This window comes from Nonomuraea sp. NPDC005692 (assembly GCF_040631115.1).
Classification (GTDB): domain Bacteria; phylum Actinomycetota; class Actinomycetes; order Streptosporangiales; family Streptosporangiaceae; genus Nonomuraea.
Window position 1 is genome coordinate 1 of record NZ_JBEXYU010000023.1, and the last position, 113,664, is coordinate 113,664.

The window sequence follows — 113,664 nt, forward strand, 5'->3', positions numbered from 1 at the left end:
GGTGGGGTTCGCGGAAGTTGAGCATCGCCACGCGGACGCCCGCGAGTGGCCGCTCGTCCGCCGTCGCGTCGCTCGTCCGTGGCCGCGTCGTGCTCAGACCGCTTCTGCCACGATGACGCGCGGGCTGCCCGGCAGGGCCAGCTTGTCCACCGGCTTCCAGGCGGCCTCGTCGAGCCAGGCGCGCACCTGCGACTCCTCGTAGACGACGGTCCCGTCGATCACCAGGTACTCCCCGGCGTGCAGCGCGTCGATGGCCCGCTGCTCGGCGTCGTCGTCGAGGAAGAAGTCGAGCAGCAGCAGCCGCGCCCCCGGCGCCGCCGCCGCGCGGGCGTTGCGCAGGATGGCCCGGTTCTGCTCGACGCCGAAGCGGTGGATGACGTGGTTGACCATGACCAGGTCGTACGGGCCGGCGGGCGTGGCCGTGTCGGTCGGGACGCCGGTGACCTCCGCGCGGTCGGCGAACCCGGCCTCGGCCACCTGCGCGGTGATGGAGTCGGCGAAGGTCGGGTCGTACACGAAGGAGGCCCGCAGCCCCGGGTTGGCGCGCAGGGCCTCGAAGGCGAAGGCGCTGGACAGGCCGCCCAGGTCCAGCAGGCTGCGGAAGCCGGAGAAGTCGAACGCGCCGCCCAGCATCCTGGCGTGCAGGCTGTTGTACGTCATCACCCCGGCCATGAACGTGCCCCACCGGTCGCCGGAGGTGTCCAGGACGCCCGGCTCGGTGGTGTCCACGGTCGTGTCGAACTGCAGCCAGTGGCCGTAGCTGATCTGGTTGAGGAAGGTGAGGAACGGCCCGAGGTCGAGCTCGGACGACTTCTGCCCGGCCAGGTAGCCGGCCGCGTCGGCGCCGAGGGCGTACCGGCCGTCGGTCCTGGTCAGCAGGCCGAGCCCGGCCATGCTGTCGGCCAGGATGCGGGCCATGCGGGGGGTGACGCCGGTGGCCGCCGCGATCTCCCCGGCGCTGCGCTCGCCGTCCGCGAGCGCCTCGAACAGCCCGATGCGGCTGGCCGCGAAGAGCTGCTTGGCGCCCATGTAACCGGTGGCGATGGCGACGATCGGATCCGGCGTGGGGGAAGGCGTGGACATGGTCAAGGCCCTGCCCTTTCTGTATTGTCTACGAATGTAGACGTTCACCATAGACCCTCTGTCTACGAACGTGGAATAACCGTTGACAGTAGGGGGACCCTCTGTCAACCTTTGTAGAACTATCTGGCTCGAACATGGCTTTTCGGCAGCTCAGTGTGGGTTTGCGTGCCCCACTTCGAGCACGGGACCGGTGCCTGGAATGGAGCTCTCGCGCATGTCGCTGCTCAACCTGACGGATCTGACCATCGGCGTCACCCGGGAGGACGCCGAGCCCCAGGAACTCGTCCACCGGCTCACCCTCGACGTCGCCTCCGGGCAGACGCTCTGCGTGGTGGGGGAGTCGGGCAGCGGCAAGACCGTGACGGCGCTGTCGATCATCCGCCTGCTGGAGTTCGTCGCCCCGGCCTACACCGAGGGCACGATCGAGGTCGGCGGCGTGGACGTCACGCGACTGAGCGCCGAGGGCATGCGCGCCTACCGGGGCGCCCGGATCGGGATGATCTTCCAGGAGGCCCTGGACTCGCTCAACCCCGCCCAGCGCGTCGGCGTGCAGCTCATCGAGGGCTACCGGCCCGAGGGCGCGCTGCCCCGGCAGGCGCTGCGCCGGGGCAGCCGGCTGCGCCGCGAGGCCGAGGCCAAGGCCAGAAGCCTGCTCACCGAGGTAGGGCTGGCCGACACCGACCGGATCATGGCGCTCTATCCGCACCAGATGTCCGGCGGCATGCAGCAGCGCGTGATGATCGCCATGGCGTTGATGTCCGACCCCGACGTCCTCATCGCCGACGAGCCGACCACCGCGCTCGACGTGACGACGCAGGCCGAGATCCTGGCGCTGTTCCGCCGCGTGCAGCGTGAGCATCGGACCGCCTGCGTCTTCATCACCCATGACATGGGCGTCGCCGCCGAGATCGCCGACCGGATCGCCGTCATGTACCGGGGCAGGCTGGTGGAGGTCGGCGACAAGATGGACATCCTCCTCAAGCCTACGCATCCGTACACCAAGGCGCTGCTGGAATGCGTGCCCCAGCTCGGCGTCAGCCGCCGTACGGGATTCCCGACGATCTCGGAGGCGAAGCTGCGGGCCGCCACCGAGGCCACCTCAGGGGGCTCCGGCGGGACCGTGACCGAGACGCCGGCGCTCGGCGACGAGCCGGCGCCGGTGACCGGCACCCCGCCCCTGGTCATCGAGAACGTCACCAAGGTCTACCGGACCGGTCGCAGAGCGAGCGTGCGCGCGGTCGGCGGCGTCTCGCTGGAGATCGCGCCCGGTGAGTTCTTCGGCCTGGTCGGCGAGTCCGGCTCGGGCAAGACGACGCTAGGCCGCATGGTCAGCGCCCTGGAACGGCCGACCTCGGGCAGCATCTCCTTCGGCGAGCACCGCATCACCGAAGCGGGGCTGCGCGGCGACGAGCGCGCCTTCCGCCGCGCCACCCAGCTGATCTTCCAGGACCCGCAGAGCTCGCTCGACCCCCGGCACACCGTGGCCCGCATCATCGCCGAGCCGCTGCGCGAGCTGACCCCGCTGCGCGGCGCGGACCTCGACCGGCGGGTGGCCGAGCTGATCGACGAGGTCGGCCTGCCCGCCGACTGCGCCCGCAAGCTGCCCTCACAACTGTCCGGCGGCATGCGCCAGCGCGTGTCCATCGCGCGCGCGGTCGCCGCCGAGCCCAGGCTCATCGTCGCCGACGAGCCCACCTCCGCCCTCGACGTCTCCGTCCAGGGCCAGGTCATGAACCTCCTCCTGCAGCTGCGCCGCTCGCACGGCATCAGCTTCCTGTTCATCACCCACAACCTCAGCCTGGTGCTGTCGGTGGCCGACCGCGTCGGCGTGATGTACAAGGGCGACCTCATCGAGGTCGGCGCCCCGGAAACCATCGCCTCCTCCTCCACCCACGAGTACACGCGACGGCTCCTCGCCGCGAACCCCGACTTGTCGGCATACGTGGGATAGCCCCGGGCCGACCTTCTCCTTCTGTCCCCCCTTTTAGAGCAAGAGCGAGAACCCACCATGAACGTGCTCAAGAGCCTGAGGGCCGGGGTCGTCTCCGCCGCCGCGGCGAGCGCCCTGCTGCTCTCCGGCTGCGCGGGCGGCGCGACGTCGTCCTCCTCGTCCTCCTCCGCCGACGCCGGCACCCCCGTACGCGGCGGCGACCTCGTGGTCGCGGTGCCGACCGACCCGCAGTCGCTGGACATGGTCGCCAACCCGGGCCAGGTCACCGCCCACATCGGCAACATGCTGTACGAGAAGCTCTTCGAGGTCGACAAGACCTTCGCGGCCAGGCCGATGCTGGTCGACACCTACAAGCGCAGCGACGACCGGCTCACCTACACCTTCGAGCTGCGCGCCGGTGTCACGTTCCAAGACGGCGCCCCGCTCACCGCCGCCGACGTGGTCGCCAGCCTGGAGCGCTGGCTGAAGAGCCACGTCACCGGCCAGCAGGTCGCCGCCGACGTCAAGAGCCTCAAGGCCACCGGCGACCGCACGGTCACGCTGGAGCTGAAGAAGCCGCGCTACCCGCTGATCGACGAGCTGGCCAGCCCCGGCGCGGAGATCTACGAGGCCAGGAACCTCAAGGACGTGCCGGCCACCGGCTTCGCCAAGGAGGGCGCGGTCGGCACCGGGCCGTACAAGCTGAAGAGCTGGGACATCGGGCAGCAGGTCGTGCTGGAGCGCTACGACGGCTACAAGTCGCGCGCCGAGGAGGACTGGGGCGGCCAGGCCGGCGCCAAGCACGCCTACCTCGACACGGTCACCTACAAGGTCGTCGCCGACCAGGACGCCGTGGTCAACGGCCTGCAGACCGGCCAGTGGGCGCACGCCATGCCCGGCGACGACCAGTACACCCCGCTGAAGAACAACCCCGCCGTGGTCGTGTCGAACCTGGCGGGCGCCAACCAGAACGTGCTGATCCCCAACTTCAACAAGGGCTCCAAGTTCTCCGACGTGCGCGCCCGGCAGGCGCTCAACCTGCTGATGGACAAGCCCGCGCTGAACGCCGCCACCGGCGGCGGCCCCGATCTCACCGTCGAGGTGGGCGCGCTGGTCTCGCAGGACAACAAGGGCCTGTACTCCACCGCCGGCGACGACGTCTACAAGCAGCACGACCCGAACCAGGCCAAGGAGCTGTTCGCGCAGGCCGGCGTCAACGCCGGTGACACCGTGCGCATCCTGACCTCCAGCAGCTACCCGCAGTTCAGCCAGTGGGCGGTGCTGCTGCAGGACCAGCTCTCCAAGATCGGCATCAAGACGAAGATCGACACCTACGACTTCCCGACGATGCTCGGCACGATCACCAAGGACCCCGGCGGCTGGGACATCACCACCCTGTTCTTCAACGCCGCGCTCACCTCGCCCTCGCAGATGCCCGCGCTGACCCTCGGGGCGTTCAACGGTTCCGGCTCGCCCGAGATGGCCAAGCTGATCGAGGACTACAACGCCGCGACCTCCCCCGAGACGGCCAGGACGCTGATGGACCAGCTCCAGTCGTTCGTGTGGCAGCAGTTCCCGGTCATCACGATCAGCCAGTCGAAGCTGTACGCCGCCTACTCGCCCAATCTCAAGGGGTACGACACGTTCTACCGCGTGTTCTGGAACTCCTGGCTGCAGAAGTGAGGGGGGAACATGGCGGGACTCCTGCTCCGGCGGCTGCGTGACCTGGTCGTCATCCTGCTGATCGTGGGCACGATGATGTTCTTCGTCATCCGCCTGATCCCGGGCGACCCGGCCATCGCCATCCTCGGCCCGACGGCCAGGCCGCAGGACGTCGAGGCGCTCCGGCAGAGCATGGGCCTGACGGGCTCGCTGTGGGAGCAGTACCTGAGCTGGCTCGGCAACGTGGCGGGCGGCGACTTCGGCTCGTCGATCACCTACCACGCGCCGGTGGTGGGGGTCGTGGCCGAGCACTTCGTCCCGACGCTGACCCTGGCGGTGATCAGCACCGTCCTCAGCTTCGTCGTCGCGGTGCTGGTCGCCTCGTGGAACGCGGTCTCGCCGCGCAACCCCGTGGCCCGCGCGCTCAACCTGCTCTCCTCGCTCGGCATGGCGATCCCCGACTTCTGGATCGCGCTGATCCTGGTGCTGGTGTTCGCCGTGTCGCTGCGCTGGTTCCCCTCCAGCGGGTACGCCGACCTCTTCGCCGATCCGGTCGCCGGGGTGCCGATGCTGGTGCTGCCGGTGGTGTGCCTGGTCATCGGGCAGTCGGCGCTGTTCACCCTGACCCTGCGGGAGAGCGTGCTCGGCGAGTTGCCGCAGACGTACCTGCGCACCGCGCGGGTCAAGGGCCTGTCGGAGCGGCAGGTCATGCTCAGGCACGTGCTGCCGAACGCGCTCATGCCGCTGATCACCCAGCTCGGCAGCAACTTCGCGATGATGGTCGGCGGCATCGTGATCATCGAGTCGATCTTCGTCATCCCCGGACTGGGCTCGTTGCTCATGGGCGCGGTCTCGACCCGGGACTTCCCGCTCGTCCAGGGCGTGACGCTGTTCGTCGCGCTGATGTTCGTGGTCGTCAACCTGGTCGTCGACCTGTCCTACGCCCTCCTCGACCCCAAGGTGCGTGTTTCGTGACTTCCGAGGCCGTCGCCGGGCGCGTCGGGACGGCCGGGCGGCCCTCCGCGGCCTCCCGCGTCTGGCGCCGCAACCGGGTGCTGATCACCGCCACCACGCTGCTCGTCCTCGTCGTGCTGGCCGTCGTGCTGCTGCCGGTGTTCCTGCCGGACGCGAACGCGACCGACCCGGTGCACCGGCTGCTGCCGCCCTCGGCCGACCACCTGCTCGGCACCGACTCCTACGGCCGGGACGTGCTGAGCCGCCTGGTCTCCGGCGGCCGGGCCTCGCTCGGCCTCTCGGCGCTCATCACGCTCTGCGCGGCGTTCACCGGCATGGTGATCGGCCTGGTCAGCGGCTTCTACCGGACCGTGGACGCGATCGTCATGCGGATCATGGACGCCTGGATGTCGTTCCCGGCGATCATCCTGGCCATGGCGCTGGCCATCGGGCTCGGCGCCAGCATCTGGACCGAGCTGATCGCGCTGACGGTCATCTTCACGCCGTTCACGGCCCGGGTGATCCGCAGCCGGGTGCTCGGCGTGGCGGCGCGGCAGTACATCGGGGCCGCGCGGGTGTCCGGCATGCGGCCGGCGAAGATCCTGTTCGTGCATGTGCTGCCCAACGTGCTGCCGCTGGCGCTGGTGCAGGTCGTGATCCTGTCGGCCTCGGCGATGCTGGTGGACGGGGCGATGAGCTTCCTCGGGCTGGGCATCGCGCCGCCCACGCCGACGTGGGGCAACATGATCGCCGAGGGGCGGTCGTACCTGACGCAGGCGCCGTGGCTGATCGTGCTGCCGGGTGCGGCGATCATGTCCTGCGTGCTGCTGCTGAACCTCATCGGGTCGAGCATGCGCAACGTGGTGGACGCGCGTGCCCGGTCGATGAGCGAGCTGGCGAAGCTGCGCACCCGCCGTCCGGCCCGGTGACGGCCCGGTGATGGCCCGGTGACGGCCCGGTGACGGCGGGCGCGCGCGGGGACTCCCGGCGATCGTCGCCGGGCGTCCCCGCGGCCGGGTCAGGGGGCCCAGACGCCGTCGGGGCGGACCTCGCGGTCCAGCCACAGGTCGGCCAGGGCCGCGCGCACCTGCGGGCCGTGCTCGCGCCACAGCCGCAACGCGCCCAGGTTGTCCTCCAGCTGGGCCATCCTGCTCACCCCGAACAGCACGTTGGCCACCGCCGGATGCTCCAGGCAGAACACGATCGCCACCTGGGCGGGCGTCGCGCCGAACTCGCCCGCGACCCGCGCGACGGCGTCCGCGGCCTGCCTGACGGCCTCCCGGATGCCGCCCGGGTCCGCGCCGATCTTCCGTTCGGGGAACTTCCTGCCCACCAGGATGCCGCCCTCGAAGACGTCGCTGGCCTGGAGCGCCAGCGCCCCGGACGCGAAGTGCCTGCCGTAGAAGTCGCCCTCGGCCATCGAACGGCGGGCGATGCTGTACTTGAGCTGGGCGAAGCTCGGCGGCGTCAGCCCCTCCTCGGCGGCGAAGCTCAGCGCGAGGTCGACGTCCTCGGCGATCCAGTTGTTGACGCCCCAGCTCGTGAAGCGGCCGGCCGCGATCTGCTCGGCGACGTCGGTCACGATCTGCCGGATGTCGGGCCGCTGCAGGTAGTCGCCGACCACGACGGTCTCGGCGCTCTCGACGCCGACGCGGTCGAAGCTGACGTCGAGCTGCTCGCGGAAGCCCGTGCGCGGGTACTCCCACAACCACAGCTTGCCGCAGAGCTGCCAGTCGTCCCGGCTCGCGCCCGCCTCGCGCACCGCCCGGCCGAAGATGAGGTCCGTACGGGCCTGCTCGGCGTGCGGGCCCATGTTGTAGTGGGCGACGTCGAAGAGGGTCACCCCGGCGTCGAGTGCCGCCCTGATCAGGGACACCGCGTCGCCGAAGTCCATGCGGTCCCAGGTGTTCCAGGAGCCCAGCCCGAACAGGGACGTCGTGGTGCCGCCCGGTCCGAGGCGCCGTACCGGAACCCGCTGTGTGTCGCTCACGTCGATCCACTCCCTGCCGGACGAGGTCTTTTTGTCTACGCTTGTATAATAATAAACCCAGGACGCCCCCGCAGCCCCGTCTGCGAAGGCCCGTACCGAACAGGAACCCCCACATGAGCGAACCTGTCGTTCCCAGGACCGTCCTCGTCACCGGCGGCGCGAGCGGCATCGGCCGCGGCGTCGCCGAAGCCTTCGCCGCGGCGGGCGATCGGGTCGTCATCGCCGACCTCGACGAGGCGCGGGCCAGGACGGTCGCCGCCGAGCTCGGCGCCCACCACGTCCAGGTGGACGTCGGGGACGCCGCCTCCGTCGAGTCCGCCGTCGCGGCCGTCGCCGCCGAGCACGGCGACATCGGCGTGCTGGTGAACAACGCCGGGCACACCGCGGGCGGCGGCCCGCTCATCGGGCTCGACGTGGACGTCTTCGACGCCTGCGCCCGGGTCAACTTCCGCGGCACGTTCCTGATGACCCGGGCCGTCGGGGCGCACATGGTGGAGCGGGGCGTACGCGGCTGCATGGTCAACATCTCCTCCATCGGCGCCCGCCAGCCCACGCCCGGCCTCGGCCACTACGAGGCCACCAAGGCCGCCATCGACGCCCTGACCCGCTCGGCCGGCATCGAGCTGGCCCCCCACGGCATCCGCGTGAACGGCGTCGCCCCCGGCCCGGTGCTCACCCCGATGACGGCCATGTTCGCCACCGACGACGCGGCCAGGAAGGCGTGGGAGGCCCGGATCCCGCTGGGCTCGATCGCCCAGGTGGCCGACATCGTGCCCGCCGTGCTCTTCCTGGCCTCCGACGGCGCCCGCCACATCACGGGCGTCAGCCTCCAGGTGGACGGCGGCCAGCTCCTGGTCTGACCCGCCGCCGGCGGGGCCGGGCCGCCACCCCGGCCCGGCCGGTCAGTCCAGGGACACCCCGTCACGCAGGTGGACGATCCGGCCCGCGGTCACGGTGGCGTCGACCGCCACCTCCGGCAGGTCCGCCGGCGCGACCTCCAGGGGGTCGCGGTCCAGCACGCAGAAGTCGGCGGCCTTGCCCCACTCCAGCGACCCCTTCCACGTCTCCGCGCCGTCCTGGACGGCGGGCGCGGTGGTGTAGCAGCGCAGCAGGCGGGCCATCAGCCGGGGGCGGGGCGCCCGTTCGCCCAGCAGCCCGCACGCCGCCGCCACCTGCGCCCGCCAGTCCGGCGTGGTCACCGGCCCGTCGCTGCTCAGGGTGAACGTCATCCCACTGGCCAGCAGCTCCTGCAGCGGCCAGGCCGCCCCGGCGACCTCCGGGCCGAGCGCGTCGGCCACCCAGTCGGCGGTGGCGGTCGCGATCACCGGCTGCGTGGTGAGACCCATGCCGAGCCCGGCCATGCGGGCGATCTGGGCGGGGTTCACCAGGTCGCCGTGGATGACGTAGTGCCGCCTCGCGGCCCCTCGCCCCGGCCCGTCCGGGGTCGGCTCTCCCGCCAGCTCGGCCACGGTGTCCACGAACGCGTCGATGGACCGGTCGCCGGTGGCGTGCACGCCCACCTGGAGGCCCGCGCGGTGCGCCAGCCGGATCATCGTGCGCAGGTTGTGCTCGCGCGTGGTGTCGTCCGCCCCCGCCACCAGCAGGGATCCGTGGCCGCCCGAGGTGTAGTGGTGGCAGGTCCAGGCCGAGCCCATGGGCGGGATGCCGTCGGCGAAGATCTTGAGCCCGGTCACGTTGAGCCAGGCGGGGTCGGTGCGGGGGAGGGGCGCGTCCAGGCCGGCGGCGACGTCCTCCAGGGTGCTGGGGCCGTCGAGGGTGCCGAACAGCCGCAACGCGGTCACCCGCGCCCGCAGCTCGCCCTCCTTCGCCAGCGTCGCGTAGGTGTCCAGGACGGCCTGCGAGAAGCAGCCGGTCTCGCCGTCGTCCTCGCCGGGGCCGAGGCCGGGCTCGGTGTAGCTGGTGATGCCGAGCGAGGCGCAGATCCGCCCGGCGCGCAGGATGGCGGCCCGCCTGGACTCCTCGTCGGCCAGCAGCCGGCACTGGTGGGCGGACAGGCCGTTCTCGCTGATCAGCGTGTCCGGCCAGACCGCTCCGAGCCAGGCGGCGTGCAGGTGCGAGTCGTTGATGCCGGGCAGGACCGTCCGGCCGGCCAGGGAGAGCACCCGGGTGCCGGGCCCGGCGTGCGCCAGGGCCTCCTCGTCCGTCCCGACCGCCACCAGGCGGCCGGCGCGCGCCGCCAGGCCGCTCGCCCGTCCGTCGCGGGCGTCGAAGGTGAGCACGTTGCCGCCGACCGCCACGAGGTCCGCGTACTCGTCCGCTGACACCGGGTTCCTCCTGAGGGGCTGTAATTGTTTGTCAACGAGTGTAGATTAACCACACTTAACGGTCGAAAGCCACGAAGGTGACCATGCCTACGAGAACCGCCGCCGCCGTCCTCACCGAGCACGGCAAGCCCCTCAGTCTTCAGGACGTCCCGCTGCCCGACGCCGTCGAGCCCGGCGCCGCCCTGGTGCGCATCACGTGCACCACCCTGTGCGGAACCGACGTGCACCTGTGGGCCGGCCAGATGACGTTCCCCGGGATGCTGCCGATGATCCTCGGCCACGAGATGGTCGGCGAGGTCGTCGAGGCCGGGCCGGGCACCACCGACGCCCTCGGCCGCCCGATCGGCGCGGGCGACCGCATCGGCTGGTCGGAGTCCACCTGCGGCCACTGCTACGGCTGCGCCGTGCTGCGCCAGCCGGTCGCCTGCGCCAACCGCGGCTACGGCTTCACGCAGCGCGCCGACCGCCCCCCGTACGCCACGGGCGGCCTGGTCGAGTACTGCTACGTGACCCCCGGCGCGGCCAAGCTGCTGCTGCCCGCCGACGTCAAGGACACCTGGGCCTCGATGTCGGGCTGCGCGGCCAAGACCGTGCTGCGCGCCGTGGACCGGGCCGGCGGCATCAGGACCGGCTCCACCGTGGTGGTGCAGGGCGCGGGCGCGCTCGGCATCTTCGCCACGGCCGTCGCCAGGATCGCCGGCGCGGGCACCGTCATCACCGTGGGCGGCCCGGACGACCGGCTGGCCGCCGCCCGGCGCTTCGGCGCCGACGCGACCGTCTCGACCGACCTGGGCAAGGACGAGCGCGTCGCCCGGATCAGGGAGCTGGCCGGGGAGCGCGGCGCGGACTACGTGTTCGACCTGGCCGGAGCGCCGACCGTGGCCGAGGAGGCCGTCGCGGTGGCCGCCCAGCGCGGCACCGTGGTGATCGTCGGCTCCACCGGGTTCGAGCTCGCGCCCGTGCCGCTCGGCGCGGTCATGGGCAAGGAGCTGACCGTCGTCGGCTCGCTCAACGGCGACATCGCCGACTATCACCGCTCGATCGAGTTCTTCCAGACGTTCGCCGCCCGCATGCCGTGGGACGAGCTGTTCAGCGAGCCCGTCGGCCTGGCGCGGGCCACCGCCTGCGTCGAGTCGATGTCCGGGCTCGGCCAGATCAAGGCCGTCATCGACCCCCGCCTGCCCTAGGAGACCTGCCGTGCAGACCATCCCCCGCCGCCGCATCGGGCGCACCGGACCGGAGACGGGCGTGCTCGCGCTCGGCTCCTGGCACACCTACGACCGCATGGACTTCCACGACGCGGTCGCCATGATCCGCGAGGCCGTGGACCACGGCATCGACCTGTTCGACGTCGGCGTGTACGGCTTCCCCGGCATGCCGCCCGTGTTCACCGACGTGATCTTCTCGGCCCTGGTGCGCGCGGCCGGCCTGCGCCGGGAGGACTACCTGCTCTCCTCCAAGCTGTGGCTGGAGGGCTACCCGGAGCACAGCCTGCGCGACCAGCTGATCAACGCCCTGTTCCGGGCCGGCGCCGAGCACGCCGACCTCGTGGTGCTGGGCGACCTGCGGCACGACGGCGTGGACCTGCACCGGCTCGTCGTCGACCTGGCCGGCCTGGCGCAGGAAGGGCTGATCCGGAGCTGGGGCGTCAACAACTGGTCGGCGGCGAACGTGCAGACGCTCATCGACGCCGCCGCCGGCGAGGGCGTCGAGGGCCCGGCCATCGCGCAGCTGAAGTACAGCGTCTCGCGCCGCTCGATCCCCGACGGCGCGCCGTTCGGCCGCATCTTCGCCCAGGGCGTCACGCTGCAGTCCTCCGACGTGCTGGAGGGCGGCGTGCTGCTGGGCAAGGGCGTGGACCGGCAGGTCGGCCGCGACCCCGGCGGCATCAGGGAGCGCATCGCGGCCTCGGCGGCCGAGCTGGCCGCGATCGCCGCCGACCTGGGCGCCACCCCGGCGCAGGTGTGCGTGGCCTTCACGCTCACCCACCCGGCCAACACCACGACGCTGTTCGGCGCGACCGGCCTGGACCAGCTGCGCGACAACCTGGCGGCCGTGGAGCTGGTCGAGCGGGTCGGCGCCGAGGAGCTGCGGGCCCGGGTGGCGCCGCTGTGGGCCGACAAGGACGCCGTCGATCCCGAGGGCCCGTGAGCACGCCGCCGAGCAGGGGGTACGAGGGCTTCGGCGGCACGGCCGGCGAGCTGGCCTCGCAGTCCACGCCCTGGTGGCCGCAGCCGCGGCGGGCGCGTCCCGGGGCGCCCAACGTGGTGGTCGTGCTGGTGGACGACCTGGGGTTCAGCGACCTGTCGCCGTTCGGGTCGGAGATCGACACGCCGCACGTGCAGGCGCTGGCCGAGTCGGGCTACCGGTTCACCAACTACCACAGCACCCCGCTCTGCTCGCCCTCCAGGGCCGCCCTGATGACCGGGCTCAACCCCCATCGGGCCGGGTTCGCGATGGTGGCCCACGTGGACCCGGGCTATCCCGGCTACCGGATGGAGATCCCGCCGGAGGTGCCCACGCTGGCCGAGTCGTTCCGGGCCGGCGGGTACGCGACGTTCATGGTCGGCAAGTGGCACCTGACCATCGAGTCGAAGCTGCACGACGGCGCCGACAAGAGCTCCTGGCCGCTCCAGCGCGGCTTCGACCGCTACTACGGCTCCATGGACGGCTTCACGTCCCTGTTCCACCCGCACCGCCTGATCAGCGACAACGGCCCGATCCCCGACGATGGCTTCCCGGACGACTTCTACCTGACCGACGCCCTCACCGACCGCGCCATCGGCATGATCAACGGCCTGCGCGCCAACGACGCCGACAAGCCGTTCTTCCTCTACTTCGCCCACCAGGCCGTGCACGGCCCGGTGCAGGCCAAGCCGGCCGACGTCGCCAAGTACCGCGGCCGCTACGACGCGGGCTGGGCCAGGATCCGCGAGGAGCGCTTCGCCCGCCAGCTCCGCGACGGCCTCTTCCCCGAGGGCACCCGGCCGTCGGACCCTGACCTCGCGCCGTGGGAGGAGCGCACCGAGCTGTACGCCCGCCACATGGAGGTCTACGCCGCCGCCGTGGACGCCGTGGACCAGAGCCTCGGCCGGCTGGTCGAGCACCTCAGGCGCATCGGCGAGTACGACAACACCGTCATCGTCGTCACCAGCGACAACGGCGCGACCGCCGAGGGCGGCCCCGAGGGCACCCGCAGCTACCTCAGCCGCTTCGTGCACCTGGCCGGCCTGCCCGACGACTGGTGCCACGACGTGCCGCGCGACCTCGGCCTCGTCGGCGGCCCCCAGGTCCACGGCCACTACCCGCGCGGCTGGGGGAACGTCTCCAACACCCCGTTCCGCCGCTACAAGGGCCACGCCTACGCGGGCGGCATCCACGTGCCGTTCGTGTTGTCGTGGCCGGCCGGGCTGCCCAGGGAGGCCGGCGACCCGGGCGTGCGCGACCAGTACGCCTACGTCACCGACGTCGCGCCCACGCTCCTCACGCTGGCCGGCCTGGACCATCCGCAGGACGTGGACGGCGTGCCGTTCGACCACTTCCTGCGCGAGCGCGACCGGTCGAGCCGGCACCGCTCGCAGTACGTCGAGAGCGGCGGGCAGCGCGGCTACTTCGAGGACCACTACAAGCTCATCGCCCCGCACCTGCCCGGCACGCCGTTCACCGACGACGGCTGGGAGCTGTACGACATCGCCCGCGACCCGGCCGAGACCACCGACCTGGCCGCCGAGCAGCCGGAACGGGTGGCCGACCTGGCCGCGAAGTGGCGGGCGGCGGCCTGGCTCAACACGGTCTTCCCACTGGCCGACACGCCGGACATGCTCAACACCCGGCCGCCGGCCGAGCTGGCGCTGTCGGAGCCGGTCACGATCCACCCGGGCACGCCGGTGCTGGAACGGTTCCGGTCGAGCAGGCTCACCTCCATGCGGTCGTTCACGATCGAGGCGTGGCTGGAGCGGCGGCCGGGCGACGAGGGCGTGATCGTGGCCCACGGCGACCAGGGCGGCGGCTACGTCCTGTACGTCGAGGACGGCGAGCTGCGGCTGACGTACAACGCCTACGGCGTGCCGGTGCGGGCGGCCGGCCCGCTCCCGGCGGCGGGGCCGGTGACCGTCACGGCCCGCTTCACGGCGCTGCCGGAGGTGCGCTGGGACATCGAGGTGCTGGTGGACGACAAGCCGGTACTGGCCGTCGAGCGGGTCCCGCAGCTGCTCGGCATGGCCCCCTTCACCGGCATCAGCGTCGGCTTCGACTACGGCGGCCCGGTGGACTGGGAGCTGCACGAGCGCAGGGGCGTGTTCCGCTACCGGCGCGGCCTGGACCGGGTGCGGTACGTCCCGGGGGAGAAGGCGCCCTACAACCCGGAGATCATCGCGCTGGCCGAGGACCTGGCGCAGCGCGCGATCGAATGACGGGTCACAGGTGGTAGGCGTACTCGCCGAACTCCCAGTCGGTGACGTGCCGCTGGAAGCGGGCGACCTCGTCGCGCTTGTAGGCCAGGAAGGCGGCGGTGAAGTCCTTGCCGAGCAGCTCGGTGAGCTCGCCGTCGGCCTCCAGGGCGTCCAGGGCCTCGGGCAGGGTCATCGGCAGCACCGGGGCCTTGGAGGCGTCGTAGCCGTACCCGACGAGCGGCGCGGGTGGCTCCTCGGCCGCCCGCACCCCCAGCAGCGCGGCGGCCGCGGTCCCGGCGACCAGCAGGTACGGGTTGGCGCTGGCGTCACCGAGCCGCAGCTCGAAGCGGGCGCCCGCGCCGCGCTCCGGCGGGACGCGGAGCATCGCGCTGCGGTTGTCGAGCCCCCAGTCGACGAGCCAGGGGGCCAGCGTGTCGGGGCCGAACCGCTTGTAGGAGTTGACCGTCGGGTTGGCCAGCGCCGCCAGCGCGGGGGCGTGGGCCAGCACGCCCGCGATGGCGTGCCGCGCGGTCGCCGACAGCCCGTACGGCGCGGCCGGGTCGTCGAAGGCGTTGCCGCCGTCCTCGCCCAGGCACGACAGGTGCAGGTGGAAGCCCGACCCGCCCTCGTCGTTGAACGGCTTGGCCATGAACGTCGCCAGCCTGCCCTCCACCCGCGCCAGCTCCTTGACCGCGGCCTTGAACCAGAAGGCGCGGTCGGCCGCGTCGAGCGCCTCGGAGTGCCGCAGGTTGATCTCGAACTGGCCGCTGCTGAACTCGTGGTTGCCCGCCGAGACGCGCAGGCCGAGGTCGCGCAGGTGCCGCAGCGTGCGGGTGAGGTGGCCGTCGGGGTCGCCGCGGCGGCCGGCGGTGTAGACGTTGCCGGTGGCCTCGGCGTAGCGCTGCCAGCCGCCCGCCGGGGCCGGGTCGCACAGGAAGTACTCCAGCTCGGGCCCGACGACCGGGCGCAGGCCCTGCTCGGCGCACCGGGCCAGGACGGCGCGCAGCAGGTCGCGGGGCGACTCGGGGGCCGGGGCGCCGGTGGCGGGGTCGACGACATCGCCGTGGCACCAGGCGACGCCGGGCTCCCACGGCAGCGGGGCGAGCGTGGCCAGGTCGGGTATGACGGCGATGTCGGGCAGCCCCGCGTCCAGGCCGCCGCTGATGTCGGCGGTGCCGCCGCGCGGGGTGGAGTGGTAGACGGCGCGGCAGAAGGCGAGGCCGTGACCGAGGGCGTCGGGCAGCGCCTCCAGCAGGACGTCGCGGGCGCGGTCGGTCCCGGTCAGGTCGGGGTAGGTCACGCGGACCACGTCGACGCCCCGCTCGGTCAGGCGGTCGATGTGCTGCTGCACCGGTCTCTCCTAGGGTCGTTTGACGCCAAACGTAACGGGCCCGTATTGGCTGCCGCAAGGGCTGTTGACCGATCGGCCTGGATGTTCATATTTTATTTGGAACCAAACGAGTTCCAGGAGGACCATCTTGGCCGGCGTCCGCGGCTACTTCCACCCCAAGACGGCCACGGGCCGCTCGTCCCTCGTCCCGGAGCCGCCGTGGCACTACTCCGGCGACCTGCTCACGATCGAGTACCGCACCGACCCCGCCCGGGTGCGTGAGCTGCTGCCCGAGCCGCTGGAGCTCGCCGCGGAGGACCCGGGCGCGGTCGCGCTCATCTGGGCCGACTGGCAGTCCTGCGCCGGTTCCCGCGAGGAGCTGCTGGACCCGGTGCGCTCGCAGTACAAGGAGGCGTTCGCCGTCGTCCGGTGCTCCTACCGGGGGCGGACCTACTCCAGGTGCGTCTACATCTGGGTGGACAAGGACTTCGCCGTCGCCAGGGGGTTGCACCAGGGCTATCCGAAGAAGCTGGGGTCGATCCACCAGACCAGGCCGCACCCGTACGGCCCCGCGCCCCGCATCGAGGCGGGCGCCCGGTTCGGCGCGACGCTGGCCGCCGCCGACCGCCGCCTGGCCCAGGCCGTGGTGACCCTGCGCGAGCCGTCGCCGCACAACGGGTTCGTCAACGGCCATCTCATGGCCCACCACCGCTGGCTGCCGGCCATCGGCAAGGGCGGCGGGCTGGCGCTCGACGAGCTGGTCGAGTCCGGCGCCGCCGCCTTCGAGGCCGGCCAGGCGTGGGCCGGCGACGCCGAGCTGGAGCTGTTCGACGCCCCCACCGAGGAGCTGTCCCGGCTGGCCGTCCGCGAGCCCATCGGCGCCTACTTCCGCCAGGTCGGCGTGGTGTGGGACGGCGGCACGCTGCTGGAATCCGGCACCTCCGGCGCGCACTAGCCCCTTGAGATTGGAAGCACCCGACATGTCCGAACAGATCACCGTCGCCGGGGTCACCGTCGACACCCGCCACTGGATCGGCGGCCGGCGCGTCGCCTCCGCGCGCACGTTCACCGACCTCTCGCCCATCGACGGCACCGCGCTCGGGGAGATCGCCCGCGGCGGCCCCGCCGAGGTGCACGCCGCCGTCACCGCCGCCCAGGACGCCTTCCCCGGCTGGGCCGCCACCCCGCGCGCCGGCCGGGCCGCCGTGCTGCGGGCGATCGCCGACGGCGTCGAGAAGCGGCTGGAGGAGCTGGCCGCCGTCGAGACCCGCGACAACGGCGCCCTGCTGCGCTCACACCGCCGTGGCGTCATGCCCCGCGTCGCGCACAACTTCCGGTTCTTCGCCGACTGGCTGGAGGGCCTCGGCCACGACGACTTCGACACCCGCGGCCACGCCAACCACGTCTCCTGGGACCCGGCCGGCCCCTGCGCCCTGATCACGCCGTGGAACGCGCCCCTCATGCTGGCCACCTGGAAGATCGCCCCGGCGCTCGCCGCCGGGAACACGGTGGTGCTCAAGCCCGCCGAGTGGTCGCCGCTCACCGCCTCCCTGCTGGCCGACGTCGCCGCCGCGGCCGGGCTGCCGGACGGCGTGCTCAACGTCGTCCAGGGGTTCGGCGAGGAGGCCGGGCAGGCCCTGGTCGAGCACCACGGCGTGCGTCGCGTCAGCTTCACCGGCTCGGTGCCGACCGCGCGGCGCATCGCCCGTTCGGCCGCCGCCAACCTCACCCCGCTCAGCCTGGAGCTGGGCGGCAAGTCGCCGCTGCTGGTCTTCGCCGACGCCGACCTCGACCTCGCCGTGGACCTGGCCGTCGAGCAGTACGACAACGCCGGGCAGGTGTGCCTGGCCGCCACCCGGCTGCTGGTCGAGGCGCCGATCGCCGAGGAGTTCACCCGCCGCTTCACCGAGCGGGCCGCGGCCCTGGTCCAGGGCGACCCGCGGGACGAGGCCACCGACGTCGGCCCCAACATCCACCCGCGCCAGGTGGAGAAGATCGACGGGTTCGTCCGGCGGGCCCTCGCGGCCGGGGCGCGCGCCGTCCTCGGCGGCGAGCGCGGGGACGGCCTGTACTACCGGCCCACCCTGCTCACCGACGTGGCCCAGGACAGCGAGATCGTCCAGGAGGAGGTCTTCGGCCCGGTGCTCACGCTGCAGACGTTCGACACCGAGGAGGAGGCCGTCCGGCTGGCCAACGACACCCGCTTCGGCCTGGCCGCCACCGTCGCGACCGGCGACCGCGAGCGCGCCCGCCGGGTCACCGAGCGGCTGGTCGCGGGCACGGTCTGGGTCAACTGCTTCTTCGTGCGCGACCTGCGCGCGCCCTTCGGCGGCTCCCGCGAGTCCGGCGTCGGCCGCGAGGGCGGCACCTGGAGCTTCGACTTCTACTGCGACCTGAAGAACACCGTCACCGCGCCGAAGGGCTGGAGCGACCATGGGTGAGATCGTCGGGGCGGGCCTGCTCGCGCACGTCCCCACCATCGTGCTGCCCGAACGCACCCGGCTGGAGCTGAACGAGGGCAAGGAGATCACCCTGGTCACCGGCCTGCGCGAGCTGCGCCGGGACGTCTTCGAGCGCGACGACTACGACACCGTCGTGGTGCTGGACTCCCACTGGGCCACCACGGTCGAGTTCGTGGTCACCGCCCAGGCGCGCCGGGCCGGGCTGTACACCTCCGAGGAGCTGCCGCGCGGCATGTGCCGGATGCCGTACGACTTCCCCGGCGACCCCGAGCTGGCCCGCAACGTGGCCTCCTTCGCCGACCGGCACGGCACCTGGATCACCCCCATCGACGACGACCACCTGCCGATCTACTACGCCACCACCAACCTGTGGAAGTACCTCGGCGAGGGCCTGCCCGGCAAGCGCTGGGTGAGCATCGGCGTCTGCCAGACCGGCGACATGGAGGACCACCTGCGGCTCGGCCGCGCGCTGGCCGACGGCGTCGCGGCCACCGACCGCCGGGTGCTGGTGATCGCCTCCGGCGCGCTGTCGCACACCTTCTGGCCGCTGCGCGAGCTGCGCGACCACGAGTCCAGCGACCCGCGCCACGTCTTCACCCCCGAGGCCCGCGCCGCCGACCTGCGGCGCATCGAATGGTTCCGGCAGGGCCGGCACGACGAGGTCCTGCGCACGATGCCGGAGTTCCGGACGTACAAGCCCGAGGCCCGCTTCCACCACTACGTCATGCTGGCCGGCGCCCTCGGCGAGGAGCGCTGCACGGCCCCCGCCCGCCAGTACGGCGAGTACGAGAACTCCGTCGGCACCGGCCAGGCCCTGCTCTGGTTCGACCGCCCGTCCGGCGGCTGGACCGCCCTCCGACAGGAGAACGCCCATGCCTGAGTACCGCCGCGTCCTGCTGGACGGCGCCGTCACCGAGACCGTCCGCGACGGGGACGAGCTCGTCGCCGCGGACGGCCGCCGGATCCGCGCCGACGAGGCCGCGCACCTGCCGCCGGTCGTCCCCACGAAGATCATCGCAGTGCACCTCAACCACCGCAGCCGGGTCGAGGAGTTCCGGACCCGGCTGCCGGACGCGCCGACCTACTTCCACAAGCCCACCTCCTCGCTCAACTCCCACCGGGGCGCGGTCGTGCGGCCCGAGGGCTGCAAGTGGCTCAACTACGAGGGCGAGATCGCCATCGTCATCGGCCGGACCTGCCGCAACATCGCCCCCTCCGAGGCCGGCGCGCACATCGCGGGCTACACCGTGGCCAACGACTTCGGGCTGCACGACTTCCGCGACACCGACGCCGGATCGATGCTGCGCGTCAAGGGCTCCGACACCCTCTGCCCGCTCGGCCCCGGCCTGGTGACCGGCTGGGACTTCCGCGGCAAACGCCTGCGCACGTACGTCAACGGCGAGGTCGTCCAGGACGGCAACACCGACGAGATGACGTGGGACATGCACTACCTGGTCGCCGACATCGCCCGGACGATCACCCTCTTCCCCGGCGACGTGCTGCTGTCGGGCACCCCGGCGGGCTCGCGGCCCGTCCGGCCGGGGGACGTGGTCGAGGTCGAGGCAGAAGGGCTCGGCCGGCTGACCAACCACGTCGTGACCGGGCCGGTGCCGATCCGCTCCGACGTCGGCGCGCAGCCGACGGAGTCGGAGGAGGTGCGCTCGACCGCGCTCGGCGGCGACTGGGAGTTCCGGGGCGTCCGCCCGCCGCGCCGCCCGTGAGCCGCGGGGGCGGCGGCCCGCCGCCCCGGACGCTCACAGGGGGTGGTTGAGTATGCGGCGGCCCTCGTCGCGGAAGCCGCGCTTGCCGTAGTAGGCGAACAGGTGGCTCACGTCGGCGCCGTTCGGGGCGATCACGATCTCCAGGGTCGTGCAGCCCCGGCCGGCGGCCCACCGGCGGCTGTCCTCGATCAGCCGCTCCGCCTCGCCCCGCCGCCGCGCCTCCGGCACGACGAACAGGTCCTCCAGCTCGGCGTACAGCCCCTGCTCCAGCCCGAACGTGGTCGTGGTGATGCCGAACGCGACCAGCCGGCCCTCGCTCTCGCTCACCGCGACCCGGACGTCGGGCGCGGCGATCAGCCTGGCGAGGTTGGCCTTCAGCGTCCGCGCCGGGGTGGTGAAGCCGTCCTCGGCGTAGAAGGCGACGGCGAGGTCGTGGAGTGCGGGCAGGTCGTCAGGGACGGCGGCGCGGATCATGACAGCCATGATGCCCCGACTCGCGGACGAGCGCGTCGAACAGGGCCTGCTGGGCCGGGTCGCGATGGGCGGTGTCCTCGGGATGCCACTGCACGGCGGTGAACCAGCCGGGCGCGCCGTCGTGCTCGAGGGCCTCCACCGTGCCGTCGGCGGCGTGGGCGGCGGGGGACAGGCCGTCGCCGAGCCGCTCGACGCGCTGGTGGTGGAAGCAGGACGCCTCCACCTTCGCCGTCCCGGCCGAGCGTTCCAGCAGGGTGCCGGGGCGCAGCGACACCGGGTGCACGACGTGCCGGTGGCCGCCCTCCGGGCCGCCCATGTCCTGCTCCAGCGTGCCGCCGAGGGCCACGTTGACGACCTGGAGACCGCGGCAGATCGCCAGCGTGGGCAGCCCGGCGGCCAGGGCGTGGCGGGCCAGGGCCAGGTCGAAGGCGTCCTGGTCGTCGTCCACGTCGTAGACGTCCTCGTGGGTGTCGGGGGCGCCGTAGCGGTGGGGGGCCACGTCGCCGCCGCCGGGCAGGAGCAGGCCGTCGAACCTGGCCATCCGGCCCGCCACGTCGTGCGGGCCGTCCGTGCCCGCCGGGTGGATCGTGGCCGGCTCGCCGCCCGCCCGCCACACGGCCTCCACCAGGGCGCGGGCGCTCACCTCGGCGGCGTGGCGCAGGGCCGAGGCGGTGGCGGAGAAGCGGGCGGGGATCGCGATCAGGGGTCTCACAGCCGGATCCAGGTGGTCTTGAGCTCGGTGTACTTCTCCAGCGCGTGCGCCGACTTGTCGCGGCCGTTGCCCGACTGCCGCATGCCGCCGAAGGGCACGGTCAGGTCGCCCTCCTCGTAGCAGTTGACCCAGACGGTGCCCGCCCTCAGCGCGCGGGCGACGCGGTGCGCGGTGCCCAGGTCGGAGGTCCACAGGCCGGCCGCGAGACCGTACTCGGTGTCGTTGGCCAGGCGGACGGCCTCCTCGACGTCGTCGAAGGCCAGCACGGACAGCACCGGGCCGAAGATCTCCTCCCTGGCCAGCCGGGAGCCGGGGTCCACCCGGTCGAAGACGGTGGGTTCGAGGTAGGAGCCGCCGGTGCCGGCCAGGATCCGGCCGCCGCCCGTACGCAGCCGCGCGCCCTCGGCGAGACCGGCCTCGACGTGGCCGCGCACCCGGTCCAGGTGCGCCTCGCCGACCAGGGCGCCCATCTCCGTGGCCGGGTCGAGCGGGTCGCCGACGCGCAGCGCGCGGGCGCGGGCGACCACGGCCTCCGTCACCCGTTCGGCGACCGACCGGTGGACCAGCAGGCGGGACGGCGCCGTGCACATCTCGCCCTGGTTGAAGAAGATGCCCCAGGCGGCGGTGGCCGCGGCGGCCTCCAGGTCGGGGGCGTCGGGAAGGATGATGTTGGGCGACTTGCCGCCCAGCTCCAGCCACACCCGCTTGAGGTTGGAGTCGGCCGAGTAGCGCAGGAAGTGCCGCCCGACGGCGGTGGAGCCGGTGAAGGCCAGCACGTCCACGCCGGGGTGCAGGCCGAGCGCCCGCCCGGCGGTGGGGCCGTCGCCGGCGACCACGTTGAGCACGCCCGGCGGCAGCCCGGCCTCGGTGGCCAGCCGCCCCAGCTCCAGGGCCGACAGCGGCGACAGCTCCGACGGCTTCAGCACGACAGTGCACCCCGCGGCCAGGGCGGGGGCCACCTTCCACGAGGCCAGCGTGAGCGGGAAGTTCCACGGCACGACCGCGCCGACGACCCCGGCGGGCTCGCGGGTGACCAGGGCGAGGGCGTCGGGGGGCACGGGCGGGGCCTCGTCGGCCAGCTTGCCGGCCAGCTCGCCGTACCAGCGGAAGGTGGTGATCGCGGCGCGCAGCTCGATGTCGTGCGCGTCGGTGATCGGCTTGCCCATCTCCAGGCTGACGAGCAGCGCCAGGTGCGCGCGCCGCTCCTCGATCAGGGACGCCAGCCGCACCAGCGCCCGCCCGCGCTCGGCGGGCGCCATCCGCGGCCACGGGCCGGAGTCGAACGCCCGGCGCGCGGCCGACACGGCGAGCCCGACCTCCGCCTCGCCGCCGTCGGCCACCTCGGCCAGCACCCGGCCGTCGCGTGGCGAGCGCACGGTGAAGGACGCGCCGCCGGGCTCGTCGGCGCCGTCGATGTGGTGCCCGGACGGCGGCGCGACCGCCGCGGCCCGGCTCAGCCATTCCTCGTGGGTCACGACGCGCCTCGCTCGCAGGCGGTCACCTGTTGTTCGGTGGCGAACGTCTGGACGAGCGTCGGCATGTCGCCGTTGACCGGCATCGTCGGCCCTTCTGTCGCGGACGGGTGCTTCGAAAATGTACGGTCCCAAACGATCGGCAGTCAATGGCCTGTCGCCCCGGGCCGGGAACCGGGCCCGGCGGCCCGCTCGTTGGCCGGTCGTCACCCCGACTCCGTGGAGGATCCTTGTTACGACTCGCCTGCCTCGCGCTCGTCGCCGTCCTGACCGCCGGATGCGCGGTCGCCGACACCGGTCAGCCGGTGGCGCCGGAGGAGACCGAAGAGGTCATCGACGACGAGCCCGACGGCGGGTCCGACGCCGCGGCGCAGGACGAGTCCGCCCGGATCGCCGTCTGCGTGGACACCGGTACGCAGACCAGGGCCGACTACCGCCCGTGCGAGGACGAGCGCCGGGGCTACGACTGGTACTTCTACGCCGGCGACGACACCGTCCCCGCGGTGGGCGAGCGGGCCGACGGCGGCACGTACGAGGACCCCGGGGGCGACGAGCTCACCAAGGCGTCGCCGCAGGGCGGCCCCGGCGCGGAGGCCGCCATCGAGACGCCCTCGGAGTGGGTCGAGGTGTGCGTCAGGAAGCCCTCCCGGCAGCGCGTGGTCAACAACTTCTGCGAGGACCGGCAGGGCGGCTACGGCTGGTACTACGTCGCCATCGACGGCCGCGTGCCGCCCGTCGGCGAACGGGCCGACAACGGCGCCTTCAGGTTCTACGGCGGCGACAGCTACCGGGCTCGCGAGTCGGGCGGCGACGCGGCGGACGCCGCGATCGGCTACGAGGAGACCGCCGAGGAGTGATCCCGACGGCCGGGAGGGTCGTGCCGGGCGGGGCGAACGACACGACCATGAACCGCCAGTGGGAGCGCGACACCTCCGACAACGTCAACGAGACCACGACCGTGCACACGGTCACGGCTCCGGGCAGGCACGTGCTGAAGTTCTGGATGGTGGACCCGACCATCGTCCTGCAGCGGCTCGTGGTGGACACCGGCGGGCGCCTGCCCAGCTACCTGGGACCGCCGGAGAGCCGCCGGGCGTTGTAGACGACCTTCGGCGGCTCGCCGCCGAACAGCTCGCTGACCGTGACGAAGCGGTAGCCGCGGGCGGACAGGCCCTTCAGCACCCGCGGGACGGCCTTGACCGTGGTCGGGTGGATGTCGTGGAACAGGATGACGCTGCCGGGGCGGACCCGCTTGAGCGAGACGCGGGCCACCCTGGCGCTGTCGCGGTAACGCCAGTCGAGGGTGTCCACGCTCCACAGGACCAGCGGCCGGTGCGCCTGCCGCCGCACGTCGCGGTCCGTCGCGCCGTACGGGGGGCGCACCAGGCCGGGCACGACGCCCGCGGCCGACTTCACGGCCCGGTCGGTGCGGGCGAGCTGGGACCTGATCGCGGCCGGCGACAGCCTGGTCAGGTCGGGGTGGGACCAGGTGTGGTTGCCGAGCTCGTGCCCCGCCTCGACCGTGCGGCGCACCACGTCGGGGTGGGCGCCGACGTTCCGGCCGACGACGAAGAACGTGGCGTGGGCCCGGTACTTCGCCAGGTGGCGCAGCAGCGTCCCGGTGTAGGGCCCCGGGCCGTCGTCGAACGTGAGCGCCACGCACTTGACCTTGCGGCAGTCGGGCTTGTCCGAGCCCACGGCGGGCTCGCCGGGCTCGGTCCCGTCGGGCCTGTGGACGCCGTTGCGGTCGGGCTTGTGGTCGGGCCTGTGGTCGGGCTTCGGCTCGGGGGAGGCCGACGGCGCCGGGTGGGTGGGGGAGGGCGTGGGGCGGGCGGGGGTGGCCCCCGTGAGCGCGGTCGTGACGGCCAGTGTCGCCGCGGTCATCCCGATACCGGACAGGTATCGCTTCATGCCGCCGTTCATGACGTTCCCCCTCATGCACCGCCCCCGGTGCGTCATCCCCTGAGACCGGCCCAGAAGGACCGTTCCAGAGAGTTGGACACCAGATTCGCCCGCAAGGTTCGCAAGAGCGTTCATCCGTGGATGAAGGTTTCTCCCATGCTCAATGGGCAGAGGTGTCCGCACGTGACAGCACAGACCGTTCAATGAAGAAAATGACGCCTTGTCAGGCACGGGAGGCATCGACGATGCGGAACGGCCGGACCAGCACGACGCTCGCCCTCGCGGGGCTCCTCCTCGCCGGATGTGCCTCCGGCGGCGGCGGCGCCCAGCCGGCGGGCGGCCCGCGGCAGGCCGAGGGCCCGGTGGCCAAGCTCGCGATCACCCCGGCGGCCGGCACCAGGAAGGTCGCCCCCGACACCGGGATCAGCGTGCGGGTCACCGGCGGCAAGGTCACCAAGGTGACCGTCGCCGACGCCAAGGGCCGTCAGGTGACCGGCTCGACGGCGGCCGACGGCACCTGGCGGCCACGGTGGCCGCTGCGGCCGGCGACGTCGTACACGGTGAGCGCGCAGGCCACGGGCACCGACGGCAAGGCCGTCACCGGCCGGTCGTCCTTCACCACGCTCAAGCCCAGGCGGGCCCTGCAGAGCGGCATGTCGCCGCTGGACGGCGAGAAGGTCGGCGTCGGGATGCCGGTCCAGCTCCTGCTGTCCCACCCGGTCACCTCCCGGCAGGCCCGCGCGGCGGTCGAGCGCTCGCTGGTGGTGGAGATGTCCGAGCCGGTCGAGGGCGCGTGGAGCTGGGTGAGCGACCGCGAGGTGCAGTTCAGGCCGCGCGAGTACTGGCCGGTGGGGGAGCGGGTCAAGGTCGTCGCCCACCTGGCCGGGCTGCGCGCGGGCGAGGACCTGTGGGGGACCAGGGACCGCAGCCTGTCCTTCACCGTCGGTCCCCGGCACGTCACCAAGGTCGACGCCGACCGCCACCGGGCCGTCGTCACCGCGGACGGCAAGGTCGTCCGGACGATCCCCGTCAGCCTGGGCAAACCCGGCGACGACAGCTACTCCGGCACCATGATCGCCCAGGAGAAGGCCGCGGAGACCGTCATGGACTCGGCCACCATCGGGGAGCCGGGCGAGTACCGGATCAAGACCAAGTGGAACGTCCGGATGACCTACAGCGGCACCTTCTTCCACGCCGCGCCCTGGTCGACGGGCGCACAGGGCAACTCCAACGTCAGCCACGGCTGCGTCAACGCCGGTCCCGCGGACGCCCGCTGGTTCTACGACTTCACCCAGCGCGGCGACGTCATCCAGGTCAAGGGCACCTCGCGCAAGCTCCGGTTCGGCAACGGCCCGACCCCGTGGGCCAAGTCGTGGGCGGAATGGCTCGCCGGCAGCGCCACGGGCAAGCCCGTAACCGGCTAGACCGTCATCTGACGGCAGGACCTGCGAGAACATCAGAATGTCGCCTTGCCCGCGGGGGCCCGCACCACGATCATGTCGCCAATGGACGCCGACGTACCCCTGGACTACTACCTGATCTACGCCGCCGACCGTGGCCGCGGAACACTTCCCCTGGGCATCCTGGTCGAGGAGTTCGTGCTCTGCGACGACTACACCGCCGCGGGCATCGACTGCGCGGAATGGACCGCCGAGTGCGGCGAGTGGCGCGAGTCGCCCGGATCAAGCCGGGCCATCCGCGCCGACCCCGCGCTGCGCGAGCGGGTGCTGCCCGTGACCAGGCGCGACGCCCGCGAGACCTACTCGATGCTCGGCGGCGGCGCGCTGCCGGAGGAGGCCGAGCTGCGGGCCTTCTTCCAGTACCGCCAGGCGCTCCCCGCCGCCGCCCCGCTCGACCTGGGCGGCTCCCGTTCGGCGCAGACCCGGCGCTACCGCATCCTGTTCGCGGGCGAGCTCGGCGAGCGCGGCCTGGCGAACGTGAGCACGGTCCTGCGCCTGGAGCCGCCGCGGGAGAACCCGCGGGCCAGGATCGCCGGCACCGCCACGGCGACCGCCGACGGACACACCTTCACCTGGGAGCTGCGGCGCATCGGCCCCGGCATCGCCTGGTGCCTGGACGTCACCGTACGCCTGAGCGCCGGCCCGCTGGCCGCCATCGGCGCGCTGCTCCACCACCACCGGCAGGCGATCCGCGGGCAGGGCCTGATCCCGGTCACCATCGAACGCTTCGCCTGACCACCCGGCCGCCCCATCGCGGCCGGGCCGGGCGGGCGCAGCCGGTCAGGGCACGGTGACCGCGCGGAGCGTGACCGGGCCGAGCAGCGGGTTCAGCTCGTCGGCCTGGGAGACCCCGTCGGGGGTGAGCACGTCCAGAGCCTTGGGCACCGTGCCGGGGTCGGCCGCGCACAGGGGCGCGCCGCCGCCCTCGGGGCACACCCCGAACCGGTACGGCTCCGGCGTCGCCGCGAACCCCCTGGCCTGGTCGGCGGCGTAGCCGTCCTGGCCGGTCAGGACGACCGCGAACCGCCAGCCGGGCCCCGGCGTGCCGAACGTCGACCGGGGCAGCGCGACGGTGATCGTCCTGGTGGCGCCGGACACGCGGACCGCCGCGCCGCCACGCCCGCGCCCGTCCGCGCCGACCAGCACCGGAGCGGCGAAACCCTGCGCCTCGACGCGCTGCGACCAGGCGTCCTCCTCGGCGATGCGGTAGTTGCGCTGCGGGAACGCCGCCTGCGCCGACCACCCGGCGGCGGCCGGGTCGCGCACGTAGACGTCGAGCAGTTGCGCGCCCATCGGGCTGCCGAACGTGGGGGTCAGGTCGCGCAGACCGGCCCGCAGGTAGACGGTGGTCGCGTCGGTGATCACCTGGAACCGCCGCAGGTCGAACGCGCCGGGACGGAAGTCGGCCGCCGTCGGGTAGGCATAGGTCCCCGGGCCGTCGTCGTCGCCCTCGGGGTCGGCCACGTCGAGCACGGTGGTGCCCCCGACGACGTCGCCGACGACCGAGCGCCGGGCGTGGGCGGTGCGGCCGCCCGCGGTCGCGGTGACGGTGAGCACCACCTCGCCGAACGCGACCGGCGCCCGCGCGGTGAACGCCCCGTCGGGCCCGGCGCGCACCGAGACGACCCGCGCCGGCGTCCCGAGGTCGACGGGCGCGGCCTCGACGTCCACGAGCGCGCCCGGCGCGGCCGTCCCCGCGACGGCGACCGAGGCGCCTTCGGCGGTCGCGCCGTCGGAGGGGGCGGTGACGGTGAGCGGGGTGGTGCCCGGCATGCCGTGCGCGGCGTACCGCTCGCGGACGGCCTCGGGCTGCTCGGCAGGGCGGCGGGCGCCCAGCGACAGGACGAGCCGTACCAGCTGCGCCTGCGCCCAGGTCAGCGGGGACGCCGAGCCCGCCGGACCGCCGTCGCGGAACCCGATCGAGGCGGTCGCCGGGTCGCTCCCGTACGGCGCGGCGGCCAGGCCCGGGTTCTCCCACGCCTGCTCGGGCACCAGCCCCGTGCCCGACGACATCGCCCGCATGGCCGCCAGCAGCGCCGCCGCCGCGGCCTGGTCGCCGCTCTGGAGCGCCTGCTCGGCCCGCTCCCCGGCGAGCACCGGCCACACGTGGCCCGATCCGGTGTTCCCGGTCGGCCACGGCCTGCCGGACGGCGCGCACGAGGTCGGGTCGGGCTCGTGGCAGTCGCCGTAGCCGTCCTCGGTGCCCGGCGTGTCCGAGCCGTACCGGTACCAGCCGGGGCCGCTCGCGGTCGTCCGCCGCAGCACCCGGTCCACGACCGGCAGGGAGGCCAGCACGTCCGGGTCGTCCGCGGGCAGGACGCCGAGCCTGGTCAGCTCCAGGAAACCGGCGTCCACCACCCGGCGCTGGTCCTCGGTGGGGCCGCCGTTGCCCAGGTCGTAGGAGAGCGCCGCGTCGGGGGCGCCGCCGCGCGACAGGCGCAGGAAGTAGCGGGGGGCGTACGGGCCGGTGGTGGTCACCGTCCAGCCCTTGACCGAGCGTGCGAAGTGGTCGGCGGCGGCCCGGTAGAGCCGGGCGCGGGCCCGGTCGCCCTGCCGGTCGGCGATCTCGCCCGCCGCGACCAGCCCGGCGATCTCGGCCGCGATCGTGGACGGCGAGTGGCCCGCCTGCTCCTCCCACCGCTCCACGCCGTACGCGGGCCCGCGCGCCAGCAGGAAGTCGGCCGCCGCCCGTACGCGCGGCCACAGCCCCGCCTCGCCGCCCAGCCCGGACTGGTGGGCCATGAGGATCGGGTAGGCCGTCTCGTCGAGCTGGTCGCCGCCGGAGTCGGGCGCGAGCCGGCCGTTGAGCAGCGAGTTGCGCGGCAGCCTGCCGTCGGGGAGCTGCTGGCGTTCCAGCAGGAAGCGGGTGGTGGCGCGGGCCGTGACCAGGTCGCCGGCGGTGAGGAAGCCGGTGAACGCCTCGTACAGGTCGCGGGCGAACACCTCGCGATAGGAGCCGAAGTAGACCGGCTTGCCGCCGGGCAGCGCGCCCGCGTCGACCGCCTGGCCCCACGGGCTCGCCAGTGAGGCGACGACCGCGCCGGGGAAGGTCTTGTCCTCACTCGCCTTCAGCACGTTCGCCGACAGCCGGTAGACGTCGGCGACGGCGGCGGGCGGCCGGCGCAGCCCGGCGTCGTAGGCCGCCCAGCCCGCCTCGAACGCGGCGCGGGTGGACTCGAACGGCCGCGCCGCCGCCGCGCCCGCCGTCCGCAGCGCGGCCTCGGCGGTGCGCCCGAAGCCCAGCGCGAACGTCACCGCGCCCGAGGCGTCGATCGGCAGCCGGGCGGTGGCCACGACGTTGCCGCGCGGCGCGCTGTCGTAGGGGGTCAGCTCGTGGTCGGCGTCCAGCTGCGCCAGCCCGTCGCCGGACGTGCCCGCGTAGCCGACGCTCGCCAGCGGCAGCCGCCGTTCGGCCCGCAGCGCCAGGTGGGTGGGCACCGCGTAGTCGCGCTCCGGCGCCGAGGTCTCGGTGCCGGTGTCGGAGATCACGGGCGCGCCGGTGGCGGCGTCCACCGCGCCGGTGTCGGCCCCGCCGTCGGCCGGGCCGCCGCCGCCGTTGCCGTTCACGCTCGCGTCCAGCCGGACGTACAGCCGCAGGCCGGGGGGCTGCAGCCGGGTCCGTACGACGACCGCGTCGCTCCCCGGGTCGGTGACGTAGGTGGTGGTCAGCCGGTAGCGGCCGGCGCTGCTGGTGGAGGTGACGGTGCAGCTCAGCCCCGAACGCCCGGTCTCCACCCGGTAGCTGGTGTCGCGGGCCTGCGCCTCGGTGAACGTGCGGCCGTCGGTGACGACGAACTGCATCGTCTCGACGTTCGTGTTGTCGATCGTGGGCTCGTAGACGTCGGACAACACGCCGCCCGCCACCGTGTACCAGACCTTGGACGCCCGGCCCGCCGCCGTCCCCACGCAGTCTTTGCGCGCCTGCCCGAAGTGCGCGGCGGCCCCGGGCCCGGCGGGCGCGGGCCCGGCGGCGACGGCGGGCGCGACCGGCAGGACGACCGGCGGCACGCACAGGACCAGGGCGACGAAGCACCGCCGGAGACCACGCATGAACGCTCCCCTCCGCCCCCACGCCTGGTTGCAGAGAAAACCACCCGGACGCCCCTGTCAACCCGGCCCACCGCCCCGCCGAGGTCAAGGGACCTTGGGTACGTCGAGGTGACCGTTTGCCTGTAACAGGCCCCCGTTACGGGTACGATCACCGTCCGAAGGCCGGTCTTCAACCTGTGACACGAAGCCCGGCTCTGGGACGACACCGCACCTGGCTTGCCCAGCGTCCGGGCGCCTTGGGAGCGACAGAGGTGACCGACAGCACCGCGGGCGAGGGCCCGGCCGACGGGAGACGCGCCCCGTGGCGGCGCGACTTCAACCTCCTGTGGAGTGCCTCGGCGGCCAACCAGCTCGGCTCGACGAACGCGATGCTCGCCGTCCCCCTGCTCGCCCTGTCGCTGACCGGTTCGCCGGTGTTCGCCGGCTGGGTGACGGCGGCCGGCACGCTGCCCCGGATCCTGCTGGCCCTGCCGGTGGGCGCGCTGGTCGACTACATGGACCGGCGGCGGGTCATGATCGTCAGCCTGCTGGCCCGCGGCGTGCTCGCCGTGCTGCTGACGGCCGGCGCGTTCGCGACCATGCCGGAGCACGTCGTGCTGCCGCTGGTCGCCGCGGCGCAGGGCGTCTGCCTGGTGTTCTTCAGCACCGCGGAGGCGACGGTGGTGCCGCGGCTCGTCCCGCGCGAGCACCTGCCGGGCGCGATGGCGAAGAACGAGGCGCGCGTGCACGCGGCGGCGCTGCTCGGCCGCCCGCTCGGCGGCCTGCTGTTCGACCTGCACCGGGCGCTGGCCTTCGCCGTCGACGCGCTGACCTCGTTCCTGTCGGTGTTCGCGCTGCTGCGCATGGCCAAGGACCGGCTCACCCCGCACGGCGTCCCGCCGCGACCGCGGGTCAGGGCGCTGGTGGCCGACCTGGGCGACGGCTTCGCCTACCTGCGCAGGGAACGGTTCCTGGTGCCGGTGCTGGTCGTCTGCGCGCTGGCCAACTTCTTCTTCCAGACGCTCGCGCTCGTCCTCATCCTGCTGGCGCACCAGCAGCGGCTGCCGAGCCTGCTCATCGGCTGCCTGATCGCGGCCACCGGGTTCGGCGGCGTCCTGGGCTCGTTCACCGCGTCGCGGCTGCAGAGCAAGGGGCGCACCCGGGGCGTGATCGTGACCTGCGTGTGGTCGTGGCTGATGCTCACCGGGTTCGTGGCGCTGGTCGACCACGACAGCGTCGTGTTCGTCGCCGTCGTGCTGCCGCTGGCCTGGGGCGGCATCGGGTTCACCGGCGCGCACATCAACGTCGCGCTCGCGGTCTACCAGGCCGACGAGGTGCCGAAGGAGCTGCTGGGCAGGGTCACGGGCGCCGGGCGGTTCCTCTCCGGCGGCGCCGTCCCGCTGGGGGCGCTGTCGGCCGGCTACCTGATCGCCGTCTGGGGCACCAGGGGCGCACTCGTCGCGGTGGCGGTGGCCATCGGCCTGCTGGCCGTCGTCCTGACGCTCATGGTGACCTCGCTCGGGCACGACCTGGGCCGCCTGTGGCGCGCGGCCGTCAGCCGGAGGGGACGGCGAGCTCGGAAGGGGGCGGCGCGGGCGGGAAGACCTCCGCGCTCAGAGCGCGCAGCGCCCGCTGCAGGGCCACCTCGACCTCCTCCCCGGCCACAACAGGACTTGATACCGAACGGGCGTGCCCGAACGCCCTGGTGACGGCCGCGCTGAGCTGTTCGAGGCGCTCGCGCGCGCCCTCCGGGCACAGCGGCCACAACCGCTCGACCGCCACCGCCGCCGCCAGGTACTCCACCCGCGCCTGGCGGAACTGGCCGGGCAGGTCCTCGCCGTCGAGGCGGGCGTCCCGGTCGGTGCGCATGTCGAGCGAGATGCTCACGGTCAGCCCGAATCGCAGCACCGCCGACTGCGCGTCGGCGAACGCCGTGCGCAGGGTCTCGGCCCGCGCGTCCTCCCGGTCGGCCCGGCGCTGCTCGGCGGCGGCCCTGGTGGCCTGCTTGGCCTTCAGCCGCTCGGTCACCATCGCCCATCCGGCGCCCGACAGCGCGGCCAGCACGGCCGATGCGCCGGTGATGAGGGCCACCAGGGCGGTGTCCGGCATCACGAGCCCGCGAGCAGCTTCCTGGCCGTACGCCGCTGGTGCTCGGGGAGCGGCGGGCGCCGCGCCGTCATGGCGCGGTCGGCCAGCTCCGTCGCCCTGGTGACGTCGCCGGTGAGCTTGTGGACGCGGGCGGCGCGCAGCAGCACGGGCCCGCTCTCCTCGGCCTCCTTCAGCGCCTCCTCGGCCTCGTCGAGGGCGTCACCGAGGTCATGGGCGACCTCGGGGCGGGTCAGGCTGGCCATCGCCAGCGCGCGGGCCGCCTTGGTGGAGGGCGCGGGCCGGCCGCCGCGCAGCTGCCGCATGTCCCGCAGGGCCGACTCCGCGTCGCCGAGATCGGCCAGGAACTCCCCGCGCGAGCGCCGGGCCTCGGGCGTGTCCGCCTCGCGGTTGAGCACGTCGCTCAGCACGGCGAGGGCGGCGTCCGGCTGCCCGGCCTCCCACAGGGCCTGGCCGAGCGCGGTCTGCACGATGAGGTCGTCCGGCACCCGGCCGACGGCGGCGCGCAGCTGCTCGACGGCCAGACCCGGCCTGCCCTGGGCCAGGACGACGCGCCCGACCGCCGTCATCAGCCAGCCGACGGCCGCGTTGTCGCCGACGGCCTCGAAGAGCCGGGCCGCGGCACGGTAGTGCTCGATGCTCTCCTCCAGCAGCCCCTGGTCGTAGTCGATGTTGCCGGAGAGCGTGTCGATCTCGGCGCGCAGCCGCAACGCCTGCGGCGGGCAGGTCTGGGCGGCCTCGTGGACGAGCCGGCGGGCGCGCTCGGGCTCACCCTCGTCACCGGCGCGTTTCGCGGCGCGCAACCGGGCCGCCGGGTCGGGCGGGGACTGCGGCCACATGGCGGCGTCGAGCTGCCTGAGCGGGGCCAGCATCCGGGGGTGGCGGGGGCCGTGCATGGGCAGGCCGTTGCATTTGGGCGAGCTGACCAGGTGGCGGTCCTCCAGGGCGTTGAGCACGACCGCGCCCACGTCCGCGACCGGGTCGGACAGCCTGCCGTACTCGTGCAGGATGTCCCGGCGGAACCAGGACATGAGCCGGCCGGGGGGTAACAGGTAGTCGGCGGCGACCTCGGCCAGCGTCGCGGCGCAGAACTCGCGCAGCGCCCGGTCGGCCGCGGTGTCCAGCTCCGTCAGCAGGAACCGCTCGCGGTCGGGCGGATCGCCCCACAGTCGGGCGCCGGCGGCCTGCAGGAGCAGCGGGTCGACCTCGTCGGCGGCGGGCCAGGGCCGGCCGGTGTCGTCGCGGACCGTGCGGATCTCGTCGACCAGCTCCTCGACCTTGTCCGCGGCGGCGCCGTCGCCGGTGGACTCGGCCGACAGCCGCATCGCCTCGACGGCGTGCGCCCGGGTGAACGGCGGCAGCGCCAGCTCCTGCGGCTCCCGGACCGCGTAGCGCCTGAGCACGTGCCGCAGCTCGTCGAGGTGGTCGGTGCGGACCGACAGCAGCAGGCGCAGGTCGGGCCGCTGGGCCAACGACCCCAGCAGCTCGTCGAAGAAGCTCTCCCTGAGGTGCTCGTACGGGTCGGGCAGTCGCAGGAACGTCTCCACCTGGTCGACGGCGGCCAGCGTCGGCCCGGCGACGCCGTCGTTGCGCTGGAGCCTGCGCAGGAAGTCGCTCACCGACAGGCCCGCGAAACTGGCCAGCGAGCCGCCGTCCGACCACGACGAGAGCAGCGCGATCACGTACGGGTTGTGCTCGGGCAGCGCGGCGGCGGGCCAGACGCGGGTGGAGCGGGCCAGGCCCACCGGCAGCACGCGCGCCCGCTCGTCCCGCAGCGAGGGGATCACGGCGGCCCGCAGCAGCGAGGTCTTGCCGGCGCCGGCCGCGCCGTGCAGGATCGTCAGCCGGTTGCGCCGCCACATGCCGGCCAGCTCCGCGGTCTCCGCGGACCGTCCGAAGAACAGGGCCCCGTCGCCTTCGTCGAAGGGACGAGCTCCGACGAAGGGACCGCGTCGGGGGCCGGAAGCAGTCATGGGACCAGACCTCACTCACCGAGGACGACGTCGTATTCCTTTGTGGCCCGGGACCGGACTGCGGAGGCGCCCGCCCCGGTCAATGCCGCAAGACGCGTGTGGCGGCGAGACTCCTGAATAATTCCGTCCGGTTTCGAGCTCAACGTCCGGCTGTCACCGCTGCACGATTCTCGATGGCTCCCCATGGTATGGCATCGCCGTGGCCGGCGCCCCGTTTTCGGGTTCGCCGAAACCCGGGGAAACATCTCCCGCCGGGTCTCGGCGAATCGGTTCGTGATTACGGATTGCCCGGCCGGTACGGCACCGGCGTGCTGTTGTCGAACGCGGCGAACACCTCGTCTTCCCCCGGGCCCGACTCGAGCAGCTCGAGTAACTCCAGTGCGATCACGGAGTTCCCCAGCCCCTCGAGACGGGCAGGTGAGAGTGCGGACAAATCAAGAAGATCCTTGTGTTGCGTGACGACCTGCGGTGCCATGGGCGCTCCCTCGTCGGCTCTGGCCTGCCCGCAGCGTTCCCCGTCCGGATGACCGGCCCGTCCGGAGCGAAGTGCTCAACAGGCTGATCCCAGGGTGGCCGAATTCGGCGTGCCCGCCAATAGGCGGTGAATTAGTGCCGTCCTGAATCGGCTGTTGGCGGTCGCCGTTATCGGCCGGGTAGTACGGGACCCGCCGGGCCGCTACCATGACAGTCTGTCGTTTTTATCTTGCCCTATTCTCGAGAACGACTTTCCATTCCTGCACCAGCCCCCGTGAAGGCACGGGCAGAAGGGCGGGCACGTGACGATTCCAGAGCCGTCCGCCGCACTGCGCGCAGTGAGCGACTTTCCCAATGTCTGGAAGGTTCCACCCCGGAACAAGAACTTCACCGGCCGGGAGGAACTGCTGTCCAGGCTGCGCGACAGCATTCTCCAGCAGCCCACCGCGGTCGTGCCGAACGCCCTGCAGGGCTACGGCGGTGTCGGCAAGACGCAGGCCGCGATCGAATACGCCTATCGGTTCCGCGAGGAGTACGACCTCGTCTGGTGGATCCCCTCCGACCAGCCCGGCCTGGTGCGCTCGACGCTGGCCCAGCTCGCGCCCCAGCTCGGCCTGCCGGGCCCGACCGCGACGGGCATCGACGAGGCGGCCAACGCCGTCCTGCAGGCGCTGCGCCGCGGTGAGCCGACCCGCCGGTGGCTGCTGATCTTCGACAACGCCGACGAGCCGGACGACATCAGGGAGATCGTGCGTCCCGGCCCGGGGCACGTCCTGATCACCTCGCGCAACCACCGCTGGGAGAGCGTCGTCGACACCGTCCCGGTGGACGTCTTCCCGCGGCGGGAGAGCGTCGAGTTCTTCCAGAAGCGCCTGCGCAGGGCGATCAGCGAGTCCGTCGCCGTCGAGCTGGCCGAGGCGCTCGGCGACCTGCCGCTGGCGCTGGAGCAGGCGGCCGCGCTGCAGAGCGAGACCGGCATGGCGCCGGAGGAGTACCTCAAGCTGCTCCAGGAGCACACCAGTCAGCTGCTGAGCAGGGGCAAGCCCTCGGAGTACCCGGTCTCCATGACGGCCGCGTGGGGGCTGTCGGTGAACAAGCTCAAGGAGAACCTGCCCGAGGCCATGGAGCTGCTGCGCTGCTGTGCCTTCTTCGGGCCGGAGCCCATCCCGCGCTCGGTGCTCGTCCCGGTCAAGGGGGCGGTGCGCCCGGTGATCGCCGAGCTGCTCGCCGATCCCATCAAGCTGAGCGGGGCCATCGGCACGCTGGCCAAATACGCCCTGGTACGGGTCGAGGCCGAGGCGAGCGGTCAGGCCGGCGGCCAGCGCGGCCCAGGGCGACCGGCCACCCTCCAGGTCCACCGCCTGATCCAGGCCCTGCTGCGGGAGGAGCTCGAACCGGAGGTCCAGGAGGAGATCCGGGCGGAGGTCCACTCGCTGCTCGTCGGCGCGGTGCCGCAGGCCCCCGACGACCCGGCCAACTGGCCGCGCTACGACGCGCTGCTGGCCCACGTCCGGCCGGCGAGGGTGGCCGAGAGCCGCAGGGACGAGGTCCGCGACTTCGCGATCAAGATGCTGACCTACCTCAGCTCCTCCGGCAACTTCGCCGCGACCGGCAGCCACGTGGCGACGTTCCTGGAGCGCTGGACGCACGACTCCGGCGCCGACAACCGGCACGTGCTCCAGGCCAAGCGCCTGCAGGGAGACCTCTACCGCGAGCAGGGCCGCTACGCCGAGGCCTACCAGCTCAACCAGTCCACCCTGATCTCCATGCGCGCCGCGCTCGGCGAGGAGGAGCGCGACACCCTCATCCTGCTCAACGGCATCGGCTCCGACCTGCGCGCGCAGGGCCGCTTCATCGACGCCAGGGAGCACGACGAGGAGTCGCTGCGCCTGCACAGGAAGGTGCTGGGGCCCGACGACGTCATCACGGTCAGGGCGATCAACAGCCTGGCCCTCGACTACGGCCTCACCTCCGACTACGTCCGCGCCAAGGAGCTGCTCCTGGAGGCGCTGCGCACGGCCCAGGGCGGGGAGACCGCGGTCACCCGCGGCACCGAGCTCAACCTGCGCACCGGCCTCGGCCGCGTGGTGCGGCTGTGCGGCGACTACCGCCAGGCGGTCGACGTCTGCGACGACGCGCTGATCTTCGGCCGCGAGTTCTTCGACGCCAACCACCCGCGCATCCTGCTGGCCCAGAAAGACCTGGCCATCGCCCTGCTGCGGTCCGGCGAGACCGAGGACGCCCTCCTGCAGGCCATCGACGTGCACGAGCGCTACGTGCGGCTGTACGGGGTCGACCACCCCAGCACGCTCGCCGCCGCCACCTGCCTGTCCAACTGCAACCGCGCCAACGGCAACGTGGAGCAGGCCTACGAGCTGGCCTTCGACACCATGAACCGCTACCCGCGGATCTACGGCGCCGACCATCCGTACAACCACGGCTGCGCCAGCAACGTGGCCCTGCTGCACCGCGTGCTCGGCGACCCGCAGGCGGCGCGCGAGCTGAACAAGAAGGCGCTCGACGGCATCGAGCGCAGGCTGGGCCGCGACCACCACTACTACCTGCTCATCGCCGTCAACTACGCCAGCGACCTGGCCGTCCTGGGCGACCTCAAGAACGCCTGCGAGATCGGCGCGGAGGCCCACCAGCGCCTCAGCGCCCTGGTGGGCGCGCGTCACCCGACGACCCTGGCGGCGGCGGCCAACCTGTCGGCCGACCTGGAGGCCGCCGGGCAGCGGGCGGAGGGCAGGGCGCTCTTCGACGAGACCATGCGGTCCTACCTGGAGACGCTGGGCCCCGAACACCCCGACACCCGGGTGGCCGGCGAACGGCGCCACCTCGACTGCGACTTCGACCCGCCGCCGGTCTGACCGGGCCGGGCCCCGCTCACCCCCCGGGCGCGAGGAGCTCGGGGGTGCGCGGGTCGGCTCTGGTCAGGTCGGCCACGTCGTCGGTCACGGTCCGCCGGATGTGGCCGATCAGCCGGTACAGGTCGCGGCAGTAGATCGACGGGTTGCGGAACCCGCTGCCCGGACGGTACCGGTGGGGGTAGAGACCGCCGCCGCAGATCCTGGCCAGCTCGCAGGCGGCGCACTCGTCCGACAACGCCCGCGCGCCGATCTGCCGGGCCGCGATGGAGGGCAGCAGCAGCGCCGCGTCGAAGGAGTCGCGGAAGGTGTGCAGCAGCGTGCCGGCCGCTCCGTCGTAGGCGGACTTGAGCGTGTCGACCTGTTCGATGCTGCCGTCGGTCTCGATGACCACGACCGCCACCGGCGACAGGCCGATCCCCTCGCTCCTGGACGGCCGGCCGCACACCAGCCGGATGATCTGGCTGAACATGCGGATCTGGGTCTCCCGCTCGGGCGCCCGGTACCAGCGGTCGAAGACGGCCACCAGCCAGTCGCCGTACGGCGAGCCGGTGGACGACCAGCCGGGCGGGGGAGTCGTCCAGTTGCCGTGCGGCAGCAGGAAGTCCAGCACCGGCGGGCGGAACCGGAGCAGCGCCTCGTAGGTCGTGACCGGGTCGTTGGCCAGGTCGAGGGTGCACAGCAGGCCGCCGAACAGGTGGCGGTAGGCGGGCGCGGTCAGGCGTTCGATGCCGGCCCGCACCTGCTCGTAGCTGCCCCGGCCGGAGGCGTTGCGGCGGTGGCGGTCGTGCCCCTCCTTGTCGCCGTCGAGGCTGACGCCCACGTAGACGTTGAGGTCGGCGAACAGGCTCAGGAAGCCCTCGTTGAGCTGGACGCCGTTGGTCTGCACGCGGGCCACCAGCTCGACGCCGGGCGCCAGCGCCGAGCGCAGGGCGGTCAGCGCGTAGCGCATGTGGTCGACGCCGACCAGCAGGGGCTCGCCGCCGTGCAGGATCACCTCGACGCTGTCCAGGCCGTTGGCCTCGGCGTGCTCGGCGATGCGGGCGGCCACGCGGTCGATGGTCGGGCCGGACATGCGGCGCGGCTGGCGGCGCCAGCTCTGGTCGGCCATCTCGTACATGTAGCAGTAGTCGCACGCCAGGTTGCAGCGGCTGTGGAGCTTGAGTATGAACTGCCTGAACGGGGTGGGCCGCCACCCCGACTCCAGCAGTCTTCGCACATCGAGATCTGCGGGCCATTCGGCTTCGCCCACGCTGATCAGCTCCCGGGGCTGCGACGAAGCTCGGTGTCCGAGCTCGTTCATCCCCGGACCGGATTCCCGCCAGAGTAGATCATCAAACCGGGCAACTGGGGACCGTCGTTTCCGGAAGCGGGCCGTTCCCGAACAGTAATTCATGTAAATCCAGTAGGAAATGTTGACTTAGCGTTCCGGGTTCCGTAGCTTCGTACGCATGAGCCAGGGCCTCTACCTGACCCGGCGCCCGCACGTGGACCACGGCCACGTCGCCAGCGCGCAGTGTCGCTGATCACGCACCTCCGGCAGACCTCCCTCCCCCCTGCGCAGTTCTCCCCAGAGGAACTCATCGTGATCAACATCAGACGTGCACTCCTCGCCGTGCTGCTCGCCACCGTGACCGTCGGCTGCGGTGCGGCCGAGGGCTCGGCGAAACCCGGCGAACCGGAGGTGAAGGAGCTTCGCTACCAGGGCAGCGCGGGCAACGTCACCTTCCCCGAACTGGCCGCGGAGCTCGGCTACCTCGGCGACGTCAAGCTCAAGTGGGTGGGCAACACCACCTCCGGGCCGCAGGACATCCAGTCCGCGGCCACCGGCCAGACCGACTTCGGCGGCGCGTTCGACGGCGCCGTCATCAAGCTCAAGGCGGCCAAGGCCCCGATCAAGGCGGTGATCGGCTACTACGGCTCGGACGAGAAGTCGTTCAACGGCTACTACGTCAAGGACGACAGCCCGATCAGGACCGCCCGCGACCTCATCGGCAAGAAGATCGGCGTCAACACCCTCGGCGCCCACCACGAGGCCGTCATCAAGGAGTTCCTCAAGCGTCAGGGGCTGACCCCGGCCGAGATCGAGCAGGTCCAGCTCGTGGTCATCCCGCCGGTCAACACCGAGCAGGCGCTGCGGCAGGGGCAGCTCGACGTCGGCACGCTCGGCGGCGTGCTCAAGGACAAGGCGCTCGAACGCGGCGGGCTGCGTCCGCTGTTCACCGACGTCGAGCTGTTCGGGCCGTTCACGGCCGGGGCCGTCGTGCTGCGCGAGGACTTCATCGCCAGGAACCCCGGCACCGTCCGGACCTTCGTCGCCGGCTTCGCCAAGGCCATCGCCTGGGCGCAGACCCACCCGCGCGAGGAGGTCGTCGCCAAGTTCGAGCAGATCATCGCCAGGCGCGGGCGCAACGAGACCACCGACGTCGTGAAGCTCTGGAAGAGCACCGGCATCGCGGGCAAGGGCGGCGTCATCGACAGCCGGGAGTTCCAGCGGTGGATCGACTGGCTCCAGCGCGAGGGCGAGATCCGTCCTGGGCAGGTCAAGGCCACCGACCTCTACACCAACGAGTTCAACCCCTACGCGAACGGGAGCGGCTCATGACCGCCACGATCAGCGAGACCGGCGTCCAGACGAAGATCGGCATCCGGAACGTCTCCAAGGAGTTCACGGTCAGGGACGCGGGCGAGCCGTTCACCGCCCTGTCCGGGATCGACCTCGACGTCCGCGAAGGGGAGTTCTTCACGCTCGTCGGGCCGAGCGGCTGCGGCAAGTCCACCCTCCTCGACCTGGTCGCGGGGCTCACCGAGCCGACGTCGGGCCAGATCGTGGTCAACGGCGCGCCCGTCACCGGGCCCGGCCTCGACCGGGGGATCGTCTTCCAGCAGTACGCGCTGTTCCCCTGGCGGACCGCGCTGGCCAACGTGGCCTTCGGGCTGGAGGCCAAGGGCGTGCCCAGGGCCGAGCGTACGGAACGGGCGCGGCGGCACCTGGAACTGGTCGGCCTGTCCGGCTTCGAGGACCGCTACCCGCACGAACTGTCGGGCGGCATGCGCCAGCGCGTCGCCATCGCCCGCAGCCTGGCCTTCGACCCCGACGTCCTGCTGATGGACGAGCCGTTCGCCGCGCTCGACGCGCAGACCCGCGAGTCGCTCCAGGAGGAGCTGCTGCGCATCTGGCAGCACACCCGCAAGACCGTCGTCTTCATCACGCACGGCATCGACGAGGCCGTCTACCTGGGGCAGCGCGTCGCCGTGATGACCTCCAGGCCCGGCCGGATCAAGGAGATCATCGAGGTGGAGTTCGACTCGCGCGAGGGCGACCTGCGGGCCGACCCGCGCTTCGGCGAGTACCGGCACCACGTGTGGGGGCTGCTGCGCGACGAGGTCGCCGCGGCGCAGGTGCAGGAGCGGAAGGCGGCGATCCGGCATGACTGACGCCCGCGCCGACGAACGGACGCGGCCCGAGGGCGACGTCCACTGGTACGACCTCCCCGACGACGAGCCCGACCCCGCCGCCGGGGACGAGCGCACCAACGGGAAAGAGCCCGCCGCCCCGATCCGGCCCACCGAGGGGGAGAGCCGGAACCCGGCCCCGGCGGGGGTGAGCCGGACGGCGGCGTCCCCCGCGGCGACGTGGAGGCTGGCGCGGCGGGCGGGGCGGAACTCGGCCGCGATCCTGCTGCTCCTGGCCGCCTGGGAGGTGCTGCCCCGCCTCGGCGTGGTGGACCCCGTGTTCGTGCCGCCGCTGTCGGAGAGCCTGGCCGCCGGCGCGGACCTGCTGCTCACGGGCCGGCTCCCCGAGCACCTGGAGGCGTCGCTGGCGCGTTCGCTGTCCGGGTTCGGGCTGGCGATCGTGCTGGCCATCCCGCTCGGGCTGCTGATCGGCTGGTACAAGCCCGTCGCCGACTTCCTCACCCCGCTGCTGGAGGTGTTCCGCAACACCTCGGCGGTCGCGCTGCTGCCGGTCTTCACGCTCATCCTCGGCATCGGCGAGACGACGAAGGTGGCGTTCGTCCTGTACGCCTGCTCCTGGCCCATCCTGCTCAACACCGTCAGCGGCGTGAAGACCGTCGAACCCCTGCTGATCAAGTCGGCCCGGTCGATGGGGCTCGGCCCGGTGCGGCTGTTCCAGAAGGTGATCCTGCCGGCCGCCGTGCCCACCATCTTCACGGGGGTGCGCCTGGCGGGCGCGTACTCGATCCTCGTGCTGCTGTTCGCCGAGATGGTCGGCGCCAAGGCCGGGCTCGGCTACCTCATCCTCGACGCCCAGTCCAGCTTCCGCATCCCCGACATGTACGCCGGCATCATCACGATCTCCGTGGTCGGCCTGCTGTTCAACCTGCTCCTGATCGGCGTCGAGCGCCGCTTCTCCACCTGGAGGACCACGTGACGAGAAAGCTCCACCTGAACGCCTTCCTCATGGGCGTCGGCCATCACGAGGCCGCCTGGCGGCACCCCCGCACCGAGCCGAGCCGCCTGACCGACGTCCGCCACTACCAGGAGCTGGCCAGGATCGCCGAGCGCGGCAAGCTCGACTCGCTCTTCCTCGCCGACGGCGTGGCCCTGCAGGGCGACGTCCGGCACAACGCGCTCGGCGGGCTGGAGCCGCTCACGCTGCTGGCCGCGCTCGCCGCGGTGACCGACCACATCGGGCTCATCGCGACCGTCTCCACGACGTACAACGAGCCCTTCCACGTGGCGCGCAAGTTCGCCTCCCTCGACCACATCAGCGGCGGCCGGGCCGGCTGGAACATCGTCACCTCCGCCAGCGAGGCCGAGGCGCTCAACTTCGGCGTCGAACGCCCCACGCACGCCGCCCGCTACGCCAGGGCGGACGAGTTCCTGGAGGTCGCCGGCAAGCTCTGGGACAGCTGGGAGGACGACGCCATCCTGGGCGACCGCACCGGCGGCCGCTACGCCGACACCGGCAAGATCCATCCCGTCGAGCACATCGGCCGCCACTTCGCCGTCCGGGGGCCGCTGAACACCTCCCGCTCCCCGCAGGGCCGCCCGCTGCTGGTGCAGGCCGGCTCGTCGGAGGACGGCAAGGAGTTCGCCGCCCGGCACGCCGAGGCCGTCTTCACCGCCCAGCAGACCCTGGAGGAGGGCCAGGAGTTCTACAGCGACCTCAAGCGGCGGGTGGCCGCCCACGGCAGGCAGCCCGGCGACGTGCTCGTCCTGCCCGGCATCTCGCCGATCATCGGCTCGACCGAACGGGAGGCGCTGCACCTGGAGAAGGAGCTCGAAGACCTGATCATCCCCGCCTACGGCCTGGCCCAGCTCTCCCACATGACCGGCATCGAGCTGGCCGAGGACGACCTCGACCGGCCGCTGCCGGACGTGCCCGTCGAGACCGAGGGCGCGCAGAGCCGGCGCAAGCTCGTCATCGACCTGGCCAGGCGGGAACGCCTGACGGTCAGGCAACTGCTCAACCGGCTGGCCGGCGGCCGCGGCCACCGCGTGGTCGCCGGGACGCCCGAGCAGATCGCCGACCAGCTCCAGGAGTGGTTCTTCACCGGGGCCGCCGACGGCTTCAACATCATGCCGCCGCTGCTCCCGTCGGGCCTGTCCGACTTCGTGGACCACGTCGTGCCGGAGTTGCAGGTAAGGGGCCTGTTCCGGTACGAGTACGAGGGCCGTACCCTCCGCGACAACTACGGCCTGACCCGGCCCGTCTCCCGGTACGCCGGGCTGGCGGCGGCGGTGGCCGGATGAGCGTCGTCGCGCTGGTCGGCAACCCCCGCGAGGGCTCCAGGACGCGGACCGTGGCCGTGGAGGCCGCCGAGGCCGTCGCGCGGCGGCTCGGCCTCCCGGGCGCGCACGACGTGATCGACCTGTCGGCGCTCGGGCCGCACCTGCTCGCCCCCGGGCCCGCGCCCGGCGTCGAGGTGGCGCTGGAGCTGGTCGCCGAGGCGCGGGTGCTGGTGGTGGCCAGCCCCACCTACAAGGGCACGTACACCGGGCTGCTGAAGGCGTTCCTCGACCGGTTGCGGCCGGAGGCGCTGGCCGGGGTGGTGGCGTTGCCGCTGCTGGTCATGGGGGATCCGAAGCACGCGCTGGCGGTCGAGGTGCACCTGCGGCCGCTGCTGGTGGAGCTGGGCGCGACCGTGCCGACGCCGGGGCTCGCCGTGCTGGAGTCGCAGCTGGCCGTGCGGGAGTCACCGCTGTCCGTGCTGGAGCCGCGGCCGCCCGAGCTGGAGGAGCTCCTGGGCCGCTGGGCGGAGCGGGTCGCGCCGCAGGTGGCCGCCGCCCTCGCGGTCGGCCATCCGGCCACCGCCTGAAGGACGGCGGACCACTGCCTGAAGGACGGAGGGTCACTGTCCGAAGGACGAGGGTCACTGTCTGAAGAACGGCGGGCCGCCGCCTCAAGGGCGACGGGCCGCCGTCCGAGAGCGTGCGGTGCCACCCGTCTGAGGGCGGGGGTGCCGCGTGGGAGCGGGCGGGCGGGGGTGCGGGGTCAACGCCAGTCTCCGGACTGGAGCGCCCCCGCCGCCTGCGGTCCCATCGTGACCAGGCCGCCATCCACGAACACCGACGAGCCGGTCATGTACGAGGCGGCCGGCGAGGCCAGGAAGGCGATGACCGCGGCGACCTCCCGGGCGTCGCCCGGCCGCGGGATCGGGTACCCCGGACGGCTCCCGGCCCGCGGCGGCCGGTCCTCCTGCCCGGTCATCGGGGTGGCGATCTCGCCGGGCGCGACCGTGTTGACCGTGATGCCGTGCGCGGCCAGTTCCAGCGCCAGCACCCGGCTGAGCAGCTTCAACCCGCCCTTGGCCGCGCAGTACGGCCCCGCCCCCACCCTCGGGTACTCCTCGTGCACGCTGGTGACGTTCACGATCCGGCCGCCGCGCCCCTCGGCGACCATCCGCCGGGCCGCCCGCTGCGCGCACAGGAACGGCCCGTCCAGGTCCACCGCCAGCACCGAACGCCAGCGCTCGTAGTCCATGTCGAGCAGCGGCTCCGACGACCCGGTGCCGGCGTTGTTGACCAGCACCCCGAGCCCGCCCAGGTCCCCGGCCAGCTCGTCGACGACGTGCGCGGCGCGGACCGGGTCGGTCAGGTCGTGGCGGCGCACGGCCGCCGCCTTGCCCGCGTCCCGGACCAGCGCGGCGGTCTCCCGTGCGCCGTCCTCGTCCTCGTGGTACGTGATCCCCACGTCGAACCCGTGCTCGGCCAGCAGCACGGCGGTGGCCCTGCCGATGCCGGAGTCGGCGCCCGTGACGACGGCGACCCGGTCGTAGGTGTCGGTCATGCCGTCCCTCCTGCCCCGCACCCCGGCGCCTAACGCGGCCGTCTCACCAGGGGGCGGGGGCCGGCGGCGGGACCACCGGAGGACGGTCGTCGCAGGTGAGGGTGTTGGGCAGGAGCCAGGGGGCGAGCCAGCCGTCGTTGCCGCCGCCGTCCGTCAGCGAGAACTCCGAGCCGGACGGGGTGAAGTGGAAGGTGCCGCAGTTGTTGACGGGGACCGCGCCCACGTTGCGGGCGTCCACGTTCTCGAAGGCGGCCGAGCCGGCGGCGCGGGCGCTGAGCACCGAGGTGCCCGTGCCGTCCACCCGGACGTCCTTGAAGCGCAGGCCGGTGATGGAGTAGAGGTCCTTGACGGGCCAGTCGGCGACCAGCATGACGGCGTTGTAGGTGCTGTCCAGGTAGTGGTCGCCGGTCACCCGGATGTCGGCGTCGATGTTCCGCTCCAGGGCGTAGAACCAGATGGCGCCGAGGCCGATCTTCCAGTTCAGCTCGTACGTGCCGGCCCGCACGGTGGTGTTGCCGGTGATGTCCAGGCGGCCCGCGAACGGCTCGGCGCCGAAGCGGGAGCCGACCTGCAGGGCGCTGCCCTCGCGCACGGGGTCGGCGATCAGGTTGGCCGAGACCGTGTTGTCCGTGCCGCCGTAGACGGCGATGCCGTTGGCCAGCACCGGCGTCTGGACCGTGTTGTGGTCGAAGGTGTTGCGGGCGTCCGCCGTCCGCTCCGACCACATCGCCAGGCCGTCGTCGCCGGAGTTGCGGACGAAGTTGTCCGACACGACCGTGCCGGTGACGCCGGTGTGCAGGTTGAGCCCGTCGGCGATCTGGTCGGCGATCACGTTGCCGACGACGCGGGTGCCGTTCATCGGGCCGTCGAACCAGACGCCGACCTTGGTGTGGTGGATGTAGAGGCCCTCGATGGCGGAGTCGCTCATCGCGCCGCCGACGCCGTTGACCTGGTCGGTGTCGATGCGCTCGCGGACGTCGCCCTCGATGGCGAACCCGGACAGGCGCACGTTCCGGCTGCCGCCGTCCGCGGCGTCCTTGCCGTAGAAGCCGACGCCGGTGTGGACGGACCCGTCGGGCGCGGGGGCGTCCAGGGCGACCTCGCGGCCCTTGATGATCGTGTACCAGCTTCCGGCGCCGGTGATCGTCACGTCGTCCACGACGATGTGCCGGTTGACCTGGTACGTGCCGGGCGGGACGTAGACCTTCAGATGGGCGCGCCTGGCGAAGGCGATGGCCCGGTCGAAGGCGGCCGACGACTCGCGGCGCCCGGCCGGGTCGGCGCCGAAGGCCAGCACGTTCGCCGCGACCGGCTCGATCCGCGGCGGGGCGACGAGTTCGGAGTCGAGCAGGTCGATGACCGTCCAGGCGGCTCCGGCGCCCGCCGTCAGCCGGATCCGGTCGCCCGCCCGGTAGGTGCGCCCGAGCAGCAGGCGCTGCTCGTCGTAGAAGTGGCTGGGCCGGAACGGCTTGGCGATCGCCGGGGCCGGGGTGGTGGCGCTGGGCACGCAGGAGCACTCGGTGATCCACCAGTCCGGGTGCAGCAGGTCGGCGCCGGGGTCGTCGGTGAAGGGGTACTGGTTGTACAGCCACGAGTACTGCGACGTCAGCGTCATGGTGGCCCGGTGGCGGCCGTTGACCGCGACGTCGAGCGGCGCGGTGATGCCGCCGCCCGTTGGCGCGTCGGGGATGCTGTAGCGCACGGTGATCGCGTTGGCCGCGGCCGGCAGGGTGAACTCGACGTGCCGGCCGGGCGTCAGCCGGACCGCCCGCCGCCCGGACGCCTCGGCGGGCAGCGTGTACGCGGTGCGGTCGGGGCCGATGACCGTGCCGTCCGTGGGGGCGTTCTCGGCCTCCTGCTCGGCGAAGCCGACGCGCGCGCCCCGGCCGGCGACGAGGGCGGGGTCGAGGGCGGCCCTGGTGACCACGGGCCGCTGCGCCGCGACGGCTGCAGCGGCGGCTTCAGCGGCGGCTTGAGTGGCGGCCTGCGCGGGGACGGCGAGCGAGGCGAGGGGGAGGCCGAGAGCCGCGGCGAGCACCGCCACGACCCTCCGGGATGTGCTCGTGCCTGACATCCGAAGCTCGATTCTCTCGGGGGGTGAGGTGACAGTAGGACCCCACGACCCCGCGACACAAGACTCCTGCGAGGAAGTTCCGAAGTCTTGTTATCGAGGTGCAAGCGTTTATCAGTTTTTTGCGACAGTCACGCAAGTGGCTTGCGTCAGGGGAGCCAGCTCACCCGGCCGTGCAGGGCGGCGTACCCGACGAAGGCCACCACGTCGATCAGCGTGTGCGCGATCACCAGCGGCATCGCGCGCCCCCACCGCTGGTACAGCCGCCCGAACACCAGCCCCATCACCACGTTCCCGACGAACCCCCCGAACCCCTGATACAGGTGGTACGACCCCCGCAACACCGACGACACGACCACCGCCCGCCACGGCCCCCAGCCCGCCTGGTCCAGCCGGTGCAGCAGGTAGCCGCTGACCAGCACCTCCTCCAGCACCCCGTTCTGCGTGGCGGCCAGCAGCAGCACCGGCACCCGCCACCACACCTCCGGCAACTGCCCCGGCACCACCGTCAGGTTGACGCCCAGCGCGTAGACGACCAGGTAGAAGGCCAGCCCCGTGCCGCCGATCGCGGCGGCGAGCAGCGCGCCGCGCAACGTGTCGCGGCCCGGCTCGCGCAGGTCCACCCCGATCGTCCGCAACGACTCGCCCGACCGGACCAGCAGGTACGCCACCAGCGCGACCGGCGCCACCGAGATCGCGATGTCCACGAGCTGCAACGTCAGGTCCAGCCACGGCCGCCCGGGAGCCAGCGAGCCGACCAGCACGGCCTGCTGCCCCTTCAGCTCCTTGGGCGCGGTCAGCGAGCCGATCAGCCGGACCAGCGACAGCACCGCGCTGGCGCCGAGCGAGACCGACAGCACGACGAGGATCTCGGCTTTGATGAGTCTGGGGCCGAGGGCCGGAGCGGGTGCGAGTGACTGGGTGTGCATGGGCCGCAGATTAGCCGCCCAGCGCTCCGATCCGGATAAAGCACCCCTTGTCGGCGGGTCCCCGGGACCCGGTCATGGCGATGTCACACTTTCCGTCCCGGGTTCCTCTCAGAGGGCATGAACGACATGATTCTCGTCACCGGCGCCACCGGCGCTTTCGGACGCCCGCTGGTCGAACTGCTCACCGCCCGAGGGGTCAAGGTACGCGCCGTCACCCGCTCGGCGGCCGGGGTGCGCCTGCCCGCCGGGGCCGAGGCCGTCGAGGGCGACCCGGCCCGCCCCGAGACCCTCGCCGGCCACCTGGACGGCGTCACCGCCGTCTTCCTGCACCCGCGCGCCATCGGCGACGGGGCGCCCGGCCTGCTCGCCCGCGCCGCCGAACGCGGGGCGCGGCGGGTGGTGGCCCTGTCCGCGATGAACGTCGACGAGCCCCTCGACGAGCAGCCCTCCCGCTTCCGCGGCGACCGGAACAAGGAGGCCGAGGCCGCCGCCGTGGACAGCGGCCTGGAGTGGACCAGCCTGCGCGCCGCCTCCTTCGCCGGGAACGCCCTCCAGGCGTGGGCCCCCCAGATCCGGGCCGGGGACGTCGTCCGGTACGTGCACGCCGGCTTCCAGGAGGTGCCGATCGATGAGCGGGACCTGGTCGAGATCGCCGCCAGGACGCTGCTCGGCGGGTACGCCGGACGCCGGCTCGAACTGACCGGGCCCGAGTCGCTGACCCACGCCGCGATGGTGGCCGTGCTCGGCGAGGCGATCGGCCGGCCGCTGCGCTTCGAGGAGATCCCGCCGGAGGCCGCCGAGCGGCACCTGGTCGCGGGCGGCCTGCCGGAGCCGTTCGTCCGGGCCCTGCTGGCCCGCTACGCCAGGTACGCCACGCGCCCCCAGCACCCGGTCACCGAGGACGCGGCCGCGGTGCTCGGCCGCCCGCCCGGCACCTTCGCCGCCTGGGCCGCCGCCCACGCCCCCGCCTTCGCCCCCCAGGACCATCCGGCCGCAGGTCAGGCGCCCGGTCTCCGCCCTCATGGCTGACCAGCCGACACCGACCGGGGGATCCCGTGCCGCACTCCACCGCCTACGTCGTCACCGCGCTGCTGACGATCGCCTGCAACGCCTTCTCCGGGTTCGCCGCCATGACCCGCCTCGAACCGGTCATGCGGTCGCTCGGCCCTGCGCTCGACCGGGCCGGGGTGCCGCGGTCGTGGCTGGTCTGGCCGATCGGCACGCTGAAGGCGGCCGGCGCGGCGGGGCTGACGCTCGGCCTGCTGGGCGTGCCCCTGGCCGGGACGGCGGCCGCGGCCGGGCTCGTCCTCTACTTCGTCTGCGCCGTCTACACCCACCTGCGCGTGGCCGACCGCTCGCCGCAGTTCTCCCTGGCGATCGTGTTCCTCGCGCTCGCGGTCGCCACCCTGGCGCTGGACCCGGCGCTGGTGCTGCGGCCCTGAGGGTCAGCCGCGCTCGGGGACGGCCATCTCGCCGAGCAGCGACCAGTCGTCCTGCGGGACGTTCGCGTTGACGATGCGCGGCGTCTCGGCCAGGTAGCCGGGCAGCACCTGCTGGGCCTGCTTGAAGTGCGCCGACGTCACGTGCGCCGCCCCGGCCGCGTCGTCGCGGAAGGCCTCGACGAGGACGTACTCGGCCGGGTCGTCGAGGCTGCGCGACCAGTCGAACCACAGGCAGCCCGGCTCGGCGCGGGTGGCCTCGGTGAACTCGGCCGAGATCTCCGGCCAGCGGCCGGCGTGCTCCGGCAGGACGCGGAACTTCGCGGTGATGAAGATCATGACGGGAACTCCCGAGGTCGGCGGCGTTACGGCACGAGACTAGCCGCACACCGCCGCCCGGCCACGGCGGGCCTCACGCGCGTCGCGTCACCTGATCACGCCACAGGCGGTGCGGCCGCCCGCGTCGCCCGTCCTGTGGGTGGCCTCGTCGGGGCCGTCGGGGGCGTAGCGGGCGGGGATGTTGGCCAGGTTGTCGGGCAGCGCGTGCACGATGACCGCGCTGCCGTCGGCGTCGGTCAGCTCGCGCAGCCCGAACCGGTCGGTGACGACCGACGCGGTGCCCGACCCGTCCTTGCCGACCAGCAGCGGCGGCAGGTCGCCCGAGTGCCCGGCGTGGACGCCGCCGGTCAGGTCGAGGTGGCCTCCGGCGGTGAAGAAGGGGGAGACCTGGCCGGTCGCGGGATCGACGGCCTTCGGGTCGCACAGGCCCGCCGTGTGGATGTGGAAGCCGTGGAAGCCGGGCGTCAGGCCCTTGACCGAGACCGAGACGCGTGCCGTCCCGAACCCCTCGCGCAGGATGCTGAGCCGCCCGACCGCGACGCCGCGCGTGTCGCGGATGACCACGGGCCGCGGGTCGCCCTGGCGCGAGGCGGTGGCGTCGGCCACCGCGCTCACGCCGATGGCGGCGACCCCGGCGGCGAGCGCGAGGCAGAGCGCCAGATGTGTCCGGCCGAACGTCCGTGCCTTGGGCATGGCGAAACCGTCCCTCGTGAGGCGGAGATGTGCGGACTCATCGAGGGTACGGTCGTGCCGCGCCGCCTGTCGTATAGCTCTTGAGTCACCCGTCGGGGTTATGGGGCCGTCCGGTCGTCGGGGGCCGGCTCCCCGAGGCCGGTCTCTCCCAGGTCCGTCCGGCCCGGTCCGGGCTCGCCCGCGTCGGAACGGCCCGCGTCCCGGTCGGGACGGGCGGGCGCGCAGGCGTCGCCGCAGCCGCCGAAGCGCCCGGTGTCGATCGGCGTGAACCGCGTGGCGGGCACGCCCTTCAGCGCCGCCCTCATCGTGTCGTTCCAGATCGGTCCCGGCAGCGAGGCCCCGGCCACCAGGGCGAAGTACCGGCCGCCGATCGTGGTGTTCACCAGCTTGTACCGCTGCGAGCCGCGCGGGTCGCCGATGCTGACCGCGCCCGCCAGATCCGGGGTGAACCCGGCGAACCACGCCGAGGCGTACCCGTCGGTGGTGCCGGTCTTGCCCGCCGCCGGGCGGCCGATGCCGCCGACGCGGCTCATCGTGCCCTTGGTGAACACGCCCGACAGGATGTGCGCGGTCGCGTCGGCGACGCCCGGATCGAGCGCCTGCCGGCACGACGGCCGGTACGAGGTCGGCCGGCCGGTGGCGGCGTCGGTGATCCTGGTGATGGCCATCGGCCCGCAGTACCTGCCCCGGGCGGCGATGGCGGCATACGCGGTGGCCACCGTCACCGGGTCGGTCTCGTTGATGCCGAGCGTGAACGTCTCGTACTCCTGGAGCTTGCGCCCGTCGGCCCGCGCGATCCCGAGCGACTTGGCCGTCTCCACCGTCCGGCACAGCCCCACCCGCTGCTCCAGCGCCATGAAGAACGTGTTCACCGAGCCCCACGTGCCGGTCTGCAGCGTCTTGAAACCGGGGGAGCCCTCGTCGTTGGTGACCGTCCAGGACGGGTCGCCGACGCCGGCGCCGTCGCAGTTCCTGAAGGCGGCGGTGGAGGGGGCGTTGTAGCCGTTGCCCACGGTGATGCCGTCGTCCACCTTCATGCCCTGTTTGAGCGCCTCGACCAGGGTGAACGTCTTGAACGTCGAGCCCGCCTGGAAGCCGATCAGCCCGCCGTGCCGCGCGTCGGCCACCGCGTTGAAGGAGATCTGCTTCTTCCTGGCCGAGGAGCCGTAGCCGCGGCTGGCGGCCATGGCCCTGATCGCGCCGGTGCCGGGCTCGACCAGCGCCTCGGCGGCCAGGGCGTGGTCGGTGGCGTTGACGTGCTTCCTGATCGCCCGGTCGGCGGCGGCCTGGGCCTTCGGGTCGAGCGTGGTGTAGATCTTCAGGCCGCCCTGCGCGAAGGCGCGTTCCCTGACCCGCCGCGTGTCGCCGAAGGCCGGGTTGGCCAGCAGCTCGTGCCGGACGTACTCGCAGAAGTACGGATGGTCGCTGTCGCCACAGCCGTTGGGCAGCCGGACGTCCTTGAACCCCAGCTTCTTCGCCTTGGCCGCGGACGCCTGCTCCGGCGTGATCCTGCCGAGCTCGGCCATCCGGTCGAGCACCACGTTCCGCCGGGCGAGCAGCAGCGCGCGGGCCTTCCTGCCGCGGCTCGGGTCGGTCGTGTTCGGGTCCTGCACGGCGCCCGCCAGCGTGGCGGCCTGGGCCAGGTCGAGCCGGGACGCCGGGACGCCGAAGAACCGCCTGGCCGCGGCCTGCACGCCGTTGGCCCCCGCGCCGAAGTAGGCGATGTTGAGGTAGCGGCGCAGGATCTCGTCCTTGCCGTACTTCTGCTCGACGCCCATCGCGTAGCGCAGCTCCTTGAGCTTGCGGGCGTAGCTGGCCTCCAGAGCCTTGTTCTTGTCCTGCTCGGTGTCGGCCGCGTTGAGCAGCACCTGCTTGACGTACTGCTGGGTGATGCTCGAACCGCCCTGGCTGAGCCGGTCGGAGCTGAGGTTCTTGACCAGGGCGCGCAGCGTGCCCTCCATGTCGATCGCGCCGTGCTCGTAGAACCGGTCGTCCTCGATGGCGACGACCGCCGTCCGCATCACCTCGGAGATCTGGTCCAGGCGGACGATCTCGCGGTTCTGGTCGTAGAAGCGGGCGATCACGTTGCCGCGGGCGTCGTACACGGTGGAGGTCTGCGCGAGGGGCGGCTCGGCCAGCGCCACCGGCTTGAGGTTCAGCTGCTCGGTGGCGGAGACGACCAGCGTGCCGGTGCCGCCGACGGCGGGCAGCGTGATCGCGGCCGTCAGCAATCCGGCCGACATCGCCGCGACCGCGAGCCGGGCGACGTTCGACAGGCGATGGGGCATGCGGGAGCACCTCCGGGCGGAAACAGGGACAAGCCCGGACATGACAGCACAGGACGAAAGGCGGCGTCCAAGACCGATATCAGCCATCCGGTGATATCGGGATCGATATCACGCCAGCGTACGGGCCACGCGCGAACCCCCCTCGCGCGTGGCCGTCCGGCGGTCAGAGCAGCGACGGCGCGACCGGCTGCACCTGGTTCTCGACGTGCTCCTTCAGACGCACCAGATCCTGTCGCAGCTTGCGCGCGGGATGCGCGCCGAGCAGCCCGGCGATGGCATGCCCGGCCGCACCCGCGATGGGGTTGTAGCACAGGTGCACCTGGACGCGCGTCCTGCCGTCGGCCTGGGCGTCCACGCGCAGCACGCCGGTGTGGGCGATGAGCTCGCCGTCGCCGGACTTCCAGGCGATCTCCGCGCCCTCCTCGCGCTTGGTCTCGGTGGCCGTGAAGCGGATGCGCGTCCCGGCCGGGCCCCTGATCACCCAGTGGGAGCGCAGCTCGTCGGCCGACAGCCGCACCTCCTCGACGTCCGGCATGAAGCGCGGGAACAGCGAGTAGTCGCTCACCAGCGGCCACACGGCCGCCACCGGCGCCGCGATCGAGACGGCCGCGTTGACGTCGATCGCCTCGCGACCGGCGTTGACGCCGGTGAGGCGGCGCAGCGGCAGGTTCGTCGCCGCCCGCACGGCCAGCGCGGACGCGGCGCAGCGGGTCAGCCAGGACAGCGGCCTCGGCAGCTTGCCGGTGATCGCCCAGATCGAGGCCGCCGCCCCGCCCGCGACCAGCCTGGTCGAGGGCGACCAGCGCTGCTGGAACAGCTCCGGCACCGCCTTGCGGCGGCGGCCCTGGCCCTGCAACCGGGGCACGTCGGTGCCGTCCCTGTGCACGTGCCAGTTGGTCTCCACCCGCTTGACGCCCGGGATGCGGCGCAGCTTCTGGCGGGCGCGCTCGTCCTCGCCCGCCAGCACGTCGCCGGAGAGCGTCACGACGCGCTCGCGCACGTCGACCTCGACGGCGTGCGGGTGGCTGATGTGGCGGCCCAGTTCGGCGCGTACGCGTTCGTGCAGGACGCGGTCGTCGGCGGAGCCGCCGGTCAGGCGGTACCTGGCCGCCGCGGCCGACCCGCGGCCCCTGTTGGACAGGTCGCGGCCGAGCACGCCCAGGCCGTCGCGCACCTCGTGGGTCGCGTGCGAGCCCTTGTCCCGCACGCGGGCGCGGCGCGTCCGGCCCCGGTCCGGATCCAGCAGGTACGTCACCGCGGCCCCGGCGCAGGCGCCGAGCACGGCCGCGACGAACGGATGCGACCGTCCTCGCGACTCCGTGTGCACGATCTGGATACGCCGCGGAGCCGATGGCCGCGATCCCCCGTTGATGGAGCTGATGCCCCGAAAAGCAGTCGTGCGCATGACCACAATCCCCCTCGCTCGCACTTCCCGCTGGCCGTGGCCTACCCCGCAGGTCACAGCGCTAACGGAGGGCCGTCCGGAGGCGTTGGTCGCCCGCGATACCGGGCAGGAGGGACGGCAGGGGATTTAAGGGAGTTCTGGCATGAGAAGCACGGTTCGCACCGCGACGCAGGCGTTCTGGATCGACGCCGGGCACGGCGGGACGCAGGAGCACTACGGCGAACAGCTACGCAGGTGGCGGCACGCGTTCGCGGCCACGGGCGGGGAGGCGGGCGCGAGCGGCGTCACGCTGGACCCCCTGCACTTCGCGCTGGCCGCCTGGGAGGTCGCCACCCGGCCGGTCGCCGACTCCCCGTACGTGCGCACCCATCCCCGGGTCCTGGACGCGACCTGCCACCGGGCCGAGGACGGCCGCGATCCGCTGGCCGTGGTCGAGCTCGCCGCGCCGCCGCCAGTCCCGCTGCCGGACGGCTGGTCGAGCTGGCGGCACCAGGGCGAGCAGCCTTACGCGGCCGGCGCTGAGGGCACGCCGACCGCGCTGAGCACGCTGGAGCTGCGCATCCCCCTGTCCGGGGACCGGCTGCCGACGCCCACCCGGCCGCGCGCCGAGGGCCTGCCCAACCTGGACGACGCCCAGGCGTCGCTGGAGGCGTTCGTGGCCGAGCTGAACGCGGCGGTCACCCCGTTCCTGCGCGAGCTGGACGGCGCCGAGGGCGTCCTCGACACCGACGGCGCCACGCTGATCCAGTGGCTGCGCACGCAGATCGAGGCCGACAAGGCCACCGCGGAGGCGGCGGGCGCCGGCCCCTGGCGCTACCTCACGGCCGCCGGCTCGGCCGCCGCCCCGGTACGCCAGGGCGCGGGCGGCGCGCGGCGGCTGGAGTTCGGCGGCGGGCGGACGATCACCCGCGTCGGCTTCCACGACGACGACCTGCTCCACCCGGTCGAGGCGATCCACATCGCCCTGCACGACCCGGCCGACGCGATCGCCCGCTGCGGCGCCGAGCTGGCGTTGCTGAACGAGCACACCCCGCCGCTGTCGGCCGGGGACGCCGGGGACGCCGTCTGCCCGCTGTGCGGCGGGGCCGCCGGCTCCCCCTGCCAGACGCTGCGCCACCTGGCCTACGGCTACCGCCTGCGCCCCGGCTGGCGGCCCGAATGGAGCCCCTCCCGCTGACCGCTCCCGGCTCCCGTGTCTACATGTAGTTGCCCTCGCCCTGGGCGCGGACGCCGTCAGGGCGGGGGAGTGCGCGGCCGGCGTGCAGGCCGAGCTGCTGCTGGCGGGCGGCGGCCTGCTGGAGCTGGAGCCCGGCCTGGATGCCCTGGAACACGCCCTCCAGCCAGCCCACGAGCTGCCCCTGCATGACCCGGATCTCCATCTCCGTCGGCGTCCCGCCGTTCGGGGTGGGCCGCAGGCGCTCCAGCTCGTCGCGCAGCTCGGGGGCGACCGCCCCGGCGACCTCCTGGATGGCCTGCTCGTAGATGCGGTGCATGCGCTCCCTGGCGCGCTCCTCCAGGTGCACCCCCTTGGCCTCCTCCAGCAGGCTGCGGGCCATCGCGCTCACGCGGAGCAGCCGGGCGGGCTCCTCGACGCTTTCGATGTCCGTCCTCACGGCATCGCGCAGGGTGTGCTCACGCTGCTCGTCCCCCGATGCTGGATGCGGCGTCGTCGTCATGTCCTCAGTCCTCGTTCACGCAGGTGAGCGGCTCGCTACCGCCAGCAACAGCCCTTCCCGGTGCCCCGCCGTTCACTCGTGGGAGCGGCCGGAATCCTGGGTAGGGGTCACCCTCATGAACCGGCGAGACGACGATCCCGAGGACGAGTTCTTCGCTCCGGTGCTGCGCGAGCCGCCGCCCCCGGACGAGATCAGCCGCTCAGGCGTGGTGAGCGACACCGGCGTGCCCGGCGTGCACGGCGGCGGCGAGGGCCACTGGCCGCAGAAGCCGCCGCCGTCGAGCGCGCTCGGCCTGCGCCTGCTGGCCGCCGCGCTGCTGCTGCTCGTCGGGGTCGTGCTGGCGGTGCTCGCGGTGCTGGCCGGACGGCCGGCGCTGGCGCTGCCGCCGGCGATCCTGGCGGTGGCCGCCGCCGCGTACCTGGTGGTGTTCGCCCGGCGGCGCGCCCGCGACGACGGCGGCCCGCCCACCTTCGGCTAGCGCGACGCCCGGGGCGATGGGGTTTCGGTCCTTCTGTGGGGGTACACGCCCGCTGAGGGGAAGAGGAGCCGTGATGTCTCTCATCGACCGTGACTGTGTACGCAGGCTGCTGGAGTCGGAGCACGCCGACGCGACGCTCGTGTTCGTCCGGGGTGACTGCGTCGTGCTGCGGGCCGCGGAGATCGACGACGCCCACCGGGGGCTGGTGATAGCCAGCCGCGAGGACGTCATGGCCCAGCTCCCCGACGGCGCCGCGACGAGCGGGCAGGCCCTCGACGACCTCGCCGTGCGGCTGGACAACGTGGTGCGCGACCTCGGCGCCTGATCGCCGGCCGGCCCGCGTCGCGGCCGCATGTCCTGAATCTGCAAGCCGCCACGTCCACCTGGGGAAAGACGGTGTCGGTCCCGCCGGGATTCACTGCCGGGAACACGACACGAAAGGGGCCGTTCAGATGCCCGACAACCCCACCGGCGAGTTCTGGAAGGACCTGCGGCCGATCGAGAACTCCTTCCGGCCGGACGCGCTGCCCGAGGTGTACCTGTCCAAGGTGGCCACGGACGACGACCGGTACTACGTGCCGTTCACCGAGACCGTCGGCTCGCGGCCGCTGTGGATCAACGTCAAGGACAACAGCTGGGCCGACATCCTGCGGGCCAAGGAGGCCGGGCTGGTCAACCGGCACTACCACCCGCACGAGGTGTTCGCGTACACGATCTCCGGCAAGTGGGGCTACCTGGAACGCCCCTGGACGGCCACCGCCGGCGATTTCGTCTACGAGGCCCCGGGCGAGGGCCACACGCTGGTCGCCTACGACAGCGGCGAGCCGATGAAGACGTTCTTCATCGTCAAGGGCCCGCTGGTCTGGCTGGACGAGAACGGCGACCCCGACGGCTTCTTCGACGTGCACGACTACATCAAGATGTGCCGCGAGCACTACGAGAAGGTCGGCATCGGCGCCGACTACGTCAACTCCCTGTTCCGCTGACCGCCGCCCCGCCGCATCCCCCGAAATGAGAGCGTCATGACCGACATCGCGGCCGCGCCGGACACCAGGGCCGCCGACCGGTACGAGAACCGCCTTCTCGTCATCCTCTTCCTGTCCTTCGGCTTCGTCTTCTTCGACCGGCAGGCGCTGTCGTTCCTGGCGCCGTACATGGACCAGGACTTCGGCCTGTCCAACGCCGAGCTGGGCACGCTGTCCGGCGTGCTCGCGCTCACCTGGGCGCTGGCCGGGATGTTCGCCGGCCGCCTGTCCGACGCGCTCGGCAGGCGCAAGCCCATCCTGGTCGTGGCCGTGGTGCTGTTCTCGCTGTTCTCGGCCTCGTCCGGGCTCATGGGCGGGTTCGCCGGGCTGCTGGCCGCCCGCGCGCTGATGGGCACGGCCGAGGGCGCCGTGCTGCCGATGGCGCAGTCGCTCATGGTCGAGGCCAGCCGGGAACGCCGCAGGGGCTTCAACATGGGCCTGCTGCAGGGCTCGTCGGCCGGACTGCTCGGCGGCATCCTCGCGCCGCTGGTGGTGGTGTGGATCGCCGAGACCTACGACTGGCGGGTCGCCTTCTACGTCACGATCGTGCCGGGGCTGGTGATGGCCCTGCTGATCGCGAAGTTCGTCCGCGAGCGGTCGCCGCGGACGGCGGCCGAGGCGCCCGCCAAGGAGCCGAGGGTGCCGCTGGGCGAGGTGCTGAAGCTGCGCAACATCGTCGTGTGCATGCTCATCGCCTGCTGCTACCTCACCTGGTTCGTCACCATCATCACCTTCACGCCGACGTACCTGACCCAGGTGAAGGGCTTCGGGCCCGGCACGATGAGCGGCGTCATGACCTGCCTGGGCGTGGCCTGGGTGCTCTGGGGCTTCGCCACCCCGGCCATCTCCGACCGGCTGGGACGCAAGCCCGCGCTGATCGGCTTCACCGCGCTCGCGGTGTTCTGCCCGCTGGCCGTGGTCTACGTCGAGAGCCCCGTGCTGCTCGGCGCGATCATGATCGTCACCTACACCGGGCTCGGCTGCTTCACGCTGTTCATGGCCACCATCCCGGCCGAGACCGTGCCGCGCGGCGCGCTGGCCACCGCGCTCGGCGTGATCATGGGCGTGGGCGAGCTGGCGGGCGGCTTCCTGGGCCCGATGGTCGCCGGTTGGGCGTCCGACCAGTGGGGGTTGCAGGCCGCGATGTTCATCGCCGCCGGCGGCGCGCTGGTCGTGGTGGGGCTCGCCTTCGCTCTGAAAGAGACGGCCCCCGCCGCGCTGCGCAGGGCGGCCGCGTGAGGGCCGCGGTCTGGCACGGGGCGAAGGACGTGCGGGTCGAGGACGTCCCCGTGCGCGAGCCCGGCCCGGGGGAGGCGGCGATCGCGGTGGCGTACTGCGGGATCTGCGGCAGCGACCTGCACGAGTACGCCGACGGCCCGCACGCCATCCCCGTGGGCGAGCCGCACCCGGAGTCCGGCGTCCGCGCGCCGATCGTGCTCGGCCACGAGTTCTGCGGCACGGTGACCGGTCTCGGCGCGGGCGTGACCGGCCTGGCCGTCGGCGACCGGGTCGCGGTGGAGCCGCACTACCGGTGCGGGAACTGCCCGCGTTGCCGGGCGGGGGAGTACAACATCTGCCGCCATTTCGGGTTCGCCGGGTTGATGGGGCACGGCGGGCTCGCCGAACAGGCGACGGTGCCCGCGTACATGCTGCACCGGCTGCCCGAGTCGGTGCCGCTGGAGCAGGCGGCGGTGTTCGAGCCCGCGGCCGTGGCCCTGCACGCGGTGCGGCGGGCCGGGATCCGCGCCGGCGACACCGTCGCGGTCCTCGGGCTCGGCCCGATCGGGCTGCTCGTGGCCCGCTTCGCGGCGCGGGCCGGCGCGGGCCGCGTGGTCGCCGCCGACCGCTCGCCCGCCCGCCTGGAGCTGGCCCGCCGCCTCGGCGTCGAGGCGGCGACGGGCGACGGGCTGGCCGAGGCGGTCGGCGGGGAGGGCGCGGACGTCGTCTTCGAGGCCGTCGGCTCGGAGGGCACGCTGCGCGCCTGCCTGGCCGCCACCAGACGCGGCGGCCGGGTGGTCTTCCTCGGGCTGACCGGCACGGTCTCCCTCGACGCCTTCGCCCTGGTCAACAACGAGCAGACGATCGTGACCAGCGTCGGCTACCGCGACGCCTACCCCGAGCTGATCCGCATCGTCGCCGAGGAGGGCGTGGACCTGGCCGCGATCGTCACCGCGACCATCCCGCTGGAGCACGTGGTGCGCGACGGGTTCGAGGCGCTGCTGCGTGGCGAGGACCAGGTCAAGGTGCTGGTGCGACCGTCTCAGGACGGGGGGCGGCTCCGGTGACCGACGGACTCGCCCCCGGGCTGTTCGCCGGGCGGCACGCGTTCGTGACCGGCGGCACCTCCGGCATCGGCGCGGCGACCGCCGTGCTCCTCGCCGAGCTGCCCGTGCACCCGCTGGTCCGGGTGGTGGAGCACGACGTGCTCGACCGGGGCGGCCTGGCCCGCCTGCTGTCGGCCGGCGACCCGCTCGACGCGCTGGTCAACTGCGCGGGCGTCAGCCACGACCGCGAGGAGTACGACCTGGCCCGCTGGCAGCGCGTCATCGAGGTCAACCTGACCGCCACCATGGTCGCCTGCCAGGCCGCCCGCCCGGCGCTGGCCGAGCACGGCGGCGCGATCGTGAACGTCTCCTCCATGTTCGCCTTCTCCGGCAGCAGGGACCGGCCCGCCTACAGCGCCAGCAAGGGCGGCGTCTCGCAGCTCACCAAGTCGCTGGCGGCCGAGTACGCCGCCGACGGCATCAGGGTCAACGCCGTCGCCCCCGGCTTCGTGGTCACCCCGCTGGCCCGCGGCGTGCTCGACGACCCGCCGGCCCTGGCCCAGGTGCTGGCCCGCATCCCCGGCGGGCGGCTCGGCAGGCCGCGCGAGGTCGCCTCGGTGGTGGCGTTCCTGTGCTCGCCGGGCGCGTCGTACGTCACCGGGGCGGTCGTCCCCGTGGACGGAGGCTATCTGGCTGTGTGACATCTCACCTAAGCTGTGTGTCCCCTGACCGGCACGAACGCGAGGAGGGTCGCCTTGTCCGCCGTCTCCGTGATCTCCCAGGCCACGACCGAGCACGTCGAACCCGCCGAGCGCATCCACTTCTGGGAGGACTACAACCGCAGGGCGCTGGTGGGCCTGTCGTGCACGTCGTACTCCGAGCACGGCCTGCTGGCCAGGCAGACCAACATCGAGCTGGCCGGGCTGCGGCTGGCCGAGATCGCCGGGAACGCCCACGCGATCGAGCGCAGCCCGCAGACCGTCAGGTCCACGCCGAAGGACTCGGTGTTCGCGACGCTGCTGCTCAAGGGCGAGGCGGTGTTCCTGCACGAGAACGGCTGCCTGGCCGCCACGGCGGGCGAGCTGGTCGTCTACGACACGCGCCGGCCGTACCTGTTCGGCTTCTCCTCCTCGATGCGGCAGATCCTGGTGGACGTCCCGCGCGAGCTGTTCGCGCAGGCGTGCGTGGCGGGCGGGCTGCCGGGGCCGATGGTGTTCGGCAGGGGGACGGCGCGGGAGGGCGTGCTCGTGGCCGCGCTGCGCTCGATGATCGGCGGCCTGGCCGCCCTGCGGTCCGCGCCCGACCCGGCCGAGGCCGAGCGGGCCGTGCTCGGCCTGCTCAGGCAGCTCGCCGAGGAGCGTACGGGCGGGCGTCCCGGGCCGGACGCCTACCGGTCGCAGCTCATCGTCGCCGAGGACTACATCGACCGGCACCTGCACGACCCCTGCCTGGGGGCGGCGCAGGTGGCCGGGGTCATGGGCATCTCCGTGCGGCACCTGGCGCGCATCTTCGAGTCCACCGGCCGCTCGCCCGCCCGGCACATCGTGGAGCGGCGGCTGGTCCGGGCGCACGCCGAGCTGACCGGGCCGCGCGCGCTGGAGACCACGATCGCCGACGTGGCCCACCGGTGGGGCTTCTCCAGCCAGGCCCACTTCGCCCGCCTGTTCCGCGCCCGGTACGGCCTGACCCCGAGCGAGGCCCGCGCCGAGGCGACCCGGTAGGCAGGGCGCGCTAGGGGAGCCGGCCGGTGTGCGCGAGGTCGGCCTCCATGCCCGCGGCCGTCCGCCTGAGCTCGGGCAGCACGTCGCGCAGCAGGTGGTCGCGGCTGGCCCGGCCGGCGTGCGTGGCCACGTTGACCGCGGCCACCACTTTCCCGTCCGGCCCGCGCACGGGGACGGCGATCGACCGCACGCCCTTCTCCAGCTCCTGGTCCACCAGCGCGTAACCGTCGGCGGCGGCCTGCCGCACGGCCGCGGCCAGCCCCTCCGGCGAGGTGATCGTGTGCGGGGACAGCGGCTTCGGCTCGATGGCGGCCACCCGCGCGGCGGGCAGGCCGGCCAGCAGCACCCGGCCCATGGACGTGGCGTACGCCGGGAAGCGGGTGCCGACCGTGATGTCCACGCTCATGATGCTGACCGTGGGCACCCGGGCCACGTAGAGCACGTCGTCGCCGGACAGCACCGCCACCGACGCCGACTCGCGGACGCGCGCCACCAGATCGGCCAGGTGCGGCTGGACCACCTCGCCGAACGTACGCTCCGACAGGTGGGCGTAGCCCAGTTCGAGCACCTTGGGCAGCAGCACGTGGCGGTCGCCCTCGGCGGCGGCGTAGCCGAGGCCCTCCAGGCTCAGCACCGCGCGCCGGACCGTGGCCCTGGGCAGGCCGGTCACCCTGGCGGACTCGGCCAGCGTGCAGCCGCCGCGCGCCGACCCGAGCGAGACCAGCACGGCCAGGCCGCGGGCGAGCGACTGCAGGTAGCCCATGCCCAGCACCTCCTTGACGGCCCGCGAACCGTCGAGGCCGGCGGGCGCGCGGCGCGGCTCCCGGGGCCGGGCGGCCAGGGCCGCCAGGGCGGCCTCCATGTCCGCCACCGTCGCGCGCAGGCGGGGCAGGGCGTGCTCGCGCAGCCCCGCCACCGTGTGCCTGCTGGTGTGGCTGACCACGCTGACCGCGCAGACCGCCGTGCCGCCGGGGTCGCGTACGGGCAGCGCGACCGCGATCAGCCCCGGCTCGATGAGCTGGTCGTCCTCGGCCCACGGCGCGGTGGGGTCGAGCAGGGCCAGCCCCGCCGCGCACCGCCCGGCGGGCAGCAGGTCGCCCACGCGGAAGGCCACCGACATCGTGCGCCGCCGGGTGAACTGGCCGACGAAGCGCACGCCGTCGCCGTCGCGCACGGCCAGCGAGACCGACTCCTCCAGCTCGGCGGCCAGCCGCTCGGCCAGGGGCGACAGGCTCTCCTGGAGGCCGTCGCAGGCCAGGTAGGCCGCGCCCAGCTCCATCAGCGGCGGTGCGAGCAGCACGTCGCGGCCCTCGGCCCGCAGGTGGCCGAGGTGCACGAGCGTGGCCAGCACGCGGTCGACCGTGGACCTGGCCAGCCCGGTGGCGCGTACGAGGTCGGTCGCGCGCATGGGCCGCCCGGGGTCGGCGGCCAGCACGCGCAGCACGGCCAGGCCGCGCTCCAGGGTCCCGGCCGGTTCCATCGGCGGCTCCTCATCCAGGTGGGGGCTTTGACAGGAACGCCCCGGTTACAGATACTCGAACTCATAATAGTGAACTAAAGTTCGCAGAGCGAACACCTCGGCTGAACGGAGTGTCGTGCGGAGAGACAAGGTGGTCGCGACGGCCGCGGAGGCGCTGGCCGGCGTGCGGGACGGCGCGTCGTTCGCGGTCGGCGGCTTCGGGCTCAGCGGCATCCCCAACGTGCTGATCCAGGCCCTCTACGACACCGGCGTGACCGGCATCGGCGTCGTGTCCAACAACTGCGGCGTCGACGGCGGCGGCCTCGGCATCCTGCTGTCCGCCGGGCGCATCGCCCGCGTGACCGCCTCCTACATCGGCGACAACAAGGAGTTCGCCCGGCAGTACCTCGGCGGCGACCTGGAGGTCGAGCTGACCCCGCAGGGCAGCCTGGCCGAGCGGCTGCGGGCCGGCGGCAGCGGCATCCCCGCCTTCTACACCCCGGCCGGGGTCGGCACCCCCGTCGCCGACGGCGGCCTGCCGCTGCGCCACCACCCCGACGGCACGGTCGCCGTCGCCTCGCCGCCGAAGGAGGTGCGCGAGTTCGACGGCCGGGAGTACGTCCTGGAGCACGGCATCCGCACCGACTTCGCGCTGGTCCGGGCGGCCAGGGGCGACCGCTCCGGCAACCTGGTCTTCCACCGCGCCGCCAGGAACTTCAACCCGCTGGCCGCCATGGCCGGGCGCGTCACCGTCGCCGAGGTCGAGGAGCTGGCCGAGCACATCGACCCCGACGAGGTCCACCTGCCCGGCGTGTTCGTGCAGCGCGTGCTCCCGCTCACCCCGGAGCAGGCCGCCGACAAGGGCATCGAGAGGCGTACGATCACCCCGCCTCCGGCAGGGGGGACGGTCACCGAATGAGCTGGACCCGTGACCAGATGGTCGTGCGGGCGGCGGCCGAGCTGCGCGACGGCGACTACGTCAACCTCGGCATCGGCCTGCCCACCCGCATCCCGTCGTTCCTGCCGCCGGGCGTCGACGTGGTCCTCCACTCCGAGAACGGCATCCTCGGCGTCGGCCCCTACCCCGCGCCCGCCGACGTCGACCCCGACCTGATCAACGCGGGCAAGGAGACGGTCACCGTGCTCCCCGGCGCGTCGTTCTTCGACTCCTCGTTGTCGTTCGGCATGATCCGAGGGGGCCACATCGACGTGGCCGTGCTCGGCGCGATGCAGGTCTCGGCCCGCGGCGACCTGGCCAACTGGATGGTCCCCGGCAAGCTGGTCAAGGGCATGGGCGGGGCCATGGACCTGGTGCACGGCGCGCGCAAGGTCATCGTGATCATGGAGCACAACGCCAAGGACGGCTCACCCAAGATCGTCGAGGAGTGCTCGCTGCCCCTGACGGGCAAGCGATGCGTGCACCGGATCATCACCGACCTGGGCGTCCTCGACGTCACCGACCAGGGGCTGGCCCTGGTCGAGAGCGCGCCGGGCGTGGGCCTGGACGAGCTGCGCAACCGTACCGACGCGGAGGTCATCGCATGAAGGACGTCTACATCGTCGACGCCGTCCGCACGCCGTTCGGCCGCCACGGCGGCGCGCTGGCCAAGGTGCGCCCCGACGACCTGGCCGCGCACGTCGTCGCGGCGCTGGTCGAGCGGACCGGCCAGGAGAGCGCCGACGAGGTGATCCTCGGCAACGCCAACGGCGCGGGCGAGGAGAACCGCAACGTCGCCCGGATGGCCGCGCTGCTGGCCGGGCTGCCGGTCACCACGCCCGGCGCCACCGTCAACCGGCTGTGCGGCTCGGGCATGGAGGCGGTCATCCAGGCGTACCGGGCGATCGCGGTCGGCGACGCCTCGGCGGTGATCGCGGGCGGCGTGGAGTCGATGACCCGCGCGCCTTGGGTGCTGCCCAAGCCCGACCGCGCCTTCCCGGCGGGCGGCGGGGAGCTGGTCTCCACGACGCTCGGCTGGCGGCTGGTCAACCCGAGGATGCCCGCCGAGCACACGGTCGCGCTCGGCGAGGGCGCCGAGCTGATCGCCGACAAGCACGGCATCACCCGCGCGGAGCAGGACGCGTACGCGCTGGGCAGCCACCGGAAGGCGGCCAAGGCGGCCCTCGACCGCGAGATCGTCCCGATCGCCGGCCTGACCAGGGACGAGGGCATCCGCGACGACACCTCGGCCGAGGCGCTGGCCCGGCTCAAGCCGGTGTTCAGAAAGGACGGCGGCACGGTCACGGCCGGCAACTCCTCCCCGCTGAACGACGGCGCGGCGGCGCTGCTGCTGACCGACGAGGAGGGGCTGCGCGGCCGCGAGCCGCTGGCCCGCCTCACCGCGAGCGCCGCGAGCGCGCTGGAGCCGCGTTACTTCGGGCTCGGCCCGGTCGAGGCCGTGCGCAAGGCGCTGGCGAAGGCCGGCAAGGGCTTCGGCGACCTGTCGACCGTCGAGCTGAACGAGGCGTTCGCCGCGCAGGTGCTCGGCTGCCTGGCCGAGCTGCCCGAGCTCGACCCCGCCCTGGTCAACCCCGACGGCGGCGCGATCGCGATCGGCCACCCGCTCGGCGCCTCCGGGGCCCGCGTCACCGGCGCCGTGGCCCACCGGCTGGCCGCGGCCGGCTCGGGCGTCGGGATCGCCTCCCTCTGCATCGGCGTCGGCCAGGGGCTGGCCGTCGTACTCGAAAGGTAGCGTCCATGTCCGAACCACTCACGCAGGCCGACATCGACCGCGAGATCGCCGCGCTGAGCGAGTCGCGCGGCGAGCGGCCCGCCGACCACCCCGCGCGCGACTACGCCCCTTACCGCAGCACCCTGCTGCGGCATCCCAAGCAGCCGCTGGTCGCGTTGAAGGACCCGGAGGCGAGCGAGCTGTCCGGCCCGGTGTTCGGCGTCACGGACGTGACCGCCCTCGACTCCGACCTGACCCGGCAGCACCTCGGCGAGCCGCTGGGCGAGCGGATCACCGTGACCGGCCGGGTGCTCGACCGCCAGGGCCGGCCCGTACGCGGCCAGCTCGTGGAGATCTGGCAGGCCAACTCCGCCGGCCGCTACCTGCACCAGCGCGACGACCACCCGGCGCCGCTCGACCCCAACTTCTCCGGCGTGGGCCGCTGCCTGACCGACGACGACGGCCGCTACCACTTCACCACGATCAAGCCCGGCCCCTACCCCTGGCGCAACCACCTCAACGCCTGGCGGCCCGCGCACATCCACTTCTCGCTGTTCGGCACGGCCTTCGCCCAGCGGCTGGTGACCCAGATGTACTTCCCCGGCGACCCGCTGTTCCCCTACGACCCGATCCTGCAGTCGGTCACCGACGACGGCGCCCGGCAGCGGCTGGTCTCCACCTACGCGCACGACCTGTCCAAGCCCGAGTGGTCGCTCGGCTACCGGTGGGACATCGTGCTCGACGGGCCCGCCGCGACCTGGATGGAGGAAGGCCGATGAACCCCACCCCCTCGCAGACGGTCGGCCCGTTCTACGGCTACGCGCTGCCCTTCCCCGGCGGCGGTGAGCTGGCCACCGGCGGCATCATCGTGCACGGCCGCGTCTACGACGGCGCCGGCGACCCGATCCCCGACGCGCTGCTGGAGTTCTGGCAGGCCGACCCCACGGGCGACCTGTCCGGCGCGCCGGGCTCGCTGCGCCGCGACCCGGTCGACGGGACGGTGATCGGCCGGCACGGAGTCGACTTCACCGGGTTCGGCCGCGTCCCCACCGACGCCGACGGCCACTGGACCCTGCGCACGGTCGAGCCGGGCAACGGGTACATCAGCGTGTGCGTGTTCGCCCGCGGCCTGCTCCACCACCTGTTCACCCGCATCTACCTGCGGCCCGACGCCTTCCTCGACTCGCTGCCGCCCGAGCGGGCGCGCACGCTGGTCGCGGTCGAGGAGCGGGAGGGCGTCCACCGCTTCGACATCCATCTTCAGGGCGAGAAGGAGACGGTCTTCCTTGACTTCGGCTGACCCCGCCGGAGGGAACCCGGGCGCGCCCTCCGTGGGCGGTCTGGGGGACTTCGGGCTGCTCGCGCCCATGCGCGGCGGGGCCGAGGCGACCGGCGACGTGGCGGTCCTGCAGGCCATGCTCGACGCGGAGGCCGCGCTCACCCGGGTGCTGGCCGCGCTCGGGCGCGCGCCGCGGGAGGCGGCCGACGCCGTGACCGCCGCGGCCCGTGCCGAGCTGTTCGACCCGGCCGGCCTGGCCGCGCGGGCCCGTTCGGGCGGCAATCCGGTCATCCCGCTGGTGGACGACCTGCGCGCGGCCGCCGGGCCGTACGGGGAGCACGTGCACGCGGGCGCGACCAGCCAGGACATCCTCGACACCGCGCTCATGCTGGTCGCCCACCGGGCGCTCGGGCCGGTCCTGGCCGACCTCGACCGGGTCGCTGCCGGGCTGGCCACGCTGGCGTGGGACCATCGCGACACCGTCATGGCCGCCCGCACGCTCACCCAGCAGGCCGTGCCCACCACGTTCGGGCTCAAGGCGGCGGGCTGGCGGAAGCTGGCCCTCGACGCCCGCGACCGCCTCCGCGCCGCCCGCGAGGCCCTTCCCGCCCAGCTCGGCGGCCCCGCCGGCACCCTCGACCGGTTCACCGCCCCTGACGCGGCCGACGCGGGCGCGGCGGCGCTCGAGGTGGCCGGCCGGTTCGCCGCCGAGCTGGGGCTGGCCGCGGCCACGCTGCCCTGGCACGTGCTGCGCACCCCCGTCGCCGACCTGGCCGGGGCGCTGGCGTTCACCGCGGGCGCGCTGGGCAAGCTGGCCGCCGACGTGCTGGTGTTGTCGCGTACCGAGATCGGCGAGGTGTCCGAGGGCGTCGGCGGCGGCTCGTCGTCGATGCCGCACAAGCACAACCCCGTGCGGGCCACGATGATCGCCGCGGCGGCCCGCCAGGTGCCCGCCCAGGCCGCGGTCCTGTACGCCTCGCTCGCCGCCGAGGACGAGCGCCCGCCCGGCGCCTGGCACGCCGAATGGCAGCCGCTGCGCGAGGCGCTGCGCCTGGTCGCCGGCGCCGCCCGCGACGCCGCGGAGCTGGTCGCCGGCCTGCGGGTGCACCCCGGGCGCATGCGCGCCGCCCTGACCGTCGCCGGACCGCCCGGCGCCGCCGCCGCCCTGGTCAAGCGGGCGCTGGAGGAGAAGTGACGTTGTTGCAGCATCGGGTGGACGGCCCGGAACACGGAGAGCCGATCGTCCTCGGCCCGTCGGTCGGCACCTCGACCCGGGTGTGGGAGCCGCAGGTCGCCGCGCTGGCCCGCAGGTTCCGCGTGGTCCGCTTCGACCTGCCGGGCCACGGCGGCTCCCCGTCGCCCGGCGTGTCCACGATCGACGGCCTGGCCGGGCTCGTCCTGGACCTGGCCGACGACCTGGGCCTGGACGCCTTCCACTACGCCGGCATCTCCATCGGCGGCGCGATCGGCGCCACCCTCGCCCTGCGCCACCCCGGACGCCTGCTGTCCCTGGCGATGATCTGCTCCTCGGCCCGCTTCGGCGAGCCGGACGGCTGGCGCGAGCGCGCCGCGCTGGTCCGCGAGCGGGGCACCGCGCCGCTGCTGGAGCCCACGGCCAAGCGCTGGTTCGCCGGGCCGGGCGACCCGGCGCTGCTCGACGACCTCGCCGCCGCCGACCCCGCCGGCTACGCCGCCTGCTGCGACGCCCTGGCCGGCTACGACCTGCGCGCCGAGCTGCCCGGCATCGCCGTCCCGACGCTGGTCCTGGGCGGGCGCGACGATCCGGCCACGCCGCCCGCGCACGCCAGGGAGCTGGCCGACGGCATCCCCGGCGCGACGCTCGTGGAGGTGCCTGGAGCGGCCCACCTGGCCGGCGTCGACCAGCCGGAACGGGTCACCGCCGCGCTGCTCGCCCACCTGCCCGCCGCCCCCGGCATGCGGGTGCGCCGGGAAGTGCTCGGGGACGCCCACGTCGACCGGGCCGTCGCCCGCACCACCGCGTTCACCAGGGACTTCCAGGACCTCATCACGCGCTACGCCTGGGGGGAGATCTGGACCAGGCCCGGCCTCGACCGGCGCACCAGGAGCTGCGTCACCCTCACCGCGCTGGTCGCGCACGGGCACCTCGACGAGCTGGCCATGCACGTCCGCGCCGCCGTGCGCAACGGGCTGACGGCCGACGAGATCGGCGAGGTGCTGCTGCAGAGCGCGATCTACTGCGGGGTGCCGGCCGCCAACGCGGCGTTCGCCGTCGCCCAGCGCGTCCTTACCGAGATATCAGGGGAGTCCGCATGACCATCACCCGTGACCTGCTGATCGGCGGCAAGAACGTCCCCGCCCTGAGCGGCCGCACGACGTCCGACCTGGCCCCCTACACCGGCGAGGTGTACGCGACCGTGGCCGCCGCGGGCGTCGAGGACGTCACCTCGGCCGTGGACGCGGCGCAGGCCGCCTTCGACGGCTGGGCCGCCACCAGCCCGTTCGCCCGCCGGGCGATCTTCCTCAAGGCCGCCGACCTGCTCCAGGAGCGCGGCGAGCAGGCCGTGGCGCTGATGGCCGCCGAGGTCGGCGGCACCCGCCCGTGGGCGCTGTTCAACGTCGGGCTGGCCGCGAACATGCTGCGCGAGGCCGCCGCCGCGATCACCGCGCCGCGCGGCGAGGTGCTCACCGCGCAGGAGGAGGGCGTGCTCGGCCTGGCCGTGCGCGAGCCGCTCGGCGTGGTCGCCGCCTTCTCGCCGTGGAACGCGCCGATCATCCTCGGCGTGCGCTCGGTGGCCGCCGCCCTGGCCGCGGGCAACACCGTCGTCATGAAGCCCAGCGAGGACGCCCCCATCGCGTGCGGCCTGTTCGTCGCCGACCTGCTGCACGAGGCCGGGCTGCCCGCGGGCGTGCTCAACGTGGTCACCAACGACCCGGCCGACGCCGCCGTGGTCGCCGAGGCGCTCATCGCCGACCCCCGCGTCCGCGCGGTCAACTTCACCGGCTCCACCGAGGTCGGCCGGATCATCGGCACCCACGCCGCCCGCCACCTCAAGCCCGCCCTGCTGGAGCTGGGCGGCAAGAACGCCATCATCGTCCTGGACGACGCCGACCTCGACCACGCCGTCGACGCCGCCGCGTTCGGCGTCTACATGAACGCGGGCCAGATCTGCATGTCGGGCGACCGCGTGCTGGTGCACGAGTCGCTGGCGGAGGAGTTCGGCCGCAGGTTCGCCGACAAGGTGCGCGCGCTGCCCGCCGGCGACCCGTCCCGGCCGGAGACCGTGATCGGGCCGCTGGTCAGCGCGGACGCCGCGCGCCGGGTGGCCGGGCTGGTCGCCGACGCGGTCGCCAAGGGCGCGACGGTGCTGGCCGGAGGCGGCGAGCCCGAGGGCGCGGTGCACCCGGCCACGGTGCTGACCGATGTGCCGAAGCACGCCGGTCTGTACTACGGCGAGGCGTTCGGCCCGGTGTGCGTGGTCGGCACCTTCGCCACCGACGACGAGGCCGTGGCCCTGGCCAACGACACCGAGCACGGCCTGACCGCCGGGATCATCACCGAGAACGGCACCCACGGCCTGCGCGTGGCCCGCCGCCTGCGGACCGGCATCGTGCACGTCAACGACCAGTCCGTGGGCGACGAGCCGCAGGCGCCGTTCGGCGGGGCCGGCTCCTCCGGCTACGGCCGGTTCGGCGGCCGGTGGGGCCTGGAGGCGTTCAGCAACACCCGCTGGATCACCCTGGCGACCGAGCAGGCCCACTACCCGTTCTGACCGCCCGGCCCGCCCCTGGGAGGGGCGGGTCGGCCGGCCCGCCGCCGGGTCAGTGTGCGTACGCCTGGAACTCCGCGGCCCGCACCTGCTCGCGCGCCGGGCTCGCCGTGGCGCAGTCGGTCGCGGAGGTGGGGTCGGCGTCCTGCTCGCCCGCGTAGCGCGGGTTGCCGGTGCACTGGCTGCTGACCACCCGCAGCATCAGGTGGGTGGCGCTGGTCGGCGGCACCCGGAAGGAGCGCACCAGCAGGTCCGCGCCGCGCGGCCGGGGCAGCGTGGCGTCGAACGCGTCCGCCGGGCTGGTGTAGACCTTCCTGAAGCTCGCCGGGTCGGCGCAGTTCGCGGCGCAGGCCAGCACCTCGAACGCGCGCAGCGCCGAGAACCTGTTCTGCCCGCCCGGATCGGCGGCGTCGCCGACGTCGGGCCGGAGCATCGCGCTCACCTGGACCCTGCGCACCGTGACGGGACGGTCGCCCGCCAGGTCCACGGTGACCGACCTGCCGGCCGGCGCGCCGGTGCGCGAGGCCCAGTTCGTGGCCTCGGTGTCGTCGATCAGCCGGGCCTGGTTGACGCCGTCGCCGGCGGCCGTCGCGCCCGCCGCGGCCGAGGCGAGGTTGCGCGGCAGCGGCAGCGGGAGCGGCAGCTTCGCCCCGGCCACCACCGGGAACGTCAGCCGCGCGTGCCCGAACCCGGCGCCCGCCACCACGAACCGGTACGTGCCCGGCGTCATCTCGACGGTGTCGCCCAGCGGGGTGGCCGGATCGGTGTCGGCGACCGGCACCGCGCGGCCCTCGTAGTCGCCCACGTAGAGCCGCAGGGCCGCGTCCTTGGCCGCGCCGAGCGGCTTGAGCTGGAGGGAGCCGTTACGGCCCGCCGGGTCGACGAAGCTCGGCGTCGGGTCGGGGTCGTTCGGGCCGTTGCTGGCCGCGCCCTTGCCGAGGCCGTGCTCGGCGAACGCCCGCCACAGGATGTCCTGGTTCGCGCCGTCGAAGCGGATGGCGTCGGCGGCCAGGATCGCGTCACGGTGATCGACGTAGCTGACCGCGCCGGAGGCCATCAGCAGCAGGGCGTCGTACGAGAGCTGCGCCCACCGCCGGTTGCCCGGGCACCTGTCCACCGCCACCTTGCCGTCGGCGCAGTCGCGCTGCCGGGCGGGCGTGCCCTTGCCGTACCGCTTGACGAACGCCTCGCGGACGTCGAACTGGGTGGCGGTCCAGATCTCGCCGTCCGCGTGCACCTGCGCGCCGACCAGGTCGTAGGCGATGTCGCTGTAGTTCAGCGGCGACCTGGACATGTCGTAGTTGCGGATGCCGCGCGTCCGGTCGCCCGTGACGTACGGGCCGATCACGTACGGGGTCGCGCCGGAGGAGCGGAAGCCGTACTCGTCGAGGTACTCCATGGCGAACAGGTCGGAGGTGCTCTCGTTCATGGCGCCCGCCTGCGCGCCGCTCCAGCCGGCGTTCGGTCCGGCGATCATGCGGCCGGAGATGGCGTGGGTGTACTCGTGGCCGATGACCGACATGTCGTAGTCGCCGTCCACGCAGGGGGAGTAGAACGAGCCGGCGATCGGCTGCCACAGGTACATGTTGGTGATCGGGGCGACGCCGTCGGGGCCGGTGATCTGGTTGGCGTTGTCGCGTACCGACGACACGCGTGCGCCGGCCTGGGCGTTGCCCAGCTCGGGGTCGTTGCCGAGCCCGCCGCGGTCGCCGTTGTCGACCTGCATGTTCCAGGCGGACTCGGTGAAGCCGAGCCGGTAGGACCAGTCGTGCATGCGGTTGTGCATGGCGTTGAGGTTGGCGATGGCGGCCTCCAGGTCCGCCTCGCCCGGCTGGTCGAACGTCGCCGGGTCGCACTTGGCCTGGTGCCAGGTGTTGCGCCAGGGGTAGACGTAGTCGCGGTTCGGGGAGGGCGCGTTCGCGCGGGTGCCGACGGTGAACGGGTCGCCGCTCGCGCGGTTCTCGTACGTCCGGGCGGCGTTGCCCGCGCTGGTGTGGGTCGGCGTGCCGGTGGCGTGGTCCACGTCCCAGGCGCGGCCGGTCGCCGGGTCGCCGCGGGTGGCGAGGTCGCAGCCGGGCCCGGCCGCCTGGCACCAGGTCCGCCGGGTGTCGGTGGCGGAGTAGTCGCCGGGCGGGTTGACCGGGAAGGCCGCCCAGCGCGGGTTCTCCGGGTCGAAGTGGTCGACCAGGTTCTCGCGGGTGAGGATGCCGCCGCTGACCGCGTCCACGTGGGTGGTGTACGCCGCCGCCTCGCCCCTCCCGCCGCCGATCAGGACCACCTGGTACGCGCTGTGCACGCCGTCCGGCGCGGGCACGGCCACCTTCGTGACCTGCTTCGTCGTCGCCGTGGCCAGGTCCACGCCGCCGTCGCGGGCCGCGATCTCCAGGGCCCGCGCCTCGCTGATCGCGGCGGCCGGGGGCGCGGCCTGCTCGCGGGCGAGCGAGGAGGTCACGTGGCGCACCTTCCCTCGCACGACGCCGACCGCGACGAGCCCGTCCACCCCGGCCGGCAGCCCGCCGAACCGCTGGCGCAGGAGCACGGCGTGACCGGCGCCCAGGGGGTTGACCGCGACCTTCTCCAGCCCGGCGACCTCCTCGGCCGACAGGCCGAACAGCGGCTCGTTGGCGGTCAGGTAGGCGCGGGCGGCCCGTTCGGGATCCTCGCCCAGGCCCTCGGCGAGCGGCGCGGCGCCGGTGACGACGGCTGGGGTGCCGAGGGCGTTCCAGCGGATCTCCGCGCCGGCGGCCCGCGCGCCGAGCCCGGCGGGCGGCGGGACGCGGCCCTGCCGGTGGTCCAGGTCCGGTTTGCCGTGCTGCTCGGCCTGGAAGTCGTGGACGATCGGGGCCTGGCCGCCGGGTTCGCCCCGCGCGGCGCCGGTCAGGGGCAGGGCAGAGGCGGTGACCGCGAGGGCGATCACGGCGCTGCGTAACCAGGGTCTAGTGGACACGGTTCCTCCTGGGTACAGAAGACGCGCGGTTGACGCCCGTCCCGCCAGAGGTAACACCGCCCCGGAGTCCTGACAAGATCGGATAAAGCCTCCAGACCTGTCCAGTTCTTGACACCGCCGCGTATTCAACCTATAGGTTGATAAACCAATGGGTTGAACAAGGAGGAAGAGATGCTTCTCCGAGAAAAGATCGCGGTGGTCCACGGCGGCGGCGGCTCGATCGGCGGCGCGGTGGCCCGCGCCTTCGCCCGCGAGGGCGCCCGCGTCTTCCTGGCCGGCCGCACCCAGGCCCCGCTCGACAAGGTCGCCGACGACATCCGTGCGGCCGGCGGGACGGCGGAGACCGCCCTCGTGGACGCGCTGGACGAGCAGGCCGTCGACGCGTTCACCGGCTCGGTGGCCGCCCGCGAGGGCCGCATCGACGTCTCGTTCAACGCCATCTCCGTCCAGGACGTGCAGCGCCCGCTGGCCGAGATCTCCGTCGAGGACTTCCTGCGGCCGATCCAGGTCGCCGCGCGCACCCAGTTCCTCACCATCAGGGCCGCGGTGCGGCACATGGCCGGTTCGGGCGTCGTCCTGCTGTTCGGCGGCGGCGGGCCGCAGACGCAGCCGGGGCTGGGCGGGTTCAAGGTGTCGCTGGACACCATGGAGGGCATCCGCCGCCAGTGGGCGTGCGAGGCCGGGAGGCAGGGCGTGCGCGTGGTCACCCTGATCACCGGCGGCGTGCCGGAGAGCATCCCCGACTCGTTCCCGGGCAAGGCCGCGCTGGAGGCGGAGCTGCGCGAGCCCACCCTGCTCGGACGGCTCGCCACCCTCGCCGACGTGGGCGACGTGGCGGCGTTCGTCGCCTCCGACCGGGCCCGGACCATGACGTCGGCGACCGTGAACGTCTCCTGCGGCGCGATCGTGGACCATTAGGGTCGGCACCGCCCAGGAAGGAACGTACCCACCGATGCCCGACGACCAGCTCAGCCTCACCTTCGCCGCCCTGGCCGACCCGACCCGGCGGGCCATCCTCGCCCGGCTGGCCGACGGCGAGGCGACGGTCAACGAGCTGGCCGAGCCCTTCGAGATGAGCCTGCAGGCCGTGTCCAAGCACCTGAAGGTGCTGGAGCGGGCCGGGCTGATCAGCCGCGGACGCGACGCGCAGTGGCGGCCGTGCCGCCTGGAGACGGAACCCCTGGAGGGCGCCTCCGCATGGATCGACCGCTACCGCGACCGCTGGACCGGCAGCTTCGACCGGCTCGACCAGGAGATCAGCAAGCTCCGGCACAGCGAGGAAGGACGTGACCATGGGTGAGACCGAATTCGTCATCGAACCCGGCCGCCAGGACATCATCATGATCCGGGCCTTCGACGCCCCCAGGGACGTCGTGTTCCGGGTCGTGACCGACCCGGCGCTGATCCCGCGCTGGTGGGGCCCCCACTGGCTGGACACCCGGGTGGACGCCATGGAGGTCGCGCCGGGCGGACGGTGGCGCTTCGTCAACACCGACGCCCGCGGCCGGGAGTACGCCTTCGGCGGCGTCTACCACGCGGTCGTGCCACCGGAGCGGTACGTGCGCACGTGGGAGTTCGAGGGCACGCCGGGCGAGGTGGCGCTGGAGACCGTCCGGCTGGAGGAGGCCGGCGGCCGTACCCGGTACGTGGCCCGGTCGGTGCACCCGTCCGTCGAGGCGCGCGACGCCATCGTCCGCGCCGACGGGCCCAAGGGCGGCGTCCAGTCCATGGACCGCCTCGCCGAGCTGCTGAAGGCCCGCTGAGGCGCTACTTCGGGCAGGCCAGGCGGCAGCCGGCGAAGCGGGCCTCGTCCGGCTCCGGGAAGCGGGACCTCGCCGCCCCGCGCAGGGCCTCGGCCATCGAGGCGCGCCAGATCGGGCCGGGGACGGTGGTGCCGTCCACGACGTCGTAGCGGCGTCCGCCGACGGTCAGGCCGGTCACCGCGTCGGCGACGGCCGCGTCCAGAACCTGCTCGCACCGGGGGGCGAGGGCGTGCAGCACCTTGCCGGAGCCGTCGCGGACCTCCTTGACCGCCCTCGGCGCGCAGCGCAGGCCGTGGGCGGCCAGCGTGGCGTAGGTGCCGGCGACGGTGACGGTGTCCGCCTCGTTGATGCCGAGCGTGAACGTCTCGTACTCCTGCAGCGGTGTCCCGTCGCGGCGGGCGAGGCCGAGCCGCTGCGCCGTGCGCACGGTCCGGCAGAGGCCGACCCGCTCCTCCAGCCGCAGGAAGAAGGGGTTCGGCACGGCGCGGGCGGCCGAACGCAGGGTGGTGAACGCGCCGCCGTCCTCGCCGCCGCGGCCGGTGATCGTATGGGTGGGGTCGCCGACGTTCTCGCCCTTGCAGTTGGTGAAGGAGTTGTAGCCGGTGGCCTGGAAGGAGCGGGCGCGGGGGAAGCCGTCGTCGTAGCGGAAGCCGCCGGACAGCGCCGCCGCCAGCGTGTACGCCATCGCCGTGGAGCCCTGGGGGAGGGCGTGCGCGCCCTCGCCGCGGCTGGCCGCCAGCGCCCTGATCTCGCCGCTGCCCGGCGCCACCATCGCCTCGACGGCGACGGGCGCGTCATCCGGGCGGACCCGAGCCTCGACGGCCCGCTGCGCCGCCTGCTGCGCCCGCGGGTCGAGGGTGGTCGCCACGACCAGGCCGCCCCGGGTGAGCAGCCGCGGATCGATCGCGGTCAGCTCGTCGCGCACCCGGCGGCAGAAGGCGGGGTGGCGGCTGGCCGCGCAGTCGGGGGCGAGCTGCTCGACGACCCGGCCGCCGCCGTCGGTGATCACGCTGTCGCGCACCACCGGCGGGGCGACGGCCAATCGCTGCCTGGCCGGAGCCGGACCGGCCGTCGCGGACATCAGCAGGACGGCGCCCCAGACGGCCGCCGCCACTCCGGCGACGACGGCGAGGAGAAGTCGCTTCATCGACGTCCTTCCGGAAGGGGGGTGCGGCCGGCCCGTCCATCATGGCCGACCGCACCGCCCCCGTGCACCGGAGCTAGACGATCACACCCGTTGCCACAGGGCGGGCACGTTCGGCGGCTCCCAGCCGGGCAGCGCCGTGTGCGGCTGGACGCAACGGTAGGTGACGTTGTTGTAGACCACCTGGTCACCCGACTTGTACGCGGTGCCCGCCGTCCAGTTGCCGGTCGGGCCCTGAGTGGGGGTCACCGTGGGGGTCGGGGTGGGCGTGGGGGTCGGCGTCGGGGTGGCGGTGGGGGTCGGCGTCGGCCCGCCGGGACCCACCTGGAGGTCGACGCAGTTGTAGAAGGCGTTCTCCGTGTCGGCGATGTTCCAGATGGCCAGCAGCTTGATGCGCCCGGTACGGCCGCCCAGGTTCACCGAGTGGGTCACCGTGGAACCCGGCTGTCTGCCGTGGTCGTCGAAGACCGCGATCCGGGTGCCGCCGACGTAGTACTCCCACGTGCTGGTGGCGTGCCGAGCCTCGATGAGCCACTTGAAGTTGACCGTGTCACCCACGGAGGCGGCCGGCCAGGCCTTGCTGTCGTCGTCCAGCGGGGCCCACCGGGCGTCGCCGCCGCTGCAGTTGCGCAGGCCCTTGGGGCCCTCGACGCTCTGCGGCTCCCAGATGATCTGGCCGCAGTTCTTGACCTTGCCGGCCGCGCAGTTGGCCTGGCGGCTGGGCGGGTCGGAGATGTAACCGTGCGCCGAGGCCGGCGGGGACAGGGCGACGACGGTGGCGACGGAGACCGCCGCCATGGCTAAGAAGGTCCATACTCTGCGCATGTCACCGTTCCTTCATGCTGGGGGATGCTCCCAAATATAAAGGAAAGTTTCCTAACGGTAAATGGCACAGTCAGCGCTTTTCCGTCCCGCAGTCAGGCTGCTCCGATGCTGTCGGGCTCGTGAAGCGCGCGCCGCCCGGCCTATCGGGCTCGGCCGGACAGCAGCTCCGTCCAGATCGCCTTAGTCGTACGGATCGAGCGAAGAGAGGTCTCGTGCACCTCGGGCTTGCCGTCGAGTTGGACGGTTCGCCGCAGGAACGCCTGCCCGCCGCCCTCGCACAGTTCGTAGACGGTGGCCTGGCAGTAGCAGGTCCAGGCCACCGGACGCGTCCGTACGAGCGTCCGGTACGGCTTGTGCCATCGCAGCCGGGTATGACCGTGCTGAGCGGTGGGAACGTGGGGGCTCAGGCACTTGTCAGACGTGAGCACAGTGCACCGCTCCGATCGGCAGCGGACGGCTGGTGCGAAGCTCGCGGTACCGGAGGGCGACGCCCAGTCCCTCGTGAACGTGGTCGCCATCGCCATCGCCATCGCTGACGGTCTTCGTCCTGCGTGATGATTCCACTGATCCACCTGAATGAGTCGGTCACGCCAGCCCTTGCGAGCTACGCTGGATCGGCTTGTCCGTGCTGGTGGCAACGCTATGAACAGCGCGGACGTCGCAGAACTGACCGGAAGTACGAGTACGGACGGCGGTGGCTCCTGTCATGACCTCCCAGGGCGCGGGAACCCTGACAGCCGGTCGGGGTAACGCCGAGCACGGCCGGGAGGGCCGGATCTCCGGTTATGTGCTCAAGGTCATCCGTGAGTCCACCGGGATGACCCAGGAACGGTTCGCCGAACTTCTCGGTCTGGACGTCACGACGGTTCAGGGTTGGGAATCCGGGCGCCGCCCGCTGATGGCGATCTCCACAGGGACGTATCTGTCGTTGCGGCACTGGCTCCTACGGCTCGGCGTCCCATCGCGTCTGCTCTTCCAGCTGGACATGGCCCTTGAAGCCGACCGGTTCGTCGGCCACGTGCTCGGCACCGAGCCGGGGAAGGTCCGGACCGAAGATCATCCACTGGCCTCATGGGTGATCACGCGTCCGTTCACCGACCTCGTAGCCTGGCCGTTCACCAGGACGGCTCCGTCCGCCATGGCGGGAACCGCGCGGGGGACCGGCCGCCGGGGGCCGGTGGCCACCTCACCTTCGCTTCTGCCCGACGAACGCGCGCACTTCTTCGAGCACTTGAAGGTGGTGGCCGAGCGTGCCGACACGGGCCGGGCGGACGGCATGCTGCTGCGCCGCCAGGCCCACTATGTCGCCGGCTTCGACGACACGGCGGAAACCGCGGACTGGCTCACAGCGATGCAACGCGCCGAAGAACGTCGGATGAGCCGGGCGGGCGGGTGGACGCCGTCATGGGCCGTTGTCCGGTCCGGCGCCCACTCGCTGGCCAGGCTCGGCGACCGCGAGGGGTTGCAGCACTTCATCCGCGTCCATCTGGCCGACGAGGTCTGCGAGGTGGCCAACCTCAACTACTGGGCCTACTGGCTCGGTGAGGTGGGCGAACCTCAGCTGGCGGACACGTTCATGATCGAGCTGAGACCGGACGTGTGGCGCGGGACCGAGCTTCTCCGGCATTTGACCGGCAAGCTGAACTCCGCCAATCCCTACCTCGACGTGGTGGCCCACACGCTGTGGGCACTGGTCATGCTGCGCCCCTCGACATTGGACAGCCAGACCATGGACGCCCTTGGGAACGCGGCTGTCCGTACGCTGGACGAGGCCATCGCGTCAGCACAGTCCCAGCGTGAACTGGAGGCGGTCATCTACGCTCTGCGCATGATCCACCGAGGGTGAGAAGGGACTTCCATGGCGGAGGAACTGGCGAGGTTGACGGGCCTGCTGTACGAGATCGGACTGCTCAAGCGCTACAAGCGCACAGGCTGGCTGGTCGCGGGGGTGCGCGACCCCGAGAGCATCGCCGATCACTCCTTCCGGACAGCGATCATCGCGAGTGTGATCACGGCTCTGGAGGGCGGCAACCCCGAGCGCGCGGCGTTCATGAGCCTGTTCCACGACACCCAGGAGACCCGTGTCACCGACATTCCCTACGTCGGCAAGCGCTACTTGACGGCGGCGCAGAACGAGGAGGTCACCGCCGACCAGGTACGCGGTCTTCCGGAGCCGGTGGCGGAGATGCTGGGCGGCGCGGTCGGTGAGTACGAGGGGAAGGCCAGCCTTGAGGCCGTCTGCGCTCGTGACGCCGACAAGCTCGAATGCCTGATGCAGGCCGTCGAGTACCGCGAGCAGGGGCACCAGAACGTCCAGCCGTGGATCGACAGCTCGCTCGCCGCGCTGCGGACGGCGTCCGCGAAGCGCCTCGCGGACGAGATGCTCAGCACGGGATCGCTGGAGTGGATGACGCGCGTCCTCAACGGAGATTGAGTCACCCGGCGTTCACAGCCGTCATAGATGGGGCTGGCCAACAGGTGGTGACATGTCGTGACATCGCCTAGGCTGAGGGTGCCGAGGGGAGTACTTCGCAAGCGCCGGCCCGGTCAGTACGGACGTCCCAGACGTCCCCGGGCGGCCGCCCGCGCGATCGGCGCACGGGCGAAGGAGACCTCGAACGATGACGCGCGTTCGAGGAGGACCCATGCCCCCGGGCACATTGCCGGCTGCCCCCGCCCTGACCACCATCGCCACGCCCACCCTCTGGCTGGTCGCGATCGCCGGGCTCGTGCTGCTGCTGGCGCTGGATCTTTTCTTGACCAGGCGCCCGCACGAGGTCCGCATGCGCGAGGCGGCCGGCTGGTCGGTGTTCTACCTGGTGCTGCCGGTGATCTTCGGCTTCTACCTGTGGGCGGACCACGGCGGCGGCGTCGCCGTGGAGTTCTTCACCGGGTTCGTGGTGGAGAAGTCGTTGTCGGTGGACAACCTGTTCGTGTTCATGTTGCTGCTGGCCGCCTTCGCCGTCCCGCCCGCGCTGGCCCGGCAGGTCCTGCTGTACGGGATCGTGGGCGCGCTCGTCCTGCGCGGCATCTTCATCTGGCTCGGCGCCGCCGCCCTGCAGAGCGGCACGTGGGCGTTCCTGCTGTTCGGCGCGATCCTCATCGTCACCGCCGGGAAGATCCTCAAGGACGTGCTCGGCGGCCACGAGCAGCAGGTGGACATCTCCTCCATGCGCAGCGTCCGGCTGGTGCGCCGGTTCGTGCCGGTCACCGACGACTACCGCGGCTCCCGGCTGGCCGTGCGCGAGGGCGGGCGGCTGGCCCTGACGCCGCTGGCCCTGGCCGCCGTCGCCGTCCTCGGCACGGACATCGTCTTCGCCGTGGACTCCGTGCCGGCCGTGTACGGCGTGACCGAGGACCCGTTCCTGGTCTTCGCCACCAACGCCTTCGCGCTGATGGGCCTGCGGGCGCTGTACTTCGTGCTGCAGGGCGTCCTGACCAAGCTGCGCCACCTCAACCACGGGCTGAGCGTCATCCTGGCCTTCATCGGGGTCAAGCTCATCCTGCACTGGGCGCACGGCGTCTGGGACTGGCTGCCGCAGATCCCGACGCTCGCCTCGCTCGGCGTGATCGTCGCCGTCCTGACCACGGTCACCCTGACCAGCCTGTACGCCAACCGCCGCGACCGCGAGAAGGAGGCCGCGAGCTAGTTCACCGCTCCGACGCCTGGGTGCCCCCGACGAGAGAGCCGGCCGTCATGTCGGCATGACGACATGGTCGCGAGACGCTTTCAGGGAAGGACCCCGCGCCCATGACGATCTCTCTTGACACGAGCCGGTACACGGTCGGCATGGCCACGAGCCCCGCCGATCTCCAGGCGGCCCAGCGGCTGCGGTACGAGGTCTTCGCCGAGGAGATGGGGGCGCGGCTCGACAGCCCGGTCTCCGGCCTCGACGTGGACCGGTTCGACGCCTACTGCGACCACCTCCTGGTACGGGAGGGGCGGCGGGTGGTGGGGACGTACCGGCTGCTGCCGCCGGGACGGTCCGACCGGCTCTACTCCGACGGCGAGTTCGACCTGCGCGCCCTCGCCCCCATCCGGAACAACCTCGTCGAAGCAGGACGTACCACCGTGCACCCGGACCACCGGGACGGCGCGGTGGTCGCGCTGATGTGGGCCGGGATCGCCCGGTACATGGTGGACGGCGGCCACCAGTGGCTGGCGGGCTGCTGCTCGGTGCCGCTCGACGACGGCGGCGCGCTGGCGGCCGGGGTGGCCGGGCGGGTGCCGCTCGGCCCCGAGGAGCACCGGGTCACGCCGCACGTGCCCTGGCTCGGCGACGGCGCGCCGCGCTCCGACCGGTTCGTGCCGCCCGCGCTGCTCCGCGGCTACCTGCGGCTGGGCGCGTGGGTGTGCGGGCCGCCCGCGCACGACCGGGACTTCGGCACGGCCGACTTCTTCGTGCTGCTCTCGATGGCCCAGGTGAACACCCGCTACCTGCGTCACTTCCTGGGCGGGACGCCGTGACCGGCCCGTGGCTGCGTACGGGCCCGTGCACGCCGGACATGTGCGTGGGGGCGGCGGTCGCCGGCGCTGGGGTGGCCCGCCGGGCGCTGCGGCTGCTCGCGGCGGCCCTGGTGGTGCTGGCCGGGGTGCCGGTCGCGCTGTCACTCCGCCGCGCCCGCCCGGACGTGCGGGGGCGCGTCACCGGGACGTGGGCCCGGCTGCTGCTGCGCGCCCTCGGCATCCACCTGGACCTGGCCGCCGGGGAACCGGGCGAGCAGGCCGGGAAGCCGGGCGAGCAGGCGCGGGACGGCGAGTGGGCGGGGGCCGGGGAGCTGGTCGTGGCCAATCATGTGTCGTGGCTGGACCCGCTGGTCATCGCGGCCGCCGTGCCCTCGCGCCCGCTGGCCAAGCGGGAGATCGCCGCCTGGCCGGTCGTCCGCACGCTGGCGGCGGGCTCGGGCGCGCTGTTCATCGACAGGGAACGCCTGTCCGCGCTGCCGTCGGCGGTCGCCGCCGTGGCCGCGGCGCTGCGGGCGGGCGACACCGTCGTGGCCTTCCCCGAGGGCACCACGTGGTGCGGGCTCGGCATGGGCGACTTCCGGCCGGCGGTGTTCCAGGCGGCGATCGACGCGGGTGCCGTCGTACGGCCCGCGACGCTGCGCTACCGCGAGGACGGCCGGCCCTCGACCCGCGCCTGCTACGTGGGCGAGGACTCGCTGCTCGCCTCGGTGCTGCGGGTGGCCGCGACCCGGCGGCTGACCGTCGAGGTGCGCCTGCTGGCTCCCCTGCGCGCCGCGCCGTCGGCCGTACGGCCGCGGGCGCGCGCGGCCCTGGCCGGGAACGCCGAGGCCCTGGTACGCGCCGCGATGGACGGCCCTCCCGAGCGGGCGCGGGGGAGGGCCGTCGCTCACTTGCCGAAGCCCGCGGTCAGCCCGCTGAGCAGCTGACGGCGGCCCACCACGTAGAGGATCAGGATGGGCAGCGTGGTCAGGACGACCGAGGCGAGCACGGCGGGCACGTTCACGCTGTACTGGCCCTGGAACGTCCACAACGCCAGCGGCAGCGTGCGCTTGTCCGGGCTCTGGGTCAGGATCAGCGGCAGCAGGAAGCCGTTCCAGATCGTCAGCGCGTTGTAGATCGTCACCGTCACCACGGCCGGACGGGTCAGCGGGAAGGTCAGCCGCCAGAGCATGCCCCAGTCGGTGGCGCCGTCCAGCCGCATCGACTCGAACAGCTCCTTGGGCACGTCCCTGATGAAGTTCGACAACACCAGCACCGACAGCGGGATCGCGAACGCGATGGAGGGCAGGATCATGCCCAGCAGCGAGTCGTACAGGTGCAGCCGGATGATGATCAGGTAGATGGGGATGATCGTGGCCTGGAGCGGGATCGCCAGCCCCATGAGGAACAACGAGTTCACCCCGCGCAGGAACCGCCCGCCGCCGCGCACGATCGCGTACGCCGCCATGAACGACACCCCGACGGCGGGCACCACCGCGCCGAGGGTGAGGAGGAGGCTGTTGAGGAAGTACAGCGCGAAGTCCGACTCCAGCACCATCCGGTAGGCGCCCAGCGTCGGCTCCGACGGCGGCGCGAGCGGGTTGGAGGCGTAGTAGGAGCTCTGCTCCTTGAAGCTGGTGATGACGATCCAGTAGATCGGGACCACCACGATCGCCAGCCAGATCCACCCGGCCACCCCGGCCACCCAGTTGCGGCGGGCGGCGGCCGGGCCGCCCGCCCGCCGGGACGCCCCGGCGGCCCGCCGCGCCGGCTTCGTCAGCGTCGTCGCCATGTCAGGCCCCTTCCAGCTGGCTCGCCGCGGCGTCGCGGCCGCCGAGGCGGCGCAGCAGCAGCGCCAGCGCCAGGCCCACGAGGACGAGGATGACCGCGATCGCGCTGGCCGGGCCCATCAGGTTGGCCTGGAACCCCCGCTTGTACATGTCCAGGGCGAGCACCCGGGTGGCGTCGCCGGGACCGCCCGCGGTCAGCACGAAGATCAGGTCGAAGAACGTCAGCGACCCGACCACCATCAGCGTCGAGGACGTGATGATCGTGTACTTGAGCTGGGGCAGCGTGATGCTGAAGAAGGTGCGCACCCGGCCCGCGCCGTCGAGCTGGGCGGCCTCGTACATCGAGCGCGGGATCTGCCGCACGCCGCCCTGGTAGATCAGCGAGTGGAACGGGATGAACTGCCACGACACCACGAAGATGACCACACTGAACGCCAGGGCGGGCTCGCCCAGCCAGTCCTGGGCCAGCAGGTCGAGGCCGAGCCCGGCGCCGAGCCCGAAGTTCGGGTCCAGCAGCGCCTTGTAGGTGATGGCGACGGCGGCCGAGCTGAGCAGCAGTGGGATGAAGTAGAACACCGACAGCACGGCCCGGTAGCGCTGCCGGCCGGCCAGGAACACCCCGAGCAGGATGCTGGCCGGCGTCTGCACCGCCCAGGACGCGGCCATCACCAGGAACGTCACCCACAGCGCGTGCGGCAGCCCGGGGTCGGCCAGCACGGCCTGCCAGCTCGACAGGCCGGCGAAGCCGATGTCGCCGAGCCCGTCCCAGGAGGTGAAGCTGAGGACGAGGACCCCGATCAGCGGGATCACGCCGAAGGCGACGAAGAGCAGCAACGCCGGGACGGCCAGCCAGGCGAGGGAGCCGCGGCCCCCTCGCCCGGCCGCCGTCGGCGCCCGCCGCCCGGCGGGGATCGGGATCACGCTCACTTGCCGATGACCGCGTTCATGTTCGTCTGGAACTGCTGCGGCGAGATGGACAGCTGGAACAGCTTGGCGATGTTGTCCAGCAGCACCTCGGCGGCGGTCGGGCTGAGCGCCTGGTCCCACGACTGGGCGAAGGTCTTGGCGTTGCTGGCGATGCCGTAGACGAACTTCAGGAACTCGGCGTCGGGGGAGGAGGCGAAGGCCGCGTCGGCGCCCTTGACGATCGGCACGGCGCCCGTGTCCGCCCACTCCTTGACCTCGGTCTGGTCGAGCACGCCGCTGGTGAGGAACTTCTTGGCGATCTCCTTCTGCTCGGGGGTGGCCTTGGCGGAGATCGACAGGTACTGGCCGGGGTTGCCGACGGTGTTGCTCGGGTCGCCCTTGCCGCCGTCCACGGGCGGGAAGTTGATGTAGCCGAGGTGGCCGCCCGGGACGAAGTCGCCGCCGTCGTTCTTCATGCCGCCGTACGTCCAGCCGCCGTGCAGCATCATCGCGGCCTTGCCGGTGTAGAGCAGCGCCTGGTCGGCGTTGGAGTCGGCGGTGATGGAGGAGAAGCCCTTGATGAAGCCGTTCGCCTTGATCAGGTCCTGCATCTTGGTCAGGGCGTCGAGGGCGGCGGGGTTGGACCAGGCGTCCTTCTGGCCGTCGAACACCGCCTGGAACACCTCGGGGCCGCCGATCCGGTCGAACAGGAACTCCAGCCACATCATGTTGGTCCAGCGCGACTGGCCGCCGAGCGAGAACGGCGCGATGCCCTTGGCGTTGATCTTGGGCACGATGTCCATGATCTCGCCCCAGGTCGTCGGGGGCTGCACGCCGACCTTCTCCAGGACCTCCTTGTTGTAGTACAGGACGATCGGCTGCACGGTCTCGCACGGCATCGCGTAGATCTTGCCGTCCACGGTGGCCGCGCCGAAGGAGGAGGGGAACAGCCGGTCCTTGACGGCGGCGTTCTCGGAGAACCAGGACGTGAGGTCCTCGACCTGGCCCGCCTGCACGTAGCTGCGCAGCGTGCCGCCGCCCCAGCCCCAGATCAGCGTGGGGGCCTGGCCGGCGCCGATGGCCGTCTTGATCTTGGTCTTGTAGGCGTCGTTCTGGAACGCCGTGCCCTCGATCGGGGTGTTGGGGTTGGCCTTGTTGAAGCGCTCTATCGCCCGGCGGCGCACGCCTTCCTGCGGCTCGACCGACAGGTACCAGTAGGTGGCCTTGGCGCCGCCGCCACCACCACCGCCGGTCGGTCCGCCGCCACCCGCGCGGGTGGGGCCGGACGTGCCGCAGGCGGCGAGCGCGGCTCCCAGGGGCAGCCCCATCGAGAGGCTGAGGAAGGTGCGGCGAGAGGTTGTCCTGGTCTCCACGCTGATCTCCGTACTCGAATGCCGTGGCCTGGCCGCGGCTCGGTTGTCCTTGGGACGCGTTGGCCGGCGGTCGGATCGGCAAACCCCCCAATGCCGCTCGTCCGCTCGCCGTTGAGTGAACTAGTCGAAACATTTGCGACATGACCGCGCGGCACGTCAATCTAGATTTCGACCATTACCCTGTCAAGACCTCCTACGTGGAAACCGGAGCTGGGCGGCTGCCGGGCCTGTGTAGTAATCTCACGCGGTCATCTAGCTGGCTATTCTGCCCTGGTTGCGGCATTGTGCAGGTGGCAGGCCCAGCTCCGAAATGTTTCGAAACTTTGCGGCAGGAACTCTTGAAGGAGTGCAGTTCATGACGGCTCTAGATCGGACCCCGGCGGATCGGGTCCTCGGTCCGTGGCTGGACCCGGCGCTTCCCGTGGCCGAGCGCGTCGAGGCCCTCCTTCAGGAGTTGACGCTGGAGGAGAAGGTCGCCCAGCTCGGCAGCCGATGGGTGGGCAACGACATGGCGCACGAGGAGGCGGCCCCCGCCCCCGACCCGGACGGCACGGGCACCCACAACGTGGCCCCCATGCAGGACGTTTTCGCGGCCTCCGGCACCGTCCCCTTGAGCGAGGCCGCCCGGCACGGGCTCGGCCACCTGACCCGCGTGTTCGGCAGCGTCCCGGTGACGGCGGCCGAGGGCGCCGCCGAGGTGGTGCGGCTGCAACGCGAGGTCGTCGGCCTCTCCAGGCTCGGCATCCCCGCCCTCGTGCACGAGGAATGCCTGACCGGTTTCACCACCTACGGCGCCACCGTCTACCCGGCGGCCATCGCCTGGGCCGCCACCTTCGACCCCGGCCTGGTCGAGCGCATGGCCGCGGCCATCGGGCGGGACATGTGCGCCGTGGGCGTCCACCAGGGCCTGTCCCCGGTGCTCGACGTGGTCCGCGACTACCGGTGGGGCCGGGTCGAGGAGACGATGGGCGAGGACCCGTACCTCGTCTCGATGCTCGGCGCGGCGTACGTGCGCGGCCTGGAGGGCGCCGGCGTGATCGCCACGCTCAAGCACTTCGCCGGGTACTCGGCCTCGCGGGCCGCCCGCAACCACGGCCCGGTGCCGATGGGCCGCCGCGAGCTGACGGACATGATCCTGCCGCCGTTCGAGGCGGCGATCACCCTGGGCGGCGCCCGTTCGGTGATGAACTCCTACTCCGACGTGGACGGCGTGCCCGCCGCCGTCGACTCCTGGCTGCTGACCGAGCTGCTGCGCGAGGAGTGGGGGTTCACCGGCACCGTCGTGTCCGACTACTGGGCGGTCCCGTTCCTGGCGACCATGCACCAGGTGGCCGCCGGCCCGCAGGACGCGGGGGCACAGGCGCTCGCCGCGGGCGTGGACGTCGAGCTGCCCGACACCCTCGGCTTCGGCCCCCACCTGGTCGAGCGGGTGCGCCGGGGCGAGCTGCCCGAGTCGCTGATCGACCGGGCCGCGCGCCGGCTGCTCACCCAGAAGGTGCAGCTCGGCCTGCTCGACCCCGGCTGGACGCCGGAGGGCTCGGTCGCCGGCGCGCAGGACCTCGAACTGGACTCGGCCGCCAACCGAGCCCTCGCCCGCGAGCTGGCCGAACGCTCGATCGTGCTGCTCGACGCCGGGACCGCGCTGCCGCTGGGCGCGGGTCTCGGCCGGATCGCCGTCGTCGGCCCGTGCGCCGACGACCCGCGCACGTTCATGGGCTGCTACGCCTTCCCCAACCACGTGCTGCCCCGCCACCCCGGGCTCGGGCTCGGCGTCGAGGCCCCCACCGTGCTGGACGCGCTGCGCGCCGAGCTGCCCGGCGCCGAGATCGTGCACGAGCCGGGGTGCGCGGTCCAGGGCGGCGACCGGTCCGGCTTCGCCGCGGCGGCCGCCGCGGCCCGCGCGGCCGACCTGTGCGTCGCGGTCGTGGGCGACCTGGCCGGCCTGTTCGGCCAGGGCACGTCGGGCGAGGGCTGCGACGCCGAGGACCTGCGGCTGCCCGGCCTCCAGGCCGACCTGCTGGCCGACCTGTTCGCGACGGGCACGCCGGTGGTCGTGGTGGTCGTCTCGGGCCGCCCGTACGCGCTGGGCGAGGTGCACGCCGGAGCCGCCGGGCTGGTCCAGGCGTTCATGCCGGGAGAGGAGGGCGGCGGGGCGATCGCCGGTATACTGAGCGGTCGTGTCCAGCCTGGAGGCAAGCTTCCCGTGCAGATACCCCGCCATCCTGGCGGGCAGCCGGGCACCTACCTGCAGCCCCCGCTCGGAGCCGACAGCAAGGGCATCAGCAACCTCGATCCCACCCCGCTGTTCCCCTTCGGGCACGGCCGCTCCTACACCTCCTTCGAGGTCGGCGACCTGCGGCTCAGCGCCGCCGAGGTCCCGACCGACGGCGAGTTCACCGTCTCGGTCCGCGTCGCCAACACCGGCGGCCGGGCGGGCGACGAGGTCGTGCAGCTCTACCTGCACGACGTCCTCGCCCAGGTCACCAGGCCGGTGAAGCAGCTCACCGGCTTCGCCAGGGTGCGCCTCGAACCGGGGGAGAGCAGGCGGGTCTCCTTCCTCGTCCACACCGACAGGACCGCCTTCACCGGGCGCGACCTGCGGCGCGTCGTGGAGCCCGGAGACGTCGAGGTGCTCGTCGGCACGTCCGCCGCCGACCTGCCGTGCCGCGGCGTGGTCCGGCTGACCGGACCGGCGCGGCCCGCCGGCGCGGGCAGGCGGCTGGTCACACCCGTGGAGATCCGAGGAGGAACAGATGCCGGCTCCTAGGCGCGCCACGCTGGCCACCGTCGCGGCCTCGGCCGGCGTGTCCGTCGCCACCGTCTCCAAGGTGCTCAACGGCCGCAGCGACGTGGCCCCGGCGACCCGTTCGCTGGTGCAGTCGCTGCTCCAGCAGCACGACTACGTGCCCGCCACGCCGCGCCGCGGCGAGGCGGGCGGCCCCGCCACGGTCGAGGTGCAGTTCGACGACGACCTCAACGCCTACTCCACCGAGATCATCCACGGCGCGATCGAGGCCGGCGACGAGCTGGAGACGTCGGTCGTCGTCAGCATCAGGAAGAGCCACCAGCGCACCGGCGGCTGGGCGCGCGACCTGGTCGCCGCCGGGCGGCGGGCGCTCATCGTGGTGACCAGCGAGCTGACCGGCGCGCAGCTCGGGGCGCTGACGCGGGCCCGGCTGCCGCTGGTCGTGATCGACCCGCTCAACCTGCCGACCACCAGCGTGACCAGCGTCGGCTCGACGAACTTCGCCGGCGGCCTGACCGCCACCCAGCACCTGCTGTCCCTGGGCCACCGCCGCATCGCCTACATCGGCGGCCCGCCGACCTCGGCCTGCAACCAGGCCCGCCTGCACGGCTACCGCGCGGCGCTGGAGGCGGCCGGCGCGCCCGAGCCGCCCGGCTACGTCCGCACCGCCCACTTCCACTACCAGGACGGCCTGGTCAACGGCGCGAGCGTGCTCGACCTGCCGGAGCCCCCGACCGCGATCTTCGCCGGCTGCGACGAGATCGCGCTCGGGGTCATGGAGGCCGCCAGGTCGCGCGGCCTGCGCATCCCGGAGGACCTGAGCATCGTCGGCTTCGACGACACCCAGATCGCGCGGATGGCCTCGCCGCAGCTCACCACCGTGCGCCAGCCGCTGCGCGAGATGGGCCGGGCGGCCCTGCGCACCGCGCTGCGGCTGGCGGCCGGCGAGCGCATCGACTCCCACCACGTCGAGCTGGCGACCAAGCTGGTGGTGCGCGGCTCGACCGCCCCGGCGGCGCCTACGGAAGGCTGAAGGCCAGGAACACCGACCCGTACGGGTTCGGGTACGGCGTGAAGGAGTACCCGGACTGGACGAACAGCATGCCGTGCGACACCACGGCCCCGCCGCCGCCCGAGACGGCCCCGCCGCGCCCGGTCAGGCCGTTGACCCCCTGCACCTCCTGCATGGTGTCGTAGGCCCACACGACCTCGCCGGTGCGCGCCGAGTAGGCCCGCATCTTGCCGTCCATGCTGCCCTCCCAGACCAGGCCGGGCGTGCTGGAGACGGCCGGGGTGTGGCCGAGCTGGCAGACCTGTGGGTACTGGGCCGCGCCGCCGGTGGCGCAGCCGTCGGCCGGGTTGGGCGTCTCCCACAACAGGTGCCCGGTCGCCGGGTCGAGGGCGAACAGGGTGCCGGGCCGGGCCATGTACGTGGCCACGTACAGGCGCTGACCGTCGAAGGAGGTGCCCCACTGGACGCCGGACAGGCCGCCGCCGGGCATCGGCTTGGACAGCTGCCGCTGCCAGACGATCTTCCCGGTACGGGCGTCGAGCACGTGGTAGACGCCCGCCTTCTGCCCGATGCCGACCAGGGCGCGCCCGCCCGCCCTGAACAGGTTGGGCGCGGCCCCGAGGTCGAAGTCGAGCGCGGTGCCGTCGGGGAAGTTGGGGCAGTACTCGCGGTCCTCGGGGGTGGGCAGCGAGCACTCCAGCCGCCAGGTGTCCACGTCGGTCATCCGCCGGGTCCAGCGCGGGCGGCCGGTGTCGATGTCCAGCGCCAGCACCGAGTCGTAGTGGCCGGCGCTGCCGGTGTAGTTCTGGCCGGTGCCGACGTACAGGGTGCGGGTGACCGGGTCGAGGGCCGGGGAGCTCCACACGCCGCCGCCCGAGGGGGCGTACCGGGGGACGCCGTTGGGCCAGGTGCCGTCCTGGCGGGCCTTCGGGACGGTGTTGAAGCGCCAGACCGGGCGGCCGGTGTCGGCGTCCATGGCGTCGAGGTGGCCGCGGAAGGTGCAGCAGGCGTGCTCCTTGCCGATGATGTTCTCGCCGCTGGAGACGCCGACGTAGACGCGGTCGCCGAAGACCAGGGGCGAGCTGGTCACGATCGCCGTGATGGTGTCGTCGAGCCTGCGGGCCCAGGCCAGGCGGCCGGTGCGCTGGTCGACGGCGTAGAACCAGCCGCGCACGTCGCCGAAGTACACCTTGCCCCTGGCCACGGCCGGGCCGTCCTGCACCTGGGTACGGCCGGTGCCGACGGTGGTCAGGTCGAACTCCCAGCGGGCGGCGCCGGTGGCGGCGTCCCTGGCGTACAGCTTGCCTTCGGGGGAGCCGAAGTACACGGTGTCGCCCACGACGGCGGGCTGGCTGCGCGGCGTGCCGGCCTCCTTGGGATAGGCGAAGGCCCACTTCAGCGCGAGGTCGCCGACCGTGCGCGGGTTGATCGCGCGTTCGGCCGCGTTGTGCCGCCAGCCCAGCGGGCCCTGCTGCCACATGGGCCAGTCGCCTCCGGTCGCCGCCTGCGCGGGCGCCGGGCCCTGCAACAGCGCGAGGCAGAGCGCGGTCAGCAGCCGGATCATGAGGTCGCCTCCTTGTTCCAGAACGCGCACTGGTGCTGCCTGGCGATCTCCCGCGTCACCTGGCTGTCACCGGCCGGGGCCAGGGACATGACGGCGGGGTCGGTGCGGGTGTAGCGGGGCCAGAGCGGGGTCCCCTCCGCGGTCGGGTCGCCGGTACGGGCGAAGCCCGTCCACTGGGCGACGAGCTGGGCGCCGAAGGAGCGCTGGTTGGCGTCCATGTCCTTGACGTCGGAGTACAGGAAGGGCACCTCGCTGATGTGGAAGGCGCCGTTCGGCTTGGTCTGGTCGAGGAAGAACAGCGGCGGCGCGTCGGTGTTGTCCACCTGGAAGGCGTACACCGGGATGTGCGCGGCCAGCCGTTCGTCGTTGAGCAGCGCCGGGCAGACCGAGTTGCTGTCGGCCACGATCGTCCGGTACGCGATGAACGCCGCCGGGGCGGGGAACCTGGCCAGCGGGTAGCGGGCGAGCACCTCGGGGGCGAGGGGGCCGTACTGCTGGCGGACCAGGGTCTCGTACTCGTCCGGGGTGTTCGCGGCGGGGAGCTGGACCTCGTCGCGGCCCACGCCGCGCATGAGGGCGACCTTGTTGACCTTCCCCCTGGCGAACGCCCGGGACGGCGACATGGTCAGGATGCGGCCGTCCACGATGGGGGCGATCGTCCCGCGGTCCGGGCCTAGCCCGTCGGAGGACTGGTCGAGCAGCGCCTTGACCGGCTTGGCCCGCAGGCACGCGGCCGGGTCGGCGGCCTGCTCGCAGCCGAGCGCGGCGGCGAACCTGCCGCCCTGGGCCTGCGCCTCGGCCTGCGTGGGCAGCTCGGCCTTGCAGTCCTGCGGTTGCCAGAAGGTGTTCACGCCGCGCAGCGAGTTGTACTCGCCGCTCTGCACGATCCCCTTCTCGAACAGGCCCTTCGCGGTCGGTGACGCCGTGTGCGCGCAGACGCTCGACCCGCCGGCGCTGGCCCCGAAGATCGTCACGTTGCCGGGGTCGCCGCCGAAGCGGCCGATGTTGCGCCGCACCCAGCGCAGCGCCTCCTGCTGGTCGGACAGGGCGTAGTTGCCGGCGTTCCGGCCGAAGGCCCGGTGTGACAGGAAGCCCAGGATGCCCAGCCGGTAGCCGACGCCGACGTGCACGACGTTGCCCGCCCTGGCCAGGTAGGAGCCGTCGGAGGGGGCGCCGTACCGGAAGCCGCCGCCGTGGAACTCCACCATGACGGGCAGATTCCGGGCCCCGTCGGGGGCGGCGACGTTGAGCTTGAGGCAGTCCTCGTCCTCGGAGGGGGAGCCGAGCAGCTCCGCCTGCGGGCACGGGCTGCCCCGCCCGGTGCCGGAGAACACGCCGGGCCAGGGCGTGGCCCGGCGCGCGGGCGTCCAGCGCAGGTCGCCGACGGGCGGGGCGGCGTAGGGGATGCCGAGCCAGGAGCGCAGGCCCTCGCCCGCGATCCCGCACACCTGGCCCGAGTCGGTGGTGACGGTCGTGCCGGGCGCGCAGGCGGGCGCGCTGCGCGGTGCCGCCTGCGAGGGCGGCGTCGTCAGGCTGAGCGACGCGATCACGACGAGCGCGCTCAGCCCTGGTCGGAGCTTCAACATGCGCAAGTTCCCTCGGTGGATTGACACGGGATCTTGCGCATCGTGTCAAGGCGAGTCAGCCGGATCAATGGCGGCCGTCATACCGGACCGCCATCTCGCCCGTGTGATCACCGCGTGCCGCCTCCGGCTAGCGGTCGCTCCACTTGATCTCGTACGGCTTGAGCGTCAGCTCCTTGCCGTCCACCGTCGTGGTGACCTGCTTGCCGGCGGTGTTGACCGCGAGGAGCTGCCGGGGCTGGGCCAGCACCCGCACCCGCCGGTCGGAGGAGGTGACCGGCTCCAGCTCGGCGCCCGCCGGGAACCAGCGGGTGAAGTCGCTGACCAGCTTGCCGGTGGGCATCAGCGCGCCCGTCCGCGGCTCCCACATGCAGGCCCGGCACTCGCCGTCCTTGGCCTGCGGGTTCCAGTACAGGGCCGTGCTCGCGCCGCTCTGGGCGAACTCCATCATCGAGACGGCCTGCACGGCCAGCCGCATGGGCTCGTCCCAGACGGTGCCGTCCTCGGGCACGAAGTACCACTCCGACCACCACACCGGCAGGTCGCCGGTCTTCTCGCGCAGCCACTTGGTGATCGCGCCGAACTTGCCCAGGGCGCCGAACGCGTCCGGCAGCAGCTCGTGGGTCTCGGTGGGGGAGGCGCCGTCCACGACGACGAAGTCGGCGCCCTTCTTGTGCTTGAACCAGTACTCGAAGGCGTCGAGGGCGTGCTGGTTGACCGCCCCCCACGGGCCGCGCAGCTCGGTGTCGCCCTTGCTGTCGCTGTCGAAGCCCAGGTACGGCCCGCCGATCTTGGCGTCCGGACGGACCGCCTTCACCGCGTCGTACACCTTGTTGTACAGCTCGGTGTAGCCCTTGAAGTCCGCGGGCTTCTTGTGGTCACGCCAGAAGCCCTTGAACTCGTTCCAGACCATGAAGTACTTCACGTCCCGGTAGCGCTCGGCCACGGTCGCCGCCAGCTTGGCGAAGTCGTCGAAGTGCTCCGGGTACGGCGCGTCCTCCAGGTGCTCCTTCCAGGCCGACTCCTCGGTCGGGCCCTCGGGGCCGCCCTTCATCCAGTCGGGGGCGCAGCACAGCGTGATGACGCCGATGCCGCCGGACTCCCGCATGAAGTTCGTCCGGCTGTCGAGGTCCTCCCAGAAGTACTCGCCCCGCCGCGGCTCGGGGTTGAGCGCCCCGAAGCCCATGATGTGCTGGTTCTGCAGCATCGGCGTCTCGGACAGCGCGCGGGCGACGTCCTGCTCCAGGCGCGGGGTGATGTTGTTGGCGCTGACGCCGGTGTGGGTCAGGCCCCAGCGCGGCCAGTCGGCGTCCACGGGCGGCGGCTTGAGCGCCTTGGCGGTGGCGGCGGGCGAGGACGCCGCCGGCGGCTGGGCGCCGGTGGTCTCCTGGCCGGCGGTGGCGCCGAGGGAGCAGCCGGCCGCGAGCAGCGCCATGGCGGCGAACCCCATGACGCAGGTGGCCAACCGGCCAGAACGCCGCGCCGCCGTCCTCCCGCTTACTGTTGACACCTGAATCCCCACCTGGTCCTCGGCGCTTTTTGCCTAGAGCGTTCCATGCCCCCGCAAACGCGGCAAACCAGTGGGCCGGATTCACAGCCAAGCGTTATCTCGCGGACACGGCGGCGCTTCCGGCGCCCCTGGCGTGCCGGAAGGCCGCCGCGTCCTGTCCCTAGCGACCCTGCAGGCCCTTGACGTTGTCCCCGAACGTCCAGCCCTTCGAGCCGTCCCAGTTGATCGACCAGGTCATCAGGCCCTTGAGCTGGCCGTTGAAGGCGTTCCAGCCCTGCGACACCAGCGAGGGGGCCATGTATCCGCCGCCGGCGCCCGGCTGCGCGGGCAGGCCCGGCACCTGCTTGTCATAGGGCACGGTGATCGTCGTGCCCTGGATGGTCAGGCCGTTGTTCAGGCAGGTGGTCTGCACGGTGAAGCCCTGCACGGTGCCGGCGGAGTAGGAGTCGCCGGAGCAGCCGTACATGCTGCCGTTGTAGTACTGCATGTTCAGCCACCACAGGCGGCCGTTGTCGGCGTACTTCTTGATGATCGGCAGGTACGCGCCCCAGATCGACCCGTACGTCACGCTGCCGCCCGTCACGTACGCCGTCTCCGGCGCCATGGTCAGGCCGAACCCGGCCGGCATCTGGGCGAGCACGCCGTCGATGATCCGGATGAGGTTCGACTGCGAGGCGGAGAGCTGGGTGATGCTGCCGCCGCCGGTCAGGCCGGTCTCGATGTCGATGTCGATGCCGTCGAAGTTGTACTTCTTCAGGATCGGCACGACGGTCGCCACGAAGCGGTCGGCGACGGCGCTGGAGCCGAGGTCGATGCCGGCCGCCGCGCCGCCGATGGACATGAGGATCGTCGCGCCCGCGGCCTTGGCCTGGCACATCTCGGCCGGGGTGGCGACCTTGACGGTGGCGTCCATGCCGTCCTCCCACAGCACGGTGCCGTCGGAGCGGATGACGGGGAACGCGGCGTTGATCACGTTGTAGCCGTGCGCCTTGATGCGCGGGTCGGTGATCGGGATCCAGCCGAGCGGCGGGTGCACGCCGTTGATCGCGCCGTCCCAGTTCTCCCAGTAGCCCTGGATCACCTTGCCGGCCGGGCGCGGCTTGGTCGGGCAGGTGGTGTCGGTCGGCGTCACGGTCGGCGTGACCGTGGGCGTCACCGTCGGGGTCACGGTGGGGGTGACGGTCGGGGTGACCGTGGGCGTGACGGTCGGCGTCACGGTCGGGGTGATCGTGGGGGAGGCGGTACCGCCGGGGCCGTCGAAGCTGACGTCGTCGGCGTAGTAGGTGCCCTGCCCGTACCAGCCGTGCAGGAAGATGACCGCGGTGCTCTGGCTCGCGGTGGTCGTGAACGACACGGTGAGCTGCGTGTACGCCCCCGCCGACGACGTCCAGGAGGAGGAGCCGCCGGTCACGCCGAGGTAGACGTAGCTGCCGCGCACCCACGCGCTCAGCGTGTACGTCGTGCTCGGCCGCACCGACACCGACTGGGTGCACTGCGCGGTGTCGGACCCGCTGGCCGCCGCGGCCAGCGCCTTGGTGCCGGAGTGGACCGGGGTGGAGACCACCGACCCCAGCCCGCCGGTGCACGACCACGGCGACAGGGATCCGGTCTCGAAGTCCGGATTGGTGAGGAGGTTGGCCGCCTGGGCGGAGGTCTGGACGACGAGGACGCCCAGTGCCGCCAGGACGGAGGCCAGCAGCACGACGAGGAGACGGCGCGTTCGCTTCATGGTGGACAACCCTTTCGTCGCCCGAGCGCGGGCCCGCGACCAGCGGGTTCATCGGATTATGTAAAGAAACTTTAAAGTTGTCCACGGAGCTTGCATACCACTTGGGTCATATCACGGACGTGCCGTCCGGGCCCCCGCGGACCCGGACGGCACGTCGCGACGCGCTCAGTTCACGTTGAGCGTGAACGTGCTCGTCGTGTTGCGGATATCGGTCGCGTTGTCGCTCAGCCGCAGATTGCCGAACGTGGCCGAGCCGACCGCCGGGCCCTGCCCCGGCTCGGGCAGCTCGTTGACCCAGATGCCGAAGCCCGACTTGGCGTCGAAGGCGTCGCCGCTGCGGTGCGCCCCCGAGATCGACACGTTCGTGAACACGGTGTCGGTGACCGGGTTCAGCGGCGTGCTCGGGCCGGAGTAGCCGGTCTGGAACATGATCCCGCTGTAGGTCGGGTCCACGATGTCCACGTCGGTGACCCGGATCGCGGTGAACTTCTTGGAGGCGGAGAAGATCCACAGCGCCGGGAACGTCTGCTGCCCCCAGAAGTGCCCGCCGGAGCGGACGAGCGAGATGTTCTCGAACTTCGTCTGGCCCGGCCCGAAGTCCCGCATCGGGATGCCGAAGTCCAGCGAGCTGATCGTGATGCCCGAGTAGACCAGGGTGTCGGCGATGTAGGCGTTGCGCACGACGTTGTTCTGGCCGCCGTACACCGCGACGCCCGCGGCCCGCCAGGTCAGCAGCGAGGTGATGTTCTCGAAGACGTTGCCGGACTGGTCGGCGTTGACGTTGTCGATCGCCGCGAACAGCGCGAAGCTGTCGTCGCCGGTGGCCCGGGTCTCGACGTTGGTGATCAGGTTGTTCGTGCTGCCGTTGGTGAAGTTGGCGCCGTCGGCGAAGGTGTTCCTGATGCGCGAGTTCCTGATCGTGACGTGGTCGACGTTCGTGCCCCAGAACATGCAGATCTGGTGCTCGACCCAGATGTCGTCGATCGTGATGTTCGAGACCTTCGACAGGTCGAAGATCTTGCCGGGGCCGTCGATGCGCGAGGTGTAGTTGCCGAAGTGGGCGAACCCGGCGAACGTCGAGCCGTTCGACGACGCCTCGGTGCGCCAGCCGACGTCGGTGCCGTCCTGGCCCGAGGGCGAGACGAACCTGGTGTACCAGGGGCCCGCGCCGACCACCTTGACGGCCTTGCCGTACACCTGGAACTTGCCCGTCGTCTGGTACGTGCCCGCGGGCAGGTAGACGCCGGTCAGGTTGCTGTCCTGGCGCGCCTTGTCCAGGGCGTTCTGCACGTCCTGCTGGGAGAACCCGGCCGGCACGGCGTAGTGCGCGGGGTCGGGGTTGGCGACCGGCGAGACCTGTTCCAGGCTGACGAAGTCGATCGCGTAGGTCGTGTTGTTGGCCGGGTCCTTCTGCAGCCGGATCCTGCTGCCCTTGGGGACCGTGGCGTTCAGCATGACGTTGGCCTCGTCGTAGATGTGGCGGGCAGGGCCGGCGCCGGGCGAGTTGCCGGGGCTCGCCTCCGCGCCGTACAGCCAGGCGTACTTCGAGGTCAGGTCGATGGCCTTGTGGAAGGCGCCGTTGACGTAGATGTTCAGGGTCGAGCTGGTCCCGCCGCCGCCCGGGGCGTCCGGGATGGAGAAGCGGGTGACCAGGGTGTTGGTGTCGGCCTTGGTGGTCCACTCGACGTAGGAGCCGTTCTGGTTCAGCGTCACCGCGCGGCGGCCCGACGCCTCGCCGGCCACCGTGCCGACGTCCCTGCTCGGGCCGACGACCTGCGCGCCGCCGCCGGTCACGCCGTCCTCGGCCTCGTAGGTGTCGTACGGCATGTTCGCGCCGCGGCCGACGAAGAGCTGCTGGACGCTGGTGTTGTTGGCCTGCTTGACCGGCAGCTCGTTGGCGTCGTTCGCGATGACGGTCTTCACTGTGTACCTGCCGTTGGTGGCCGTCCAGGTGCCCAGGGAGACGGGGGCGGTGGTGGCGCCGGCGGCGATCGCGCCGCTGTGGGCGCCGGTCAGGGTTCTGACGACCGTGCCCGCCTCGTTCGCGACGGTCAGCGTGACGCCGTGCGCGCCGGCGGCGGAGGCCACCGTGCCCTGGTTCCTGATCGCGACCGAGAAGGCGACCGTGCTGCCGGCGGCCGGGTTGCCCGGCGTCCAGGAGACCGGCGAGGCGACCAGGTCGGAGGTGTCCACCGGCTTGACGACCAGCGGGGACGGGCCGGTGAGGGAGTTGTTGGACTCGTTCTGCTCGATGACGGCCCCGGCGTCGTCGGCCTTGGCGGTGACCGGGTAGCTGCCGGCGTCCCGGGCGCCGATGTTCGCGGTCACGGTCGCCGAGGAGCCCGCGGCCAGCGCGCCCACGTTCGCGGTGGCGACCTTGCCGCCGCCGAGGGAGAAGGCGACGTCGGTCGCGGCCGACGCCGCGTTGCCGGCGTTCCTGACCACGGCCGACAGCGTGACCGCGTCGGTCTCCACCGGCGCCTGCGGCGACCAGGACAGCGAGGTCACGGTCAGGTCGGGGTTCGGCGCGGGCACGCCCATGACCTGCAGCTCGGCCACCTGCCCCGCCGGGGCCCCGGTGTTGGCCGTGAACGAGAGCCGCACGTCGGCCACCCGCGCGCCGACCGGGATCGTCACCGTGTTGCCCGAGGCCGGGTCGAACGTGTACGCCGCCGAGGAGACCAGGTTCGTGAACCCCGAGGCGCCCTGCTCCCTGCCGAGCACCTGGAACGTCTGGGTGCGGGTGCTCCACACGGCGGCCGGGTCCAGCCTGACCACGACCGAGGAGACGTCGGCGTTCGCGCCGAGCTGCACGGTCAGCGTGTTCGGATAGCTGCCGCCCGCGCCCTCCCAGTACGTCGTCACGCTGTTGTCGTTGGCGTTGGCGGCGACGTAGGTGTGCACGTAGGAGGAGGCGGTGATCGGCTTGCCGGCGGCCAGGTTGGAGCCGCCACCGCTGCCGGTGCGGGTGACGGTGTTGCTCGCCGGTGACTGGTTGCCCGCCGCGTCCCTGGCCCTGACCTGGTAGGAGACCGTCAGCGTGCCGGGCTGGGTGTCGGTGTAGGTCAGCACGTTCCCGGCGACGCTGCCGCGCAGCGCGTTGTTGGCGTAGACGTCGTAGCCGGTCACGCCCACGTTGTCGGTGGCGGCGGTCCAGGTCAGCCTGATCTGGCCGGCGACGGGCTCGGTAAAGGCCAGGCCGCCCGGCGCGGACGGGGCCTGGGTGTCGCCGGAGCCGGGGCCGCGCACCTCGAACTCCGAGACCTGGGCGGCGGGCCAGCCGGTGTTGGCGGTGACCGTCACCCGGACGTACCGGACGGTCGCCGCGGTGAAGGTGATCGTCGCCGCCGGGGCGAACGTGCGCACGGCCGAGGCCGACAGCGTCGTGAGCGGCGAGCCTTCGGCGCCGCCCTGGACCGTCAGCGTCTGCGTCCTGGACTCCCACGTGGAGGGCAGCTTCAGGACCACCTCGTTCACGCTGACGGCCGAGCCGAGGTCCACCTGGATCCACTGGGGGAAGGCGTTGTTGGCGCTCTCCCAGTAGGTGGCCTGGTTGCCGTCGGTGGCGTTGCCGCCGCCGTAGACGTCGGTGGTGCTGCTCACCGTGACCGGTTTCCCGGCCGCCAGGTTCGCGCCCGCGGCCGCGGCCGGCAGGGCCGTCCAGCCGATCAGGGCCAGGGCGACGGCCACGGCCGCCGCGAGCGGTCGTAAGAGGGAGGGCTTGCGTCTCATGGGGGGTGTCACCTCTCGTCGGGCGGGGAGGGTTGCCCGCACCTTAAGTTGACCCCTAGAAATCCGCAATGTTTCTACTTCATTTCGCAAATAATCGACTACAGCATGATTTCCCTGCTCCAGCGAAGCAGGCAGGTCACGGCTCATGCGAGAGCGGTGGAATCCATGCTCATCGCCTGCAAGGTCCGGCGCAAGTGGTTGCAAGTCTTTGCGGGATTGGTCGTATAGTTTGCGCATGACCCGACGACTCGGAGACGTGGCCAAGAAGGTCGGCATGAGCGAGGCGACCGTGAGCCGGGTGCTCAACGGCAAGCCCGGCGTGTCGGAGGCCACCAGGGAGGCCGTGCTCACGGCCCTCGACGTGCTCGGGTACGAGCGCCCGACCCGGCTCCGCGGCGACCGCGCCCGGCTGGTCGGCCTGGTGCTGCCCGAGCTGCAGAACCCGATCTTCCCGGCGTTCGCCGAGGTCGTCGGCGGCGCCCTGGCTCAGCAGGGCTTCACCTCCGTGCTCTGCACCCGCACGGTCGGCGGGGTGAGCGAGGCCGACTACGTCAGCCTCCTGCTCTCCCAGCAGGTCAGCGGCGTCGTCTTCGCCGGCGGCCACTACGCCCAGGCCGACGCCTCCCACGGGCACTACGAGCTGCTCTACGAGCGCAAACTGCCGACCGTCCTGGTCAACGCCGCCGTCGAGCACCTGGGGTTCCCGCAGGTGTCGGCCGACGACGTGGTGGCCGCCGAGATCGCGCTCGGCCACCTGCGCAGCCTCGGCCACGAGCGGGTGGGCCTGGTGCTCGGGCCGCGCGACCACGTGCCGTCCCGGCGCAAGCTCGCCGCCGTGGCGGGGCAGGTCGATCCCGCGCTGGTCGAGCACAGCATGTACTCGCTGGAGGGCGGCCACGCGGCGGCCGCCAGGCTGGTCGCCAGGGGCGTGACCGGCATCGTGTGCGCCAGCGACATGCTCGCGCTCGGCGCGGTGCGGGCCGTGCGCCGGGCCGGCCTGTCGGTGCCGGACGACGTCTCGGTCGTCGGGTTCGACGACTCGGCCCTGATGAACTGCACCGACCCGCCGCTGACCACCGTGCGCCAGCCGATCGACGCCATGGGCCGGGCCGCCGTCGACCTGCTCATCGCGCAGATCGACAAGCACGTGGTGCCCGCCGACGAGCTGCTCTTCGACCCGGAGCTGGTGGTCAGGGCCTCGACGGGACGGGTTCGCGGCTCGTCCTGAGAACGTCTTCCGGTGACCTAGTCGTTATCTTGCAACCCTATGTCGAAACATTGCGGACATCTGGGGGATCTGCCATTGTGAGCGCACAGCGGGGCGCCTCACCGTCCCCCGGCTTCGTCAAGCTTCGGAAGGGTCAGATCGATGAAGAGATCGGACTATCGCAGGACTGTGGGGCTGCTCGTGGCGGCAGGCCTGAGCATGAGCGCCGTGGCCTGCGGCAGTGGCGACGACACCAAGCCCGAGGCGCAGGGCAGCGCCTCGGGCGCCGCGCAGGTGAGCATCACCGTCGCCTGCCAGCCCGCGAAGTCCGCCCCCAAGGAGCGGCAGGCCTGGGACGACGACGTGGCCGCGTTCATGAAGGCCAACCCCGGCGTGACGGTCAAGAGCACCGACCAACAGCCCTGCTTCGACCCCAAGACCTTCGGCCCGAAGCTGGCCGGCGGCCAGATGGAGACCGTGTTCGTGGTGCCGGTCACCAACTACGGCGACGTGATCGCCAAGGGACAGGGCCTGGACATCACGCCGTACACCGGTGAGATCAAGAACTGGAACGACCTGCGCCAGGACGTCCGCGACCTGGTCACCAAGGACGGCAAGGTCTACGGCGTCCCCAACGTCCACTACAGCGTCGGCCTGGTCTACAACCGGGCGCTGTTCACCAAGGCCGGGCTCGACCCCAACAGCCCGCCCAAGACCTGGGCCGAGGTCCGCGAGGCCGCCAAGAAGATCGCCGCGCTCGGCGGCGGCGTCATCGGCTACGGCGAGTACTCCGGCGGCAACACCGGCGGCTGGCACTTCAACCAGGCCCTGTACGGCCGCGGCGGCGACATGGTCTCGGCCGACGGCAAGACCGCCGCGTTCAACTCGCCCGAGGGCAAGGCCGTGCTCCAGTTCCTCAAGGACCTGCGCTGGGTGGACAAGAGCACCGGCGCCAAGCTGTTCAACGCCTGGGAGCCCCTCATGCAGGCCATGGGCTCGGGCAAGGTCGGCATGATGCTCGGCGCCCCCGACGTCGTCACCGACGTGGTCAACAAGTTCAAGGGCGCCGCCACCGACTACGGCATCACCGGCTTCCCCGAGGCCAAGGCGTCGCTGAGCGGCGGCGAGGCGTTCTTCGTCAACCCCAAGGCCACGCCCGAGCAGGCCAAGGCCGGCCTGGCCTGGGTGAACTTCCGCTTCAACACCGTCGACAAGGGCCGCTTCGACTTCGCCCGCGGCAAGTCGCTCGGCAACCCGGTCGGCGTGCCCGACAACGACGTCTACGGCGCCTCGCCCACCGGCAAGGCCCTCCAGGACGCCCGCAAGGCCAACGCCACCCTGCCGGTGGAGAACTACCAGCCGTACGTCGACGCCTCGGCCACCATCCCGCCCAAGATGGAGCCGCCGCACGCCCAGGAGCTCTACGCCATCCTCGACGTCGCCATGTCGGCCGTGCTGAGCCGCGAGGACGCCAGCGTCGACCAGCTGCTCGCGGACGCCGAGACCAAGGCGAACGCCATGCTCGGCAAGGGCTGAGCGGAACGTGGGACCGGGGCGCCGCGCCCGCCGGCGCCCCGGTACGTCGAGTCGGTGATCGGAGACACCTCATGAGCATTGCGACCGCCGGAGCCGCGCGACGGCCGAGGCCGCCCTCGCCGTTGCGCCGGGCGTTGCGGAGGAACCTGACGGCCTACGGGTTCATGGTCGGGGCGCTGTTCTGCTTCGTCCTGTTCTCCTGGTATCCCATCGTCCAGGAGTTCATCCTCAGCTTCCAGAAGACCGACCTGGTCAACGAGCCGGAGTGGGTCGGGCTGGACAACTTCAGGGCCGCCTTCGCCGACCCCGCCTTCGGGCCCGCGTGGCTGAACACGCTCATGTTCACCGTCCTCGCGCTGGTGCTCGGCTACGGGCTGCCGTTCGCGGTGGCGATCCTGCTCAACGAGCTCCGCCACTGCCGGGCCTACCTGCGGTTCGTGGTGTACCTGCCGGTCATGCTGCCCCCGGCCGTCGCGGTGCTGCTCTTCCGCTGGTTCTACGACCCCGACGTCGGCCTGTTCAACCAGATCCTCGGCTTCTTCTCGCTGCCCGGACTCAACTGGATCTACTCGACCGACACCGCGCTGCTCTGCCTGGTGCTCGTCTCGACCTGGATGAACATGGGCTCGGCGACCCTGATCTACCTCGCCGCGCTGCAGAACATCCCGCCCGACCTCTACGAGGCCGCCGAGCTCGACGGCGCCGGCGTGTGGAAGCGGATCAGGCACATCACGATCCCGCAGACCCGGCTGATCCTGCTGCTCATGCTGATGTTGCAGATCGTCGCGACCATGCAGGTCTTCATCGAGCCGTACCTGCTCACCGGCGGCGGCCCCGAGAACGCCACCGCCACCGTCGTCTTCCTGATGTTCCAGCAGGCGTTCACCTACAGCGACTACGGCGCGGGCGGCGCGCTCGGGATGATGCTCATGGTCGTCCTGCTCGCCTTCGCCGCCGTGCAGCTCCGGCTGACCCGCGAGGAGAAGGGCTGACCATGTCGAACGCCACCCTGCGGCGCCCCGCCGCGCCGCCCTCGCCAGGACGCCGGGCGAGGAGACGGCCGCCCAGGCGCATCGAGGTGCAGTTCCGCACGATCATCTCCCCGCACCAGCTCAACAGCCGGTGGGGACGGCGGGTCTACTGGACGGTCCTGGTCGCGACGGTCGTCACGTTCACGGTCGTGTTCCTCCTGCCGATGTACTGGATGATCACCGGCGCGCTGAAGTCGGCCGAGGAGTTCGCCCAGGTGCCGCCCACGCTCTTCCCGAAGGAGCTGAACTTCGGGAAGTTCCTGGAGTCGTGGGAGCTGTTCGACATCGGCACGCTGCTGAAGAACACCGTCCTGTACGCCGCCGGCGGCTGGCTGATCACCATGTCGGTCGACGTCGCCGCCGCGTACGCGCTGTCGAAGCTGCGCCCGGCGTTCGGCAACGTCATCCTCGGCGCCATGCTGGCCACGCTGATGATCCCGCCGATGGTCGTGCTCATCCCCACCTATCTCGCCATCCACGACGTGCCGATCCTCGGCTGGGACCTGCTGAACAACCCGTGGGGACTGTGGCTGCCCGCCGCGGCCAACGGCTTCAACATCTTCCTGCTCAAGAGGTTCTTCGACTCCATCCCCCGCGAGCTGCTCGAAGCCGCCCAGATCGACGGCGGCGGCCCGTTCCGCATCCTGTGGTCGGTGGTGCTGCCGGTCTCCCGCCCGATCCTCGGCGTGACGTCGATCTTCACGATCGTCACCTCGTTCAAGGACTTCATCTGGCCGCTGCTCGTCATGAGCGACAGCGAGAAGATGACGCTCAGCGTGGGCCTGGCCCAGACCGCCGGGGCCGTGTCGCAGGACCAGGTCATGGGCGGCCTGGTGATCGCCAGCATCCCGACCGTCATCGTCTTCTTCATCTTCCAGCGGCACATCATGGCGGGACTCACCGCCGGCAGCCTCAAGGGCTGAGTGCCTCCACCTATGGCAAGGAGTTGTCTTCAGCATGTCCGAAACGTGGTGGCGGGGAGCCGCGATCTATCAGGTCTACCTGCGCAGCTTCGCCGACGGCAACGGTGACGGCGTGGGCGACCTGGCGGGGCTGCGGGCACGTTTGCCGTACCTGTCGGCGCTCGGGGTGAACGCGATCTGGCTAAACCCCTGGTACCCTTCGCCGCTGGCCGACGGCGGGTACGACGTGGCCGACTACCGGGACATCGATCCCGTGTTCGGCACCCTGGCCGAGGCGGAGGAGTTCATCGCCGAGGCGCACGGGCTGAACATCAGGATCATCATCGACGTGGTGCCGAACCACAGCTCGACCGCGAGCGCGTGGTTCCGGGAGGCGTTGCGCGACCCGTCCGTGCGCGACCGGTTCTGGTTCCGGGACGAGCCCGGCGAGTGGCAGTCGATCTTCGGCGGCCCCGCCTGGACCCAGCTGCCCGACGGCCAGTGGTACCTGCACCTGTTCGACCCCGGCCAGCCCGACCTCAACTGGACCAACCCGGACGTGCACCGCGAGTTCCACGACGTGCTGCGCTTCTGGTACGACCGCGGCGTGGACGGCATCCGCATCGACTCGGCCGCCCTGCTGGCCAAGCCCGACGGCCTGACCGGCTCGTACGAGGACCTGGACGAGGTCCACGACGTCTACCGGAGCTGGCGCCTGATCAACGACGAGTACGCCGACCGCGTCCTGGTCGGCGAGGTCTGGCTGCCCGACCAGGAGCGTCTGGCCCGCTACCTGCGCTCCGACGAGCTGCACACCGTCTTCAACTTCCCGTTCCTGGCCTGCCCCTGGGAGCCGGCCGGGCTGCGCCAGGTGATCGAGCAGACCCTCGCCACCCACGCCCCGCTCGGCGCCCCGCCCACCTGGGTGCTGTCCAACCACGACGTCGCCCGCGTCGTCACCCGGTACGGCCGCGCCGACACCTCCTGGGACCACGGCGACCGCAGGGACGGCGCCCCCTCCGACCTGGAGCTCGGCTACCGCCGGGCGCGCGCGGCGGCGCTGCTGGCCATGGCGCTGCCCGGCGGCATCTACATCTACCAGGGCGAGGAGCTGGGCCTGCCGGAGGTGGACGACATCCCCGACGAGCTGCGCCAGGACCCGATGTGGCGGCGCTCGAACCACACGGTGAAGGGCCGCGACGGGTGCCGGGTGCCGTTGCCGTGGTCGGGAGACGAGCCGCCGTTCGGCTTCGGCACGGCCACGCCGTGGCTGCCGCAGCCGGACGCCTGGAACAAGCTCACCGTCGAGGCACAGACCGCCGACCTGGGCTCGATGCTCAACCTCTACCGGGACGGGCTGCGCATCCGTGCCGAGCGGCTCGGCGACGGGACGCTCACCTGGCTCGACCTCGGGCCCGACGTGCTCGCCTTCACCCGGGAGTCCGGCCTGACCTGCGTGGTGAACCTGGGCGCCGACCCGGTGCCGCTGCCCGCCCACGGCACGGTCCTGCTGGCCAGCGGCACCCTGGACGGCGACCGCCTGCCCACCGACACGGCGGCCTGGCTGGCCTGACACCGCCCCGGCCCGTCCGGAACGCCCGGGGACGCCCGCTCCGGGCGCGGGCCTTCCGGCGGGTCAGCCCTGGACGCGGAGGTCGGCGAAGAGGGCGCGGTGGTCGGAGCCGGGCAGGTCGAGGATCCGCACGTCCACCGCCCGCGCCCGCCCGTCCGTGAGCACGTGGTCGATCGCCACCAGCGGCGGGAACCGGCGCATCGGCCACGTGGGGACCAGCCCCTTGCCGGTGGCCGCCGCCGCGTCGGTGTAGCCGGTGCCCAGCAGCCGCCGGAACACGGCGTGGTCCAGCGTGGCGTTGAAGTCCCCGGCCAGGACGCGCGGCGCGCCCGTGGACGGCGCGGGCGGCAGCGTCCCGACCCCCGCCTCCCACTCCGGCACCGTCGAGGGCACCGGCGCCACCGGATGCACGACCACCACCTCCACCGCGCCGCCGGGCAGCGCCGCCTCCACGACCGGCATGTGGTGCCCGACCGGCTGGAACACGCCCGTACGCTCGCGCAGCGGGTGGCGCGCGTACACGCCGCTGCCCACCGGCCCCCACGTCTCCGGCTTGGTGACCTGGTACGGCAGCAGCGTCTCCAGCCCGGCCGCCGCCAGCCGGTCGCGTTCGGACCAGGTCAGCTCCTGGAGGCTGAGCACGTCCACGTTCAGGGTGCGGACCAGGTCGACGATCGTGCGGGCGTCGCCGCGGCCGCCGTTGAGGTTGGCGGTCAGCACGCGCAACGGGCGGCCGGTCGCGGCGTCCGTACCGCCGGCCAGGACGCGCGGGAGCACCAGCCAGGCCAGGCACACGCACACCGCCAGCATGACCGCGACCGCCGCCCTGCTGCGGACCAGCGCCGCCACCCCCAGCACCAGCAGCGCCGCCACCCCGAAGTACGGCGTGAAGGACACCAGCGGGACCAGCAGGACGCCCGACTCCAGGCCGCCGACCCGGACCGCCGTCCCCGCCGCGAACAGCACCGCGACCGCCGTCGCCAGCCGCCGCCGCCAGACCCGGCGCGGACGCGTCCGCACGGGCTCCTTCACCACTTCGTCCGTGAGCACAGCCCGAACCATAGGCCGCGATTCTTAAACCTGGATGAGCGTCAGGCGGGACCGAGGCTCCACGCGCTCAGCAGCGCGTCGCCGCCGCTGCCCACGACCACGGGACGGCCCTCCAGCTCGGCCACCGCCAGGGCCCGGACCTCGGCGCCCGGCCCCGGGCCCAGCTCCCCGACGACCTTTCCGTCGGTCAGGCTCCAGACGCGGACGACCGTCTCGCCGCCGCCCGGCGTGTGCGCGACGACCGCGACGGGCCTGCCGCCGAGCGCGCCCACGACCAGCGCGGACGCCCCCCGGTCGTCGGGGCTGCGGCGGCTGAACGTCCACTTCTTCCGGCGCTTGCCGGTCGCCAGGTCGTAGACGCGCAGGGTGGCGTCCAGGTGGGTGGAGACCAGGACGGGACGGCCGTCCAGCTCGCCGCAGGCGAGCAGCTCGATGCCGCCGATCTCGCCGGTCTTGTACGAGTGTGTCACCTTTCCGTCTGACAGGCGGCGGACCCGGACGCGGTTGTCGCCGTCGCCGGTGACCAGCACGTCGTCGTCGCCGAGGCGGCCGAAGGCCAGGCCGTTGACGCCCTGGAAGTGGTCGGTGACGGCGGGGCCGATCTGGCGGCCGGTGGCGATGTCCCACAGGCGGACGACGCTGTGCAGGTCCTTGAGGCTGTCGTACTTCTGGGTGACGGCGACCGCGCGTCCGGCGGTGGTGACGGCGATGACCGGGTCGGCAGCCTTCTTCCTGCCGAGGACACCGCCCGACGGATTCCACAGCCGCATCGTGCCGTCGCCGTGCCCGGCGGCGGCCCTGCCGTCGCCGTAGGCCACGGCGGTCACGGCGGCGCCGCCGTCGCCCAGCTTGCGTACGGGCGCGGACGCCGGGCCGAGGTCCCAGACGAGCACCGTGCCCTTGGACGTGCCGCAGACGACGGTGGAGCCGGCGGCGGCCAGGACGGCCGGCGTGCCGCTGCCCGCCGGCAGCGCCACGGGCTCCCTGACGGGCGCGCCGAACGGCTCGGCCGCGGGGGACCGGGTGGTGGGCGCCGTGGGGGATCCGGTGGGCGACCCTGTGGGGGACGTGCTGGGCCCGGGGCTCGTCGCGGCCGTCGTCGGCGTGGTCGGCGTCGTCGGCGTGCCCGTCGCCAGGGGGCCGGTCGGGTCGCCGGTGGGGCGGGGGGACGGGTCGTCGGCGAGGCCGTTCGCGGGGCGCAGGAGCAGGAAGGCGGACGCCGCCGCAGCCGCCGCGGCCGCCGCACCGCCGACCATCACGGCTCGCCGGCTCACCCGCGGGCCCGAGCCCGGCCTGGTCGCCTCACCATGAAACGCCGGCCCCGTCGCCCCGGCCAGTGACGGAGGAACCGTCGCCCCAGCTCCGGACGGAGGGACCGTCGCTCCAGGTCCGCGCGGAGGGACCGTCGCACCTGGTCCGGGCGGGGGAACCGTCGCACCTGGTCCGGGCGGGGGAATCGTCGCTCCGGCTCCGGGTCCGGGGCCGGTCGGCGGGGCCGTCGCGCCGGGCGGAGGGGCCGTCGCGGGGCTTCCCCCGCGCCCGTCCGGCCCTCCACCGGCCCCCGGATACGCCGGGTGGTGGGGCGCGGGCCCCTCGGAACGGAGGTGGGCCGAGCCCGGGACGCCGGGCGCGGCTGCGGGCGGGTACGGCGCGGCCGATCCTGCGGCTGCGGGTGGGTACGGCGTCGGCGAGCCCGGGGCGACGGGCGCCGACGCGGAGTTCGGTGGGGACGCGGAGTTCGGTGGGGTCGCCGAGGGCGGGGCGCTCGGGAGGGAGGTCGGGTGGGCGGAGCCGGGGGCGCTGATGAGGTGGCGGAGGAGGCCGGCGGGCGTGGGACGGGCGGCGGGGTCCTTGGCGAGGCAGGACCGGATCGGGTCCACCAGGCGGGCCGGCACGCCTGTGAGGTCGGGCACCCCGCTCATGACCTTGTGCAGGATGGCGGCGACCGTCTCACCGGCGTACGGCGGATGGCCGGTGGCCGCGAACACCATCGTCCCCGCCCAGCTGAACACGTCCGACGCCGGCCCGACCCGCTCGCCCCCGAACTGCTCGGGCGACATGTACGCCGGCGTCCCCATCGGCGCCGAGGCCTGCGTCGTCGCCCCCAGGGCCTTGGCGATGCCGAAGTCGATGACGATCGGCCCCTCGGGCCCCATCAGCACGTTGCCCGGCTTGAAGTCGCGGTGCACGATCCCGGCCTCGTGGATGGCGGCCAGCGCGGTCAGCGTGGAGATCGCCAGCCGGTCCAGAGCGCCCCCGGTACGCGGCCCCGACTCCCGGACGAGCCTCTGCAGGGTGTCGCCCGCGACGTACTCGCTCACGATGTACGGCCGCCCGTCGGCCACCCCTACGTCCAGCACGGCGGCCGTGCAGAACGCGGCCACCCGGCGCGCCGCCTCGGCCTCGCGCAGCAGGCCCCGGGTGACGTCGTCGTCCTGGGTCAGGTGGCTGTGCAGCAGCTTGATCGCGACCTCGCGGCCCGCGCCGTCGACGCCCTTGTAGACGATCCCCTGCCCGCCCGAGCCGAGCACGCCGAGCAGCCGGTGGTCGCCGATCCTCTCGGGATCGCCCGGCCGGAGCGGACGGACTTCCGGCATTCCGCTCCTCCCCTCGGGCACGTACCGGCATATGTCGGCGAACCACACCATAGGGCCGCCTGGGTGAGCCCCGGAAGCCGGGGCCCGCGCCGGATGGCAGGATCGAAGCCGGCACCGCACAGGAAAGGCGTCCCGCATGGCTCCCAGGATCGCGACCGCCCGCCGCGTCGACCTGCCCGAACTTCTCGACTTCCTCCGCCCCCGGCACCATGGCCTCCTCTCGACGACCCGCGCCGACGGGCGTCCCCAGCTCTCGCCGGTCTCGTGCGGCGTCGACGACGAGGGCCGGATCGTGGTCTCCACCTACCCCGGACGTGCCAAGGCCGCGAACGCGCGGCGCGACGAGCGGGTCTCGATGTGCGTGTTGTCCGACGACTGGGACGGCCCCTACGTCCAGGTGGACGGGCGAGGCGAGGTGCTGGACATGCCCGACGCCCTGGACGCGCTGGTGGACTACTACCGGTGCATCGCCGGCGAGCACCCCGACTGGGAGGAGTACCGGCAGGCCATGCGCCGCCAGAACAAGTCGCTGATCCGGATCACGATCGACCGCTGGGGGCCGATCGCGACCGGCGGCTTCCCGCCGAACCTGACCCCCGGCGCCTGAGCCCGCCGCGTCAGCGGGCCAGCACCTCGCGCAGCACGTCGGCGAACTCCTTCGGACGGTCGACGAAGCCGCCGTGCTCGCCGGGGAACACCACCGGCGGCGCGCCGAGCAGGTCGGCCAGCGCCTGCGAGGTGCGGTACGTGAGCAGGCCGCCCGAATCGGCCCCGACGCCCACGACGACGCGGGCCGGCCCGGCCCTCAGTGCCGCGACGTCGGGCACGTAACGGGTGGTGCCGCGCAGTTCGTGCAGGAAGAAGTGGGCGGCGTCGGCCAGATCCTGCTCGGGCGACTCGCTCGGCGGCGGGGGCGGGGCGTCCTCGCCGGTCTCGAAGCCCGCGGTGGCCATGAACTTCCCGAACGCCGCCCCCGGGCCCTCCCGGCGGAACGTCTCGATGATGTCGTCCACCTCGGCGCGGCGCCGGGCCACGTCGGGCAGCAGCTCCAGCACGGGCGGCTCGTGCGCGACCAGGGTGCGCACGCGGGTGGGGTGGCGGGTGACCAGGGCCAGGCCGGTCACCGCGCCGCCACTGCTGCCGAGCACGTCGGCCGACTCGGCGCCGAGCGCGTCGATGATCGCGAGCGCGTCCTCGGCCCGCAGGTCGGGGGTGGAGTCCTGGTCGGGATCGTCGAGCGTGCTGCCGGACACGCCGCGCGGGTCGTGGGTGACGACGGTGTGCTCGCCGGCCAGCTCCTCGGCCAGCGGCGCGAAGGGGGCGGCGTCCATCGGCGCGCCCACGAGCAGCAGCAGCGGGCCGCTGCCGCGGACGTGGTAGCGCAGGCGGCCGCCCGGGATGTCGAGAGTGTGCGTGGTGCTCATCGGCGTGGGTCCTTCCGCGGAGTCGGGGTGACACCAGGTTGGACCTCCGAGGGCGCACGAACTCATCGGTCGACGGGCTTCCTGTGGCAATGTGCCGGTCAGGGCTCCTTGACCTCGTCGAACAGGTCCTCGACGGCCGCGACGATCCGCCGGGTGGCCAGGGAGGCGGCGTCCGGGCCGTCGAACGGGTGCGCCACGCCCTCGGCGACGCCCTCGACGGTGGCGAGGTGGGCCCCCGGATGGCAGACGACGTCCGGCTCGGGCAGGTTGGCCAGCAGGAACTCGCCCTGGCTCGCCCGCGCCTGCGACGGGTGCGCCCCCCGCCGCACCCACCGCAGGTTCCCCGACCGGTCCAGACGGTAGACGCCGGGGCCGTGGGCGGCCGACACGCGTACGGGGGTGTCGCGGGCCAGGCGGACCCTGACGTGGAACGGCCCGCCCGGCCGGGCCGAGCGCAGCAGCGTGCGCTGGTTGAACTCCTGCGCGTCCCCCAGCCAGGTCACCGGCCCGCCGAGCATCACCGACAGGTGGGCCAGCACGAACGGGGGCAGCCCGGCGGCCTGCTGGTTGACCGACGACACCTCGGTGCCCTCCTGGTGCCGCCACTTGATCGCCGTCAGGTAGACGCGTTCGCCCGGGGTGAGGATGGCCTCCACGCTGAACAGGCCGGCCGCGCCGTACCTGCGCCAGGCCCAGAACGCGATGCGCTCGGCGCACTCGATGAGCAGCGCGGCGGCGGGCGTCGGCCAGGGGCGCGACCAGTCGTCGCCGGTGCTGCGCATCGGCCCGGCGCCCAGCTCGGCGATCCCGGCCGAGGTGTGGGCGGGGCGGTCGGCGTACACCCGGACGCCGCCGTCGCGGTCGGGCACGCTGAGCACCGCGATCGTGCACGGCCAGCCCGGCACGTACGCCGCCACCCGGTACGGCCCGAGCAGCCGGGCCGCGCGCGGCATGTCGCCCTCGTCCGCGACGACCACGGTGCCGTGCCGGTCCGCCCGCCGGCCCGCCTGCACCACGACCCGCTCCGTGCCGACCGCGCGCCGCAGCTCGGCCAGTCCGGGCAGCCGCTCGACGTGCACGCAGGGGACGCGGGCCACCGCCGGCACGCCGGCCGCCCGCAGCAGGTCGTCCAGCAGGTGCTTGGCCTCGATCGCGGCCCGCACGTCGGCGTCGATGGCCGCGACGACCCCGCCGGGGCCGGCCAGCTCGCGCAGGCGGGCGTTGTCGTACCAGGTGAAGACGACCGGCGGGCGGTCCACCTTGAGCAGGTGCCGGGCGGCCTCGTGCCGGACGCGGGGCAGCCAGGCGTGCCGCTCGGCGACCGACCGGGTCCTGGTGCGCTCCTCGGCGGCGACGACCATGCCGGGCAGCGCCGGGTCCCACGCCGTGTAGCAGCCGATGCTCAGCGCCGGGCGCAGGACCTCGACCGGGGCCGGGCCGGTGTAGCCGGTGCGCAGCGCGGTGCTGAACCGTTCGACGCAGACCAGCGGGCGGCCCGCCAGCGCGGCCGTCAGCTCCTCCTGCGCCGCCTCCTCCAGGCCGGTATCGCGCCGGCCCGCGCCGTGCAGCCCCTCCATCAGCCCCTCCCTCGCCGTCCTCCGCTCGGGGCCGTCCCCGAGGGGGCACGACCCGCACTCTTGACGGTGCGCCACGTCCGGCGCACCGTCGAGGCCACAGTGATGTGAAGCGATGTGAAGATGAGATGCCGCCCCGGCGTACCCACCCAGTCGTCAACCGGGCGCTGGCGGCGTTGATCGAGCAGGCGGGCTGGACGCATGCGGCCACCGCGCGGCACGTCAACGCCGTCGCCGCCGAGAGTGGCGAGCGCGTGCACTACGACCGCTCGGCGGTCGGCCACTGGCTGACCGGCACGATCCCGCGCCCCGAGGCGGTGCGCGCGGCGGTCGAGGCGTTCCGCCGCCGCCTGGGCAGGCCCGGCCTGCGCCCGGCGCATCTGGGCTGGCCGGAGCCGGGCGGGTCGCCGTCCGCCGACGATCCCTGGCGCGGCGATCCGGTCGCCCGGCTCGCCGTGCTGGGCGAGGACGACCTGCTCAACCGGCGCACGTTCACCCTGGCCGCGTTATCCGGCTTATCCGGCTTATCGGTCCTGTCCGCGCGGCGGGCGGGCGGCCGCGCGGCGGCCCGCCGGGCCGGCGCGGGCGACGTCGAACGGATCCGCGCCACCACCCGCGCCTTCGCCGACCTGGACGACCGCTACGGCGGCGGCCACGCCCGCGCCGCGGTCGCCGCCTACCTGTCCCGCGAGGTCACGCCCCTGCTGCACGGCACGACCGGCCGCCGCAGGCCCGACCTGTTCGCCGCCGCCGCCGAGCTGAGCTACCTGGCCGCCTACATGGCCATGGACGCCGGCGCCCACGCCCTGGCCCAGCGCTACTACATCAGCAGCGTGCGGCTCGCCGACGAGGCCGCCGACCTGCCGCTGCGCGCCACCGCCCTGCGCAGCATGGCCGTCCAGGCGGCCGAGCTGGGCCACGACGGCGAGGCGCTGGCCCTGGCCGAGGCGGCCGCGTCCGCGCTGGCCGGGCACGGCCCCGCCCGCACCCAGGCATGGATCACCGGCATGCGCGCCGAGACCCACGCCGCCGCCGGCACCCGCTGGGACGCGCTCAGGCTGCTCAGCCGTACCGAGACCCAGCTCGAACGCGCCGACTCCGTCCCCGAGTCGGAGTGGACGGGCAACTACCGGCGCGAGTCCCTGGAACACCAGATCGGCCTGACCCTCACCCAGCTCGGCGACCACGCCACCGCCGCCCGCCACTTCGCCGCGTCGATGCGGGCCAGACGGCCGATCGAGCTGCGCACCCGTGCCCTGATCGGGCTGCGGGCCGCCCACTCCCTCCTCCGCGCGGGGGAGGTGGACCAGGCGGCGGCCACCGTCCTCGACCTGAGCGACGACATCCGGCTGATCTCCTCGGCCCGGGTCCGGGAGGAGCTGCGCGGCCTGCGCGCCGCCTGGCAACCCCACCGCGGCAACGCCCTGGTCAGCCGCGCGGACCGCTCGGTCGCGGGCTGACCCCGCAGCACCGCCGTCCAGGCGGGCTGGGCGGGGCCCGTGCGTACGTCGGGTCCGGCTCTAGGATCGCGACGTGATCAGGAACGCGTACTGCTCCTTCTGCGGCGCCGCCTTCGCCCCCGCCCAGCCCTGGCCCCGCACCTGCGCGGCCTGCGGGAACACCAGCTACCTCAACCCGCTGCCGGTCGCGGTGACGCTGCTGCCCGTCGACGACGGCCTGCTC

Annotated in this window: 96 protein-coding genes (1 of these 96 only partly in view); 59 read left to right on the plus strand and 37 right to left on the minus strand. The window is 72.9% G+C overall.

Annotated elements, in window-relative coordinates; translation table 11 throughout:
- Positions 1–93 precede the first annotated feature (93 nt).
- Positions 94–1,083: a methyltransferase gene (locus ABZ459_RS35140; protein WP_357979609.1), complete on the minus strand. Its 990-nt coding sequence runs from the start codon at positions 1,081–1,083 to the stop codon at positions 94–96.
- Between the two features lie 214 nt (positions 1,084–1,297).
- Here ABZ459_RS35140 and ABZ459_RS35145 point away from each other — a divergent pair, with 214 nt between their 5' ends.
- From ABZ459_RS35145 to ABZ459_RS35160, 4 genes are read left to right on the plus strand one after another with little or no spacing between them, the layout of a single operon-like run.
- Positions 1,298–3,034 (plus strand): ABC transporter ATP-binding protein, encoded by a 1,737-nt coding sequence (locus ABZ459_RS35145; RefSeq protein WP_357979611.1) that lies wholly within the window; start codon positions 1,298–1,300, stop codon positions 3,032–3,034.
- Between the two features lie 57 nt (positions 3,035–3,091).
- Positions 3,092–4,696, plus strand: a complete 1,605-nt coding sequence (locus tag ABZ459_RS35150; protein WP_357979613.1) for an ABC transporter substrate-binding protein — start codon at positions 3,092–3,094, stop codon at positions 4,694–4,696.
- A 9-nt stretch (positions 4,697–4,705) separates the two neighbouring features.
- Entirely contained in the window at positions 4,706–5,650 is a 945-nt protein-coding gene (locus ABZ459_RS35155; RefSeq protein ID WP_357979615.1) for an ABC transporter permease, read from the plus strand.
- Complete coding sequence (locus tag ABZ459_RS35160) at positions 5,647–6,558, plus strand: ABC transporter permease (RefSeq protein WP_357979617.1); 912 nt, start codon at positions 5,647–5,649, stop codon at positions 6,556–6,558. Before ABZ459_RS35155 ends, ABZ459_RS35160 begins: the two co-directional genes overlap by 4 nt.
- 89 nt (positions 6,559–6,647) lie before the next feature.
- Here ABZ459_RS35160 and ABZ459_RS35165 read toward each other — a convergent pair whose 3' ends face one another.
- Positions 6,648–7,619 carry an aldo/keto reductase gene (locus tag ABZ459_RS35165; RefSeq protein WP_357979619.1) on the minus strand — a complete coding sequence of 324 codons (972 nt, stop codon included), beginning with the start codon at positions 7,617–7,619 and terminating at the stop codon, positions 6,648–6,650.
- A gap of 113 nt (positions 7,620–7,732) precedes the next feature.
- Here ABZ459_RS35165 and ABZ459_RS35170 point away from each other — a divergent pair, with 113 nt between their 5' ends.
- Positions 7,733–8,479 (plus strand): SDR family NAD(P)-dependent oxidoreductase, encoded by a 747-nt coding sequence (locus ABZ459_RS35170; protein WP_357979621.1) that lies wholly within the window; start codon positions 7,733–7,735, stop codon positions 8,477–8,479.
- A gap of 42 nt (positions 8,480–8,521) precedes the next feature.
- Here the strand turns inward: ABZ459_RS35170 and ABZ459_RS35175 are convergent, their stop codons facing one another.
- Positions 8,522–9,904 (minus strand): amidohydrolase family protein, encoded by a 1,383-nt coding sequence (locus ABZ459_RS35175; RefSeq protein WP_357979623.1) that lies wholly within the window; start codon positions 9,902–9,904, stop codon positions 8,522–8,524.
- 83 nt (positions 9,905–9,987) lie between these two features.
- On the opposite strand from ABZ459_RS35175, the gene ABZ459_RS35180 reads away from it, so the two are divergent.
- From ABZ459_RS35180 to ABZ459_RS35190, 3 genes are read left to right on the plus strand one after another with little or no spacing between them, the layout of a single operon-like run.
- Positions 9,988–11,091, plus strand: coding sequence for a zinc-binding dehydrogenase (locus ABZ459_RS35180; RefSeq protein WP_357979626.1), 1,104 nt, complete (start codon positions 9,988–9,990; stop codon positions 11,089–11,091).
- Between the two features lie 10 nt (positions 11,092–11,101).
- Positions 11,102–12,055 carry an aldo/keto reductase gene (locus tag ABZ459_RS35185; RefSeq protein WP_357979628.1) on the plus strand — a complete coding sequence of 318 codons (954 nt, stop codon included), beginning with the start codon at positions 11,102–11,104 and terminating at the stop codon, positions 12,053–12,055.
- On the plus strand, positions 12,052–14,316 hold the full coding sequence (locus tag ABZ459_RS35190; RefSeq protein ID WP_357979630.1) for an arylsulfatase: 2,265 nt from the start codon (positions 12,052–12,054) through the stop codon (positions 14,314–14,316). The genes ABZ459_RS35185 and ABZ459_RS35190 overlap by 4 nt, the downstream gene beginning before the upstream one ends.
- A gap of 4 nt (positions 14,317–14,320) precedes the next feature.
- Here the strand turns inward: ABZ459_RS35190 and ABZ459_RS35195 are convergent, their stop codons facing one another.
- Positions 14,321–15,646, minus strand: a complete 1,326-nt coding sequence (locus ABZ459_RS35195; RefSeq protein ID WP_357979632.1) for a glutamine synthetase family protein — start codon at positions 15,644–15,646, stop codon at positions 14,321–14,323.
- Between the two features lie 127 nt (positions 15,647–15,773).
- Here ABZ459_RS35195 and ABZ459_RS35200 point away from each other — a divergent pair, with 127 nt between their 5' ends.
- The 4 genes from ABZ459_RS35200 to ABZ459_RS35215 are packed head-to-tail and all read left to right on the plus strand — an operon-like array spanning position 15,774 to position 19,808.
- The gene (locus tag ABZ459_RS35200; RefSeq protein ID WP_357979634.1) at positions 15,774–16,580 is read left to right on the plus strand and encodes an acetoacetate decarboxylase family protein; all 807 of its coding nucleotides are present in this window, start codon (positions 15,774–15,776) and stop codon (positions 16,578–16,580) included.
- Between the two features lie 25 nt (positions 16,581–16,605).
- Positions 16,606–18,066 carry an aldehyde dehydrogenase gene (locus tag ABZ459_RS35205; protein ID WP_357979636.1) on the plus strand — a complete coding sequence of 487 codons (1,461 nt, stop codon included), beginning with the start codon at positions 16,606–16,608 and terminating at the stop codon, positions 18,064–18,066.
- Positions 18,059–18,967, plus strand: a complete 909-nt coding sequence (locus ABZ459_RS35210) for a 3,4-dihydroxyphenylacetate 2,3-dioxygenase (protein ID WP_357979638.1) — start codon at positions 18,059–18,061, stop codon at positions 18,965–18,967. The genes ABZ459_RS35205 and ABZ459_RS35210 overlap by 8 nt, the downstream gene beginning before the upstream one ends.
- A complete protein-coding gene (locus tag ABZ459_RS35215; RefSeq protein ID WP_357979640.1) occupies positions 18,960–19,808 on the plus strand; it encodes a fumarylacetoacetate hydrolase family protein in 849 nt (282 codons plus the stop codon). Before ABZ459_RS35210 ends, ABZ459_RS35215 begins: the two co-directional genes overlap by 8 nt.
- A 33-nt stretch (positions 19,809–19,841) precedes the next feature.
- On the opposite strand, the gene ABZ459_RS35220 is transcribed toward ABZ459_RS35215, so the two are convergent.
- From ABZ459_RS35220 to ABZ459_RS35230, 3 genes are read right to left on the minus strand one after another with little or no spacing between them, the layout of a single operon-like run.
- A complete protein-coding gene (locus tag ABZ459_RS35220; RefSeq protein WP_357979642.1) occupies positions 19,842–20,282 on the minus strand; it encodes a GNAT family N-acetyltransferase in 441 nt (146 codons plus the stop codon).
- Positions 20,260–20,994, minus strand: coding sequence for a gamma-glutamyl-gamma-aminobutyrate hydrolase family protein (locus ABZ459_RS35225; RefSeq protein WP_357979644.1), 735 nt, complete (start codon positions 20,992–20,994; stop codon positions 20,260–20,262). Before ABZ459_RS35225 ends, ABZ459_RS35220 begins: the two co-directional genes overlap by 23 nt.
- Positions 20,991–22,469, minus strand: a complete 1,479-nt coding sequence (locus ABZ459_RS35230) for an aldehyde dehydrogenase (RefSeq protein ID WP_357979646.1) — start codon at positions 22,467–22,469, stop codon at positions 20,991–20,993. The genes ABZ459_RS35225 and ABZ459_RS35230 overlap by 4 nt, the downstream gene beginning before the upstream one ends.
- 227 nt (positions 22,470–22,696) lie before the next feature.
- On the opposite strand from ABZ459_RS35230, the gene ABZ459_RS35235 reads away from it, so the two are divergent.
- Both ABZ459_RS35235 and ABZ459_RS35240 read left to right on the plus strand, forming a co-directional pair.
- Positions 22,697–23,323 (plus strand): hypothetical protein, encoded by a 627-nt coding sequence (locus ABZ459_RS35235; protein WP_357979648.1) that lies wholly within the window; start codon positions 22,697–22,699, stop codon positions 23,321–23,323.
- Positions 23,320–23,568, plus strand: coding sequence for a hypothetical protein (locus ABZ459_RS35240; RefSeq protein WP_357979650.1), 249 nt, complete (start codon positions 23,320–23,322; stop codon positions 23,566–23,568). The genes ABZ459_RS35235 and ABZ459_RS35240 overlap by 4 nt, the downstream gene beginning before the upstream one ends.
- On the opposite strand, the gene ABZ459_RS35245 is transcribed toward ABZ459_RS35240, so the two are convergent.
- Positions 23,532–24,377, minus strand: coding sequence for a polysaccharide deacetylase family protein (locus ABZ459_RS35245; protein ID WP_357979652.1), 846 nt, complete (start codon positions 24,375–24,377; stop codon positions 23,532–23,534). The genes ABZ459_RS35240 and ABZ459_RS35245 overlap by 37 nt on opposite strands.
- A 236-nt stretch (positions 24,378–24,613) precedes the next feature.
- Between ABZ459_RS35245 and ABZ459_RS35250 the strand changes: the two genes are divergently transcribed.
- Entirely contained in the window at positions 24,614–25,792 is a 1,179-nt protein-coding gene (locus ABZ459_RS35250) for an Ig-like domain-containing protein (RefSeq protein ID WP_357979655.1), read from the plus strand.
- Between the two features lie 81 nt (positions 25,793–25,873).
- Positions 25,874–26,563 carry a hypothetical protein gene (locus ABZ459_RS35255; RefSeq protein ID WP_357979657.1) on the plus strand — a complete coding sequence of 230 codons (690 nt, stop codon included), beginning with the start codon at positions 25,874–25,876 and terminating at the stop codon, positions 26,561–26,563.
- Between the two features lie 45 nt (positions 26,564–26,608).
- On the opposite strand, the gene ABZ459_RS35260 is transcribed toward ABZ459_RS35255, so the two are convergent.
- Positions 26,609–29,878, minus strand: a complete 3,270-nt coding sequence (locus tag ABZ459_RS35260) for a glucodextranase DOMON-like domain-containing protein (protein ID WP_357979659.1) — start codon at positions 29,876–29,878, stop codon at positions 26,609–26,611.
- A 251-nt stretch (positions 29,879–30,129) separates the two neighbouring features.
- On the opposite strand from ABZ459_RS35260, the gene ABZ459_RS35265 reads away from it, so the two are divergent.
- On the plus strand, positions 30,130–31,566 hold the full coding sequence (locus ABZ459_RS35265; protein WP_357979661.1) for an MFS transporter: 1,437 nt from the start codon (positions 30,130–30,132) through the stop codon (positions 31,564–31,566).
- A 399-nt stretch (positions 31,567–31,965) separates the two neighbouring features.
- Here the strand turns inward: ABZ459_RS35265 and ABZ459_RS35270 are convergent, their stop codons facing one another.
- Together ABZ459_RS35270 and ABZ459_RS35275 are read right to left on the minus strand one after the other, a co-directional pair.
- Positions 31,966–33,936 (minus strand): tetratricopeptide repeat protein, encoded by a 1,971-nt coding sequence (locus ABZ459_RS35270; RefSeq protein WP_357979663.1) that lies wholly within the window; start codon positions 33,934–33,936, stop codon positions 31,966–31,968.
- Between the two features lie 277 nt (positions 33,937–34,213).
- Positions 34,214–34,411 carry a hypothetical protein gene (locus tag ABZ459_RS35275; protein WP_357979665.1) on the minus strand — a complete coding sequence of 66 codons (198 nt, stop codon included), beginning with the start codon at positions 34,409–34,411 and terminating at the stop codon, positions 34,214–34,216.
- A 301-nt stretch (positions 34,412–34,712) separates the two neighbouring features.
- On the opposite strand from ABZ459_RS35275, the gene fxsT reads away from it, so the two are divergent.
- A complete protein-coding gene (gene fxsT / locus ABZ459_RS35280; RefSeq protein WP_357979667.1) occupies positions 34,713–37,280 on the plus strand; it encodes an FxSxx-COOH system tetratricopeptide repeat protein in 2,568 nt (855 codons plus the stop codon).
- Between the two features lie 16 nt (positions 37,281–37,296).
- Here the strand turns inward: fxsT and ABZ459_RS35285 are convergent, their stop codons facing one another.
- Complete coding sequence (locus tag ABZ459_RS35285; protein ID WP_357979669.1) at positions 37,297–38,496, minus strand: FxsB family cyclophane-forming radical SAM/SPASM peptide maturase; 1,200 nt, start codon at positions 38,494–38,496, stop codon at positions 37,297–37,299.
- Positions 38,497–38,862: 366 nt separating this feature from the next.
- Here ABZ459_RS35285 and ABZ459_RS35290 point away from each other — a divergent pair, with 366 nt between their 5' ends.
- The 5 genes from ABZ459_RS35290 to ABZ459_RS35310 are packed head-to-tail and all read left to right on the plus strand — an operon-like array spanning position 38,863 to position 43,561.
- The gene (locus ABZ459_RS35290; protein WP_357979671.1) at positions 38,863–39,882 is read left to right on the plus strand and encodes an ABC transporter substrate-binding protein; all 1,020 of its coding nucleotides are present in this window, start codon (positions 38,863–38,865) and stop codon (positions 39,880–39,882) included.
- Entirely contained in the window at positions 39,879–40,715 is an 837-nt protein-coding gene (locus ABZ459_RS35295) for an ABC transporter ATP-binding protein (RefSeq protein WP_357979673.1), read from the plus strand. Before ABZ459_RS35290 ends, ABZ459_RS35295 begins: the two co-directional genes overlap by 4 nt.
- Positions 40,708–41,670: an ABC transporter permease gene (locus ABZ459_RS35300; protein ID WP_357979675.1), complete on the plus strand. Its 963-nt coding sequence runs from the start codon at positions 40,708–40,710 to the stop codon at positions 41,668–41,670. Before ABZ459_RS35295 ends, ABZ459_RS35300 begins: the two co-directional genes overlap by 8 nt.
- Positions 41,667–42,995 (plus strand): LLM class flavin-dependent oxidoreductase, encoded by a 1,329-nt coding sequence (locus tag ABZ459_RS35305; RefSeq protein ID WP_357979677.1) that lies wholly within the window; start codon positions 41,667–41,669, stop codon positions 42,993–42,995. The genes ABZ459_RS35300 and ABZ459_RS35305 overlap by 4 nt, the downstream gene beginning before the upstream one ends.
- Positions 42,992–43,561: an NAD(P)H-dependent oxidoreductase gene (locus ABZ459_RS35310; protein ID WP_357979679.1), complete on the plus strand. Its 570-nt coding sequence runs from the start codon at positions 42,992–42,994 to the stop codon at positions 43,559–43,561. Before ABZ459_RS35305 ends, ABZ459_RS35310 begins: the two co-directional genes overlap by 4 nt.
- A gap of 176 nt (positions 43,562–43,737) precedes the next feature.
- Here the strand turns inward: ABZ459_RS35310 and ABZ459_RS35315 are convergent, their stop codons facing one another.
- From ABZ459_RS35315 to ABZ459_RS35325, 3 genes are all read right to left on the minus strand, one after another.
- Entirely contained in the window at positions 43,738–44,532 is a 795-nt protein-coding gene (locus tag ABZ459_RS35315) for an SDR family oxidoreductase (protein WP_357979681.1), read from the minus strand.
- A 43-nt stretch (positions 44,533–44,575) separates the two neighbouring features.
- A complete protein-coding gene (locus ABZ459_RS35320; RefSeq protein ID WP_357979683.1) occupies positions 44,576–46,570 on the minus strand; it encodes a glycosyl hydrolase family 28-related protein in 1,995 nt (664 codons plus the stop codon).
- Positions 46,571–46,752: 182 nt separating this feature from the next.
- Complete coding sequence (locus ABZ459_RS35325) at positions 46,753–47,532, minus strand: CPBP family intramembrane glutamic endopeptidase (RefSeq protein ID WP_357979685.1); 780 nt, start codon at positions 47,530–47,532, stop codon at positions 46,753–46,755.
- A 117-nt stretch (positions 47,533–47,649) separates the two neighbouring features.
- Between ABZ459_RS35325 and ABZ459_RS35330 the strand changes: the two genes are divergently transcribed.
- The gene (locus ABZ459_RS35330; protein ID WP_357979687.1) at positions 47,650–48,561 is read left to right on the plus strand and encodes an NAD(P)H-binding protein; all 912 of its coding nucleotides are present in this window, start codon (positions 47,650–47,652) and stop codon (positions 48,559–48,561) included.
- 26 nt (positions 48,562–48,587) lie between these two features.
- Complete coding sequence (locus ABZ459_RS35335) at positions 48,588–48,974, plus strand: DoxX family protein (RefSeq protein WP_357979689.1); 387 nt, start codon at positions 48,588–48,590, stop codon at positions 48,972–48,974.
- Between the two features lie 3 nt (positions 48,975–48,977).
- Here the strand turns inward: ABZ459_RS35335 and ABZ459_RS35340 are convergent, their stop codons facing one another.
- The 4 genes from ABZ459_RS35340 to ABZ459_RS35355 form a co-directional block, all read right to left on the minus strand.
- Positions 48,978–49,310 carry a putative quinol monooxygenase gene (locus ABZ459_RS35340; protein WP_352352667.1) on the minus strand — a complete coding sequence of 111 codons (333 nt, stop codon included), beginning with the start codon at positions 49,308–49,310 and terminating at the stop codon, positions 48,978–48,980.
- A gap of 87 nt (positions 49,311–49,397) precedes the next feature.
- A complete protein-coding gene (locus ABZ459_RS35345) occupies positions 49,398–50,003 on the minus strand; it encodes a superoxide dismutase family protein (RefSeq protein WP_357979692.1) in 606 nt (201 codons plus the stop codon).
- A 98-nt stretch (positions 50,004–50,101) separates the two neighbouring features.
- Complete coding sequence (locus ABZ459_RS35350; protein ID WP_357979694.1) at positions 50,102–52,291, minus strand: transglycosylase domain-containing protein; 2,190 nt, start codon at positions 52,289–52,291, stop codon at positions 50,102–50,104.
- A 163-nt stretch (positions 52,292–52,454) separates the two neighbouring features.
- On the minus strand, positions 52,455–53,618 hold the full coding sequence (locus tag ABZ459_RS35355) for an SRPBCC family protein (protein ID WP_357979696.1): 1,164 nt from the start codon (positions 53,616–53,618) through the stop codon (positions 52,455–52,457).
- 220 nt (positions 53,619–53,838) lie between these two features.
- Here ABZ459_RS35355 and ABZ459_RS35360 point away from each other — a divergent pair, with 220 nt between their 5' ends.
- Positions 53,839–54,873, plus strand: coding sequence for a DUF6221 family protein (locus ABZ459_RS35360; protein ID WP_357979698.1), 1,035 nt, complete (start codon positions 53,839–53,841; stop codon positions 54,871–54,873).
- 19 nt (positions 54,874–54,892) lie between these two features.
- Here ABZ459_RS35360 and ABZ459_RS35365 read toward each other — a convergent pair whose 3' ends face one another.
- Positions 54,893–55,372 (minus strand): proteasome activator, encoded by a 480-nt coding sequence (locus ABZ459_RS35365; RefSeq protein ID WP_357979700.1) that lies wholly within the window; start codon positions 55,370–55,372, stop codon positions 54,893–54,895.
- Between the two features lie 115 nt (positions 55,373–55,487).
- Between ABZ459_RS35365 and ABZ459_RS35370 the strand changes: the two genes are divergently transcribed.
- The 7 genes from ABZ459_RS35370 (at position 55,488) to ABZ459_RS35400 (ending at position 60,860) form a co-directional block, all read left to right on the plus strand.
- A complete protein-coding gene (locus ABZ459_RS35370) occupies positions 55,488–55,850 on the plus strand; it encodes a hypothetical protein (RefSeq protein WP_357979702.1) in 363 nt (120 codons plus the stop codon).
- A gap of 73 nt (positions 55,851–55,923) precedes the next feature.
- Complete coding sequence (locus tag ABZ459_RS35375; RefSeq protein WP_357979704.1) at positions 55,924–56,175, plus strand: hypothetical protein; 252 nt, start codon at positions 55,924–55,926, stop codon at positions 56,173–56,175.
- A gap of 127 nt (positions 56,176–56,302) precedes the next feature.
- Positions 56,303–56,836 carry a 2,4'-dihydroxyacetophenone dioxygenase family protein gene (locus ABZ459_RS35380; protein WP_352324601.1) on the plus strand — a complete coding sequence of 178 codons (534 nt, stop codon included), beginning with the start codon at positions 56,303–56,305 and terminating at the stop codon, positions 56,834–56,836.
- 36 nt (positions 56,837–56,872) lie between these two features.
- Complete coding sequence (locus ABZ459_RS35385; RefSeq protein ID WP_357979706.1) at positions 56,873–58,114, plus strand: MFS transporter; 1,242 nt, start codon at positions 56,873–56,875, stop codon at positions 58,112–58,114.
- Entirely contained in the window at positions 58,111–59,160 is a 1,050-nt protein-coding gene (locus tag ABZ459_RS35390; RefSeq protein WP_357979708.1) for a 2,3-butanediol dehydrogenase, read from the plus strand. Before ABZ459_RS35385 ends, ABZ459_RS35390 begins: the two co-directional genes overlap by 4 nt.
- Positions 59,157–59,840: an SDR family NAD(P)-dependent oxidoreductase gene (locus ABZ459_RS35395; RefSeq protein WP_357979710.1), complete on the plus strand. Its 684-nt coding sequence runs from the start codon at positions 59,157–59,159 to the stop codon at positions 59,838–59,840. The genes ABZ459_RS35390 and ABZ459_RS35395 overlap by 4 nt, the downstream gene beginning before the upstream one ends.
- Before the next feature lie 54 nt (positions 59,841–59,894).
- Positions 59,895–60,860, plus strand: coding sequence for a helix-turn-helix domain-containing protein (locus ABZ459_RS35400; RefSeq protein WP_357979712.1), 966 nt, complete (start codon positions 59,895–59,897; stop codon positions 60,858–60,860).
- A gap of 10 nt (positions 60,861–60,870) precedes the next feature.
- Here ABZ459_RS35400 and ABZ459_RS35405 read toward each other — a convergent pair whose 3' ends face one another.
- Complete coding sequence (locus tag ABZ459_RS35405; protein ID WP_357979714.1) at positions 60,871–62,340, minus strand: IclR family transcriptional regulator C-terminal domain-containing protein; 1,470 nt, start codon at positions 62,338–62,340, stop codon at positions 60,871–60,873.
- 115 nt (positions 62,341–62,455) lie between these two features.
- Here ABZ459_RS35405 and ABZ459_RS35410 point away from each other — a divergent pair, with 115 nt between their 5' ends.
- Genes ABZ459_RS35410 through ABZ459_RS35445 form a run of 8 tightly spaced genes read left to right on the plus strand, consistent with a single transcriptional unit; the run spans position 62,456 to position 70,019 of the window.
- Positions 62,456–63,238: a CoA transferase subunit A gene (locus ABZ459_RS35410; RefSeq protein WP_357979716.1), complete on the plus strand. Its 783-nt coding sequence runs from the start codon at positions 62,456–62,458 to the stop codon at positions 63,236–63,238.
- On the plus strand, positions 63,235–63,864 hold the full coding sequence (locus tag ABZ459_RS35415) for a CoA transferase subunit B (protein WP_357979718.1): 630 nt from the start codon (positions 63,235–63,237) through the stop codon (positions 63,862–63,864). Before ABZ459_RS35410 ends, ABZ459_RS35415 begins: the two co-directional genes overlap by 4 nt.
- Positions 63,861–65,009 carry a thiolase family protein gene (locus tag ABZ459_RS35420; protein WP_357979720.1) on the plus strand — a complete coding sequence of 383 codons (1,149 nt, stop codon included), beginning with the start codon at positions 63,861–63,863 and terminating at the stop codon, positions 65,007–65,009. Before ABZ459_RS35415 ends, ABZ459_RS35420 begins: the two co-directional genes overlap by 4 nt.
- A 5-nt stretch (positions 65,010–65,014) precedes the next feature.
- Positions 65,015–65,767: a protocatechuate 3,4-dioxygenase subunit beta gene (gene pcaH / locus ABZ459_RS35425; RefSeq protein ID WP_352328074.1), complete on the plus strand. Its 753-nt coding sequence runs from the start codon at positions 65,015–65,017 to the stop codon at positions 65,765–65,767.
- Positions 65,764–66,288 (plus strand): protocatechuate 3,4-dioxygenase subunit alpha, encoded by a 525-nt coding sequence (pcaG, locus tag ABZ459_RS35430; RefSeq protein WP_357979722.1) that lies wholly within the window; start codon positions 65,764–65,766, stop codon positions 66,286–66,288. Before pcaH ends, pcaG begins: the two co-directional genes overlap by 4 nt.
- Positions 66,275–67,462, plus strand: coding sequence for a 3-carboxy-cis,cis-muconate cycloisomerase (gene pcaB, locus ABZ459_RS35435; protein ID WP_357979724.1), 1,188 nt, complete (start codon positions 66,275–66,277; stop codon positions 67,460–67,462). The genes pcaG and pcaB overlap by 14 nt, the downstream gene beginning before the upstream one ends.
- A gap of 2 nt (positions 67,463–67,464) precedes the next feature.
- A complete protein-coding gene (pcaC, locus tag ABZ459_RS35440) occupies positions 67,465–68,562 on the plus strand; it encodes a 4-carboxymuconolactone decarboxylase (RefSeq protein WP_357979934.1) in 1,098 nt (365 codons plus the stop codon).
- Complete coding sequence (locus tag ABZ459_RS35445) at positions 68,559–70,019, plus strand: aldehyde dehydrogenase family protein (RefSeq protein WP_357979726.1); 1,461 nt, start codon at positions 68,559–68,561, stop codon at positions 70,017–70,019. The genes pcaC and ABZ459_RS35445 overlap by 4 nt, the downstream gene beginning before the upstream one ends.
- Positions 70,020–70,068: 49 nt before the next feature.
- Here the strand turns inward: ABZ459_RS35445 and ABZ459_RS35450 are convergent, their stop codons facing one another.
- The gene (locus ABZ459_RS35450) at positions 70,069–72,963 is read right to left on the minus strand and encodes a M36 family metallopeptidase (protein ID WP_357979728.1); all 2,895 of its coding nucleotides are present in this window, start codon (positions 72,961–72,963) and stop codon (positions 70,069–70,071) included.
- A gap of 171 nt (positions 72,964–73,134) precedes the next feature.
- On the opposite strand from ABZ459_RS35450, the gene ABZ459_RS35455 reads away from it, so the two are divergent.
- Genes ABZ459_RS35455 through ABZ459_RS35465 form a run of 3 tightly spaced genes read left to right on the plus strand, consistent with a single transcriptional unit; the run spans position 73,135 to position 74,726 of the window.
- Positions 73,135–73,881: an SDR family oxidoreductase gene (locus ABZ459_RS35455; protein WP_357979730.1), complete on the plus strand. Its 747-nt coding sequence runs from the start codon at positions 73,135–73,137 to the stop codon at positions 73,879–73,881.
- 34 nt (positions 73,882–73,915) lie between these two features.
- Positions 73,916–74,263 (plus strand): metalloregulator ArsR/SmtB family transcription factor, encoded by a 348-nt coding sequence (locus ABZ459_RS35460; RefSeq protein WP_357979732.1) that lies wholly within the window; start codon positions 73,916–73,918, stop codon positions 74,261–74,263.
- Positions 74,256–74,726, plus strand: a complete 471-nt coding sequence (locus ABZ459_RS35465) for an SRPBCC domain-containing protein (protein ID WP_357979733.1) — start codon at positions 74,256–74,258, stop codon at positions 74,724–74,726. The genes ABZ459_RS35460 and ABZ459_RS35465 overlap by 8 nt, the downstream gene beginning before the upstream one ends.
- Positions 74,727–74,730: 4 nt before the next feature.
- Here ABZ459_RS35465 and ABZ459_RS35470 read toward each other — a convergent pair whose 3' ends face one another.
- The 3 genes from ABZ459_RS35470 to ABZ459_RS35480 form a co-directional block, all read right to left on the minus strand.
- Positions 74,731–75,873, minus strand: a complete 1,143-nt coding sequence (locus ABZ459_RS35470; RefSeq protein WP_357979735.1) for a hypothetical protein — start codon at positions 75,871–75,873, stop codon at positions 74,731–74,733.
- A gap of 81 nt (positions 75,874–75,954) precedes the next feature.
- Positions 75,955–76,695, minus strand: a complete 741-nt coding sequence (locus tag ABZ459_RS35475) for a lytic polysaccharide monooxygenase (protein ID WP_357979737.1) — start codon at positions 76,693–76,695, stop codon at positions 75,955–75,957.
- 140 nt (positions 76,696–76,835) lie between these two features.
- Positions 76,836–77,123 carry a hypothetical protein gene (locus tag ABZ459_RS35480; RefSeq protein WP_357979739.1) on the minus strand — a complete coding sequence of 96 codons (288 nt, stop codon included), beginning with the start codon at positions 77,121–77,123 and terminating at the stop codon, positions 76,836–76,838.
- Between the two features lie 278 nt (positions 77,124–77,401).
- Here ABZ459_RS35480 and ABZ459_RS35485 point away from each other — a divergent pair, with 278 nt between their 5' ends.
- From ABZ459_RS35485 to ABZ459_RS35505, 5 genes are all read left to right on the plus strand, one after another.
- Positions 77,402–78,541 (plus strand): helix-turn-helix domain-containing protein, encoded by a 1,140-nt coding sequence (locus ABZ459_RS35485; protein WP_357979741.1) that lies wholly within the window; start codon positions 77,402–77,404, stop codon positions 78,539–78,541.
- Between the two features lie 12 nt (positions 78,542–78,553).
- Positions 78,554–79,129 (plus strand): HD domain-containing protein, encoded by a 576-nt coding sequence (locus tag ABZ459_RS35490; protein ID WP_357979743.1) that lies wholly within the window; start codon positions 78,554–78,556, stop codon positions 79,127–79,129.
- A 211-nt stretch (positions 79,130–79,340) separates the two neighbouring features.
- Entirely contained in the window at positions 79,341–80,345 is a 1,005-nt protein-coding gene (locus tag ABZ459_RS35495) for a TerC/Alx family metal homeostasis membrane protein (RefSeq protein ID WP_357979745.1), read from the plus strand.
- 101 nt (positions 80,346–80,446) lie between these two features.
- Positions 80,447–81,163, plus strand: a complete 717-nt coding sequence (locus ABZ459_RS35500; RefSeq protein ID WP_357979747.1) for a GNAT family N-acyltransferase — start codon at positions 80,447–80,449, stop codon at positions 81,161–81,163.
- Positions 81,160–82,089 carry a lysophospholipid acyltransferase family protein gene (locus ABZ459_RS35505; protein ID WP_357979749.1) on the plus strand — a complete coding sequence of 310 codons (930 nt, stop codon included), beginning with the start codon at positions 81,160–81,162 and terminating at the stop codon, positions 82,087–82,089. The genes ABZ459_RS35500 and ABZ459_RS35505 overlap by 4 nt, the downstream gene beginning before the upstream one ends.
- On the opposite strand, the gene ABZ459_RS35510 is transcribed toward ABZ459_RS35505, so the two are convergent.
- From ABZ459_RS35510 to ABZ459_RS35520, 3 genes are read right to left on the minus strand one after another with little or no spacing between them, the layout of a single operon-like run.
- Positions 82,050–82,934, minus strand: coding sequence for a carbohydrate ABC transporter permease (locus ABZ459_RS35510; protein ID WP_357979751.1), 885 nt, complete (start codon positions 82,932–82,934; stop codon positions 82,050–82,052). The genes ABZ459_RS35505 and ABZ459_RS35510 overlap by 40 nt on opposite strands.
- A gap of 1 nt (position 82,935) precedes the next feature.
- Entirely contained in the window at positions 82,936–83,859 is a 924-nt protein-coding gene (locus tag ABZ459_RS35515) for a sugar ABC transporter permease (RefSeq protein ID WP_357979753.1), read from the minus strand.
- Positions 83,856–85,211 carry an extracellular solute-binding protein gene (locus ABZ459_RS35520; RefSeq protein ID WP_357979755.1) on the minus strand — a complete coding sequence of 452 codons (1,356 nt, stop codon included), beginning with the start codon at positions 85,209–85,211 and terminating at the stop codon, positions 83,856–83,858. The genes ABZ459_RS35515 and ABZ459_RS35520 overlap by 4 nt, the downstream gene beginning before the upstream one ends.
- Positions 85,212–85,566: 355 nt before the next feature.
- Between ABZ459_RS35520 and ABZ459_RS35525 the strand changes: the two genes are divergently transcribed.
- Positions 85,567–87,978 (plus strand): glycoside hydrolase family 3 N-terminal domain-containing protein, encoded by a 2,412-nt coding sequence (locus tag ABZ459_RS35525; RefSeq protein WP_357979757.1) that lies wholly within the window; start codon positions 85,567–85,569, stop codon positions 87,976–87,978.
- Positions 87,965–88,990 carry a substrate-binding domain-containing protein gene (locus ABZ459_RS35530; RefSeq protein WP_357979759.1) on the plus strand — a complete coding sequence of 342 codons (1,026 nt, stop codon included), beginning with the start codon at positions 87,965–87,967 and terminating at the stop codon, positions 88,988–88,990. The genes ABZ459_RS35525 and ABZ459_RS35530 overlap by 14 nt, the downstream gene beginning before the upstream one ends.
- On the opposite strand, the gene ABZ459_RS35535 is transcribed toward ABZ459_RS35530, so the two are convergent.
- The 5 genes from ABZ459_RS35535 to ABZ459_RS35555 all read right to left on the minus strand — a co-directional run bounded on the left by ABZ459_RS35535 (position 88,977) and on the right by ABZ459_RS35555 (position 99,087).
- Complete coding sequence (locus ABZ459_RS35535; protein ID WP_357979761.1) at positions 88,977–90,533, minus strand: PQQ-binding-like beta-propeller repeat protein; 1,557 nt, start codon at positions 90,531–90,533, stop codon at positions 88,977–88,979. The genes ABZ459_RS35530 and ABZ459_RS35535 overlap by 14 nt on opposite strands.
- Complete coding sequence (locus ABZ459_RS35540) at positions 90,530–92,119, minus strand: carboxylesterase family protein (RefSeq protein ID WP_357979763.1); 1,590 nt, start codon at positions 92,117–92,119, stop codon at positions 90,530–90,532. The genes ABZ459_RS35535 and ABZ459_RS35540 overlap by 4 nt, the downstream gene beginning before the upstream one ends.
- A 127-nt stretch (positions 92,120–92,246) precedes the next feature.
- The gene (locus tag ABZ459_RS35545; protein WP_357979765.1) at positions 92,247–93,581 is read right to left on the minus strand and encodes a xylan 1,4-beta-xylosidase; all 1,335 of its coding nucleotides are present in this window, start codon (positions 93,579–93,581) and stop codon (positions 92,247–92,249) included.
- Between the two features lie 205 nt (positions 93,582–93,786).
- Entirely contained in the window at positions 93,787–95,355 is a 1,569-nt protein-coding gene (locus ABZ459_RS35550) for a glycosyl hydrolase family 18 protein (protein ID WP_357979767.1), read from the minus strand.
- A gap of 165 nt (positions 95,356–95,520) precedes the next feature.
- Entirely contained in the window at positions 95,521–99,087 is a 3,567-nt protein-coding gene (locus ABZ459_RS35555) for a discoidin domain-containing protein (protein ID WP_357979769.1), read from the minus strand.
- Positions 99,088–99,322: 235 nt separating this feature from the next.
- Here ABZ459_RS35555 and ABZ459_RS35560 point away from each other — a divergent pair, with 235 nt between their 5' ends.
- The 5 genes from ABZ459_RS35560 to ABZ459_RS35580 all read left to right on the plus strand — a co-directional run bounded on the left by ABZ459_RS35560 (position 99,323) and on the right by ABZ459_RS35580 (position 105,336).
- Positions 99,323–100,315 (plus strand): LacI family DNA-binding transcriptional regulator, encoded by a 993-nt coding sequence (locus ABZ459_RS35560; RefSeq protein ID WP_357979771.1) that lies wholly within the window; start codon positions 99,323–99,325, stop codon positions 100,313–100,315.
- Positions 100,316–100,456: 141 nt separating this feature from the next.
- On the plus strand, positions 100,457–101,830 hold the full coding sequence (locus tag ABZ459_RS35565) for an extracellular solute-binding protein (protein WP_357979773.1): 1,374 nt from the start codon (positions 100,457–100,459) through the stop codon (positions 101,828–101,830).
- A 71-nt stretch (positions 101,831–101,901) separates the two neighbouring features.
- A complete protein-coding gene (locus ABZ459_RS35570; RefSeq protein ID WP_352325894.1) occupies positions 101,902–102,822 on the plus strand; it encodes a sugar ABC transporter permease in 921 nt (306 codons plus the stop codon).
- A 2-nt stretch (positions 102,823–102,824) separates the two neighbouring features.
- A complete protein-coding gene (locus tag ABZ459_RS35575) occupies positions 102,825–103,784 on the plus strand; it encodes a carbohydrate ABC transporter permease (RefSeq protein WP_357979776.1) in 960 nt (319 codons plus the stop codon).
- A 34-nt stretch (positions 103,785–103,818) separates the two neighbouring features.
- Positions 103,819–105,336 (plus strand): glycoside hydrolase family 13 protein, encoded by a 1,518-nt coding sequence (locus tag ABZ459_RS35580; RefSeq protein WP_357979778.1) that lies wholly within the window; start codon positions 103,819–103,821, stop codon positions 105,334–105,336.
- 63 nt (positions 105,337–105,399) lie between these two features.
- Here the strand turns inward: ABZ459_RS35580 and ABZ459_RS35585 are convergent, their stop codons facing one another.
- Both ABZ459_RS35585 and ABZ459_RS35590 read right to left on the minus strand, forming a co-directional pair.
- Positions 105,400–106,386, minus strand: a complete 987-nt coding sequence (locus ABZ459_RS35585) for an endonuclease/exonuclease/phosphatase family protein (RefSeq protein WP_357979780.1) — start codon at positions 106,384–106,386, stop codon at positions 105,400–105,402.
- 41 nt (positions 106,387–106,427) lie between these two features.
- Entirely contained in the window at positions 106,428–108,983 is a 2,556-nt protein-coding gene (locus ABZ459_RS35590) for a protein kinase (RefSeq protein ID WP_357979783.1), read from the minus strand.
- A gap of 136 nt (positions 108,984–109,119) precedes the next feature.
- Between ABZ459_RS35590 and ABZ459_RS35595 the strand changes: the two genes are divergently transcribed.
- A complete protein-coding gene (locus tag ABZ459_RS35595; protein ID WP_357979785.1) occupies positions 109,120–109,590 on the plus strand; it encodes a PPOX class F420-dependent oxidoreductase in 471 nt (156 codons plus the stop codon).
- Positions 109,591–109,600: 10 nt separating this feature from the next.
- Here the strand turns inward: ABZ459_RS35595 and ABZ459_RS35600 are convergent, their stop codons facing one another.
- Together ABZ459_RS35600 and ABZ459_RS35605 are read right to left on the minus strand one after the other, a co-directional pair.
- Positions 109,601–110,407 (minus strand): alpha/beta hydrolase, encoded by an 807-nt coding sequence (locus ABZ459_RS35600; protein ID WP_357979787.1) that lies wholly within the window; start codon positions 110,405–110,407, stop codon positions 109,601–109,603.
- A 98-nt stretch (positions 110,408–110,505) separates the two neighbouring features.
- Positions 110,506–111,984 (minus strand): hypothetical protein, encoded by a 1,479-nt coding sequence (locus ABZ459_RS35605; protein WP_357979789.1) that lies wholly within the window; start codon positions 111,982–111,984, stop codon positions 110,506–110,508.
- A gap of 125 nt (positions 111,985–112,109) precedes the next feature.
- On the opposite strand from ABZ459_RS35605, the gene ABZ459_RS35610 reads away from it, so the two are divergent.
- Together ABZ459_RS35610 and ABZ459_RS35615 are read left to right on the plus strand one after the other, a co-directional pair.
- Entirely contained in the window at positions 112,110–113,441 is a 1,332-nt protein-coding gene (locus ABZ459_RS35610) for a hypothetical protein (protein ID WP_357979791.1), read from the plus strand.
- 73 nt (positions 113,442–113,514) lie between these two features.
- A protein-coding gene (locus ABZ459_RS35615; RefSeq protein ID WP_357979793.1) for an NUDIX domain-containing protein crosses the window boundary here: on the plus strand, positions 113,515–113,664 show its 5' end (the start). Its footprint extends 354 nt past the window's final position; the window shows 150 of its 504 coding nt (coding positions 1–150); its start codon is at positions 113,515–113,517; its stop codon lies off the right edge, out of view.

What these genes read in the sequence shown, in the direction of transcription:
- ABZ459_RS35140 (WP_357979609.1), bottom strand. Translation starts at nt 1,083, where the DNA reads ATGTCCACGCCTTCCCCCACGCCGGATCCGATCGTCGCCATCGCCACC.
- ABZ459_RS35145 (WP_357979611.1), top strand. Translation starts at nt 1,298, where the DNA reads ATGTCGCTGCTCAACCTGACGGATCTGACCATCGGCGTCACCCGGGAG.
- ABZ459_RS35150 (WP_357979613.1), top strand. Translation starts at nt 3,092, where the DNA reads ATGAACGTGCTCAAGAGCCTGAGGGCCGGGGTCGTCTCCGCCGCCGCG.
- ABZ459_RS35155 (WP_357979615.1), top strand. Translation starts at nt 4,706, where the DNA reads ATGGCGGGACTCCTGCTCCGGCGGCTGCGTGACCTGGTCGTCATCCTG.
- ABZ459_RS35170 (WP_357979621.1), top strand. Translation starts at nt 7,733, where the DNA reads ATGAGCGAACCTGTCGTTCCCAGGACCGTCCTCGTCACCGGCGGCGCG.
- ABZ459_RS35180 (WP_357979626.1), top strand. Translation starts at nt 9,988, where the DNA reads ATGCCTACGAGAACCGCCGCCGCCGTCCTCACCGAGCACGGCAAGCCC.
- ABZ459_RS35205 (WP_357979636.1), top strand. Translation starts at nt 16,606, where the DNA reads ATGTCCGAACAGATCACCGTCGCCGGGGTCACCGTCGACACCCGCCAC.
- ABZ459_RS35210 (WP_357979638.1), top strand. Translation starts at nt 18,059, where the DNA reads ATGGGTGAGATCGTCGGGGCGGGCCTGCTCGCGCACGTCCCCACCATC.
- ABZ459_RS35215 (WP_357979640.1), top strand. Translation starts at nt 18,960, where the DNA reads ATGCCTGAGTACCGCCGCGTCCTGCTGGACGGCGCCGTCACCGAGACC.
- ABZ459_RS35220 (WP_357979642.1), bottom strand. Translation starts at nt 20,282, where the DNA reads ATGATCCGCGCCGCCGTCCCTGACGACCTGCCCGCACTCCACGACCTC.
- ABZ459_RS35245 (WP_357979652.1), bottom strand. Translation starts at nt 24,377, where the DNA reads ATGAAGCGATACCTGTCCGGTATCGGGATGACCGCGGCGACACTGGCC.
- ABZ459_RS35250 (WP_357979655.1), top strand. Translation starts at nt 24,614, where the DNA reads ATGCGGAACGGCCGGACCAGCACGACGCTCGCCCTCGCGGGGCTCCTC.
- ABZ459_RS35255 (WP_357979657.1), top strand. Translation starts at nt 25,874, where the DNA reads ATGGACGCCGACGTACCCCTGGACTACTACCTGATCTACGCCGCCGAC.
- ABZ459_RS35260 (WP_357979659.1), bottom strand. Translation starts at nt 29,878, where the DNA reads ATGCGTGGTCTCCGGCGGTGCTTCGTCGCCCTGGTCCTGTGCGTGCCG.
- ABZ459_RS35270 (WP_357979663.1), bottom strand. Translation starts at nt 33,936, where the DNA reads ATGACTGCTTCCGGCCCCCGACGCGGTCCCTTCGTCGGAGCTCGTCCC.
- ABZ459_RS35275 (WP_357979665.1), bottom strand. Translation starts at nt 34,411, where the DNA reads ATGGCACCGCAGGTCGTCACGCAACACAAGGATCTTCTTGATTTGTCC.
- ABZ459_RS35295 (WP_357979673.1), top strand. Translation starts at nt 39,879, where the DNA reads ATGACCGCCACGATCAGCGAGACCGGCGTCCAGACGAAGATCGGCATC.
- ABZ459_RS35300 (WP_357979675.1), top strand. Translation starts at nt 40,708, where the DNA reads ATGACTGACGCCCGCGCCGACGAACGGACGCGGCCCGAGGGCGACGTC.
- ABZ459_RS35310 (WP_357979679.1), top strand. Translation starts at nt 42,992, where the DNA reads ATGAGCGTCGTCGCGCTGGTCGGCAACCCCCGCGAGGGCTCCAGGACG.
- ABZ459_RS35315 (WP_357979681.1), bottom strand. Translation starts at nt 44,532, where the DNA reads ATGACCGACACCTACGACCGGGTCGCCGTCGTCACGGGCGCCGACTCC.
- ABZ459_RS35325 (WP_357979685.1), bottom strand. Translation starts at nt 47,532, where the DNA reads ATGCACACCCAGTCACTCGCACCCGCTCCGGCCCTCGGCCCCAGACTC.
- ABZ459_RS35330 (WP_357979687.1), top strand. Translation starts at nt 47,650, where the DNA reads ATGAACGACATGATTCTCGTCACCGGCGCCACCGGCGCTTTCGGACGC.
- ABZ459_RS35340 (WP_352352667.1), bottom strand. Translation starts at nt 49,310, where the DNA reads ATGATCTTCATCACCGCGAAGTTCCGCGTCCTGCCGGAGCACGCCGGC.
- ABZ459_RS35345 (WP_357979692.1), bottom strand. Translation starts at nt 50,003, where the DNA reads ATGCCCAAGGCACGGACGTTCGGCCGGACACATCTGGCGCTCTGCCTC.
- ABZ459_RS35350 (WP_357979694.1), bottom strand. Translation starts at nt 52,291, where the DNA reads ATGCCCCATCGCCTGTCGAACGTCGCCCGGCTCGCGGTCGCGGCGATG.
- ABZ459_RS35360 (WP_357979698.1), top strand. Translation starts at nt 53,839, where the DNA reads ATGAGAAGCACGGTTCGCACCGCGACGCAGGCGTTCTGGATCGACGCC.
- ABZ459_RS35365 (WP_357979700.1), bottom strand. Translation starts at nt 55,372, where the DNA reads ATGACGACGACGCCGCATCCAGCATCGGGGGACGAGCAGCGTGAGCAC.
- ABZ459_RS35370 (WP_357979702.1), top strand. Translation starts at nt 55,488, where the DNA reads ATGAACCGGCGAGACGACGATCCCGAGGACGAGTTCTTCGCTCCGGTG.
- ABZ459_RS35375 (WP_357979704.1), top strand. Translation starts at nt 55,924, where the DNA reads ATGTCTCTCATCGACCGTGACTGTGTACGCAGGCTGCTGGAGTCGGAG.
- ABZ459_RS35380 (WP_352324601.1), top strand. Translation starts at nt 56,303, where the DNA reads ATGCCCGACAACCCCACCGGCGAGTTCTGGAAGGACCTGCGGCCGATC.
- ABZ459_RS35385 (WP_357979706.1), top strand. Translation starts at nt 56,873, where the DNA reads ATGACCGACATCGCGGCCGCGCCGGACACCAGGGCCGCCGACCGGTAC.
- ABZ459_RS35405 (WP_357979714.1), bottom strand. Translation starts at nt 62,340, where the DNA reads ATGGAACCGGCCGGGACCCTGGAGCGCGGCCTGGCCGTGCTGCGCGTG.
- ABZ459_RS35415 (WP_357979718.1), top strand. Translation starts at nt 63,235, where the DNA reads ATGAGCTGGACCCGTGACCAGATGGTCGTGCGGGCGGCGGCCGAGCTG.
- ABZ459_RS35420 (WP_357979720.1), top strand. Translation starts at nt 63,861, where the DNA reads ATGAAGGACGTCTACATCGTCGACGCCGTCCGCACGCCGTTCGGCCGC.
- pcaH (WP_352328074.1), top strand. Translation starts at nt 65,015, where the DNA reads ATGTCCGAACCACTCACGCAGGCCGACATCGACCGCGAGATCGCCGCG.
- pcaG (WP_357979722.1), top strand. Translation starts at nt 65,764, where the DNA reads ATGAACCCCACCCCCTCGCAGACGGTCGGCCCGTTCTACGGCTACGCG.
- ABZ459_RS35445 (WP_357979726.1), top strand. Translation starts at nt 68,559, where the DNA reads ATGACCATCACCCGTGACCTGCTGATCGGCGGCAAGAACGTCCCCGCC.
- ABZ459_RS35455 (WP_357979730.1), top strand. Translation starts at nt 73,135, where the DNA reads ATGCTTCTCCGAGAAAAGATCGCGGTGGTCCACGGCGGCGGCGGCTCG.
- ABZ459_RS35460 (WP_357979732.1), top strand. Translation starts at nt 73,916, where the DNA reads ATGCCCGACGACCAGCTCAGCCTCACCTTCGCCGCCCTGGCCGACCCG.
- ABZ459_RS35465 (WP_357979733.1), top strand. Translation starts at nt 74,256, where the DNA reads ATGGGTGAGACCGAATTCGTCATCGAACCCGGCCGCCAGGACATCATC.
- ABZ459_RS35470 (WP_357979735.1), bottom strand. Translation starts at nt 75,873, where the DNA reads ATGAAGCGACTTCTCCTCGCCGTCGTCGCCGGAGTGGCGGCGGCCGTC.
- ABZ459_RS35475 (WP_357979737.1), bottom strand. Translation starts at nt 76,695, where the DNA reads ATGCGCAGAGTATGGACCTTCTTAGCCATGGCGGCGGTCTCCGTCGCC.
- ABZ459_RS35485 (WP_357979741.1), top strand. Translation starts at nt 77,402, where the DNA reads ATGACCTCCCAGGGCGCGGGAACCCTGACAGCCGGTCGGGGTAACGCC.
- ABZ459_RS35490 (WP_357979743.1), top strand. Translation starts at nt 78,554, where the DNA reads ATGGCGGAGGAACTGGCGAGGTTGACGGGCCTGCTGTACGAGATCGGA.
- ABZ459_RS35495 (WP_357979745.1), top strand. Translation starts at nt 79,341, where the DNA reads ATGCCCCCGGGCACATTGCCGGCTGCCCCCGCCCTGACCACCATCGCC.
- ABZ459_RS35500 (WP_357979747.1), top strand. Translation starts at nt 80,447, where the DNA reads ATGACGATCTCTCTTGACACGAGCCGGTACACGGTCGGCATGGCCACG.
- ABZ459_RS35510 (WP_357979751.1), bottom strand. Translation starts at nt 82,934, where the DNA reads ATGGCGACGACGCTGACGAAGCCGGCGCGGCGGGCCGCCGGGGCGTCC.
- ABZ459_RS35525 (WP_357979757.1), top strand. Translation starts at nt 85,567, where the DNA reads ATGACGGCTCTAGATCGGACCCCGGCGGATCGGGTCCTCGGTCCGTGG.
- ABZ459_RS35530 (WP_357979759.1), top strand. Translation starts at nt 87,965, where the DNA reads ATGCCGGCTCCTAGGCGCGCCACGCTGGCCACCGTCGCGGCCTCGGCC.
- ABZ459_RS35535 (WP_357979761.1), bottom strand. Translation starts at nt 90,533, where the DNA reads ATGATCCGGCTGCTGACCGCGCTCTGCCTCGCGCTGTTGCAGGGCCCG.
- ABZ459_RS35540 (WP_357979763.1), bottom strand. Translation starts at nt 92,119, where the DNA reads ATGTTGAAGCTCCGACCAGGGCTGAGCGCGCTCGTCGTGATCGCGTCG.
- ABZ459_RS35550 (WP_357979767.1), bottom strand. Translation starts at nt 95,355, where the DNA reads ATGAAGCGAACGCGCCGTCTCCTCGTCGTGCTGCTGGCCTCCGTCCTG.
- ABZ459_RS35555 (WP_357979769.1), bottom strand. Translation starts at nt 99,087, where the DNA reads ATGAGACGCAAGCCCTCCCTCTTACGACCGCTCGCGGCGGCCGTGGCC.
- ABZ459_RS35560 (WP_357979771.1), top strand. Translation starts at nt 99,323, where the DNA reads ATGACCCGACGACTCGGAGACGTGGCCAAGAAGGTCGGCATGAGCGAG.
- ABZ459_RS35565 (WP_357979773.1), top strand. Translation starts at nt 100,457, where the DNA reads ATGAAGAGATCGGACTATCGCAGGACTGTGGGGCTGCTCGTGGCGGCA.
- ABZ459_RS35570 (WP_352325894.1), top strand. Translation starts at nt 101,902, where the DNA reads ATGAGCATTGCGACCGCCGGAGCCGCGCGACGGCCGAGGCCGCCCTCG.
- ABZ459_RS35575 (WP_357979776.1), top strand. Translation starts at nt 102,825, where the DNA reads ATGTCGAACGCCACCCTGCGGCGCCCCGCCGCGCCGCCCTCGCCAGGA.
- ABZ459_RS35580 (WP_357979778.1), top strand. Translation starts at nt 103,819, where the DNA reads ATGTCCGAAACGTGGTGGCGGGGAGCCGCGATCTATCAGGTCTACCTG.
- ABZ459_RS35590 (WP_357979783.1), bottom strand. Translation starts at nt 108,983, where the DNA reads ATGCCGGAAGTCCGTCCGCTCCGGCCGGGCGATCCCGAGAGGATCGGC.
- ABZ459_RS35595 (WP_357979785.1), top strand. Translation starts at nt 109,120, where the DNA reads ATGGCTCCCAGGATCGCGACCGCCCGCCGCGTCGACCTGCCCGAACTT.
- ABZ459_RS35600 (WP_357979787.1), bottom strand. Translation starts at nt 110,407, where the DNA reads ATGAGCACCACGCACACTCTCGACATCCCGGGCGGCCGCCTGCGCTAC.
- ABZ459_RS35605 (WP_357979789.1), bottom strand. Translation starts at nt 111,984, where the DNA reads ATGGAGGGGCTGCACGGCGCGGGCCGGCGCGATACCGGCCTGGAGGAG.
- ABZ459_RS35610 (WP_357979791.1), top strand. Translation starts at nt 112,110, where the DNA reads ATGCCGCCCCGGCGTACCCACCCAGTCGTCAACCGGGCGCTGGCGGCG.